Origin of the sequence: Limnobacter sp. SAORIC-690 (assembly GCF_002954425.1) — a bacterium.
Classification (GTDB): domain Bacteria; phylum Pseudomonadota; class Gammaproteobacteria; order Burkholderiales; family Burkholderiaceae_B; genus Limnobacter; species Limnobacter profundi.
In genome coordinates, this window is the sequence record NZ_MQVZ01000001.1 from 936917 (window position 1) to 1052259 (window position 115343).

A 115343-nucleotide genomic window follows, 5' to 3' on the forward strand; every position below is an offset into this window, starting at 1 on the left:
TATAAGCACGCTGCTTTGAATATGGCCCTCGCGCCTGGCCCACCTGGCCTGCCCTTGCAAGGTGCTCAGCAACGACTGCTGCAAAGTCATTCGAAAGCTGTACTCATGCCAGCTTTTCTCAATGTGTTCCTGGCTAACAAGCTTTTTTCTCAACAATAGCGCTTGCGCCCGCGAGGGATAATCGCGAATGTAATCCACCGCTTCGCTCAATGCCTTCAAAACGCGATGCACGGCATCGGCCTGCTCGTTTTTGAATTGATTGCGTACGCTGACATTGAAGGTTTGAGTGTACAGGCGCGGCTCATTCACTTGCACGATTTCGCTTCCCCCCATTTGCAGCGCCTGTTCGGCCAAGGCTCCCAAATGGAAAGGGCATCCACACGGCCCTCTATCAGGGCGTTGGGAAGCTCAGAAGCGGCCATAGGCACCTTGATTACTTGCTGGGTATCTACACCCTTGAACAGTAAAAAAGTATCCAGGTAATAGTGTGAGGACGACTTGGGCACATAGCCAATTTTTTTGCCAGCCAGGTTCAAGCGACCCTCACTGAACAAATTATGTGACACCAGAAATTTCAAATCATCTTTGTTGGTGACCAGGGTGGCCAACACCGAGACCGGTTTCTTCTCGTAGGCTGCAAACATTACCGGCAATTCAGATGAACTGGCAAGGTCAGCTTTCCCCAGCCCCAACGCTTCAATGCATTCTTGCCCACTGCTGCACCCAATCAGCTCAGGCTTCACTTGGTATTTTTCGAAGAATTTTCGTTCTGCCGCTACATAAAATGGCAGTGACATGGGCGAAGGAGGTACGGCAATACGTACCACATTGGCAGCATCTGCGCTTTGGGCAGCCAAAAGCAAGGCCAGCAGCAGGGAGTAAATCCATGTGCTGAACTGAAACTGTTTCATGCTTGCCCTCCGTTCGATTTAACAACTTGATGTTGCATCGATTAGAGCAGCTATCATGCGTGGATAAAGGTGGTTTCAACCCTTTACTTTGTCACTTTGCAAAGTTTCACAATTTAACATTCAATGCGTGTGTGTCTTCAGCTTCAGATGCGTGCCCCAGCGTTTTACTGCATCCAGCACCTTGTCAATTTGCAGGGGCTTTACCAGCACTTCATCCATGCCTGCGACCAAAGCCATTTGATGGTCAGCCTCCATCACACCGGCGGTTAAAGCCAGTATGGGTAAATGCCGCAAACCCAACTGGTCGCGAATGTACTGACAGGTTTGCATTCCGTCCATGTCGGGCATTTGCACATCCATCAAACACACATCCACATCGTTGTGGTTTGGCTCGCTTAGAACTTGAATCGCGGCCTGCCCCGATTCGGCAAGAATCACTCTGGCACCATGAGTTTCCAGAATTTTTTTAAGAATCATCAAATTCAGTTTGTGATCGTCCACAGCCAACACGGTCAGGCCAGCAAGAAAAACCAATTCGTTTTGATTCCACAAACGATTGACTGAATTGGCCTTGCCCGATGCGTTGCCGGTGACCTCCAGCAACACATTTTTCAAGGCCGAGAATGAAATCGGTTTCATCAACACCGCATCGAGTTGTCCCGTCGACAACGGATCTTGCAGTTGTTCCACTTCCTTGGGCCGCACCATCAGCGCAACCTTGGTAGCCGCCGAACCATGCGCAGCTTTCAGCTTGTTGGCCAGTTCCAGCCCGCTGGTATCACTTAACTGGTTATTTACCACGAACAATCGTGGCCGCTGACCACTGGGCAGGCTCAAGGCCTGTTCCGGGTTCACTAAACTTTGTGGAGCCACACCGGTCCATTCGATCATTTGGGCCACGCTGTCGAGTTGGGTTTTGAAACTGTCGACCACCACCACATCGTATGCAAACTCGCTGGCAACAGGCACCGTATTGGCCTGAGAATCCAGGTTCAACATCAGGGAAAATGCAAACAAGCTGCCTTGCCCTGGTGCACTCACCGCCGAGATGGTGCCCCCCATCAACTCCACCAGTTTCTGGCTTAAGGCCAAACCAATGCCTGTGCCACCAAAACGTCGCGAGATCGACGAATCCGCCTGTGAAAATGACTGGAACAAACGTTTCATGGCACCAGCGTCCATGCCCAAACCCGTGTCTTGAATGATAAAGCGCAACACGCAATGGTGAGTGTCCAGCTGATCCAGGGTAACTCCCACTTTGACATAACCGTTTTCGGTGAACTTAATGGCATTTCCCGCCAAATTCACCAGCACCTGGCGAAGCTTGGTCTCATCCCCCACCAGCTGGTCGGGCACATTGGGGGCTACAGACACCACAAATTCAATCGGTTTGTCGGCCACTGCGCCAGTCATTAAATCAGCCAGCGAATCCATCAAGTGGCGGGCTGAGAAGGGTCGCTTTTCTAGCTCCATGGCACCAGCTTCAATTTTGGACACGTCCAGCACACCGCTAACCAAATCGATCAGGCCGCGCCCCGCGTTCTCGAGTTTCTCGACAAACTCCAGTTGCGATGAATCCAGCTTGCTTTGCTTCAAAATGTAAGCCAGCCCAACCACCGCATTCAGCGGCGTGCGAATTTCATGGCTGATATTGGACAGAAATTCTCCCTTGGCCTTGCTGGCCGACTCGGCCACTTCTTTGGCTCGTCGAATTTCTTCCTCAACACAGCGACGCTCGGTGATGTTTTGAAAGGCCCCCCGAATCATCCAGGGTTTGCGCTTGGTGCCTTCACCTTGCCAAATCAATTCACCAAACACATGCACCCAAATCAAGTTGCCCTTGTAGGTGCGCAACTGCAATTCCATGTTCACATCACTGCCGGTGCGGGCGGCGTCATCCAACGCTTTGGAAAGCTTCGCGGCGGATTCCTCGGGATAAAGTGCAATGGCTTCTTCCAGGGTGGGTTGGCGCGTGAAATCGGCTTCGACAATTGCGTAGGTCTGTTTCGACCAGCTCAATGCATGTGTATTGATGTCGAGCGTCCAGGCACCTACACCGCACATTCGCCCAGCCACCTCCAACAAATGTGTGGTCGACGTGACGTCGGCCAGTTTGTTGTTCAACTCCAAAGCCAATGAATCAAGCGCAGCAGCCACGTCGCCAAGTTCATCGCCTTCCGGCAAATTGCAACGCGCATTCAAATTACCCGCACGCATGGCATTGGCCACACTTTCAATTTGGGCCAGCGGCCTGACCACGCGGTAGCGAATCAAGAGCAAAAGCAAAAATGAATTGGCAGTGAACAACACAGCAAAAATAGACAAAATATTTCTGCGCTTCTGGGTCAGGTTTTCCTGCTTTTCAAATGCAGCGTCGGAAATTTTATAGCTCAGTTCTGCAAGCTGTTCGGCCTCAGAAATCAAACGGTCGGTTAACACTCCATTGCGCCGCTCTTCCAGAGAAATTTCTGCCGAGCCAGGCATGTGCGCGAAACCACTGAACAAGGCTGCAAAATCATTCAGACGTTCTTGCAGCCGGGTGGAAGTTTCTCCGCTGTCATCCGAGAAATGAAGATGTTCGAGTTCCTCGGCAATGGATTGATGCACCACCCACCACTGGCGAATATTGGTCTCGGTCATGTATTCCGATGCGGTGTGCGTTAGCACCAGCATGCGAGTCGACAAGCGGGAAATTTTGCGCGCAGCAACGCTTTGCTCCAGCACGTCATTGCGTTGCTGGTTAATGGAAACGACTGTGGCTGTTGCCACCAGGACAAGGCCAATTAGCAAAACCAAGGCGATGAATACGCCTTGTTTAAGTCGCAACAAAGGTTTCATGGGTACACAAAATCAACGGCGTTGGGTTTTATTTTTCGCAATAGACTGGAATCAATGAAATTCAAAAACTCGGGTTCGGCCAAGGCTGAGCCAACATGCCCTTCACGTCGAGCCCATCGGGCCTGACCCTGCACTGTGGTCAACAAGGACTGCTGCAAGGTCAGCTCGAACTGGTAGGTGGACCAGGCTGCTTTCACCGTTTCAAGATCAATACCCACATCACGTGCCAGTATTCGTTTGGCCTCGTCGGGATTCTTCTTGATAAATTGAATTGCCTCATCCAGCGCGCCTAACACGGCAATCGATTTGCGGGTTTGTGCCAAGCGGTATTCGTTGCTAACCAGCAGGTTGAAGGTTTGGCTGTACAGTTTGGGCGTATCAATTACCGCAACATCTGCGCCGCCTAGCTCCAGTGCAATATGCCCCCAGGGTTCCCACACTGAAATTGCATCCACTTCACCCCGCTTGAGGGCACCGGGCAGTGCATCAGCCCCATGGCCACAGGCACCGTTGTTTTGGGATCAATGCCGTTGTAAAGCAAAAACAAATCCATGTAATAGTGCGACGACGCTTTTTCTACGTAACCAATTCGTTTGCCCACCAAACCCTTGGTACCGCTATTCACAGCGGTTTTTCGAGCTACAAATTTCATGTCGTCTTTGTTGGTATTGAACGTGGTCAACAGGCTGATTGGCTTGCCTTGAAATACCGCAAACATGAATGGCAGTTCCGAAGAAGTGGCCATGTCGACCCGCCCCTCCGTCAGTTCCTTCACACATCGATTGCCGCCCAGGCATTCAATCAGCACAGGTTCAACCTTGTGCTTTGCAAACAGGTTCTTTTCCTTGGCTACAAAAAATGGCAAGGACAAAGGCGACTTGGACACCGCAATGCGTGGCTCATTGGCCCACCCCAAGGAAGACAAGCCCATGAATGCACAAAACAGGACCGAGGAAAAACGTGCAAGACGCAGACGACTGAACATGAGGGCCTGAAACTGGAGTGTTAACTCGCCCACATTGCGCGTTTTGCAAACAGACAATCGAATAAAAAGGGGGCTTTCGCCCCCTTATATTGTTACTTTACAATTATTATCAATTTAACATTTATAACATACTCAGTTTGACGCCCTTTGCTGGCGTAACACCTTGGTTTGACCCACTTTCGCTGCCTGAATTTGAGCATCGGTGTAAGGCAAACGAGCCCAGTTTTTCTGGGAATACGCCTTGGTGTAATCGTCAAAGTGTGGGTTGGCCGGGTCAGTCGACAATGAATAAGTCAACATCGCGTCAGCCTGTGGTTTGCCATTCGCATCCCAGGTTACAGCCTGAATGTAGCTGTTGCCGTAGGTGACTTTGTACCCTTCCGAATTCAGCCGGCTGGGTTCTGTACTCACAATCGTGAATGCGCCTTCCGGGCTGGTGCCACCGAAAATTGGCGTGGCACTGGCCTGTACTCCAGATTTTTGAATATTGCCCAAAGGCTCGTCCAGCGCAAAACCAGCGGCCTGTACCGCCAAAATTGCATCGGCCAAAGCAGCTGCGGTAAACGGATTGGCAATGTTCAATGTGTTGGGTGTGTTCACCGGGTCAACCGCATTGAAGCCATTGGCCCACAAATTGGTTGGCAATGACAATGGCACTGGCACATCAAACGGCAAATGCAGTTGGGGCACGCCCACGGGCAAGCCACCAGGGTTGGCAATCGCCCGGCTCCAAAACTCACGCCACAAGTGTGCACCTTTGCTATCCAGGTTGGCTTTGCCATCCCACGCACCCAAAGCGGCACAAGCGTCCGCGGTTTGCACTGGCATCAGGCTGGTACTCAACAACACAGGTACTTGGCACAGCGCATCCACCACCGATTGCTTGGCCAAAGTAGCGGAATAAATTTCGCTGTTCAGCGCAATGTCTTTCAGGTTGTCTTGCGTAAAACGGTTGCCGGGCAGGCCATCAGCCCCGCCCAAACGGCGTTCCGCTTGCAGGGTGCACAAGCGGGTGCGCAAGGTACGCTCCGCATTTTCATCACCAATAATCCGGTTAAAACCAGTCAGCGGCTGACGTGGGTTGCTCAGCCAGTGGCTGTCGTTGCAGTTGGTTACATAATCGTCACGCTGAAGCGTGGGCAAGTTACCCGGGCCAAAAATGCCGGGCGCGGGTGCATCGGGGTCACTACCCCACTCGCAGGCTTCGCGTGAGCCATTGAGCACAGGTAAACCTGGTGACAACTGACCCACCACCGTGTTGAAAGGTTCTGCTGCACAATCGGCAATTTTTTCATCGGTCACATGCGGCACCACAGTCACGTCACCATAGTAAGCAGGCTTGCCCGGGCCACTGGCCACGGTGTTTACCCAAGGCACACCCAGTTCACTACCGTGCAAGCCGATAAACTCTTCCAGGGATTTGGCAAGGTTCCACTTGGCAAACTGGTTGATTAGTCGGTCATTCTCCAGGTTTGCATCGCGAAGCGTAAACGCCATCAACTGGTTCCAGCCCAGCACCGGCACTCCGCTGGCCTCCAGCACCAACATCGGCCCATAATGACTGCGATACATGGTGCGCTGCATTTTCGTAATGCTGCCATCGGCCTGCTTCACCTCAATTTCAGTGGGCAGGGCGATCATGTCGCGCATCTCACCCTCGTACATGTACTGAGTGGGGTTGGCCGGGTTGATTTGCAACTGGTAAAGCGTAAATCGGAAAGCCGTGGAAACCGTGTGGCTCCAGGCTACGTGCTCGTTAAAACCAATCAACACCGCGGGCACGCCATAAAGGCCCACACCCATGATGTCCATGGCCTTTTCGCCATTCAGTTCAAGAATATTGTGGCTTAGGTACAAACGCTCTGTACCCTTCCATGGAAAGTGGGGGTTGCCGTACACCAGCGACTGGCCATTGGCGGTTGCGTCTTTGCCAAACGCGTACATATTGCTACCGAAGTGATCCTTGTTCTGCATGGCAGTGAAAGGGTTCGGGTTCGCCTTCAGCAAAGCCACTTGCTCGGCAACGCCGGGGGTTTTGGCTTTTTTACCCGCACTGGCTACAGGCAACGCAGGGGCTCCACCGCCCGCAGGCAAACCGGGCAACACACCCGGTGGCTGTGCATTGCCAATTTCAGTCACAAACACCGAGCTGCTGGCCAACACAGCCAGGCGCACAAAGCGGCGGTACATGTCATCCGTGGTAATTGGAGCCAGCCATTCAGCATCAGCACAAGCGGCATGCGCGGGCACCTTGCTGCCATCGGGCTGTTCATACTCATGCTCGCCTGCTTTCAATTCTGTAATGTAGCGGTTCACGCCATCGGCATAACCGGCCACTACGTTCTGAAAATCGGGAATGGTCTTGTCGCGGGTGCGCTGCCAGGCATTGCGGGTAATTCCATCATCGCCTTCTTCTTCAAAGGCAAAAAGGCTTTTCCAGAAGAAGTCGCTGGCCACGTTGTTGGCCGTCGAGCCATTGGGCTCAATGGTGTAGGTGCCGTCGGGGCCAAAGAAGCGTGAACGCTCGCCTCGAATGGTCAACAGGTCCTCAAGAAATACGCAGAGGTTGTCTTGCGCAAAGGCGTAACCCTGCCCATAACCCAAGCTGCCGTAATCCTTGGCACGAATGTGCGGCACACCGTAAGTGGTGCGGGTAATGCTCACATCGTATTTCAGGTTAGGATTCTCGTTGGGATTGGTTCGCCCATCGGTGCCAGCAATGTCGTTGTTGCTGCTGCCCAGACAACCCACCAACATCAACAGGGCAGCACTGGCTGCGCCCACCTGTAGACCACGCCGCAACGCGGCCTTGTTCGTCAAGCCTGTAATCACTGCTGTCTCCTCTGCTTTCATTCTGGGCCCACCTTAGTGACAGGCCTTATGTCAGTAATACCTCCGACAATTACAATTGGATTAAAAATCAGGGCTTTACTGACAGGCTTCAGTAAATTGCCAGTGCATGGTGCGCTCATCGAAAATTTCCGGAAGCTTGGTGTTAGCACCGATTCAACCCACCCCGTGCTTGCGCGACAATGTGAGTCTTTCCGAAGCAAACAAGCAGGCCCAGATACATGCAACCCTACAAAAACGATCAAACTGTCGCCCACTTCATCAACGGCAATTCCGTGAGCGTGGCTGGCAGCAAAACAGCCAATGTATTCAACCCGTCGCTGGGCAGGGTCGCCCGCCAGGTTGAGCTGGCCGATATAGCCACCGTAAACAAAGCCGTGGAAGCCGCCAAAGCCGCATTGCCAGCGTGGGCCAACAAGCCGCCGCTTCAGCGCGTGCGTATCATGAACAAATTTTTGGCCTTGATGAACCAGCACCGCGACGAACTGGCCGCCATCATCACGGCCGAGCACGGCAAGGTGTTTACCGATGCGCAGGGCGAAGTCAGCCGGGGCATCGACATCATTGAGTTTGCCTGCGGCATTCCGCAATTGCTCAAGGGCGACTACACCGAACAGGTTTCAACCAACATCGACAACTGGACCCTGCGCCAGCCTGTGGGCGTGGTGGCCGGCATTACCCCGTTCAACTTCCCCTGCATGGTGCCGTGCTGGATGTTCCCCGTGGCGATTGCCTGCGGCAACACCTTCATTCTGAAACCCAGCGAACGCGACCCCAGCGCTGGCAACTTCATGGCCAGGCTACTGAAAGAAGCCGGCCTGCCCGATGGTGTATTCAACGTGGTACACGGCGACAAACTGGCTGTGGAAACCCTGCTGAATCACCCCGATGTGGCCGCACTCAGCTTTGTAGGCTCCACCCCCATTGCCAAATTCATCTACGAAACAGGTGCCCGCAACGGCAAACGCGTGCAAGCCCTGGGCGGCGCGAAAAACCATCTGTTGGTGATGCCCGATGCAGATCTGGACCAGGTCACTGACGCACTCATCGGTGCCGCCTACGGCAGCGCGGGTGAACGTTGCATGGCCATTTCCGTGGCTGTGATGGTGGGCGATGTGGGCGACAAGCTGATCCCCAAACTGGCCGCCCGCCTGAAAATATTGAAGGTAACAGACGGCATGGATTTGTCAGCTGAGATGGGGCCGATCGTGACCGCCGAGGCATTGAAGCGCATTGAGGACTACGTCCAAATTGGCGTGGACGAAGGCGCCACACTGGTGGTGGATGGTCGCGGCCAAAAACCAGCCGGTTTCGAAACTGGCTTTTACACCGGCGGCACTTTGTTCGACAACGTCAAGCCCAACATGCGAATTTACCTTGAAGAAATTTTCGGGCCAGTGCTCAGCTGCGTGCGCGTGGCCAACTTTGCAGAAGGCCTGGATTTGATCAACAGCCATCAATACGGCAACGGCGTAAGCTGCTACACCCGCGACGGCAATGTGGCCCGCGAATTTGGCCGCCTGGTGCAAGTGGGCATGGTAGGCATCAACGTGCCCATTCCTGTGCCAATGGCATGGCACGGCTTCGGCGGCTGGAAGGCAAGCCTGTTCGGCGACATGCATGCGTACGGCGAAGAAGGAGTTCGCTTCTACACCCGCCAGAAATCCATCATGCAGCGCTGGCCAGACAGCATCGAGAAAGGTGCTGAATTCGTCATGCCCACCTCGAAATAAAGCAATTCGCGTAGACTAAGTCCAACTCAACTTCGGCTGCGCGAACTCTTCCTTGAACACCGAATTCAAAGCGGGCGCACTGGTCGCATTCGGTGGATACGCTCAGGCAATTGTGTATGGTATGTTGGCCTTTGCCCCATTGGGTCAGGCCGGTCTGGCATATGGCATTTACGCAGGTTTGGCCAGCGCATTTCTGGGCGGCTTGCTGGGCGCTTTGTTTGGTAGAGCGCCTGTTCAATTCGGTGGACCACGTTCTTCAACCGCACTGATTGTCGCTGGTTCCTTGCTCGGTTTTCTGCAAATTACCAGCAACCACTCAGAGCTCATGCTGTTGTTGATGCTTGAAATTGCACTCGCGGGCCTGTTGATCGCACTGGCCCAACAACAGGGTGTAGGCACGTTGATGCAGTTTTTGCCAGCCCCGGTGCTCATTGGCATGAACACCACACTGGGTCTTTTCTCAGCCTACAAATTGCTGCCCGCCATGCTGGGCTTTGCTGTGTACACCACCGCCCTGCAAGCCGCCAGCACCCCTGCCTTGTTTTCACCCATGGCGCTCAGTGTGTCGGCAATTACAGTTGCCGTGCTGCTGTACTTCCGCGCCATACGCCCCAACCCTCTTGGCCTGGTGTACGGCCTGGCCTGCGGCTTTGCGCTGCACGGCGTGCTGCTTTGGGCATGGCCCGGCACATTGCCCGTGCAAACTGTAGCCGCCATGCCCAACCACCCATTGTGGCAAAACCTGGATACAACCAGCCTTGTGGGCAGCGTTCAACAGGTGTCTGCCTTGTTGCTGGGTACACCTGGCCTGCTGCTTCAGGTGTTGGTGGGTGCGGCGGTGCTGGCCTTGCTGGTGGTGCTGGAAAGCATGCAATCGTTGTTGCAAGTCGACCAAACGCTCGGCACCCGGCACAACACCCGCCGAGAATTGAACACCCTGGCACTGGCCAATGTTCTGTGCGGCCTGGCCTTGGCGCTGCCCAGCTCAAACTACTTTTCCAGAAGCAACGCTGCCTTGGGTGTGGGTGCCCAGCACCGCCAAAGCGAAGCCTGGTACGTGGGCCTGCTGGGCCTGCTTTTGCTGCTCACCTGGCCAATTCTGGCTCAGCTGCCCCTGCACATTCTTGCCACTGCGGTGGCAGTCAGCTCCCTGTTTCTGATTCAAGACAACACACTGGACTTGATCAGGCGTTTCGCAGCGCGCAGCACACGCCGCAAAATGGCACCCACAGAACGCTTCACCGTGTGGGTGGTGCTCAGCATGGTATTTGTCACCGGGATCAGCAATTTGCTCATCGGCACCTTGGTCGGCGTGCTGTTTGTGGCAGCTTACTTTCTGCAACAACAATCCGGCAGTGGTCTGCGCAGCATTGAATCCAAGCCCGCGGCGCGTTCACGCAGCATGCGCCCGCGCGCCCACCGCCAACAACTCGACGCCGCCTTTGAACACTTGGCCTGGGTACGCTTTGAGGGCAATCTGTTTTTTGGCAATGCCCCTGCCATTGCAATACGACTACAAGACGAATTGGCACCGGCGCAATCCGCTGTGCTCGATTTCACCCACCTGCGCTACATTGACGACACCGCCTGCGACTGCCTTGAGCGGCTTTTCAAACAAGGGTTGCCACGCACCCAAACCGTGGCCGTACTGCCCACACACGAACAAGCCATGGGCGGTGAACCCCTGTTGCGCAGTTGCCTTGCGCGTCTGGGGATTGCCACACAAGGCCACATTGACGACGCCTTTTGGCACATTGAAAACCTGTTGCTGGGTCAAATCGCTTTCGACAATATGGCATGCAGCGCCGATAGCACCCTTGAAAACAGCCACCTGTGCGATCACATGAGCCCTGCACAAAAAAAGGCCTTTTGTGCACACTGGTTAACCACGACCCTGCCCGCAGGCCAAGCCCTGTTCACCGAAGGCGCTGAGCCTTGCGGCTTGTATGTGTTGCGGCAAGGGCAATTGAGTGCGTGGCACCACACCGGCCACAGCAATGAAAGATTGATGCGGTTTTGCCCCGGCAGCATGGTTGGCGAAATGGCACTGATTGACCGCAAACCGCGTTCAGCCACAGTGCGCGCAGACACCGACTGCACACTGCTATTTCTGCCCATTGCACAATTTGACCAGTTGCAGGAATACCAGCCCGAATTAAGCCAGATTCTTCAGAACAACCTCGCCCGCGAACTGGCCCTGCGCATTCGCCTGGCCAACCAAAGCCTAGCGCTGCTGCAATAAACCGTGCACCACTAGAGGAATTCCTCTTTGTGTACAGCCCCGCCTTGCCGTATTTTCTCGGGTGTGCACAACCTTGTAACACCCCATGAACAAAGCAGAATTCCAGAAACGTTACGGCAATTCAATTGGCAAACCCAAACTCAGCCTGTTATTGGGCGAGGCCAAAACACCATTCGAAGCCGCCAAGCTGGCCGTGGGCTGGCGTTTTCTTGCCCGCAAGAATGTAGGCCAGGGCCAAACCGTGTTGTTGCTTCCGGGCTTTGGTGCCAGTTCCAGCAGCATGACCTTCATCAAACGCTACCTGGATTCACTGGGCTACAAGGCCGTGCACTGGTCTGCCGGTTTCAATCACGGTGAAGTGGGCAAACTGCTTCCACAGGTAATTGGCGACATCAAGGAACATTCCGAGCAAGCCCAAGCCCCGATCAAACTACTGGGCTGGAGTCTGGGTGGCTACCTGGCTCGCGAGGCGGCACGTGAGGTGCAACAAAACGTGAGCCGCATCGTCACCATCGGCAGTCCGGTCATTGGCGGGCCAAAATACACGGCAGTCAAAGCGCTTTATGACATTCGTGGGCTGGATGTGGAATCCATTGAAAACAGCACGCTGAAACGGTTCGAGCATCCAATTGTTTGCCCCATCGTCGCGCTGTACTGCAAGAAAGACTCCATCGTAAGTTGGCAAGCCTGTATCGACCGTTTCAGCCCCAATGTTGAGCACATCGAAATCGACACCCCCCACCTGGCCATGGGCGTCAGCAAAGAAGTCATGAACCTGCTGCCTTATGCCTTGGGTACACCGCTGAAATAGACGGGTATTCACCTGTGTCCTCCGGGCTTTTACTGACTTGAAACTTTTTGCCAGCAGCGTAGACTAAATTTCTAGTGGACGGTGCTCGCACTGCCACGACACAAGGCAACAAACCCTTGTGCCTGTCCCCCCTTTTGCATGCAGTCCGTCCTGCAAATTCGCCCGCCGGCCCCAAGTCGGCGGATGCATCAAGACTGTGTGTCAAAAAGGGTTTCAACATGATCAGACAACACTACCAAGCACTCGAACACATCAGCGCTGGCGCCACTGACACCATTACGGTCAGCGACCCCAGTCGCCCTTTGAAGCTGACAGCCGATTCGCCAGCCTTCGACGCCATGACAGACCTTCGGCGTGTACACCCCGTGAGCATTTCGGGCTCTGAAACACTTGAGCAAGCCCGCACCACCATGATTGTGTGCGGCGTCAAACTGCTGTTCGTTCGCAATGAACAAGGTCATCTTCAAGGCCTGCTCACCGCCAACGACCTGGCCGGCGAGCGCGCAATCAAGGAAGCTTCATCGAGCAACCGCAATGTGCCCGAGCTAACCGTGAATGATGTGATGGTGAAACTGCCCGACCTGGAGTTTCTGGAGTTTGGCGCAGTGTCGCGCGCCGAGGTAGGCCATATTATTGCCACACTGCGTGAACACAACCGGCAACACGCGCTGGTGGTGGACAACCGCTCCGGCAAAATGCGCGTGGTGGGCCTGTTCTCTTCGACACAAATTGCGCGGCAAATGGGTATCCCAGTGATGGACCCAGTGAAGGCCAGCACCTTCGCGGAAATTGAAGCAGCAGTGGCCGCAGCCTAGGCTTTCAACAATTCGACCACCAAAGGGTGGTCGATTCCCTTCACATTCCACACGCCATGAATTTCCTCGTGCAAATCAGGGCATTGCCCCAGCAGACGCAAACCGCTTAAGGTACCCGCGTCGTACACACCCAAACGGCTCACTGGAAACACACCCAGGCCACGGGCTGCAAACACCGACATCAAGGCACTGTCTTCAAATTCGCCCACCACATGGGGCACAATTCCCTGCTGCTCAAACCAGTAATTCAAGTCTATCCGCAAGCGGGAATGTCCAGTGGGCAGTAACACCGGCAATTCAGCCAGGCATTGTGGAAAATTGTTCACACTGCTTTTTTTCACCCACCTCGAAGCGCCGAACCAATCCACCGTGGTTGTATTCAGCACCCGGCTTTGCATGCGCAAGTTGGGGTTGGCTGGCGGGGGCTGCCCGGCAAACACAAAATCAAGGTGGTGCAAAGCCAACTCCGCCAGCAACTGCTCAGGTTCGCCTTCATGGCAAGTCAGGTGCAGGTCTTCCGTATCCAACACAGGCTTCAACAAGGCATGCACCGCCAGTTTCGAGATGCCATCGCACAAACCCACCCTGAAACGCTTCACCGGTTTGCTGGCCACCGCCCGTACTAACTCCGGCAGGCTTTGGCCCAGTTGAAAAATTTCCTCGGCTTTGGCAAAGGCCACCTGCCCGGCTTCAGTCAATGCCACGCCACGCCCATCCGGCTTTAGCAACTGATGCCCCAAGTCTTTTTCAAGTTCGCGCACCTGCGCGCTGATGGTTTGAATGGCCATGTCCATTCGCTCGGCAGCACGTGCAAAACCACCTTCTTTGGCGACCATCCAGAAGTAATGCAAGTGGCGGTAGTTCATCATCTGCGGCACCTCAACAATTTAACTGCGCAAAAACCGAAGTAATAGTTCATTAAATACTGGTTTTTTCGAAACCACAACTGGTACACCATGGCGCCGTGTTCAATTCAACCCTCATGGAGTATCAAAGTGGACGTTTTAATGGAATTCATGCACACCGATTTTCTCGGCACAGCCGCATGGATTTGGCTGTTGTTTGTCGGTATTGTGGTTGCGCTGCTCGCCTTCGACCTCGGCGTGCTGCACAAAGATGACCACGAAATCGGGGTCAAGGAAAGTTTGCTGCTCTCGGGCGGTTACATCACTGCAGCCTGTCTGTTCGGTGCCTGGGTGTGGTGGTACCTGGGTTCTGAGAGCGGTATGAACTACTTCACCGGTTTCGCGATTGAAAAATCACTGTCGATGGACAACGTGTTTGTCATCGCCATGATCTTCTCGTTCTTCGCCATTCCCCGCCAGTATCAGCACCGCGTGTTGTTCTGGGGTATTTTGGGTGTGATCGTGTTGCGCGCCATCATGATTGGCCTGGGTGCCGCACTGGTAAAAGAATTCAGCTGGGTGCTTTACCTGTTCGGTGCCTTCCTGGTGATCACCGGTATCAAAATGTGGTTCATGGCGGACAGCAAACCCGACATCGAGAACAACCCGATCCTGAAGTTTTTGCGCAAACGCATGCGTGTCACCGAAGGCCTGCGCGGCAATGCTTTTGTGGTGAACGAACCCGACCCAAAAACCGGCAAAGTGGTGCGTTTTGCAACCCCCCTGTTGTTGGCCTTGGTATTGATCGAGTTTGTGGACCTGATTTTCGCGGTTGATTCCGTGCCCGCAATTTTTGCGATCACCACCGACCCGTTCATTGTGTACACCAGCAATATTTTTGCGATCCTGGGTTTGCGTGCCCTGTACTTTGCACTGGCCGCAATGATCCATCGCTTCCACTACCTGAAGTACGCCTTGGCAATGGTACTGGTGTTCATTGGCAGCAAAATTTTCCTGGTGAACTTCATCGGCAAATTCCCCCCTGCCTTCTCGCTCAGCGTAACCTTGGGCCTGATCGCCGGTGGTGTGTTGTTCTCGCTGTGGAAAACACGCGGCGACAACAAGCCTGAAAAACTGGAACACGCCACAGAAAGCAAGTAAAGTTCGCGGCAAATAAAAAGGCCGGTGATTGTAAAGTCACCGGCCTTTTTTATTACCTCATCATTTACTTGGGTTGCTTCACAGCTTCAATGGTGATCAGCACTTTCACCTCCGGGAAAAATCCGCGGTCCACGGCGTAACCGAGATCAAAATCCGTGCGCTTGAATTCAGCCACCGCATCCGCACCGCACACCTCGGCTTTTTTCATGGGGTGCATAATGCACTTGAAAGTGTTGATCTTCAAAGGCACAGGCTTGGTAATCCCCTTCAAGGTCAAATCGCCCAGCACTTCAACAGGCTTGTCACCCTCAAAGCGCATTTTGCTGGCTTTGTAGGTAATCGTGGGGTGGGCTTCCACATCAAACATGTCCACGTCTTTGGCGTGCTCGTTCATCTTGCCATGGCCAAAATCAAGGCTGGCCGCATCAATTTCAATGTCCACGGTGCCGGTTTTCTTCGCACGGTCCAAAGTCACCATGCCCTTGGTTTTTTCAAACTGGCCACGCCACAACGAAAGCCCACCCATGTGGTCCGCCTCAAATGACGGGAAAGTGTGGCTTGGATCGATGATGTAAGTGTCCACCGCCGCATTGGCTGCGCCCAAAGCACCGAACATACCCAGTGCAAGCGCACCGCCCAACATTGTTTTTGATACTTGCTTAAACATCCCTAACTCCTTGTTGTTGCTGTATATATCATGGCGTGCCTGCTCACTTGGCAGGCATCACCAATTTAAAATCGATCACCACTTCATCGGCCACAAGGCTGGTGTCGCCCCACTCGCCATCGGCGCCCACTTTGTACTCCAGGCGCTTGATCTGGGCTTTGCCGGTGAACGTGTGCTTGCCACCCGCTGTCTGAACTTTTACCGGAAACTTCAATGGTTTTTTGATGCCTCGAATGGTCAAATCGCCGGTGGCCTGCAAATTGTTGCCACTGCCGGTTACACCAGTAATCACAAAGGTGGCCTTGGGGTGATTTTTTGAATCAAACCAGTCTTTCCCCGCAACCTCTTTGTTGTACTCGGGGTCGCCCAGATCATAACTGGCGGTGTCTACGCCAAGGGTGGCTTTGGTGTCAGCTGGCTTGGCTGGGTCATACTGCACGTCGCCTGTAAATTTCTTGAAATTGCCACTCACTGGCACATTGAACTGTTTGAATGTGGCCTTGACTTCACTTTGTGTTACATCAATTGGCGCGGCCAGGGCGGACATGCTACAAACTGAGAATGCCAGGCCTGTCAACGCCTTGGCGAATGAGTAATTCATATGAATCCTGCGGGGCTTTAAAACAATCTGCAATTGATCGAAAAAATTAGTCGGCTCGCATTCCGGGGATCATGCGGCCTAAAATACCGTCGCGGTCCAGAACGTGATGCTTCAAGGCCATCAACACATGGCCCACCACCAACAAGACCAAGCCTTTGCCTGAAAGTTCATGCAAGGTTTTAAACAACTCTTTCAATTCCGCATTTTTTTCAATCAGCACCGGCAGCTCGATTACACCAAACCACACCACCGGATAACCCGAGGCCAAACTGTACAGGTAGCCAAACACCGGCACACCCAACATGAACAGGTACAAGGCCAAATGCCCCAATTTGGCCAGCAGCACCGTGTTGTGCCCCCAATGTGCCGGGTATTTGGGGGTTTTCGACAACATTCGAACCACCATGCGCAACAACACCAAGGCAAACAAGGTAACGCCCAGCCACTTGTGCCAGTTGAACAATTTCAACTTGAACGGCGTAATGCCGGGAATGTCCACCATGTACAAACCCATGCCAAATGCCGTCAAAATGCCCACCGCCATCAACCAGTGAATAACCACCATGGGCAAACCATAACGATGGTTTTCGCTCAATGCACTCTTCAAAATCTCATCCCTCTGCAGTACAGGCTTGCATTTTCAGCAATAAATATTTGGGTTTAAAGCATTTTTCAAGATACAATTTACAGTTGTTTTGATGCTGCGTACATGCCGCAAGGCCTAAACATCAATCGGGCACGTCCACAGGCGCGTCCATCGGCGTTTGTCAGCCAGTATTGTGCAGCCCTAATAATTACGTTTCAACCAGCGCTTTCAATCAGGACGTCGTATGAGCGATTCAAACGAACACGAACTTCTAATCAAGACACCCAAGCAACTTATCTATGCAGTGGTTGCCGCGTTTGTCATTCCGATTTTCGTCATTATTTTGCTGGCTTATTACGTCAGCAGCAGCGAAAAGCCAGCCGCTGGCAGCAATGCGTTTTCAGAAGAATCCATCGCCGCGCGCCTGGCACCAGTGGGCACCGTTGACTTTGTGGATGCCAACGCACCGAAAGTATTGAAAACTGGCGAACAGGTGTATGCGGCAGCTTGTGCGGCCTGCCACACTGCGGGTGCAGCCGGTGCGCCAAAAACAGGTGATCAAGGTCAATGGTCAGCCCGCCTGAGCAAAGGCTTTGACACACTCTGGCAAAACGCAGTGAATGGCATTGGCGCCATGCCAGCCAAAGGCGGCAATTCTGACCTTGACGACATCGAAGTGGCTCGCGCGGTGGCCTACATGGGCAAACAAGTGGGCGCCGATTTCGTGGCACCCGAGCCAGCTGCACCTGCTGCCGAAGCACCGGCCGCTGAGCAAGCTGCCGAGGCCGCCAAGTAAATTGGGGGGAACCACCCTAGTCTCAAAAAACGCCACCAGGCGGGTTTTTTTATTCTGTCAGCAGCATGCCCACGCCACGAAATATCAGCATGGCGTTTTCCACCACATCTTCTACAGGTTTTTTGCAGCCGTCCAAGCTCCAACGGGCAGCCATGTAAAGCACGGACCCCACCAGGCCCGAGGCCAACAAAGTGGAATCCAGGCCTTTCACTGCGCCGTCCTTTCTCTGTTCAATCAGGGGTTTGGCCAGTGTTTCCAGCATTTCCACAAAGCTGTACAAAGTTTTCAAGCTCAATTCTTCCAAGTGCCGGTTTACCGTCAACACCTCGACCAACAAAATTCGGGCGGCCTGCGGACTTTCCTTGAACTGGCTGAAAAACACGGTCAAACCTGTGCGGGTGGCCTGCTCCAGGTTGTCGTCTTCCATACCCAACAACACCTTCTGCAACTTCTCGCGCAAGGTGTCGGTAATGTGCAGGTAGCAGGCGGTGAACAAAGCCTCTGCATTGCTGAAACTTTCGTAAAAGTATCGCTCAGTCAGCCCGGCCTCCTGGCACAAGCCTTTCACCGTGGCAGCGTGATAACCGGTCGAGCCGAACACCTTGATGCCGGCTTCAATCAACTTGAGCCGTCGCTCGGCCTTGCGGGTCTCATTGGACACCCCACGGTAACGACGCCCTGCGGCTTTGGCAATTTGCTCCGGTGCTTTCGCATTCATAATTGGAAGATATACTCAAAAAATAGGCATTGACAGTATGCAGGCCCAACATTAAATTGACAACCACGATTGTCAAATTACAGCTACAACACAGCACATTGGAGACCGACACATGAAATCATTCAACGGCAAGGTTGCCGCAATCACAGGCGCAGCCTCAGGCATGGGCCGCACTCTGGCACTTCAACTGGCCAAAGAAGGCTGCCACGTGTCCATCTCCGATGTTGACACCAAAGGCCTGGCCGAAACCGTGAAACTGGTCAAAGCCGCGGCACCCAATGTCAAGGTCACCAGCCAGCAACTGGACGTGTCCAACCGTGAGGCGATGTACGCCTGGGCCGACCAAACCGCAAAAGACCATGGCAAAGTGAACCTGATTTTCAACAATGCCGGCGTGGCCTATGCAACCCCGGTTGAACACATCGACTACGACAAGTTTGAATGGATCATGGGCATCAACTTCTGGGGCGTAGTGTACGGCACCAAGGCATTCTTGCCACACCTGAAAGCATCGGGCGAAGGACATATCATCAACACCAGCAGCCTGTTTGGCCTGTGTGCACAGCCTACCCAAAGCACCTACAACTCCACCAAATTTGCTGTGCGCGGTTTCACGGAAAGCCTGCGCCAGGAACTGGACATGATGAACTGCGGCGTGTCTGCCACCAGCGTACACCCTGGCGGCATTAAAACAGCAATTGCCCGCAAAAGCGTTGCCTCCCCTGAAATTGAAGAGTTCACAGGTGCTGACTCTGAACAGGGCAAGGAATTCTTCGAGAAGTTCTTCATTACCAGCGCAGAAAAGGCAGCCGACATTATTTTGAAGGCCGTGAAGGGCAATAAGCGCCGCGTGCTGGTTGGCCCAGACGCAGTCGCAATGGACGCAATGGTGCGTACCCTGCCGGAAACCTATCAGGCCATTATCGTGGGTCAAATGAAGAAAATGCGTGACAAGCAAATTGCCCGCAAAAAACGCAAAGCCGCAGAAAAGCAAACACAGAGCGCCTGACCAAGCCTTTGGACTTTGACAGCGAAACGCGGTTAGTCTTAGGACTGCCGCGTTTTTTATTGAGGACTTGATTTGAGTTCAACGAACGACCAAAAAACCTTGTTGCTGATCGGCGCCACCGGCGTTGTGGGTCATCATGTCTTGGCACAAGCCCTGGCGCATCCGCAAGTGGGCAAAGTGGTGGCGCTGACGCGCAAACCCCTGACACCTCACCCGAAGTTGCTCAACCAGTTAATCGACTTCAATGCGATTCCCGAAGAGGCGCCTTGGTGGCAAGCCGACGCGGTCATCTGCACCCTGGGCACCACCATCAAGGTGGCAAAAACAGCCGAACAGTTCCGCTTTGTCGATTACACACTGGTGGCTCAGTTTGCGGCACTCGCGGCACAGCATTCAGTGCCTTGCTTCGTGCTCAATTCGGCCATGATGGCGAACGCCAAAGCGAAAGGTCTGTACTTGCGCACCAAAGGCGAGGCTGAACAAGCTGTTAAAAATTCCGGCATTCCGAGCGTGATCATTGCACGCCCTGGTTTGCTCGATGGCCAGCGCGAAGAGTTTCGGCTTGGCGAAGAAATCGGCTTGGTGGCCAGCCGTTTGTTCAACCCGCTTTTACCCAAGCGTTTGCGCAGCGTAAAGGTTGAAAAACTGGCGCGCATCATGTTGCAAGAGGCATTGAAAGCCGAACCCGGTGTGAAAGTTCTGGAGTCAGAAAACTTTCAGTAAGCAGATTTCGTAGAACGGCCTAAAATTGCCATCAGGTTCCCACTTTGGTGAGCATGCCTTTCAACGCACTTAAGCGGTCTTTTGGGCTCATTTTGGGCGTGTCGTCGGGCAGGTCTTTGTCGGTTTCCAGCTGAAGTTCTTTGATGAACCGCGATGGAAAACAGCTCACCAACTCACGCGCTTTCTTGCGCTTCCTGCACCAGGTAATGTTCAGGCTACGTTGCGCACGGGTGACACCCACGTACATCAGGCGGCGTTCTTCTTCCAGCCTGTCATCGGTCAGCTCGCGCCCTTCCCCGTCGCCAAAACTTGGCAAAATACTTTCCTCACAACCAATCAAAAATACATGCGGAAACTCCAGCCCCTTGGCGGCGTGCAGCGTGCTTAGCTGCACAGCATCAGGCCGGGTGCCGTCGTCTTGCCGATCCAGCATGGTCATCAACGCCACCTTCTGGGTCAGGTCCAGCAGGGTTGAACCTTCCTCCTCGCCTTTGTCGCCCATCCACTTCACAAAGTCGAGTACGTTTTGCCACTTGGCTTGTGCACCGCGCTCGTCTTGCTGCTCGTAAAGCCACTCCTCGTACTTGATGGTGCTCAACAATTCATTGAGCAAATCACGCGCAGGTTCTCGTTGTGCCCGGTATTCCAGTTTGTTGATGAACGTACCGAAAGTGCGAAGCGCATCGACCATACCTGCATTCAAGTGGCTTTCAGCACCGGTTTCAAACAGTGCTTCAAACAATGAAACACCACGCGTTCCAGCGTAAGTGCCCAAAGCCTCGAGTGTTTTCTGGCCAATGCCACGCTTGGGCGTGGTCACAGCGCGAATGAATGCCGGGTCATCGTCCTGATTCACGAGCAGGCGCAGATAGGCAATCACATCCTTGATTTCAGCGCGTTCAAAAAAACTTTGCCCGCCGCTCAAAATGTACGGAATTTTCTGGCGGCGCAAAGCCTGCTCCAGAATACGCGCCTGAAAGTTGCTGCGGTACAAAATAGCGTAGTCACCGTACTTGGCTCGCCGCTCGAACCGGTGACCGCTCAGCATCATGGCCACTTGCTCAGCCTCATGTTCATCATCGGCCATGGGGCTGATCACAATCGGCTCACCCGGACCATGGTCGCTCCACAACGTTTTTGGAAACAGTTTGGGGTTGTTCTCGATCAAACGGTTGGCGGCTTGCAAAATTCGCAAGGTCGACCGGTAATTCTGCTCCAGCTTGATCACCTTCAACTGCGGGTAATCTTCAGTCAACTGGCGCAGGTTTTCAATGGTGGCGCCCCGCCAGGCATAAATGGCCTGGTCATCATCACCCACCGCAGTGAACATGGCGCGTGGCCCTGCAATCAAGCGCAACAAATCGTACTGGCAAGCATTGGTGTCTTGCACCTCATCCACCAGCAAATAACGCAAACGGTTTTGCCACCGGCTGCGCACTTCTTCGTTGCTGGCCAAGAGGCGGGTGGGCTTTAAAATCAAGTCATCAAAATCCACAGCCTGGTAAGCCGCCAAGGTGGCCTCGTAGCTTTTGTACAGGCGTGCAATATCACCTTCTTCTTCGGTAGTGGCCTGCGCCAAAGCAGCGTCTGGATCCACAAGGCCGTTTTTCCACAGTGAAATGACACTTTGCGCCTTGCGTATCAACTGCTTGTCGGTGGTGCTGTACAGCTGTTGTACCAAACCGTAAGTATCGGTCGCGTCCAGAATCGAGAAACGTGCCTTCAGCCCGGCATGCTTGTGTTCTTCCCGCAAAATTCGAATGCCCAGGCTGTGAAAGGTACACACCAACAGGCCTTTGCCTTCATTGCCATGCAACAGCTTGGCCGCGCGCTCCTCCATTTCCTTGGCGGCTTTGTTGGTGAAGGTAACCGCTGCAATATTCTTGGCGCTCACGCCTTTGTTTTGAATCAGGTGCGCAATTTTTTGGGTGATCACCCGTGTTTTACCCGAGCCCGCACCCGCCAGTACCAGGCAGGGGCCGTCGACATAATTCACAGCTTCGCTTTGGGCTTTGTTCAGGCCAACAGACATACAGGGGGGAAACTCCAGGGGAAGGCATTACTGTACCAGAGGGCACTTACAAATCGACCGGGTCCACTTCCAAAAACCAGCGCACACTGCCGGGCAGCTCGTGCAATTGCGCCAGCCACTGGGTTAAAAACCGGTGAAGCGCAGGTCTCGATTCGCTTTCAATCAGCATTTGCGCCCGCTCGATACCGCCTACCCGAACCACAGTCAACGGCACCGGGTCGCACATAAAAACAGGGCTGTCTGCATCCACCAAAGGTTCACCCAGCTCCCTCGCCGTGCTTAAAAACTGAAGGCAGTTGGCCAGCTTTTTGTGGTCGGCCCGAATGGTGGCCTGGTGGGAAAACGGCGGCATGCGTGCATCCTTGCGGGCCTGCATTTCGTGACTGGCAAAGCTTTCGTAATTGTGTGCTTTCAATGCATCGAACAAGGGGTGCTGGGGGTAACGGGTTTGCACCACCATGCGGGCATCGCCTGCGCGGCGCCCCGCCCGGCCGGCCACTTGCATCAACTGGGCGAACAGACGTTCAGGGGCACGGTAGGCATGCGAATACAGCGAGGCATCCACATTCAAGGCCAACACCAGGGCCACATTGGCAAAATCGTGGCCCTTGGCAATCATCTGTGTGCCCACCAATACATCGGCCTCTCCACTGTGCGCCTGTTGTAGCAACGCTTCCATTTGCCCTTTGTTGCGGGTGCTGTCGGCGTCAATTCTCAAAATATTTGCAGTGGGCAACAAGCCGGCCAGTGTTTCCTCAATGCGCTGGGTTCCGCGGCCAAACCCGGTCAAGTCCTGATTGCCACAGGTGGGGCAATGCGTGGGCACCCGCTGGCCAGCGCCGCAATGGTGGCAACGCAGCATGCGTTCATTCTTGTGCCACACCATATGAGCTGTGCAATGGTCGCAATTGGCCACCCAACCACAGGCATTGCACACCATTTGTGGCGCATACCCCCGGCGGTTCAAAAACACAATGCTTTGTTTGCCGGCCTCGAAGTTTTGCACCAGCGCCTGCATGGCTGGCTCGCTCAATCCTTCTTTGGCCGGAAAGTTGGCCGTGTTGATCAGTTCCACTTTTGGCAAACTGGCACCCAGCACCGCCCGGTTTTTCAAACACAAGCGCTTGTACGCCCCAAGGTCGGCCTTCAACCAGCTTTCCAGGGCAGGGGTGGCCGAGCCCAGTACAATCGGCACCTCGCGCTGTTTGGCCAGCATCAGCGCCAAATCGCGGGCATGGTAACGCATGCCGTCTTGCTGCTTGTATGAAGGGTCGTGTTCTTCGTCCACCACAATCATGCCAAGCCGGGGCAGTGGGGTCAGCACGCCCAGGCGTGTGGCAATAATCACATCGGCAGCGCCCGTAGCAGCCTCGAACCAGGCCTTGGTTCGGGTCAGTTCGGCCAGGTTGCTGTGCATTACCACAACCCTGTGCGGGGCCAGGCGTTCTTTGTACAAAGCCTGTGCTGCAGGGGTCAGGTTAATTTCTGGCAGCAGCACCAGCACCTGCTCACCTTGCTTTAAGCGCTCTTCCACCGTGTGCAGGTACACCTCGGTTTTGCCACTGCCAGTTACTCCATAGAGCAGAAAGGGGTTAAAACCTTTGGCGTTGGCCAGCTGCGCCACAGCGTCCAGTTGCTCGGCATTCAGCTCCGGCTTTTCAAGTTTGTCGATTTTGGTTTTGTTGGCTTTGACACTGGTGTCCGGATCGGTACGCTCTGCCAGCAACTTCATGGCATGTTCTCGGGATTTGGCCACCATCACCGGCTCCTCTCCACGGGCATTCAGAACCCGCAAGGCCTTGGGCAAGGCCTCAAGCGCGATCATGCCCAAAGGATGGTGGTAGTACTTGGCGGCAAATTCAATCAAGGCCTGCCACTGGGCGCTCAGGCATTCACCTTGGTCCAACACCGAGTGCACGGGTTTGATGTTCTCGGCCAATTGCTGATCAGGAGCAACACCCTGAACCAGACCAATTCGATGCTGACGCCCCCACGGCACAATGACACGCATTCCAAATCGGGGCATGTGTTCACTGTGCCATTGGTAAGTGAAAGCTTTGGGAAGCGGTGCAGCAACCAACACATTCACCAGCAAAGTATGTCCCTTGATCGGGTTAGATGACGTGTTTTTGTTTGGGTCTGTCTTCACAGCTTACTTTAAGTTCATGGACTAGCTGGCTTGAATTAAACGGAATACAAATTTTTTAACAGTCAATGTGGATAACTTTGTGGACATCCGTGGAAATAATCCACGGGTGTGCTACAGGATGTGAGCATTCATGTAAAGTACAAATTTTGTAAAATGCTTTTTTACTGTTTTAAAACAATAACTTAACTGATCTGCCTGCTTTTCCATTCGTCGTGCAATGCAAAAAAACGTTTCTTCTGCCTTGCGCCAAAAATGTGCATAAGTCCAAGTTTTTACTGCCTTTGTTTGCGGCTGTAGGCATGTACAGCGTTCACCATCACTTCAACGCTGTCCGGGTTGGTGAATTGGGAAATGCCATGCCCCAAGTTGAACACATGGCCTGCACCCGCTTGTGGCACCCCAAAACTTTCGAGTGCCTTGGCCACTTCAGCTTCAATTTGAGCTGGCTCTGCAAACAACACATTGGGGTCGAGGTTACCCTGAATGGCACAACGGTCGCCGATTCGTGCACGGGCCTGGCCCAGGTTCACGGTCCAGTCCACCCCCACGGCGCTGGCACCACTCGATGCAATGTCTTCCAGCCACAAACCACCACCCTTCGTGAAAACGATGGAGGGAATGTTTTCCGTGAAGCTGCCACGGTTCGCCTGCAAAGGCAAACTGGCTACGATTTTCTTGATGTAATTCAGGCTGAACTTCTGGAATGCGCCATCAGCCAAGGCACCACCCCAGCTGTCAAAAATCATCACTGCCTGGGCACCCGCGTCAATTTGCGCACGCAGGTATTGGCTCACAGCTTCCGTGGTCACTTCAAGAATACGGTGCATCAGGTCTGGCCGCTTGTACAGCATGGTTTTCACTTTGCGGAAATCGCTGCTGCCACCGCCTTCAACCATGTAACAAGCCAAAGTCCAAGGGCTGCCTGAAAAACCAATCAGCGGCACACGCCCACCCAAGGCACCCCGAATGGTGCTGACTGCATCTGTTACATAGCGCAGGCTGGTGCCAATGTCAGGCACCGCCAGTTTGGCCACATCGGCCTCAGTAACCAGCGGGCGCTCAAACTTGGGGCCTTCGCCTTCTGCAAAGTAAAGGCCCAAACCCATGGCGTCAGGCACGGTCAGAATGTCCGAGAACAAAATGGCAGCGTCCAGCTTGTAGCGCTCCAGCGGCTGCAAAGTCACCTCACAAGCTGCTTCAGGGTTGGTGCACAAACCCATGAAGTTGCCCGCTTTCGCGCGTGTTGCCCGGTACTCTGGCAAATAGCGGCCTGCTTGGCGCATCAGCCAGACAGGGGTGTACTCAGTGGCTTCGCGGCGCAATGCACGCAGAAAGGTGTCGTTCTTGACGGGCTGAAAACTGCTCATGTTCGTAAGTGCTTCTTGTATAAATTCAAACTAAAAACAGACGCTGGTGTTCGGTTTTCAAACAACGGTCCATCACAAAGGGCAAACCCGCCGCGCGGGCTTTGGCTTCCACCAGGTCGTTGCGAATACCCTGCTGCAACCACACTGCGCCGGCACCCACATTCATGGCCTGGGCCAATACATCGGGGGTGTGTTCAGCACGGCGAAACACATCCACCACATCAATCTTCAAACCCGTTTCCGCGATCGCTGTTTTCAAATCGGGGTAACAGGTTTCGCCCATCAAGCCACTGGGCCGCCCTTGCAAAGCCGGGTTAATTGGCAAAATTCGATAACCCTGCGATTGCAGGTACTTGGCCACGAAAAAACTGGGCTTGTGGGCCTGCGAGGAGAAACCTACCACAGCGATCGTTTTGGTGTTTTCGAGCAGTTGCTTCAGTTCAGCGTCTTGCATGCGCATTCTTCCAGCGGTTGCCCGCCCAAGCTCAAGTTTCGAAGGTCTCCATTGTGCCTGAAAAACCGGTACTTCGGATCCAGCCAAGGCCATCACGGGTGCCTGCCTTGGGCCGATACTCGCAACCCATGTGCCCGTTGTAGCCCAACATTTTCAAATGGGCATACACCGGCGCGTACTCACTGGCCCCTGGCTCGTCGCGATTGGGTACACCAGCAAGTTGCATGTGCTTCACCCGCCCAGAGGGTAAGTATTCGCTCAGTGCATTCAGCACCTCGCCTTCGGTGCGCAGGCAATGATACAAGTCCATTTGCACACCCAGGTTGGGCTGGTTCAAGCGACTCAACAGTTCATGGGCGTCGGCCTGGCGGCTCAACAGGTAACCAGGCACGTCAAACCGGTTAATCGGTTCAATCAACCAGTCAATTGCCTCAGCTTTCATGGTGCTGGCCAACCACAACAAGTTTTTCTCGTAACAGTTCCAAGCCGCCCGCATGCTTTGTTCATCGTTTGAATTTACAACGCCCGCCAACACATGCACTTTGCGCACGCCCAACGCCGTGGCGTAATTCACTGCCTGTTCTGTTGAACGCTTGAATTCGTCGCGCCGCGAAGGCGAACTGGCCAACCCGCGATCGCCTTTGCCCCAATCACCTGCCGGTGCGTTAATCAACACCCATTGCACGCCAGCCTCGAGCGCCTTGTCGCGCAACAGTTCAGCAGGATAATCGTAAGGAAACATGCACTCTGCATGCCTGAACCCGTCCTGTGCACAAGCATCCAATCGGTCCTGGAAATCGAACTCGGTGTAAAGCCAACTCAGGTTGGCCGTCAACTTCATACTTCAAACACCATGTGCGGGTTGAAGAAAGGATTCTCAAAAGCCTGCGGCGTCACCTGCACTTGCCCACGCTCCATTTTTCGCGCTTTGCCTTTTTTGCGAACATAACCACGCGGATTCACCAACACGCGGGTTTGACCACCGTTGTTGTGAACGGTGTAATCGAAGGAATCATGCATGTGCCCGTGCACCCACACATCGGCTTTGCCCATCAAACGACTCAGGTCAGATACAAACGCCGCGTTGATCGGGCTTAAGTTAAAGCGTGGGTGAATACTTTGCGGGTGGGGCGCATGGTGAGTAATGACCACGGTTTTTCCATCAAACGGTGAAGCCAGTGCAGACTCCAGCCAATCGATATTCTGGTAGTGCAAATCGATGCCCATGCTTGGGGAAAACTGTTTGCCGCGCATGCGGATTAACTTGTAATCCGGCAAAAACGCTTGGCCACAAGCTCGGCACCAAACCGCCAACCGGGCTGAATATTGAAATCAGTCCACAAGGTACAACCCAAAAAACGCACACCCTGAATCACCACGCTGGTGCGCTGCAGGTAATTCAATTGCTTCTTCGCGGCCAGTTCAAACAAATGGTCGTCAAGAATTTCAATGTCGTGGTTGTAATACTCGTGATTGCCTGCCACGTAGATGTGCTGTTTCTCTCCCAAGTCTGCCAGGGCATTCAAGCCCTGAGTGCCTTGGTGAATGTCACCGGCAAGGATCATCAGGTCCACGTCCTCAGCAGGTTGTGGAACAGCCGCCAAAGCGGGAAAGTGGCGCATCGTTTCAAGATGCAGGTCAGAATACAAGGCGATTTTCATGCCTTTATTCTAACCTGTAGAAAATTCAAAGCGGATTACACACCCTCAGTCGCCAACGCACTTCCCATTTGTTCAATGCACCGCAAAATATGGTCTTCCAGAATTTTGCAGGTGATATGCCGCCAGTCCAGGCGATTGATGAATACCAGGCAATCATTTTTGGGATCAACTGCAAACCAGGAGGGAATGGGTGTCGATGCGCCCATTTCGCGATTGGCTTGCAACACCTTCTTGGCAGCGGCCAGGCTGTCCACGCGAAAACGTTTCAATTCAATGTGAATATCAACCCAAGTAATGCCTTCCATCTCCCCGTGCTGCAGCAATACGGCTTGGTCGTTGAAGAAGAACACGCGACCCAGAGGGGTCATGTTGCTTGGGCGACTCTGTTGAAGGTCTTTCAACAAATCATCGAATTTCTGATACATAAATGGCTCCTTGATTGCCATTTATGTTGCGAATCCCCGCACGTAGGTTCCACAGGGTTTCACAATGGTTCCGCTCAAGAAAAAAGCCACGACTTTCACCGTGGCTTTTCACTGGCTTTTCAACCTTGTACTGCTTAGCGTACTTTTCTCAAGCGCTTGATGGCCTGCAACTGTGCAATCGCGGAAGCCAATTCAGCCTGTGCTTGAGCATAGTCAATGTCCGCACTGCGATTGGCCAATGCCTCTTCAGCCAAACGCTTGGCTTCCGTTGCTTTGGCTTCATCCAGGTCGCTGCCGCGAAGGGCTGTGTCTGCAAGAACAGTCACTGCGTTGGGTTGTACTTCCAACACGCCACCGTTTACAAACACCACTTCTTCCTCAGCTTGACCCGCAATCTTGATGCGAACTGTACCGGGCTTGATGCGTGTAATCAGCGGGGTGTGACGTGGGTAAATACCCAGTTCACCCTGCTCTCCGGGCAAAGCTACAAACTCTGCTTCACCTTCGAAGATTGATTCCTCTGCACTCACCACGTCCACGCGGATTGTCGACATACTCATTTCCTTTGTGATGGGCACCGGCTTGGGTTTTCACCTTGGCCGGTGCACGACACACCAATCGGATTACTGAATTTTCTTGGCTTTTTCGAAGGCTTCGTCAATGGTACCTACCATGTAGAAAGCCTGCTCTGGCAAGTGGTCACACTCACCGTTCACAATCATCTTGAAGCCGCGAATGGTTTCCTTCAGTGATACATACTTACCAGGTGAACCGGTAAATACTTCAGCCACTGTGAAAGGCTGTGACAGGAAACGCTGGATTTTACGCGCACGGGCTACGGCCAGCTTGTCTTCTGGAGACAATTCGTCCATACCCAAAATCGCGATAATGTCGCGCAGTTCCTTGTAGCGCTGCAGTGTTTGCTGCACGCCACGAGCCACGTTGTAGTGCTCTTCGCCGATGATGTTGGGGTCAACCTGGCGTGATGTGGAATCCAGTGGATCCACCGCAGGGTAAATACCCAAAGAAGCGATGTCACGAGACAACACAACTGTTGCATCCAAGTGAGCAAACGTTGTAGCAGGTGACGGGTCGGTCAAGTCATCCGCAGGAACGTATACAGCTTGCACTGAAGTAATGGAGCCCTTCTTGGTCGAAGTAATACGCTCTTGCAAGCGACCCATTTCTTCGGCCAGTGTTGGCTGGTAACCCACCGCAGAAGGCATACGACCCAACAACGCAGACACTTCAGTACCGGCCAATGTAAAGCGGTAAATGTTGTCCACGAAAAGCAGAACGTCGCGGCCTTCGTCACGGAAGTATTCAGCCATGGTCAAGCCAGTCAAGGCAACGCGCAAACGGTTGCCGGGAGGCTCGTTCATCTGGCCATAAACCAGTGCAACTTTGTCCAACACGTTGGAGTCTTTCATCTCGTGGTAGAAGTCGTTACCCTCACGAGTACGCTCACCCACACCAGCGAACACGGAATAACCACCGTGCTGCTTGGCGATGTTGTTGATCAATTCCATCATGTTCACGGTCTTGCCCACACCCGCACCACCGAACAAGCCTACCTTACCGCCTTTGGCGAATGGGCAGATCAAGTCGATCACCTTGATGCCTGTTTCGAGCAGTTCTGTCGAAGGTGACAGTTCGTCGAAAGCAGGGGCATTTTGGTGAATGGCACGTGTTGCGTCGGTATTCACGGGACCCGCTTCATCGATTGGGCGACCCAATACGTCCATGATGCGGCCCAGTGTGCCTTGGCCCACGGGAACTGAAATTGGCTTGCCTGTGTTTTTCACAGCCATGCCACGGCGCAAGCGTCTGATGCACCCAAACAGATGGTACGAACTACACCGTCACCCAGCTGCTGCTGAACTTCCAGTGTCAGTTCGGAACCTTCCATGGTTAGCGCGTCGTACACTTTCGGCATGTTGTTGCGTGAAAACTCAACGTCAATAACCGCGCCGATACACTGTACGATTTTTCCTTCGTTTGTCGCAGTACTCATCGTTATTTCCTTAATTCAAAATCGTTCCGAACATCCGCTTACACAGCCGCTGCGCCGCCGACGATCTCTGCCAATTCTTTCGTAATGGCAGCCTGACGGGCTTTGTTGTAGGTAAGTTGCAGTTCACTGATCACATTCTTGGCGTTGTCTGACGCTGCCTTCATCGCAACCATACGTGCTGATTGTTCTGAAGCCATGTTCTCTGCCACTGCTTGATACACCAATGCTTCGATGTAGCGCAGCAACAAATCGTCAATCACGGCCTTCGCATCCGGCTCATAGATGTAGTCCCACGACGTGGAACCCTCATCGGCTTGCAGCCTGTCGCCACCCAAGGGCAGCAATTGCTCGAACACGGCTTCTTGCTTCATGGTGTTTACAAAGCGGGTGTATGCCAAATAAACAGCATCCACTTCGCCTGCAACGTACGCATCAAGTTGAACCTTGATCGCGCCGATCAGTGCTTCAAGGTGGGGCTTGTCGCCAAGACCCGTTACCTTGGAAGTCACATCAACACCAATGCGGTTAAAGAAGCCAGCGCCCTTTGTACCGATTGCGGTTGCTCGTACCTTTGCGCCCTTGGCACCAAACTCCTGAAACTTGCTGGTCACCAAACGCAGAATGTTGGTGTTCAAGCCACCACACAGACCTTTGTCAGTTGTCACAACAATCGCAGCCACGTTTTTGATTTCGTCGCGCGCCACCATGTATTCATGGCGGTATTCAGGGTTTGCCTTGGCCAGGTTGGCGCAAATATTCCGAACTTTGTCCGCGTAGGGACGAGCCGAACGCATACGGTCCTGGGCTTTGCGCATTTTGGACGCAGCCACCATTTCCATCGCCTTCGTGATCTTTCGCGTGTTTTGCACGCTCTTGATCTTGGTCCGGATTTCCTTCATTCCTGACATCGTATTTCCTCCAATGACCGGGAAGGTACGAGACCTTCCGAGTTATGCGGTGGGTACAATCAGATCGCTCTGATTAATACGCGCCAGTTTTCTTGAATGATTTCACGGCCTCGTGCAGCTTTGGCTCATCGTCTTTCGACAACTCGTAAGTCTGCTCGATACGATCGATCAGGTCCTTGTGGCTTGTCTGCATGAATTGACGCAGAGAAACCTCAAAAGGAAGAACGTTCGATACCTCGACATCATCCAAATAACCATTGTTGATTGCGAACAGGGCCAGTGCCATTTCCCATGTTTTCAATGGGGCGTACTGGGGCTGCTTCAACAACTCAACCACACGGCGACCACGTTCCAGCTGGCGGCGGGTTGCTTCGTCAAGATCAGAAGCAAACTGCGCAAACGCAGCCAATTCACGGTACTGGGCCAAGTCGGTACGAATACCGCCTGACAGCTTCTTGACCACCTTCGTTTGCGCTGCACCACCCACGCGAGACACGGAAATACCCGCGTTAATCGCTGGACGGATACCGGCGTTGAACAAGTCGGTTTCCAGGAAGATTTGACCGTCAGTAATCGAAATCACGTTGGTTGGAACGAACGCTGTTACGTCACCAGCCTGGGTTTCGATGATTGGCAGTGCGGTCAATGAACCGGTTTTGCCTTTCACTTCACCCTTGGTGAACTTTTCAACATATTCGGCGTTCACGCGTGATGCGCGCTCGAGCAAACGGCTGTGTAGATAGAACACGTCACCTGGGTAAGCTTCGCGGCCGGGTGGGCGACGCAGCAACAGGGAAATTTGACGGTAGGCTACAGCTTGCTTGGACAGGTCGTCGTACACGATCAGGGCGTCTTCACCGCGGTCGCGGAAATATTCACCCATGGTGCAGCCAGAGTAAGGAGCCAGGTATTGCATGGCTGCTGATTCTGAAGCGGAAGCCACCACAACAATAGTGTATTCCAGTGCGCCGTGTTCTTCCAGCTTGCGCAACACGTTCACGATGGAGGAGGCTTTCTGGCCCACAGCCACGTACACGCAAGTTACGCCAGTGCCTTTCTGGTTGATGATCGCGTCGATCGCCACAGCTGTTTTACCAGTCTGGCGGTCACCAATGATCAATTCACGCTGGCCTCGGCCAACTGGAACCATGGCGTCAATCGCCTTTACACCGGTTTGCAGTGGCTGGTCTACCGATTTACGCTCGATAACACCAGGTGCCACTTTTTCGATCACGTCAGTCATCTTGGCATTCACTGGGCCCTTGCCATCAATAGGCACACCCAATGCATTCACCACTCGACCACGCAGCTCGGGACCAACAGGCACTTCCAGAATACGGCCGGTACACTTGACCATGTCGCCTTCAGAAATGTGCTCGTAAGAACCCAAAATAACGACACCCACGGAATCACGTTCCAGGTTGAGCGCCAAACCAAAGGTGTTGCCTGGGAATTCCAGCATTTCACCTTGCATAACATCTGACAAACCATGAACGCGGCAAATACCGTCGCTCACGGACACTACAGTACCTTGTGTCCGGATGTCGGCCGATGATCCGAGGCCTTCGATCCGGCTCTTGATCAGTTCACTGATCTCAGAGGGATTAATCTGCATATTGATTGCTCCAATTACGTTTGAGGGCCAAGTTAGGCTGTTAAAGCCGCCTTCATCGCGTTAAGTTTGCCGCGCACCGAACTATCCAAAATTTGATCGCCCACAGTGACGCAAACGCCACCAATCAGCGACTCGTCCACCTGAACTGTCACGTTCAGTTTGGAACCAAATTTCTTTTCCAATGCACCACGTACGTTTTGAACTTCAGCATCAGACATGGGGAATGCAGAGGCGATGATCGCGTCTGCAGAGCCTTCATGGCTGTTCTTCAATTCTTCGAACTGTCGAGCGATTTCTGGCAAGGCCAGCAAACGGCCATTTTCCACAAGCGCACCCAAAAAATTCATTGCTTGCGCTTCCGCCGGTGTCTTGGTCAGTTCAACAAACACTTTCAACACTTGCTCGTCAGTCAACTTTGGGTTGCTGACCAGCAATTTAATGTCTTCGTTGCTTGCGACTGCCGACCACGACTGTAGCCAATCACTCCACTGGTTCAGGTTTGAGGTTTTTGCAACATCAAACGCTGCCTCAGCGTAAGGACGGGCGATGGTGGATAGTTCGACCATGTTGTGTTTCCTTAAGCTTTAGGCTTACAGTTCCGCTTTCAGTTGATTCAGCAAATCTGCGTGGGCCTGGGCGTTCACTTCCTTCTTCAGGATTTGTTCAGCGCCTTTCACCACGAGAGTTGCCAACTGATCGCGCAACTGGTCACGGGCACGTTGTGCTTCGTTCGCAGCTTCCGCTTCAGCCTGCGCAAGAATTCGCTTGCGTTCAACTTCGGCTTGTTGTTTTGCCTCTTCAATAATCTGCTGGGCACGCTTTTCTGCTTCGGCCAGGCGCTGCTGATTCTCAGAACGGCTTACAGCCAGTTCCTGTTCAGCTTTACGACCGGCTTCTGCCAAAGCCTGCTTACCACGTTCTGCAGCGGCCAGGCCGTCTGCGATTTTCTTTGCACGCTCATCGATGCTCTTGATCAGCGGGGGCCATACGAATTTCATCGTAAAGACCGCCAAGATGAAGAAAACGACGAGCTGAGCAAACAGCGTTGCGTTTAAGTTCACGGCATGTTTCCTCTAAAACGCACGAATTGGACTTAAAACATTCGTGCGGTGTTGTTCGAAGGAAGTGGCTGTAAATTAACCAACAAATGGGTTAGCAAACGCGAACATCATCGCGATACCAACACCGATCAGGAACGCAGCGTCGATCAGACCGGCCAAAACGAACATCTTTGTTTGCAGTTCGTTCATCAGTTCTGGCTGGCGAGCAGAAGCTTCCAGGTACTTACCACCCATGATCGCGATACCGATACAGGCACCAATCGCACCCAAACCAATGATAATGCCGCAAGCAAGAGCTACGAAAGCAACGTTAGTCATGACAACTCCTTAAATTGAAAAATGAAAAATTAAAAAAACCAAAAAAACTAAAAATCGATCAGTGGCCCTGATGCGCCTGGCCAATGTAGATCAAGGTCAACATCATGAAAATGAAGCCCTGAAGCAACACGATCAGAATGTGGAAAATCGCCCAGATTGTTCCGGCCAACACGTGACCCAAGAAGGCAAATGCTCCACCCAAGGACAACGCAGCAGCGCCACCCAGCAAGGCGATCAGCATGAATACCAATTCGCCTGCGTACATGTTGCCGAACAGTCGCATGCCCAGGGACACGGTCTTCGCGGCAAATTCAATGAGGTTCAATACAAAGTTGGGAATCCACAGCAGTGGGTTGGCACCGAAAGGCGCGCAGAACAATTCATGAACGAAACCACCCGCGCCCTTGATTTTGACTGAGTAGTACAGCATGAGTACCAACACACCCAGAGACATGCCCAAGGCACCATTCAGGTCGGCTGTAGCCACCACACGCATGTAGGGATCACCTGGGCTGGCTGCGAAGCCGAGTGCGTACAACAATTCACCCCAAGCCATGGGGATCAGATCAACTGGAACCAAGTCGAAAGCGTTCATAACCACGATCCAGAGGAACACGGTCAGTGCCAGGGGCGCGATAAAACTGCGGTCGCCATGAACGATGGCTTTGGACTGGTTCTCGACCATTTCCACCATCATTTCGACGAAACCCTGAAAACGACCGGGTACGCCAGAAGTGGCTTTGGAAGCTGCTTTGCGCAGCATGAGAATAACAATTAGACCAGACAGGATGGAGAAAAACATCGTGTCCAGGTTGATCACTGAGAAATCGACGATAAATTTTTGCTTATCGGTAGCGAAATGCTGCAAGTGATGGACGATGTACTCTGAGGGGGTTAGCCCATTCGGTGAAGATGCCATACTTATCTCAAGAAAAATGCCAAAAAATAGCTTTTGAGGGTGACGACCGCTGTGAGGATCAAGGACCACCAAACAATGTTCGGATCAACTTGACTCGCTACAAACATGATTGCGATTGTTGCGCCAACCTTCAGGAATTCTCCGGTCAAAAACACAAAAGTTCCGCCCATGGGCGTTTTGCTACCCAAGGCCAAACGCGCGGCGAACAACGTGCTCGGCAACGCAACGGCGACGAAACCCCAAGCGGCAGACTGCGCGTGAATTGGGGACACCAACAACATGAGGAGGCAAACTGCCACCCCGACGACCCATTGGAGCCCGACTATTTTCCACATATTTGCTGCGCTGCCACATTTAACCTTGATCGGATACGTGTTTTCCGCAGGGTTCACGTGTTTTTGACAAACCGCCAGATTATAGGGGTTTGTACGCCCCCTAGTCAAACGAAAACGGCTTATTTTTCACACCGATTTGGTGCAAAAGTTAAAGCTCTTCTTTGGGAAAGCCAATGCGCTCGAGCACGCCGTCCAGCTCATCCAAATTATTGAATTTAATAGTAACACTGCCCTTGCCATTTGCATTGGCTTTTAACTGAACGGCGCTGGCCAACCAGTCGGCCAAACCTTCTTCAAGCCGGCGTACGTCCGCGGTTTGTTTGGGTTTGACCGCTTGGCGGTCGCCGTCGCTGGCCCAGTCATTGACCAGCTTTTCAGTTTCACGCACCGACAAACGCTTGTTGACTACTTCATTGGCACAGGCAATTTGCTCGGCCGCCGTCAAAGCAAGCAAGGCGCGAGCATGACCCATTTCAATGTCGCCAGCCAGCAACATGGTCTGAACAGGTTCAGCCAGGTTGAGCAGACGCAACATGTTGCTTGTTGCACTGCGGGATCGACCGATGGCACGGGCAGCATCTTCATGGGTCAAATTGAATTCGCGAATGAGGCGCTGAACGCCCAAGGCCTCTTCAAGCGGGTTCAGGTCTTCACGCTGAATGTTTTCAATCAACGCCATGGCCAAAGCAGATTCGTCGGGCACTGCACGCACCAACACGGGCACTTCTTCCAGGCCCGCCATTTTCGACGCACGGAAACGACGCTCGCCTGCAATAATTTCGTATTTACCAGAACCGATCGGGCGAACCAGAATGGGTTGCATGATGCCCTGGCTTTTGATGGACTCAGCCAGCTCCATCAGGGATGACTCATCCATGCGGGATCGCGGCTGGTACTTACCAGCCTGAAGCTTGCCCAAAGGCAGCGTCATCACCTGCTCACCCATGTCTTTGTTGGCATCGTCGCCAGAAGGGCCTAATAGCGCTTCCAGGCCCCGGCCCAGACCTTTGGTGCGTTTGATTGCGTTCATGGCTTCTTGTTGGTTATTAAGTTATGCGGCGATGGGAAGACCCAGTCGGTCGACCATTTCGTTGGCGAAGTCCAAATAGGCCTTTGCACCCTTGCTGGTTTTATCGAACAACACACCGGGCACCCCGTAGCTTGGTGCTTCAGCCAAGCGCACATTGCGGGGAATAATGGTTTTAAATACTTTGTTGCCAAAATGCTTTTCCAGCTGAGCGGAAACCTGCTGAGCAAGCGTCATTCGCGGATCGTACATCACGCGCAGCAGACCAATAATGGTCAGGTTCGGGTTCAAGTTCTTGCACACTTGCTTGATGGTATTGACCAAATCACTCAGACCCTCCAGTGCGTAATACTCGCACTGCATGGGAATGACCACGCCATTGGCGCAACACAAGGCGTTCAGGGTGAGCAGAGACAGTGCGGGTGGGCAATCGATCAAAATGAAATCGTATTGATCATCCACCTCAAGAATTGCTTCACGCAGCTTGATTTCACGGTCTTCAAACTCGACCATTTCAACTTCAGCGCCAGCAAGTTCGCGGTTGGCTGCCAAAACATCAAACTCGCCTTCTGCGCGAACGGTCGCCTCGGCCACGCCCACCATGCCCACCAACACCTGATAAACCGTGTGTTTTACGCTGCGTTTGTCGATGCCACAGCCCATGGTGGCGTTGCCTTGGGGGTCAAGATCAACCAGTAGCACGCGCTGTTTTGCCATGGCCAAACCGGCAGCCAGATTCACTGCTGTGGTGGTTTTTCCCACGCCACCTTTCTGGTTGGCTATGCAGAAAACTTTCGCCATCTTCTTGTCCTGTGAATGAATGATTTGATTTTAGCGTTTAATCATGAACAAGTGCCTTGCCTCGTCCAAGAATGGCACATCAATTGGATGAAGCGCATTAATTTGCCAACCAGCAGGAACTTCGCTGTCCACCTCAACCCTCCCTTTCAGGGCGGCAAACTGGCCATGCTCAGCCAACACATGCTGACTAAGTGCAATGAAATTACCAATACTGGAAAAAGCGCGGGAACAAATCAGATCAAACGGGGCGTCGACCTGGAATTCCTCCACCCGCCCGTGCACAGCCTGCGCATTCTTCAAACCCAGGCTGGCAATGGCCTGCTGCATGAAAGCGGCTTTTTTTTGAACCGTGTCAATCAGTGTGATCTGCCAGCTGGGCTGCGCAATCGCCAACACCAAACCGGGCAGACCCGCGCCTGCACCCACATCCAGAATTCTTGGATTGGTCGTAGCCTGCAAAGCAAATGAGATTTCAGGCAACACAGCCAAGGAGTCCAGCAAATGGTGTGTGATCAACTCCCGATTGTTACGAATGGCAGTGAGGTTATAAACCCGGTTCCACTTCTGAATCAGTTGGCCATACTTGAAAAGCTGCGCATGCTGGTCTGAATTCAACCCCAAACGTAGACTGGCGATCCCCTCTTCCAACAGTGCCTGATCTGAAACCCCCAGGATTTCAGACTTTGGTTTTCGGTGCAGTGAATTCAAGCCACTTGCTCCGTGGTTCCACCGGAAGACTTATCGGCATTGGCACTTCGATTCAGCAAATCACGTTTCTTTAGATGAACAAGCAACAAGGAAATGGCTGCGGGTGTAATACCTTGAATACGACCAGCCTGACCAATGGTTTCCGGCTTGTGGGTATTCAGCTTTTGCTGCACCTCTTTGCTCAAACCGTTTACACCCGAATAATCAAAGTCCGCTGGGAGTCGGATTGATTCATTGCCCGCACCACGCTCTACTTCAGCCTGTTGGCGCAGCACATAACCGGCGTACTTCACCTCGATTTCCAACTGAGAAACCAGATCACCATGTTGCAAAGGATTGCTCAAAGCCATTTCGCCATTCTCTTTACTCAGCGTGCTGAGATCGTGATAGCTGACATCCGGGCGTTTAAGCAAGTCGTACAAGTTGTACTCGCGATCAATTCCTTTGTGCAGCACTCGCTCTGCCTCGGCCTGGGTCACAATTTTCGGATTAATCCACGTGGAACGTAAACGCTGCTTTTCCTGCTCCACTGACTCCCGCTTTTCCGAAAAAGCCTTCCAGCGGGTGTCATCGACCAAACCGAGCTTGCGGCCAATTGGCGTGAGGCGCTGATCTGCATTGTCCTCGCGCAGGCTTAAACGGTACTCTGCGCGGCTGGTGAACATGCGGTAAGGCTCTGCCACACCCTTGCTGGTTAAATCATCTACAAGCACGCCCAGATACGCCTCATCACGGCGGGGAGTCCATTGCTCTCTGCCTTGCACCATCAGTGCCGCATTCACGCCCGCCAACAAACCTTGGGCGGCCGCCTCTTCATAACCCGTGGTGCCATTGATTTGGCCCGCGAAGAACAAACCTTCAATGGCTTTGGTTTCAAGCGTGGTTTTCAACGCACGCGGGTCGAAATAATCGTATTCGATCGCATACCCTGGCCGCATGATGTACGCATTCTCCAAACCTTTGATGGAGTGAAGCAGTTTCAACTGAACATCGAATGGCAAAGACGTAGAAACACCATTCGGGTAATACTCATTGGTGCTCAAGCCCTCGGGTTCCAGGAAAATTTGGTGCGACTCCTTGTCCGCGAAACGATGGATTTTATCCTCGATCGATGGGCAGTAACGGGGCCCCACACCTTCGATCACACCGGTGTACATTGGGCTTCTGTCCAGTCCACCGCGAATAATGTCGTGGGTTTCCTGGTTGGTGTGCGTGATCCAGCACGGCAGCTGCTTCGGGTGCATGGCTGCGTTGCCCAGATAGGAAAACACGGGCACGGGATCGAGATCACCTGGCTGCTCCTGCATCACTGAGAAATCAATACTGCGACCATCAATGCGTGGCGGCGTACCGGTTTTCAGGCGACCTTGCGGCAACTTCATTTCTTGCAGACGCATGCCCAAACCAATCGAGGGAGGATCCCCTGCCCGACCAGCGGAGTAATTTTGCAAACCCACATGGATTTTGCCATTCAAAAAAGTACCCGCCGTCAGCACCACAGCTCTGGCCTTAAACTTCAAGCCGATCTGCGTAACCGCACCGCACACTCGATCACCTTCCAACAACAGATCTTCAACAGACTGCTGGAAAATACTCAAATTGGTTTGGTTCTCGAGACGCGTTCGAATGGCCTGGCGGTACAGAACACGGTCTGCTTGCGCACGGGTAGCCCGCACAGCCGGGCCTTTGGAGCTGTTCAGAATACGGAACTGAATCCCAGCTTCGTCGGTAGCGATGGCCATTGCACCGCCCAAAGCATCCACCTCTTTGACCAAATGGCCCTTACCAATACCACCAATCGACGGGTTACACGACATTTGCCCAAGTGTTTCGATGTTGTGGGTCAGCAGCAGGGTTTTGCTTCCAGCGCGCGCGGCTGCAAGCGCAGCCTCGGTGCCGGCATGACCACCGCCCACAACAATGACATCAAACTCTTCGGGATAAAACATGATTCACTCCTGGCACTGGGTGCCGGAATCCGACATGGGATTCAACATTCAAATGCCGAAATCAAACACACTTGATTCGGCGACAATGGCGCAATTATATGCTTCGGCATGATTTTGCCCAAGTGAACATGTTTCACGTGGAACAGAAAACAGACAAGGTTGCCCAATCGCATACTTTCCTGATTGATCGGCTGCTTTGGTACACACCTGCTCGCGCGCCTATTTGCCTCGCTCGACTCCTTACCTCGCACCTCGCACCTCGCACCTCGCTTACGTCGCTTGCTCAGGCGCATACCCTCTTTCGCCAGAAAACCTGACAGCCCCCTTGTTGTTGATTAACCGCCTAAGCGCACCCGCTAAACAGCGGGCGGGCTGCGCTTTCGGCCTTGCCGAACGGACGGTGAATTCAACACCAAGGGCAGGTTTTCTTGATCGGCGCTGCGAGGGCATTGCAGCCTGAGTGCGCTGGCAAATAGACTTGTAACGCACTTGCGACACATACCCGTTGTGTGCGCAAAGTGAGGTTTGGGTGCTGCACGGGCTGGCCGGCTTTGCAAGGCTTCCCGGCGACTTCGCAGCGCGGGGCGACCTGAAAGGTCGATGCGAAGACGCGTTCGCGTTTCGCATGCCCCAAGCCAGAGGCATCAAGCCGGGATCAGAAGACTTGCTTAGGCCAGCTGGTGCAGCACACAAGCCTCAGATCATCCATATAGCATCCCGTATATTGCGCCAAACCCGACCTCCCCACATGTTTCACGTGGAACAATCACTCAAACCACGCTTTCAAGTATGGCCAATAACTGTCGTAACTGGTGCGCAGTATCAATAAAAACACAACCGCCAACAGCGCTTTACGCACAAACCCGGCACCCTTGCGAATGGCCAAACTGGCACCCACCTTGCACCAGCCAGGTTGAACACAGCCATCAACAAACCCAAAGCAACAATCACATGCCCTGCCGGCGCGAACCAGGCAAGCGAAGCCAGGTTACAGGCAATGTTCACCATTTTTGCGCCTGCGGTGGCGGCCAAAAAATCAAAGCCGAAGAACACCACGAAAGCGACCATCAAGAACGAACCGGTGCCCGGGCCGAAAAACCCGTCATAAAAACCAATTGCCAACCCCACGCAAGCACCGAAGAATCGTTCACGATTCTTGTCTAACTTGGGTGCATGTACACTGCCCAGGTCTTTGCGCAAAAAGGTGTAAATGGCCACAGCGATCAACAGCAAGGGCAACATCAAACGCAGCACCTCGGTCGAAATTTGCGTCACGATGTATGCGCCGCAGTAGGCGCCTATCAGCGCCATCGCCGTGGCTGGCACAACTGCATTCCATGGAACCTGAATGGCCTTGGCGTATTTGTAAGCCGCGAATGTGGTACCCACCACGCTGGATATTTTGTTGGTGCCCAAAAGGGTGGCATGACCATATCCAGGCAATAAACCAAACAATGCTGGGATTTGAATAAGACCGCCGCCACCGACCATCGCATCAATCAATCCAGCACTGAATGCGGCCAGGCACAAAGCCAACAATACCCACAACTCAATGTTCTCGAACATGAAGAAATTCCGCAGAAAAGAAAACGGGCGCCTTGTGGGCGCCCGCCATAGGACTCATTCCGGAGTATCAGAAAAAAGTCAAAACATTCAAGCCAAATCAGGCCGCCAAGCGGCTAGCGATTTGAGCCTTTGTCTCTTCCAGCTGTGCTGGCAGATTGTGTTTCAATTTCTCGAACAATTCAGCATGCAAGTTCAACTCTTCAAGCCAGGCAGCTTTATCGATCGCGGTGATGGAATCGAACTGCTCTTTGCTGAATTCCAGACCATCCCAAGAAATGTCATCATAGCTTGGTGAAGTACCGAACACATGGTCAACACCCTTGCCCTTGCCTTCTACACGCTCCAAGGCCCAGGCCAAAACACGCATGTTTTCGCCAAAACCTGGCCAAATGAACTTGCCTTCGGCGTCGGTACGGAACCAGTTCACGCAGAAAATGCTTGGCAACTTGGCACCGGACGATTCCAGCTTCTTGCCCAAGTCGAGCCAGTGCTGGAAGTAGTCAGACATGTTGTAACCACAGAATGGCAACATGGCAAACGGGTCACGGCGAACCACACCCTGCTGGCCAAATGCCGCAGCGGTGGTTTCAGAGCCCATGGTTGCTGCCATGTACACGCCTTCCACCCAGTTGCGGGCCTCGGTCACCAAAGGCACGGTCGTTGAACGGCGACCACCAAAAATAAACGCATCAATTTCAACGCCAGCCGGGTTGTCCCAGTTGTTGTCGATCACAGGGTTTTGTTCGGCAGCCACTGTGAAGCGGGCATTCGGGTGCGAAGCTTTGCGGCCACAATCAGGCGTCCAGTCCTGACCCGTCCAATCAACGAGGTGCGCGGGTGCTTCTTTGGACAATCCTTCCCACCACACATCGCCATCATCTGTCAGAGCGACGTTGGTGAAAATCACATTGGCGTTCAGTGAAGCCATGCAGTTGGAGTTGGTTTTGGTGTTGGTGCCGGGGGCCACGCCAAAATAACCCGCTTCCGGGTTAATGGCGCGAAGCTTACCGTTTGCATCGGGCTTGATCCAGGCAATGTCGTCACCAATGGTGGTAACAGTCCAGCCCTTCATGGATGCGGGTGGAATTAACATGGCGAAGTTGGTTTTGCCGCAAGCCGAGGGAAAGGCTGCAGCCACATGGTACTTCTTGCCCTCTGGGTTGGTAACACCCAGAATCAGCATGTGCTCGGCCAACCAGCCTTGGTCGCGACCCATGGTAGAGGCAATGCGCAAAGCCAGGCATTTCTTGCCCAGCAAGGCGTTACCGCCGTAACCGGAACCATAAGACCAGATTTCACGAGTTTCAGGGTAGTGAACAATGTACTTGGTAGTTGGGTTGCAAGGCCAGGCAACGTCTTTCTGGCCAGCTTCCAAAGGCGCGCCCACTGTGTGTACGCAAGGCACAAATTCGCCGTTTTCGCCCAGCACGTCATACACAGCTTTGCCCATGCGCGTCATCATGCGCATGTTCACAACCACGTAGGCGGAATCAGACAATTCAACACCAATGTGCGCGATTGGACTGCCCAATGGGCCCATGGAGAATGGAACCACATACAAAGTGCGACCACGCATGGAGCCCTTGAACAAACCGTTCAAGGTAGCTCGCATTTTTGCGGGATCTTCCCAGTTGTTGGTGGGGCCTGCATCTTCTTTCTTTTCAGAGCAGATGTAGGTACGGTCTTCCACGCGGGCCACGTCTGAAGGATCAGACCAGGCCAGGTAAGAATTGGGGCGCTTTTCAGGGTTGAGTTTGCGCAGTGTTCCTGCTTCAACCATTTCTGCGCAAAGGCGATCGTACTCTTCTTGTGAACCATCGCACCACACAATATTCTTGGGCTCGGTAAGGGCAGCAATTTCTTGCACCCAGGCCACAAGTTTCTTGTGCTTGACATACGATGGCACGGTCTGGCTGACCATAGACAGCACTGCACTCATGCTAAAACCTCCAGATAGACAAATGTAATTCTTTTGTGCGGGGGCTTTGGCGTTGCTCTACAGTGTGACCGGAACACGACACCAAGCACACGGGCGATCGATTTGTCGCTTATCCGCAAACTTAGCCCTCGAGTTTAACATGTTGTAAGCAAACGGAAATAAGTTTTTCCTATAGGCATTATCGCCTAATCGCATATGGTGTTTGCTTTCCGACACAGGCCATGTAAAGTGGCGAAACTGCACGACTACGGAAACCTCATGAAGCTGATTGCAATTTGCACGGGCCTGGTTGCCCCACTGGTCTATCGAACGGCATCGGGTGACATCAAAACCGAGGCAAGCGGGATCAAAAAACAGGCTGTAAGCACTGAACAAAACCCGATCCCCATCGAACTGAAAAAGCTGGGTCTGGAAGGCGATGAGCAATGCAATTTGTCGGTGCACGGTGGATTAGACAAGGCCGTGTACATGATGCCCGCTGAGCACTATGAGTTTTGGAAAGCGCGCCGCCAGGAGAAAAACCTGGACACCGATTTGCCCTGGGGATTTTTGGGCGAAAACCTGGTGGTGGAGGGTCTGGATGAAACCCAGGTGAGAATTGGAGATGAGTTTGAATTGGGAGAGGTTCGGCTGCGGGTCACCGACCCACGCGAGCCATGTCACAAGTTTGCCATTCGCATGGGTTTTGGCGCAGCCCCAAAACAAATGATTCAGCAGGGCAATTGCGGCTGGTATTTGCGCGTGGTGCAGGCAGGGCAGTTGCATGCGGGCATCGGATTAAAACACTTTGTCAACCCGCAGGGCAAGACTGTGCTTGAATCGTTCCGCTATAAAACCCGCAAGTCAAATGGATTTGTTGTAACACCGCCTAGGCAGCCAGCTGTTTTTTCCAAACTTTGGCTTGCGCTTTGGCTGCGGGCAACACCAGTCGCCCCAAACGCTCAATCCACACGGGGTTGGGGTCGTAACCGTGGTGGGTCACAGCCAATGCCAACGCCTCTTCATCCCAGCCGTCCTCGCAATACAAATCGAACAGCGCTTCAGCCAACACCGGGCTTCTGGGCAAAGCACGCAGCCACTGCTCGGCCTGCACAATCGCATCTCGCGAGCGACCGGCATCGCGCAACATGCGAACTGCCACCACGGCTTCAAAATCATCAACGGCCGACTTCCTGAGCAACTCGGCCAACAGGCGCTTTTCACCAAGATACTCAAGAAGTGCGCGAACGCGCAGCCTTCTCCACCGCTTGTCGAAAGAACGCCAACTTACATTGCTGGTGGGCTGCATTTCATTCATTTCATTGATTTCAAGTTCCAGCAAACCCAGCACGGTGTGGCGATCACACAAAGCGATTTGTTTCCACCACCAGGAGGGGTCTACCAAACCGGCCTGATCCAACATGGCCACCGGATACACCAGGTGCGCACGCTCAATGGGGTTTTCAATTCGCGCTGAGACAATGCTCAACCAGTCGCGCGTGAATTCGCGCACTGCCTTGAGCAACAAGCCATGCTTGTCATCGGCACCCTCGCAAATGGCCAGCAACTTTTGCAGCCCATGCGCGCCCAGTTCAACCAACAAATTGGGGTCGTGTTGGCGCTGCAATTCCGATTGCAGCCAGCCATCAAGAACCTGGGTGCGAATTGCTATTCGCTCGCAGGATTGCGCAGAGGGGCAACGCGCCTGACCAACAAAACGGTTAATCAGTTGTTTCAGCTTTCGTGGCCTGGACTTCAAGTCGGCTTCATCATTTGAGTCGAGAAGCTCACAACTGCTCTCCAAAAACTGGAATGCGCGGTGAAGATCGGGCAGATGTTGCGAAGCCCGCCCGAACCAGAGCATCCATTCCTGCCCACTGCGCGCTGCCAATGGGGAGTTGTGCTGTTCTTTTAGCAATTAAAACCTCCCTGTTCAAGCAGGTGCCTGGTTACTCAGTGAACGAACTCCATCAACGAATTTTGTAATGCCCCGGCGCATAGGCTTTGGTGCGAACAAAGCCACGCAACTTCAGGTGCTTGGTTTTGCGACCAGTGACACGCTCGCGCCACATTTTGAAGCTGCTGGCTTTCATGCTTGCGCGCATGAGTTCAATGGTTTGAGATTCATTCAAACCAAATTGAAGTTCTATCGCTTCAAATGGTGTTCGATCTTCCCAGGCCATTTCGACAATGCGGGAAACATCTTCCTCGGACAACTTAAACTGCAAAGGCTTGGACATCTGATCTCACTGACCGCTAAACTGGAGAAAATTCAACAATCAGTATATGACAGAAGGGGCTTTTACGTGAAAAGAGCATTGCTCAGCTTGATCGTGTTGATCACATTGGTAATCATCGTTTTCTTTGGCCTTGGCCTGTACTCAGAAACCGGTGCGCCCCCCGGACTGGCCAATGGGCAGTTGGCACCCTGCCCAAACAAACCCAACTGTGTCAGCAGCGAGAGTTCTCCGTCGGATGATCACTCCATCGCCGCCTTGCCGATCACGCCAGGCATGGGAGAAGAACCTTTGCTGAAGGTGAAAGAAGTCATCGAACTCTTGGGCGGCGATGTAAACTTTTCCAATGATCAATACATGGCCAGCACTTTCACAAGCGATCTTTTCGGCTTTGTGGACGATGTGGAATTTCGCATAGACCAAGGCAGTGGATTACTTCATGTTCGTTCGGCCTCGCGGGTTGGATACAGCGACCTGGACGCAAACCGCAAACGTGTAGAGCAAATACGGGTACTTTTAAGCACGAACTAGGGTAATTACCCACGAAACTTTCCTATTTTTTATTGGGTAGTTCAAAAGTGTGGTCCCTCGTACGGGTGACAAAGTGTAAAGTGGTTACCGAGAGGAAAAGGGACGGAGACACTTCCACAATGAGCAGTCCAAAAGAAATCAACGAGGCGGTCAGGCTCACCGAGCTTTACCAACTTGATATTCTGGACACGGAAAAAGAAGAGTACTTTGAAGCGCTAGTGGACCTGGGTTTGTCAGCGTTCAATTGCGCATTCTGCTTCATTGCATTTGTAGATTCTGATCGACTTTGGTTTAAAGCAAAACGCGGTTTCGAAGTCAAGGAAGTTCCACGCGACCTTTCCATTTGTTCTCACACCATTCAACATGATCAACCGCATGTCATCAACGACTGCCTTGAACACCCAGTGTTCAAGACCAACCCTCTGGTACTTGGCAGCCCCTGGATTCGCGCTTATTTGGGAATCCCCATTCGCTCGGTGAACAGCAACAACATTGGCACATTTTGCCTGCTCGACAACACTGCGAGAACCTGGACAAAATCTGAAGTGTCCGTTGCAATTGCCTTGGCCAAATTGGTTGAACACAGTCTTGTTGAGCGTGCACTGAAAGCCAAAGAATCAAACGAATTGAATTCCAAACAACAACACAACTACAACAATCAAGGTTTGGGTAGCTGGAAGAACACAGATCACGGTGGGCTGATCGAACTGTCGCCCTCCATGGAAAAATGGCTCAACCTTTCGCAAACCCGTGTGGTACAGGCCAGCTGGTTCCATAACTTACCAATCGACGAAGACCGGGAAATGGTCGAGAAAGCGCGACTTAAACGCGATGGAAATGCGTTTGTGTATCGCGTCCGTTTACCCAGCGGCGACATTGTGCGCTTTGAAGAACAGGTTTATGACAGCGGCAACGCAGGTGACACACGCTTGTTTGGTTTGGTGAAAAAAATCAGCGAACCTGCGCTAGAAGCCCTTCACCAAGAAGTGTCAAACGATTCCGACAGTTTGTCGCGCATGGAGCCCCATCTGGATCTGAAAAAGTTTCCCAAGTCTTTTTTGAGGGAAACCGTGAAAGGCCGGCTCGCACTCGATCACCTGGGATTAATCACCGGCCTGGCCAGCGCAGGTGATGAAGAATTCACAAAAATAAAACTCAAGGAAAGTTTTATTGATTTGCTTTACGGCGAAGACCAAGAAACGTTCTCGAAAATCCTGAATCAATGCCTGAAAAACAATTTGCCCTCGGAAGCTTGGGTGCGCCTGAACTTTCAGGATGAAAACAGCACTTGGCTGCGCATGGAGCTTTGCCCGAAAAAGGGATTCACTGCATTTAAAAAACCATCGGTGATCGCCAATTTTACGGCGATGATCAACAAATCGTCTTCGGTTCAAAAATCTATTTTTGATGAAAGTCTTTTGAATTTGACCGGTACTCTGGCCAAAGTGGGCGGCTGGTATTACCACCTCGAAAGTGGATCTCTTAAAACCACTGAAATGCTGCGCGAGGTATTGGGCTCCAACAAAGACTCGCTCAATTCGATTTTTCACCTCAGCTCCATTCTCTCCAGGTTGTCTGGCCGCAATATCGCGGTGCTTTTTATTGAATGCATCAACAACCGTAAACCGGCCAGCCTTGAGTTTGAAGCACTCGGGCAACACGAGAAAAAGAAATGGTTTCGCATGATGATTCGCCCCTCCATCAGCGACGAGGGCGTGCCGATGGGACTGTACGGCTCAATTGTCGACATCTCTGAGACGCGCCGAGTGGAGCAATCACTTGAAAAGAATCTGCTGACCTACAACCTGATTGTCGACAACCTCACCGATGGTCTTGTTGAAATCGACTCTAGCCTGAATGTCAGCTTTGTGAACCGAAATGCAAAAAGCCTGCTGCAAAAAGACAAAGAACTTTTTGTCCATGCAATGCCCTTGAATGAATTGATTCCGGACCTGGACAAAAACCAGTTTGCATCTTTGCTGGAGACAGTCAACCAAGTGGGCTTCTCCAAATCTGTTGAACAGTTTGTGGGATTCATCAAACGCTGGATTTCATTGCGTGTCTTCAAATCGGGCACTGGTTATACCATCCTGATCAAAGACATCACCAAGCGCAAAAATCAAAGCAGCGATTTGTACATGCTGAATTCAGCGATTGAACAGATTCGCGAAGTCATCATGGTGACCAACGACATTCGCAACACCAAAGACCCATTTGGATTGTTGTATGTGAATTCGGCATTCGAGACATTTGTGGGCCAGGGGCGAGACAAGTGGTTGGGGCGCAATCCATATCACCTCATCCACGGTCGCATCCCGACAAGGCACTATCGCCAGTTGCTCGTCGGGTTTCTAAGTCACCAAAAAATTCTTGTGAAAACAGAATACGAGATCAACCCGGACAACAAAGTACCTTGCGACATTCTGATTTCACCATTTCTGGACACTGCGCGAAACGCGCCTTGTTTCCTGATTGTCTTCCGGGTTTTTGAGAACTGAGTGAAAGCCGGGCTTAGGCCAGCGTAGCACCAAGGCTTGAATGCTGAGTGCGTGGCGCAAACACCATCGCATGAATGGTTTTCACCAGATTGGTCATTGTCTCTGCGGTGTCTTTGCGCAAAAACCGCGCTGGCTGTATAGCGTCTGAGCGGTGCTCCGCAAGGCTTTCAGCAAGCTCCAGGCTTTCCAGATTACAAGACATGTAAGACACTGGCACAGCATGCACATACCTGCTGTAGAACACCAGAATGTCTTGCAAATCGTCATGGGCATTGTCGGGAAAATGGAGATCTGACAACACGGCAGAAGGCAAAGGCCGCAAGCCCCGTTCAGCTTGATTGAACGCTGCACGGATATCACCGAAGCGCTCAAACACCGTCAGCGAAATGGACAGATAAGTCACCTTGGCAATTTCTTCAATGGCCTCTTCCACCACAAGCCGGTAGAACGGTGAATCTTCAGCGACCCAGACTTCCAGTGGTTTTGATTCCGACTCACTCACAACATTCACCTGGCCAAACGGCATTTAGACTCAATACCGTTAGGTTAGTGGATGGCAGGTTTGGCACCATCAACACAAAGAGACCCCCCCCTATTTGAGGGAGAAATCATTTCGTACCCGCACGCTTCAAATGAAGCCATCCTCCAAATGAAGGGGCATCGCTTCGAGGGTTCACACGTAAGATTATTCAAACATATCGGTAATACCGGTTTTTATTTTTGGCAAACAAATTGGGAGGTTGCCGAATGAACCCCAACGCTGTACTTTTGATTGAAGATCATCCACTGGTGTCCATGATGCTGGCTGACATGCTGACCGAGCATGCACCAGACCTGAGTGTGCTCAAAGTGCCCACCATTCAGGCCAGTGAACAGCACATTCATGAGAATCCGCGCCTCGTCATTTTTGATCTAAACTTGCCCGACTGCGAAGGCGTCGCCTCTGCCAGACGCGTACGCGACCTGTTCCCGTTCTCGCAACTGCTGGCATTTACGGGCACCACACACGACGACATCCTCCAGGAACTGGACGAAATGGAAATTCCTTGTGTGCGAAAATCTGCCGATTACCATGAACTGTTGGATGCAGTCATGAAAGGGTTGATGGCCACAGGCGTGAGTTGCCAGGAAGGAATGAGTGCGGACAAAATGAAGTCCAAAAACGAGTTCCAGTCCAACATCATTGCGCCAGGCTCCAAAAAACCGCTGACTTGGCGACAAGTTGAAATCATGCGTCGCATTGCTGTGGGAATGACCGCAAAAGAGGCTGCCCGCGACATGAACTTGAGTCCTGAGACTGTTCGCGCCCACATGCGTGAAGTCCTTGTTAGACTAGGCGCTCAGAATCGAGCCCATGCAGTGTCTATTTTCACCAAGGCAGAACGACAATCGCGGTTACTTGAAGAAGCGCAAAGTCACTGAACCTGGGCCGAACAATACCAATAACAAGGCTGGCCCATGAAACTGACCCTGCTGATTCGAATATTTGGCTTACTCATTCTGGTGTTCTCGGTATTCGGCATCGGTGTGAAGAGCATTTCGATTCACCAGCAAACCGTTCAGGAAGATTATTACCAGGCCTGGGCCTCCGATGAAGCCATTTTGACCCGCACGCTGGCCGAGTTTGAAGCCATGCGAAAGCTGGTCTTGCTGTACGCAGCCAGCCGCAACCCAGAGTACATTAATCACTACCTCGACATTGTGGGCCTGCACAACGGCAGCCGTATTTACACCACCGAGGTGGAAGCAGACTACTGGGTCGATGTCATCACAGGTCAAAACAAAGATTCTGCCGTGTCTTGGGGTATCGGGCAAAACCTCAGTGAAAGGCTTTACTCGCTGAGATTCATCGCTGAAAACGAGCCTGCCATTGAGCGAATCCTCGATCTGCGCCATCAACTTGAGAAAAACGAACTCAGCGCGTTTGCCAGCGGTATTACCCGCTTCGTTGACAAACGGGAAGGCGAATACTTGTCGCCGCCCGAAGTCAAAGAAACATTCGGTGTGTTGTTCGACCGTGAACACATTGAACTGACCAATGCATTGTCCGCAGAATTGTCCTCGTTCATTGCGCGTGAAAAAAGCCGCTACCTGGGTTTGATTGACGCCTCTCGCAAAGAACTCACCTACAGCGTTTATCTGGATGTGGTGTTCACCCTGCTCTTTTTGTTGGGCTTGTTCATCGGTTTGGTGTCCATCAAGAAAAAGGTGATCGACCCTATCAATTCGCTTTACAACGCCAGTGAAGAAATCATGAAGGGCGATTACACAGTACGTGTAAACAACCGCACGGGCTCGCATGAAATCAACCTGCTGATTCGCGCATTCAACCGAATGATTCGTTCATTCCAGCGCGACCTGGAAAAAAGCGAACGCGTGAAACAAGCGCTTGAAGAGGTCAGCCTGGCCAACGTGGAAAAAGAACGTGCGAAGAATGAATCAAGAATCAAGAGCTCGTTCCTCGCCAACATGAGCCACGAAATTCGAACGCCGATGAATGCGATTCTCGGCATGACAGCACTCACGCTGAAAACCGATTTGAACGAAAAGCAAAAAGACTACCTGACCAAAATTCAGCTGTCAGGCGACAATCTGCTTCACTTGCTCAACAGCATTCTGGACTTGTCAAAAATTGAATCCGACATGTTCAAGCTGGAGCAGCGTCCATTTCGCCTTGACGATGTGCTGGAAGAAGTATTTGGCACCTTGGGTAACTCAGCGCTGGATAAAAACATTCGCCTGCTGTACACCCTTCAAGGCAAAGGCCTGCAATCAACCCTGAACCGACTGGTTGGCGATTCTCTGCGCGTGGGTCAAATTCTGAAGAACCTGATCGGTAATGCCATCAAGTTCACCAGCGAAGGGCACATCAACCTCACCGTCAAAGTGCTCAAGCAACTCGACGACCAGGTTACCCTGCAATTCAGTGTCAGCGACACTGGCATTGGCATGAGTAAAGACCAGTTGCAACGCGTGTTCGACAAGTTCACGCAAGCGGATTCGAGCACCACACGCATGTTCGGCGGCAGCGGCCTGGGGCTGAGCATTGCCAAAGAATTGGTGCACCTGATGGAGGGCGACATTCATGCCCATTCCACACCGGGGCGCGGCTCGGTGTTTTATTTCACCTTGAACCTGAAAACCCAGGAAGCCGAGGCACCTGCCCGCAATCCGAATTTGCTGCATGGCCCAGACATCAAACGAGCCTACATCTGCTCGCTGGACCAAAAGCTGCACCGCTCCATCTCCAGCATTCTGGACCAGTTTTATGTGCCACTGGCCGCGCTTTCGGCGGAAGAACTGGTCACCGACCAACGGCCGTTTGAAACCAAAGACATTGTGTTCATCGACAGCGACATTGCCACCACCTCGCCCGAACTCTTGTCTCTGCTCAAAGCAAATCACCTGAACCAAAACAACAACCTGGTTTGGCTTTCCAACCGCAACGCAACCGAACTGCAACGCATTCACGGCGCAGACCCCAACAACCGGGTGTTGACCACACCCATTTTGCCGGTGCACCTGATGAAACTGGCCGAGCGCCAGGTGCAGCAATCTGCACCTGCACCAGCCACAAAAACCACCACTTCACGCAAAGCTGCCAAAACCAGCGAAACACCGGCCGTTGATAAAACGGAAGTGCGTTCAGCCAAACTGTTGATAGTAGAAGATCACCCTTTGAACATGGAATTGCTGCTGGATTTCCTGAGTCCGAAAAACTACCAGATCCGCTGTGCGAAGGATGGTCGCGAAGCAATACAGATACTTAAAAACACGCCCGAACCATTTGACTTGATGATTTCAGACCTTGAAATGCCTTTTGTTGACGGCTACCAGCTGGCAACCTGGGTTCGGGAAAATGCGGTGCATTGTGTAACTCCGATCATGGCGCTAACCGCACACGCCTTCGAGCAAACCCGTGTGCGTTGCGAAGAACACGGCATTAACGACGTGCTCACCAAACCATTTCACGAGAAAAACCTGTTCGACGCCATCAAGCGCTGCCTGCGCAACAAAGAAGGTGTGTTGACTGGATTTGAAACCAGGCATGACACACCCCGCATGCCCTTGTCCGAGCATGCGGCCACAGCCACCGAACCAGCCACCAGCCCACGCCATTCTGCAATTTTTAAAGTAGACAGTTTTGAGCCAGAGCGAATGGCAAAGTACCTGGGCAAATTTTTACAAACCAGTGAAAACCTGATTGAACGCCTGGAAGACTGCGCAAAAAACAACGACATTCAAACCTTCAAACGAGAAATTCACTCCCTGGCGGGCGTACTGGGCATGTTGGGTACAGAGAGTGTCAAACAACAGTTCTCTAGAATGGACAAATCACTGGAAGATCCGACCGCACAAACCATGGTGATGACAGAAATCAAAGATGTGTGGCCCACCATCGTGGACGAAGCCGAGAAAATTCTGGTGTTGATTAATCGTTTTGGAAAACATTGAGCAAAGCTGTGCGCAAGTAATTGTGTTCGCACACAGCATGTCTTACACTGAGTTCACAAGATTTAACAAAATAAAAAGTTCATAGTATTTGTGGTGTCAAGAACTTACCCAAAGTAGTCAAAGTATTTTCAAGGGTTTGACGTGAAACATTTTTTGCATTCAGTGATTACCAGCCTCGCATTGTTGACGATGGTAGGAGCCCCCGGCGTGGCTAACGCCGAAGTGGTGTTGGTGGGTTCCAGCAGCATCCATTTCAATGAAATTTCGAAAACAAAACTGCGCGATCTGTACACAGGCCAAAGCCAGGCTGTGGGTGATTCCACCGTGCTGGTCATTGATCGGGACGATGAGTTTGGTGAACGCAGCCGCTTTATTTCAGGCACCCTGGGTTTCACCACCGAGGAATTTCGAACGGTTCAGCGACTTCTGGAATGCATCGGCATCAGCAAAACACCCACCGTTGCGCGCAACAGCCAACACATGGTCGACCTGCTGACCAACAATCCCAATGCATTGGGCTACCTTACCCGAAAGGAGTTGCAAGGCAATCCGACCAAGTCTAAATTGAAACTCATCAAGGTACTGGCCGAGTAACTCGCCAAATAAGCAGAACATGGATAAGTACAACGTCAAGTTTGGATGCAGAAGGTCTTGGTTGAACCTGGGTCTGTTCTTCACGGCCTTCTTTCTTGCAAACGCCAACGCCTACGCCTTTTGCGCAGGCACCTTGATCAAGGAGATCAAAGCCTTGGCAAACAAGCCTGAGGTCATTGAGGCCGTCAAGGCGTCCAATGCCCGTCAACTTGGCAAAGAAAGGATCATGGAACTGGATGAGAGGTGGATCAAACTGAAAGGCCGTTTGCCCGAGGCCGATCAAATCATCAACTCAAAAGTTTCCGCCTTGCTGACCGCGGCGATGAACAAACAAAGTTATTTTAAAGAAGCGATTTTGACGGGCAACCAAGGGGAAACCGTCGCCATGAACATGGTGACCACCGATTATTGGCAAGGTGATGAAGAAAAATTCACCGCAATTTTTGACACCAATCTGCCGTCCAGAAAACCCGATTCGCATATTTCCCGCGCCCGCTGGGACGACAGCACCAAAGCCATGATTGCCCAAGTAAGCGTGCCAGTGTACGACGGGGATTACATGATAGGCACCCTGACGGTGGGCGTGGATCTAAAACGCGTGCCCCACCCCAACCACTGACGAAAATCAATCGTTCAGCTTCATTTTCACGCTGCGTTCAGCCTTCAGAAACACATTCACCGCCTGCGCCTTGTTCGATACTTCCAAGCGTTTGAAAATTTCCCGAATATGACCACGCACGGTTTCCGGACTGAGCCCAATTCGCTGCGCAACCATTTTTGCAGACAAACCTTCAGCAGTCATTCTCATGATTTCCACTTGTCGCCAAGTCAATGGTTTTGCGCCGGGATAGGCCACAATATTGGATTGGTGTTCGTTGGCTGGCGCGCTGTCGGATGAACTGCCATTCAAAATGCCCGATTTAAAAAGCACAGACTCAATTTCATGGGCCAAAGCCGACTGGCTACAGGTTTTCTCCACCACCGAGTAGCCCGAGTGCGCGGCGCGGGTTTGAATGTCCTCATTCACAAAACCGGTATAAATCAACCCACACACTTTCGGGAACATGGAGTCCAGCCAGTCTATCGTTTGCTGTCCCTTGGAATCGGTGAGGGTAAGATCAAAGATAATCAGGTCAGGTTTTTCAAACAAGTGTTCGCGGGCTTGAACCAGACTGGTCGCCACATGAATTTGGGCGTGAGGGGCCATGTCTTTGCAGACGTCCTCGATCACCATCGAAATCAGCGGATGATCTTCGAGCACCAATATTTTTTGATTTTTCATTGTTCGCAGGCTAAGTCGGGCACACAGGACCTTAGGGTCTCTTCTTCCACCCCAAGAGTACATGAATTCAGGGGAACAATTAAGCCTGCTTTTTGCCTTTTTTTACAAAGGGTTCCGCATTTCGGGGGGGCATCAGAAACAAGCATCCTCATTTCACGGAATGGGCAGGAAAATTCAACTCAGTAAGATGGACTCATACCGAATCCTTTGCGGAGCAAGCCATCATGACAATTGCACTGGTCCAACATCAGCAACACGACTGTGAACCACTTTACTTTCGCCAGTCCGAGGCGCGAGTCACCATGGAACTGGACAATGTGGCGCATGGCCTGAACCACTTTGCCCAACAACTGCGCAAAACCGCCTCAGCACAGGCACGCTTCGCCTTGGTGGTCCAGCTTAAAACCTGGGCACTGAACAAACCAACCCTGCAAACCCTGATGGCGCAGTACCTGGACGAAGTGGAACGCACGCAGCAGGTGGTACATCTGGATCCGGATAGCCACAATGAATCGATTGAATCGCTGTGCGAACAGCTGGTCTTTTTGAGTGCCGTGTTTGAGCAGGAATCAGAACTGATCGAACAAATGGCCTTTGCCGACCCACAACTGGTGTTTTGCGACTGAACCTTAGTTGCCAACCTTACTTGCCGATACAGAACCGGCTGAAAATCAATCCCAGCAAATCATCGGGCAGCATACGCCCGGTGATTTCTCCCAAAGCATCATGCGCCAGGCGCAACTCTTCAGCAAACAAATCCAGAATCCGATCGTCCTGTTGCGCAAACTCATGCGCAACCGCCAAATGCTGACCACACACCATCAAGGCATCGACGTGTCGTTGCCGTGCCATGAAACCATGGTCCGGCGTGTGGGCAATGCCCACCTTGGCCAGTATGGCGTCTTTTAACTGCTCCAGTCCCAAACCGTTCTTTGCAGATACCGGCAATACATCATTCAACAATTGTGGCACCTCAGGCAGCAAATCAACCTTGTTCAACACGGTGATGGTGGGCAAATGAAGAGGCAGTTCAAGGTGGGTATTCAATGCATCCTGAAGACCCTGTGTTGCGTCTTTCAAAATAAGCAACAAATCGGCTTCTTCCACCGACTTTCGGGTTCGCGCTATGCCGATTCTTTCCACCTCATCTGCAGTGTCACGCAAACCCGCCGTGTCAACCAGCACCAAAGGTACGCCGCGAATATTCAGCTCCTGTTTGATTCGATCACGTGTGGTGCCCGCAATGGCCGACACGATTGCGATTTCCTCGCCGGCCAAAGCGTTTAGCAAACTCGACTTGCCCACATTGGGTTCGCCCACCAGCACAATTTGCAAGCCATCGCGAAACTTCACTCCTTCCTGCGCTGCACCGAGCAACTGTCGATGTGCGTTCAAGATATCCGCAAGTTGACCTTTGGCATCTGCCTTCTCAAGAAATTCGATTTCCTCTTCAGGGAAATCAAGTGTGGCTTCGAGCAGCAAACGCAAATGCACAATGCGATCGGCCAGCTCATTCACCTGCTTCGAAAACACACCACTTAACGAAGCCGCAGCGGCTTTGGCAGTGGCTATAGAACCGGCATCGATCAAATCGGCCACCGCTTCGGCCTGGGCCAGATCAAGCTTGTCGTTTAAAAATGCGCGTTGCGTAAACTCACCTGGCATGGCGTGGCGCAACGGAATATTCAGCTGCCGGGCAAGGGAAAGGGCATGCGCCACCACACCTTGCAACACCGCTTGACCACCATGGCCTTGGAACTCAAGCACATTCTCACCAGTGAACGATGCAGGCGCATTGAACAACAGGGCAATGCCTTCATCGATGGCATGCTGATCAAAATCACGAAGCGTTAAAAGAGTTGCCAGGCGGGGTTTGGGCACCTTGCCACAAAACGCCGCACAAAAGGCCTGAAAACTAGAGGGAGAAGGAAAAGAAAACCGCACCACCCCCACCCCGCCCTTGCCCGGCGCGGTGGCGATGGCGACGATGGGATCACCGTGCTGTGGCTGGTGCAGACTCAATTTGACGCGTAATTACCCATTGTTGGGCAATGGACAAAATGTTGTTTACAACCCAGTACAACACCAAACCTGCCGGGAAGAAAATAAACATGACCGAAAACACCAAGGGCATGATCATCATGATTTTGGCCTGAACAGGATCGGGTGGTGTTGGGTTCAACTTGGTTTGAATGAACATGGTCACCGCCATGATCACAGGCAGAATATAGAAGGGGTCCGGCGCAGCCAAATCGGTTACCCAACCCAACCAAGGCGCATTGCGCATTTCTACACTGGCCAGCAACACCCAGTACAGGGCAATGAACACGGGAATCTGAATCAGAATGGGCATACAACCGCCCAAGGGGTTGATTTTCTCGCGTTTGTACATTTCCATCATGGCGCGCTGGAAGCCCATTTTGTCATCGCCATATTGTTCCTTCAGCTTTTGCATGCGCGGACCAACTTTGCGCATTTTAGCCATAGATTTGTAACTGGCGGCTGACAAGGGGAAAAACACCAACTTGATCAAAATGGTCAGTACCACAATGGCCCAGCCCCAATTGCCAATGTAACTGTGAATTTTTTCCAGTAACCAGTAAATGGGCTGGGCAATTACAGTGAGCCAGCCATAATCCACTACCAGGTCCAGCCCGGGTGACAGGGCTTCCAGCACACTTTGATCTTGCGGACCGGTATACAGTTTGGCCGTGTAGGTGCCAGTCTGCTCAGGCGCCAAAGTACCCAGGCTACTCACGAGGCCAATGGAGTACAAGTTGGAATCTACTTGACGGGTGTAATTCTCGCGAGGACCATCCTGACCAATAATGGCTGACACAAAGTAATGCTGAATCATGGCAAGCCAGCCGGAATCAGCGGTTTTTACATAGTCTGCACTGCGATCGGCGATGTCTTCAAAGTCGATCTTCTGGTATTTCTTCTCGGGTGTGTAAACAGCCGGGCCCGTGAAAGTTGCGTACAGGGAAGAATCGCTTTCAAGCGGGTTGCCATCGCGGGTAATTTGTACATAAGCACTGGGTGATACCGGCTCAACACCTGCGTTGCGTGCATTGATCACAAGGTCAATGTCGTAGCGATTCTTGAAAATGGTGTAAGTGGTTGTGTTTTCAACACCACCGCTTGTGGCTTTGAATACAAGCTTTAATTGATCCTGGCCGGGCGCAAACTCGGTAGAACCCGACACCAGTTCAAACAAGGTACGGTGGTTGGGCGCGTCAGGTACACCTACCAAGCCAGCTTGGCCAACATAGGTTCGATTGGCTGTTTGTTCAAACAGTTGAACCGGCAATTCCGGATTCTCGGCAGCAGGGTGATTCAGCAGCTTTGAAGTAATCAGTTGTGCGCCCTGGCTTGAAAACTGCAGTTCAAGCACATCGGTTTTAACAGTAATGGTTTGCGCAGCGGGTGCGGCTTCCGCAGTGCCTGAAGCGATTGCATTCGGATCAGCTGGAACATCACCAGCCGTTGGAGCCACTGCCTGAGGCAAGTCATTGGCCGCGCCGGAGCCAGCTGACGAACCGCCAGCCTTGGTAGCATCGCCTTTGTCGCTGGTTTGCGCGCCAGTGCTGAGGCCGAACAAGGTTGGCTTACCAATAGAAGCCTGATAATTGTCCCAAAGCATGATGAGAGACAAACTGAATATCATCAAGAGGACTAGCCTGCGCGTTTCCATTTAAATCCTTAATTACTGAGCTTAATGACTAAGAGTCGCGACTGGTGCGGCGTGTTTCAGGAACAGGGTCCAAACCGCCAGCATTCCAGGGATTGCATCGACAAATGCGGCCTAAAGACAAAGCCGCGCCTTTCCATGCGCCATGAATTTTAACTGCTTCAAGGGCATATTCCGAGCAACTGGGGTAAAAACGGCAAGAAGGCGGGAAAAGAGGACTTACAGCAAGCTGATAGCCACGGATCAGTGCTGTGATGGCACGCGCCGTGAGAGATCGTTGAAAAGTTGTTGGAGTTCTATCCACCACGCCGCTCGATCTGAATGACCTACTGCACACACTGGTTTGCTTAAGCGAACCAGGAATTTGCCTTGGTAGTTACCCAATGCTTCTTGGCAGGCATGGCGGATCAAACGTTTTAGCGTATTTCGATCCACGGCCCGTTTGGCCAAGCGCTTGGGGATCAGTATTCCGAACTGCGGTGGGGTGTCTTCGAACAGTGCGTGAAGCATCAATCGATCTGTTTTGGCCACTGGCCTGGTTTTTAACAGACCACCAAATGTTTCAGATCGAGTGATTTTTGTCGCATGCGACCCGGAACCCACCCTGTGCAATTCAGAATGTTCAAAGCGCCAGGCTTATACGGACAAACGTGCACGGCCCTTGGAGCGACGTGCGCGCAGCACGGCACGACCACCACGGGTGCGTGAACGTACCAAAAAGCCGTGTGTTCTTTGACGGCGAACTTTAGAAGGTTGATAAGTGCGTTTCATGGCAAGCCTCTGGCCCACATGGGCTTAAAATTTGGCGAAAAATAGGTTAAAACTGGTTTGGCTTGGCTTGGCATATTAGACGAAGCCAATAAGGATCGAAGCTCACGCCAAGGGAACCCAAAATTATAGAGGCAAATTCTGGAAAAACCTAGAAAAATCTGCAAGTTCGCGTGAAGGCGGTCAATCGCTCACTCAATCCGTGGGGGTTTGGATACAATGGAGCGCTGAGTTTTAATTCCTGCAAAGCAGTTCATCCGAATAATAAGGCTGTTCATAACGTGATTGATCAATTCTGGAACCACTGTGTTGAAGCGCTTCGGAAGGAAATTCCAGCCCAACAGATCAAACTGTGGATCGAACCACTGACTGTGGTTGAATTTGATGAAGACACCGCCAGCCTGAGCATGGCTGCCCCGAACCGCTTCAAGCTGGATTGGGTGCTGAACAACTATGGCGGCCGTTTTAATGAACTGGCCACCGAGTTTTTTGGCTGCGACATGGCCATTCAATGGCAGGTGGCAGCAAAACAGGCCAGTCCTTTGATCGCGCCTCCCCCGGCCACAGCCAAAAACAGCAATGAAGCCGTAGCACAAGGTGCACCCAAAGTGGCCGCCGTAAAACGCGATGAGATTGCTGCCACAGTCTATGAACGCAGCCGCTTGAATCGCGACCTTTGTTTTTCCAATTTTGTGTCAGGTCGTGCCAACCAGCTGGCCAGGGCCGCTGCAGAACAAGTGGCGTCTAACCCGGGCGTGAGCTACAACCCACTGTTTTTGTATGGTGGTGTGGGATTGGGCAAAACCCACCTGATTCATTCCATCGGCAACCGCCTGCTGGAACAAAACCCAAACACCCAAATTCGTTACATTCACGCCGAACAGTATGTAAGCGATGTGGTCAAGGCCTATCAAAAAAAGGCATTTGAAGAATTCAAGCGCTCTTATTACTCGCTCGACCTGCTTTTGATCGACGATATTCAGTTTTTCGGGGGCAAAAGCCGAACGCAAGAAGAATTTTTCTATGCATTCGAGCAGTTAATTGCTGCGAAGAAGCAAATTATCATCACCAGCGACACCTATCCCAAAGACATCCAGGGCATGGATGACCGGCTGATTTCGCGTTTCAACAGCGGTTTGACCGTGGCCATTGAACCTCCCGAACTTGAAATGCGGGTAGCCATTCTGCTGAAGAAAGCTGAACAGCAAAAAATACTGTTTTCGGAAGATGTGGCATTTTTCGTGGCCAAACACATGCGCAGCAATATTCGCGAGCTGGAAGGCGCCTTGAGACGAATCATGGCATTTGCCAGTTTTCACAACAAGCCGGTGACCATGGACCTGGTGCGTGAAGCTTTGCGCGACATGATTTCAGTCCACCATGGCCAGGTGTCGGTTGAGAGTATTCAAAAAACAGTGGCTGATTACTACAAAATCAAGGTAGCAGACATGTTTTCAAAGCGCAGGCAAGCGCAAATTGTGCTGCCGCGCCAAGTGGCCATGTATTTGGCCAAAGAATTAACCGAGAAAAGTTACGTGGAAATTGGTGAGTTGTTTGGTGGAAGAGACCACACCACGGTACTGCATGCGGTAAACAAGATATCGGAATTGCGAAATCAGTCATCAGAGTTGAACCATGCGCTGCACGTGCTGGACCAAACCCTGAAGGGTTGATTTAGAATTGTGGATAACTGTGTAATAAGCGTGCAGAACAACACGAGTTATCCACAGAAAAAAAAGAACCCGGAAAAATCGGAAAAAGTTATCCACAGTATGCAGATTGAATCCCGGAAGTTCTACACCCATTTTGAAAGAACCTAAGAAGCTCAATTCAAAGGAAAAAATAGAGTTGTCCACAGAATCGAATCAACTCTATTAACTAATCCTATAAGGAAATATTAAATGGAATTAATTCATAGCTCACGCGATGCATTGGTTCGAAAACTGCAAATCGTCAGCAACATCGTCGAACGTCGAAACACCTTGCCGGTGTTGGCCAACATTCTGTTGAAAAAACAGGGCGGCCTGCTGACACTGCTGTCTTCAGACATTGAAATGCAGATTCAAACCAGTGCAGAAGTGGGTGCGGGTGGTGAAGACACCGCGACCACAGTGGCTGCGAGGAAATTCCTGGATATTTTGAGATCACTCCCCGAAGATTCGGATGTCATGGTGAAGCTGGACGGCAAGAAAATGTCTGTACAGGCCAAGAAAAGCCGTTTTGCCTTGCAAACCCTGCCCGCCGAGGATTTCCCGCTGGTGCAGGAACCCAAAGAATGGGTGACACAAATCAGTTTGCCGCAAAAAATGCTCAAAAATCTGTTGGGCATGGTTCATTTTTCCATGGCTCAACAAGACCTGCGTTATTACCTGAACGGTGTTTTGTTGGTGATTGAAAGTGCCTGCGTTCGCGCTGTGGCTACCGATGGACACCGCCTGGCCTATGCCGATGCACCTGGTCAAGGCGGCACCGCCAAGCATGAGGTTATTATTCCGCGCAAAACCGTACTAGAGCTGTCGCGTTTGCTCAATGATACCGATGACACTGTAACCATTGATTTGGCGAGCAACCAGGCGAAATTCACCTTCTCGGATATCACCCTGATCACCAAGTTGGTGGAAGGCAAGTTTCCCGATTATCAACGGGTAATTCCCAAAACCCACCAGCACCACGTGGTTATTTCCCGCGACGCCTTGTTGCACTCGCTTCAGCGGGCCTCGATTTTGACCAGTGACAAATTCCGCGGTATTCGCTGGGTGTTAGGTGCCAATGGTTTGACCATTGTGGCCAACAACTCGGATCAGGAAGAAGCCCGGGATGAAATGGAAGTCGAGTACCAAGGTCCCGAGATTGACGTGGGTTTTAACGTAAACTACCTGTTGGATGTGTTGAACAACCTCAAGTCGGAAACCGTGCAGTTTACGTTACAAGACGGAAACAGCAGTGCACTGGTGACCACCCCAGGCAAAGACGATTTCAAGTATGTCGTCATGCCCATGCGTATTTAAAACGACAATAAAACGAAAACAACAACACTCTTATGACTTCAGAAACACAGAATGGCGGTGACTTGCCCGTACAAGGCAACAACGCAGATTATGGCGAAGGTTCAATCCAGATTCTCGAAGGCCTGGAAGCGGTCCGAAAGCGTCCTGGCATGTACATCGGTGACACGTCCGATGGTACCGGTTTGCATCACCTTGTGTTCGAAGTCGTTGACAACTCGATTGACGAGGCCTTGGCGGGTCACTGCGATGACATCGTGGTGACTATTCATGCAGACAATTCAATCAGCGTGACCGACAACGGGCGGGGCATTCCGACCGGCGTAAAGATGGATGACAAGAATGAGCCCAAGCGCTCTGCGTCTGAGATTGCGCTGACTGAATTGCATGCTGGCGGCAAATTCAACCAAAACAGTTACAAGGTTTCGGGTGGTTTGCACGGGGTGGGTGTTAGTTGTGTGAACGCCTTGTCGAGCTGGTTGCGTTTGATTGTTCGCCGTGAAGGCAAGGTGCATCAGCTGGAGTTTGCCCGTGGTTTTGTTCAAAACAGAATCATTGAGCAGGTAGACGGTGTGGATGTGTCGCCCATGAAAATTGTGGGTACCACTGACAAGCGTGGTACTGAAGTTCACTTTCTGCCCGACACTGAAATTTTTCAACACAACAACGATTTTCACTATGAAATTCTGGCCAAGCGCTTGCGTGAACTCAGCTTCCTGAACAATGGGGTGCGTATTCGTCTGAAAGACGAGCGTACTGGCAAGGAAGACGATTTCGCCGGCAGTGGCGGCGTGATGGGTTTTGTTGAATTCATCAATGCCAACAAGAAAATTTTGCATCCGAATACGTTTTATGCAGCGGGTGAACGCCCAGCCGAAACTTATGGTGGTATTCCCGGCACCAGCATTGGTGTTGAAGTGTCGATGCAATGGAACGACGGCTTTAATGAATCGGTGCTGTGTTTCACCAACAACATTCCGCAACGTGATGGTGGTACACACCTGACCGGCTTGCGCGCCGCCATGACCCGAGTGATTGGCAAGTACATTGAAGTCAATGAAATTGCCAAGAAGCAGAAAGTGGAAGTGACAGGCGATGACATGCGCGAAGGCCTCTGCTGCGTGCTGTCGGTGAAAGTGCCTGAACCCAAGTTTTCAAGCCAAACCAAAGACAAACTGGTGTCCAGCGAGGTGCGTGCACCTGTAGAAGACATTGTGGCCAAGGTGCTCAGTGAGTTTTTGGAAGAGCGGCCTAACGATGCCAAGCTGATTTGCAGCAAGATTGTTGAAGCAGCGCGTGCTCGCGAAGCTGCGCGCAAAGCGCGCGACATGACACGCCGCAAAGGTGTACTGGATGGCGTTGGTTTGCCGGGCAAACTCGCCGATTGTCAGGAACGTGACCCTGCCAAATGCGAAATTTACATTGTTGAGGGCGACTCTGCGGGTGGCTCAGCCAAACAGGGACGTGACCGTAAATTTCAGGCCATTTTGCCGCTGCGCGGCAAGGTACTCAACGTTGAAAAAGCCCGATTCGACAAGTTGCTGACTTCGGAGCAAATTACCACGCTGATTACTGCCTTGGGTACCAGCATTGGCAAGGACGACTTCAACCTGGCCAAGTTGCGCTATCACCGCATCATCATCATGACCGATGCGGACGTGGACGGCGCACACATTCGTACACTTTTGCTGACTCTGCTTTATCGCCAAATGCCGGAATTGGTTGAACACGGCCATGTGTACATTGCGCAACCGCCGCTGTACAAAGTAAAGCACGGTAAAGATGAGCGTTACCTGAAAGACGATCAGGAAGAGGCGCAGTACATGCTGACCATTGCCATGGAAAAAGCGGCGCTGATTCCTGGTGAAGGCAAAGACCCAATCAAGGGTGAAGCACTGGAAGAACTGGCTCGACAGTTTGTGACTGTGGAAGCAGTGGTGCGTCGTTTAAGCCGAATGATCGATCCCGATGTACTGAACGCGATTGTGGAAGGCGTTGAACTGGATCTTGATTCAGAACAAGCATCCAAGGCAAGCGCAGCCCGTTTGCAAGCCGTACTCGACCCCGCAATCATGACTGTGTTTTCGCAGTTCGATGAGCAAAGTGACAAGCACCGTGTGTTGATTCACCGTCGCCACCATGGCAACGTGCGTGTCACCACAATCGATCCTGACTTTGTTCATGGTGCGGATTATCCACTGTTGGCCCATGCCGCGAAAACCTTCAAAGGCTTGATTTCCGAAGGCGCCGAAATTCAGCGTGGCGAAGGTGAAAAGCAAAAGGTGCAAGCAGTGCAAAGCTTCCGCGAGGCCATGCACTGGTTGCGCGAACAGGCAGAAAAAGCGATTACCAAACAGCGCTACAAAGGTTTGGGTGAGATGAACCCGCAGCAGTTGTGGGAGACCACCATGGACCCCACAGTGCGCCGTTTGCTGCGTGTTCAAATTGAAGATGCGATTGCGGCAGATCAAATTTTCACGACCCTGATGGGCGATGAAGTTGAACCCCGTCGTGCGTTCATCGAGAGCAACGCTTTGAAAGCCGGCAATATTGACGTTTAAGCACAACGTCCTTGATCAGATAATCACAATCTTCGATTAAGCTCAAACCCCACACACTCCGTTGTGGGGTTTTTTATTGGGGATGCAACTTCATGGAATCCAGCAAAGCAAGGTGGATCGGCCTGTCTGTTATTGCGTTGGCTTGTGTACTTTACTCCATGGACCTGACGGTATTGAATCTCGCAATACCCGCCATTAGTGCTGATCTACAGCCCAGCAGCGCGCAGCTGCTTTGGATTGTTGATATTTATGGATTCATGGTGGCTGGTGCCTTGATCACGATGGGCACACTGGGTGACCGAATTGGTCGCAGGCGTTTGTTGATGATTGGTGCCGCTGCATTCGGTGTGGCTTCGGTTTTGGCGGCATTCTCAAACAGTGCTGAAATGTTGATCGTGACCCGTGCTTTGCACGGTTTGGCAGGCGCCACAATTGCACCCTCCACACTTTCACTGATTCGAAACATGTTCGATGATCCCGCCGAGCGCATGAAGGCAATTGGTATCTGGATCAGCAGTTTTTCAATTGGCGCAGTGATGGGGCCTTTGGTCGGCGGAGTATTGCTGGAATATTTCTGGTGGGGCTCGGTTTTCTTGATCAATGTTCCGGTGATGATTTTGCTGTTGATACTTGCGCCACGCCTGTTGCCTGAATACAAGGATGAATCTGCAGGTCGCATGGATCTGCCCAGTGCAGCGCTTTCACTTAGTGCGGTACTTCTTCTCATTTATGCACTGAAAGACACTGCGGAACAGGGCGTGAACACGATGGGCGCCTTGAGTTTCGTAGGGGGGTTGGCGCTTGGCGTGTGGTTCGTGCGCAGGCAAGCTGCTTTGAAGGACCCGCTGATTGATCTAAACCTGTTCAAGGCACCAGGTTTTAAAGCGGTGTTGGGCACTTACCTGTTGAGTTGCCTGACCATGTTTGGTGTCTACGTTTACATTGCCCAATACTTGCAATTGGTGCTGGGCTTGACACCTTTGGTGGCGGGGGCCTGGACAGTGCCCTGGGCCCTGGCTTTTGTGGTGGGCACCAACATCATGCCTTGGCTGGCCAAACAATTGGGGCAAGCCAAATTGGTTGTGTTTGGATTGTTGGGCACGGCGATTGGCTTTGCCGGCCTGGCTTTGTTGAGCATTAAAGCCGACATGGATTTGCTTGTGTTCGCCACGGTGATACTTGCTTTGGGTTTGTCCCCAATGTTTACTTTGGGCACAGAATTGATCATCAGCAGTGCCCCACCCGAGAAGGCTGGCGCGGCATCTGCATTGGCAGAAACGGGTGCTGAATTCGGCGGTGCAGTGGGTATTGCAGTATTCGGCAGCATTGGTGTGGCCATTTACCGGGACCGCATGGAGAGTTTGTTGAACCCAGCCTGGCCAAGCGAGATTCAGCGTGCCGCCCAGGATACACTGGGTGGGGCTTTGGCTTCTGCCGTTCAATTGCCTGCAATTGAACAAATCAGTTTGTTGCAAGCCGCCAGGCATGCCTTTATGGAAGGCATGCAACTGACTTCAATCGCTGGCGCGGTACTCATGTTGCTGGCCAGTGTACTGGCGTACAAAAGCCTGAAGCACCTGCGTACTTCGCACTAAGCGGACCCTTTAATTTTTCTTCAGGTTCCAGGTAACACGCATGCGGGCCACGGTGTGCCCGCTTGCATCACTGACTTCGACCTCAACCGGAAAGTTGATTTTTCCAGTGGTGCGAAGTGTTTTCTTCAGTGGTGAAATGGCTTGCGCCACCTTGGCCTGGGCATTGATCAGGCCCAATGCAGGTTGTAGCACCTCAAACTCAACCTGAGCGGCTACTGGCCTAACTCCCAAAATAACCGAGGCAAAGCCACCCGCCATGGCTGCACCGGAGCAGGTCTCGGCCAGAGTAAACAAAGCACCGTCAGCAAGCTTGCCAGTGTCGTCCAGCAGTTCGGGCTTCTGTGCCATTTCACAACGCGCCACGCCATCGCCCATGCTGCTTAACCGCACGCCACAGGCTTTGGCAAAAGGCACTTTGCCATCCATTTGCATCTTGACCAGGGGTCGCATGATCAGGGTAAGCAGTGTGTCCAGCATTATTGCTCTCCTTGAAGCAATGTGAACTGAATGTGAAGTTCAGCCAGGGGTTCGTTGGCCTCGTTGTTCAAGGTGCTCACCGTGTGCGCCACTCTGTTGTCGAAATCAATTGTGGGCGCTGCGGTGTGTATCCAAACAGGCCCTTTCGCGGGTCGTTTGTAAGAAATTCTGCTGGTATAAGCAGCGATTTTCCAACCATGGCTGTGCAGTGCCAATGCCTGTAGCAGCCGCACTTTTGCATCCGCTTGAGCGGCGGTAAACAAGGCGCCAGCATGCAAAGTACCAATGTGATTTTTCAGAAAAGAATCAAAACCCAGTTGAACATGTTCTTCTGAGTTTTTGTTCACAGTGCCCAGTTTGGCAAACTGGAAAAAAGGATTGCTGGCCAGTGTTTGGACCAGGCGCATGGCATTCATTCAGTGTCTCCTTTGGGTTGCGAGAAACGCGTGTGTACGGTGTTCAAAAATTTCAGCACGGTGTCAATTTCCTCCGTGGTGAAACCTTCGACCAGTTGTTTGTTTAATTTGACCAACAAGGGTTTGGCGGCCTGCATTTTGTCCCTGCCTTTGTTGGTCATTCTCAGGTGAGCCACGCGGCCGTCCTCTTGTGAAACTACCCGTTCAATCAGTTTGGCGGTTTTCATGCGTTGCACCAGACCCGTCATGGCGGAGCTGTTCAAACCAAGCACTTCGCCAAGTTCTTGCATGGAAGCCTGTGGAAACTTGTCCAGCGCAAACAGCAAACTGACTTGTGCGGCCGGTACACCAATGGCTTGTTCAACGCCACTGTCGGCGTGGCGATAAAGTACAGCGCGCGCACGGTTCAGCATGAAAAAAAGACGACGATCCATGTACATTCCAATTATTACGTATGCGTAATATATTGAAATTAAGTGGGGTCGTCAATTAATACGTGTGTGTAATAAATCAAACGGAGTTAGAACCTGGGTCGTTTACTGCGATAGACCTGTGAGTTCTCGCGGTGACTGAAAACCAATTGCCACAGCATGCCTTTGCGGGCACGGAAGTAAGCTGCGCAGGTCATCAGGTAATACGTCCACATGCGGTGAAAACGTTCATCGTAATTGGCTTGAAGTGTGGGCCAAGCCTTTTCAACATTGGCATGCCAGGCCATCAGTGTTTTGTCGTAATCCGTGCCAAAGTTGTGCCAGTCTTCCAGCACCAGTCTGCCGTCAACATGTTCGGCAATTTCGCTGGGCGATGGAATTTTTCCGTTCGGAAAAATGTATTTGTCGATCCAGGGATCAGTGGCCTCGGTTTTATTAAAGCCGCCAATGGTGTGCAACAAAAAAAGACCATCGGGTTTTAAAAGACGGTGCACCGCTTCAAAATAGGCTGGGTAGTTTTTTAAGCCCACATGTTCAAACATCCCCACGGACACCACTTTGTCGTATTGGCCTTGCAAGTCGCGGTAATCAATCAATTCAATTTCTACAGGCAAACCGGCACAACGCGTCCGGGCATATTGTTGTTGCTGCGCCGATACGGTGATACCCAGCACTTGCACATCAAAATGAGTTGCTGCGTACCAAGCCAACCCACCCCAGCCACAACCGATGTCCAGCAATTTTTCACCAGGCTGTAACTGCAATTTTTGGCAAATCATGTCGAGTTTGTGCAACTGTGCCTGTTCAAGATTCCGGGCTTGTTCCCAGTAAGCACATGAATAGATCATGAGCGGATCGAGCATGGCTTCAAACAGGTCATTGCCAGTGTCGTAATGGTGTTCACCCACTTGAAATGCGCGTGTGGGCGCTTGCAGATTAATGACTTTCTCGCGCAAAGCAAGCATTAACCATTGCATTTTGGTCCAGGCTTTGGTGTGTTCGTCGGCATTGTTTCGCATCAATCGAAACATCATTTCGTCGAGTCGCGCCACGGTCCACCAACCATTCATGTAGGCCTCGCCCAGGCCGATAGAACCATGGCTGAGTACAGCGTTGAACAAGCGTTCGTCGAGTATCTGAATGTCGTAGGGTTCAGTGCCGTTAATGTGTATGCCAGCGCTGTGCAACAGGCCTGCAATAGGCTTGGGTACCTTTTGGGCATCAACCAAATCGTGCGGGTGTGTTTTCATAGAACCTGTGAAGTGGCTATGACGACAAACCGATTATTGCAGACTTGACTAATGCTTGCCAAACAAGCTGTCGGGGCAAGAGTTCAGCGTGCAAACCGGAATGCGGGAACACCTGGCGGGGGTGTTTTGTTGATATTGCCTTCCCAGCCTTCTATACGTGCGGCCACGTGTGCGAGCCCCTGAACCAGCAAGGTAGGGGCGGACAGCAGGAACATCAGGATGCCAATGTTGGTCATGGAAAAATTCACCGGGAAGTTTCCGTCGGTGCTGACAGTCGTGGGGCCGCCTGTGGCGTCGGCGGCAATCGGAATGAAAGTACCGAAGATAAGTGCCAACACGGCGCCCCCGAAAAAGCGCCCCAGGCTGTTGCACATGGAACGTGACGCAGGGCTTGTACCCACAGCGTTGTTCACAAAAAGTGCCATGTTGTTGAATATTCGCGACAGGTTGGCATTCGATGCCAAGACCACGTTCATGTTGAACAAACGCATGCCTTCGGCAATTTTTATACAGGCACGTGTAACGGGGCCGTATTGGTGAATATTTTTGGCCATGTACTCGCCTTTAAAGCAGTTTTTTGCTGCTCTGCTGGGGTCGCTCATTTTCTTGGCTTGTGCTTTTTGGTAGCTCTCGCTGGCCCATTTTCGCAAGGTGGGCGCTATTTGGGTGTTGGCCACGCGATCAAGCAATGCCGCGGGGTAGGCAAGTGTTTTAAGGGCAAAATTGTGGATGGCCGGCGCAAGAATTTCTTCGGTTTGTCGACGGGCATCTTGAATGGCTTTTGCATGCGGGTTGTTAACATCCATGTGGTCTACAGTGCTTGCCAGCGCAACATAGTGACTTTCTTTGGTGGTGACTGCTTTGGCATAGCGGTAGCGTGCCCAAAGGGTGGCTGATTCGCCTGCCGGTTTTTCAACCTGCATGTATTGCCCCAAAGCGGTTTTAAGAGCCTGCATGTTTTCAAGGTCGCTTTTGCCGGGGTCAATTGCGGCCAGTGCAGCATTCAAAACAATGGGAACGCCTTGAGCATCCAGACTGTTCGATTTGATTTTTTTCAGAATGTGATGTTTGCCCTGCATTGCTTTGGCCATGATCTGGATCAGCTCGGGTTTGCCTTTGATGGATTTGAGTTGTGACAGTATTTTTTGAAGATTTTCGCTGACGTCTTTTGAAAGGTTTTCTTTCTGTTTCGTGTTGACCTTGTGTTTTTGAACCGCGATTTGGCTGGCCAGGCCAGCGCAAAAGCCCAAGAAACCCAGGGCAGAAGAAGCCACCGGAAATGCGATGAGCAAAGTCAAAATACCCTGACCCAAGAAAGTGGCACTGTTGCTGGAGAGGCCCCGTATTGCGCTCAATAATTCGGTAGTGGCCACACCGATGAACCCAAGCATTCCAAACATGAAAAGTTTGTTCTTGGTGCTTTTTTCATCCACACCATGGGCAGCAGTGTTGCGCATCACGTTGTAAGTCATGCCAGTGGGTGCGGCATTCATTTCGCAAAGGCCATGCAAGGCATGGCTTAACTTGGAGAATCGACGGGCCCACAGATTGCGAGAGGTGGTTCCGTTTTCCTTGTTGTAGTAATTGGGGCTGTAGCGAATATAGTCTTCCCGCATCAAGCGGTTTTGAACACCGCTGGAATTCCACACTGCGTCGTCATACTCGTCTTCTGTCAGTGCGCGGCCCAGCGCGTTTGATTTTTGGGTTGCTTGGTAGTCTTTCCGCAGAATGGCTGCTTCGGAGTATTGTTTGGATTCAAAATGCGCTTTTGCAACTACTTGAATGGCACGCGTGGAGCTCACAAAGTCACAGATTTTTTTCCAGGCAGTGCGCTGTTTGTAGACGTCACCATGCACATGTTTATTGCCTGATTTGCGGGCAATATTGTTCTTGATCCCACGGTCAAGCGCGGGCGTGATCATGTTCGGTGAGACAGTAATTTGCAGGGCCACGACAGGTCTCCAGAACGCACGATTCAGGTGCATTTCATTTTTTCTTTGACCCTAAACATGTCACAAACTGTGAATTTGTCCAAAAGCGGGCAAATAGGTGTCACTCGTTGTGTGTCACTTTATTCGTTAAAGTTTGACAAAATCAGGGTTTCCCCTATTTTTTGTGCACCGCAATAGCGCAGTACTTGAACTCGGGAATTTTTCCATCGGGGTCGAGTGCTGCGTGGGTTAGTTTGTTGATTGCTGCCTCGGCATAACAAAAAGGCACAAATACATGGCCCGGTGGTGTGCCCGTGTCGGCGCGTGCAAACAGTTGAATCTCACCGCGGCGGGATTGAAGCCGAATGGTGCTGCCAGCCTCAATGTTCAAGGCTTTTAAATCTTCGGGATGAAGCAGTGCGGTGGGTTCGGGTTCAATGGCATCCAGAACGCTGGCGCGACGGGTCATGCTGCCAGTGTGCCAGTGTTCCAGTTGTCGTCCGGTGATCAATACAAAGGGAAACTCGGAATCAGGTTTTTCAGCAGCCCCACGGTATCGGGCTGGCACCAGGCGAGCTTTTCCATTGGGTGTCGGGAAGTGCTCTGTAAACACCACGGCTTGGCCAATGTCTCCTTCATGGGCGCAGGGGTAAACCAAAGCGTGCTCGCTTTGCAGGCGTTGCCAGGTAATGCCCTCAATGCTGTGCATGGCGCGGCGCATTTCATCAAACACTTCTTCCACACTGTTGTACTGCCAGTCCAGCCCCAGTCCTTGTGCAATACTTTGAATGATCCACAGGTCTTGCCGTGCTTGTCCCGGCGGGTCGATGGCTTGTTGCCCAAGTTGCACCAGGCGATCGGTGTTGGTGAAGGTGCCGGTTTTTTCAGGAAAAGCGCTGGCGGGTAAAACAACATTGGCAAGGCTTGCCGTTTCGGTCAGGAAGATGTCTTGCACCACCAGAAAATCGAGTGCGGCCAGTGCCTTTCGGGCATGGTTTAAATCGGGGTCGGACATGGCCGGATTTTCACCGAGTATGTACATGCCTTTGACCTCACCAGCGAGAATGGCTTGCATGGTCTCGACACGGTGAGCCCGGGGGTGTTGGAAAGTGGCGTGTTCCAAAGCGCCTCGAACCGTTGTTGTGCTTCGGGATTGCACACCTGTTGGTAGTCCGGGTACATCATGGGGATCAGCCCGGCGTCTGATGCGCCCTGCACATTGTTTTGACCGCGCAAGGGATGAAGGCCCGTGCCAGGTCGACCAATTTGACCGGTGATCAGTGCCAGTGATATCAGGCAGCGCGCGTTGTCGGTGCCGTGGGTGTGCTGTGAAATACCCATGCCCCACAAAATGATGGATGCACTGGATGTGGCATACAGGCGGGCCACTGCACGCAATTCAACCGGTGAAATGCCACAGATGGATGACATGGCCTCGGGTGTGCAGGCGCTGACATTCGCTTTCAGGTCATCAAAGCCTTCGGTACGTTGATCAATGAATTCCCGATCAATCAGGTTTTCTTCGATGATGATGTGCAACAAGGCATTGAGCAGTGCCACGTCACTGTCGGCCTTGAACTGTAAAAAATGGGTGGCGTGCCGTGCCAGGTCTGAACGCCTGGGGTCAGCCACAATCAGTTTGGCGCCGTTTTTAACCGCGTTTTTAATCCAGGTGGCGCCCACAGGATGATTCACTGTGGGGTTGGCACCAATTACGAAGATCACTTCGGCCTGGTTTACATCCATCACAGGGTTGGACACGGCTCCCGACCCAATACCCTCCAGCAATGCGGCCACTGACGAGGCGTGACACAGGCGGGTGCAGTGGTCAACATTGTTGGTACCAAAACCGGTGCGAACCAGTTTTTGAAACAGATAGGCTTCCTCGTTGCTGCATTTGGCAGAGCCAAAACCAGCCAGTGCATGGTCGCCATGCGTGGATTTAATTTGCTTGAACCGGCTGGCGATCAAGGCCAGTGCTTCGTCCCAAGTGGCTGGGCGAAATGCGCTATTCACTTGTTCTGGATCCAGCAGATCGACCGGGTTTTTGGTAACTCCTTCGCGGCGAACCAGCGGTTGGGTGAGCCGTTGTTCGTGGTGAACATAGTCAAAGCCATAGCGGCCTTTCACGCACAGGCGGCCTTCATTGGCGGGTCCCTTGCGACCTTCGACACGCAAAATGGTATTGCCCTTCACGTGGTAAGTAAGCTGACAGCCCACACCGCAATAAGGGCATACGGAATCCACTGTTTTATCTGCGGGCTGGTGTGCCGCAGCTTTGGCCTGGCTCAGCGCACCGGTGGGGCAGGCTTGCACGCATTCGCCGCAGGCCACGCAGGTGGATTGGGCCAGCGCATCACCTTGATCAAACACAATTGCGGCGTGCTCACCGCGAAAAGCAAGGCCAATGACATCGTTCACCTGCACGTCCCGGCAGGCGCGCACGCAGCGGGTGCACTGAATACAATGGTCCATGTTCACTGCAATTGCAGGGTGCGACAGGTCGGCGGGCACGGCTGCCCGCGCGTCAAACCGGCTGCCTTCAATGTCCATTTGCTGGCACCAGTGGGTCAATTCATTGTCGGTTTTCAGCGCTTTTGGGTTTGCGTGGTTGGGCATGTCGGCCAGCAACAGTTCCAGCACCATTTTTTGCGCGGCAATGGCCTTGGTGGAGTCGGTGTGCACCACCATGCCTGCCACGGCCTGTCTGCAACACGAGGCGGCCAGGGTGCGTTCGTCCTCCACTTCGACCACGCAGGCGCGGCAGTTGCCCGCAGCTTCAAGGCCGGCTTTGTAGCAAAGGTGAGGTACATCGATGCCTTCGCGCTGGGTAATCTGCAGCAGGGTTTCACCGGGCAGGGCTTCAACAGTTTGGCCGTTGAGCTGTAAGCGGATCATTTGCGAGGCGTTCATGATTTGCTGCCTCTTGGCTCGAATTCCAATTCCTGAGGAAAGTAGCGGATGACACAATCAATTGGATTGGGGGCCGCCTGGCCCAGACCGCAAATGGAGGCATCGCGCATGACGGCAGAAAGCTCCTGCAACAACGGTACATTCCATCGGGGTTGATTGATCAAGGCCAGGGCTTTGGCGGTACCAGTGCGGCAGGGAGTGCATTGCCCGCAGCTTTCATGCACGAAAAACCGCATCAGATTGCGGGCCATGTTCACAGCGCTGTCCGCTTGAGAGAACACTACAACAGCCGCGGAGCCGATGAAGCAGCCGTGGGGTTGCAGGGTGTCGAAATCAAGTGGCACATCGGCCAGTACCGCAGGCAATATTCCGCCAGACGCTCCGCCTGGCAAATAGCCATAAAGGGTGTGGCCGGGCTGCATGCCATCGCAGTACTCGGAAATCAGCTCGTTCAGGGTGATACCTGCCGGGGCTAGGTGAACGCCGGGTTTATTCACGCGCCCTGATACAGAATACGACCGTAGACCACTTCGCCCGTGGCGTCCCTGTTCGGAAAACCAGCTGGCCCCTTTTTCCAGGATGGCAGGCACCCAGTACAGGGTTTCAAAGTTGTGAACCAGCGTGGGTTTGTTGAACAACCCCACCTGCGCAACGTAAGGTGGGCGTAGCCTTGGTAATCCACGTTTGCCTTCAATTGACTCCAGCATGGCCGATTCTTCACCGCAAATGTAGGCGCCTGCGCCACGACGAAGTTCAATGGTGGGCATGTTGGCCATGGGTGGGTTGGCTTTGAGAAGGGCCAGTTCGTTTTGCAGCATGGCCCGGCAGGCGTGGTATTCGTCGCGCAGGTAAATGTAAATGGCGCTGGCTTGAACGGCCCAAGCGGCAATCAGCATGCCCTCCAAAAACTGATGTGGGTTGTGTTCAAGGTAGCTGCGGTCTTTGAAGGTACCGGGTTCGCCTTCATCGATGTTCACAGCCATCAAACGGGGTGCGTTTTGCTCGCGCACAATGCCCCACTTTTTACCGGCTGGAAAACCCGCGCCACCCAAACCGCGCAAGCCTGAATTCGAGAGGGTGTTGATAAGCGATTCAACCGTGCGTTTCCCCGTTACACATTCGTGCAAAAGTTGATAACCCCCTGCGGCTTTGTATTGGGCTACACCAGTGTGGCGCGGTGGCAAGGCCTTGGTGTGCTGACCAAATGCTGCTTCCATAATTTCATGGTGATTGGCCCAGCCCATTTCATGCTGGCCCACAGCCACTGCCGGAGCTTGCTCGCAACGCCCAATGCAGGGTACCGCTTGAACCCGCACGGTGCTGCCAAGCAGTGCAGGCAATTTCTCAATCAGTTCTTCTGCTCCCGCCATGCAACAAGACGGGCCATTGCACACACGCACAGTGAGATCGTGGTTTGCGGAGTGTTCGGAGTCCACCACATCGAAGTGATGGTAGAAGGTAGCCACTTCGAACACTTCGGTTTGTGACAACTTCAGGCATTCAGCCAGCGCGGCCAGGTGAGGTTTGGGCAGACAGCCGAGGTGGTCCTGCAGCAGGTGGAGGTATTCAATCAGCAGGTCGCGGCGCAATGTTTCCCCACCCAGAACGGCAAGAACTTCGGACACGCAGTGGGGGTTTGCTTGACGACCTTTGGGTTTGCCGCGGTGTTGTTGCGTAAAGTCAACAGCAGTTGCAATCGGTATGATTGCTGGGTTCATCTCATCTCCGCCTTCTGTTGTTCGCCCTATTAGGCCGCTATTGAACTTACACGGTCCTTTCTAGGACCAAGGGGTTGTGGTGAAGTTCATCGTAAACCTGCAGCTCAATTTGCCGTTAGTGGATTCTGTCAACCCAAGTTTGCTGCACTGCGGTAGCATCCTCCTCTTGAATCAGTTTTCGAAAAATGTGTATGAAAAACAAGCCTTTTGGCATTTTCCTGGCGTCCGTGTTGGCCTTGGTGTTGTCTGCCTGTGCCACGGTTGCACCGCCAGTTGCGCCTTTGCCTGAACCTGTACCGGCTGCCCAGGCTCAAGACCCGGTTGTACCGAAAACCCGCGAGCCTGTGATTGCCTTGGTGCTGGGCGGCGGTGGTGTGAAGGGTTTTGCCCATGTGGGCGTGATCAAGGTGCTGGAAAGCCACGGTATCAAACCCAGCATTGTGGTGGGTACCAGTGCAGGCAGCTTTGTGGGTGCTTTGTATGCCAGTGGCATGAACGCTTACACCTTGCAAAGCGTGGCTTTGGGTATGCAGGAAGCCGACATTCGCGACCTGACCTTGAGCAGCCAGGGGTTCTTGATAGGCGACAAACTGCAGCAGTATGTGAATACGCAAGTGAAAAACAAGGCCATTCATCAGTTCCCGATTCGTTTTGCAGCTGTGGCCACCGACCTAGAAAGCGGTGAGAAGGTTGCCTTTAACTACGGAAACGCTGGGCAGGCAGTGCGTGCGTCGTGCAGCATTCCAAACGTATTTTTACCTACCCGTATCGGAAAACGCCAGTTTGTGGATGGTGGTTTGGTAAGCCCTGTACCTGTGCTGACTGCCCGTGAAATGGGCGCCGATGTGGTGATTGCGGTGGATATTTCTGCAAAACCACGCACTGGAGCAGGTGCCATGGGATGGTGGGGGTTGCTCGACCAAAGCATCAATATTCTGAGCCAACAAGCCATTCGTGCCGAGTTGGCCCGGGCCGATGTGGTGATACAACCCAGTGTGCAACATGCTGATGCATTGAATCTGGACCAGCGCCATGAGTTTTTGCTGGAAGGCGAAAAAGTGGCGCAGAAACTGGTGCCAAAAATTCAGGCTGCCATACAGGGAAGTCGCGAACGGCTGATGGCACAGGCAAACCCGCAGGCACGGCTCTAAATTTTCGCAGTACAATGCCTTGATGACAAAAGAAAAAACAGGGCATGCAGACATGGGTTCGCTGACGGACAAACCCACAATTTTGATCGCTGAAGACCACCCCATGATTTCGATCATGTTGGCTGACATGATCGACCAGCTGGTCACCCACAGTGAAATTATTGTGGTGGAAAGCATGGAGAAGGCCAGAGCCATTCGGGCTGAGCCAGACTTGGTTATTGCCGATTTGGACCTCCCCGACTCCAAGGGCGTGGGTACCATCAACACCTTTGCAGTGCTGTTTCCACAATGCCCAAAACTGATTTGTTCGGGCGTGCTCGACAAAAACCTGGCGCGTGAGGCTGAGCGGGCTGGCTATTTTTACGTGAACAAGGCCAGCACCTACCCTGAACTGCTTCGTGCCCTTCAAAATTTGCTGATACAGGCGGGTGTGCTTGACGATGTGCCCAAAGGCGCGGAGAAGGCTGCCAACGAATATCATTCCAACATTTATGCCCCGGGGTCGGACAAACCCTTGACCTGGAAGCAGGTGGAAATCATGCGCAAAACCGCCGAAGGCTTGTCGGCCAAGGAAGTGGCGCGTGAAATGGACATCAGCCGGATACGGTGCGTGGGCACATCAAGGAAATATTCTTGCGCTTGGGTGCAAAAAACAAAGGTCAGGCTGTTGATATTTTCATTCGGGCTGAACGCAAAGCGCGCTTGCTCGATTCTTGAACACCGCTGGCTGGGAGGCCAAGATGATCCGTTCGATGCGTTCCTTACTTGCCTTTTTCGTGGCCCTGTTTGCCTTGGTATTCACCGGTACAGTGGCGGCCGCAGATTTAAGCGGCATCACCAGCAAAGAGGCAGTAACTGCCTTGCGTACCACGCTCAGCAAAGGTGCCGATGCTGCAGTGGGCAGCTTGGGCAAGGCCGATGGTTTTTTGGGCAACCCGGCTGTGCGAATTAAACTGCCGGAGTACCTGGAGAACAGCAAGGGTTTGCTGAAAATGGTGGGCATGGGTTCACAGCTGGATCAAATGGAAATCAGCATGAACCGCGCGGCGGAAGCGGCGGTGCCACAGGCCAAAGCCGTACTGAAAAAGACCATTCAAAACATGACAGTTGAAGACGCCAAACAAGTACTGAGTGGCGGTGACACCGCAGTGACCGACTTTTTCAGAAGCAAATCCCAGGCCGATTTGTACACCCAGCTGCTGCCGATTGTGAAAGGCAAAACCGCGCAGGTGGGTTTGGCCCAGCAATACAATGCCTTGGCCGAGAAGGGCAGCCGCTTTGGCTTGGTGAAGGCCGAAGACGCCAACCTGGAAGGCTATGTCACCAACAAGGCGCTTGATGCGTTGTTTTTAATGGTGGCTGAGGAAGAGAAAGCGATTCGGGCCAACCCGGTTGCGGCGGGCAGTGCCGTGCTTAAAAAAGTGTTTGGGAGTTTGAAGTGAAGAAAATGATTCATTTGGCGGTTTTGTCTGCCGCCGTGGCTTTGGCAGCCTGTTCTGAACATCATGACCATGGTGCAGAGTCGGGCCATTCTCACGATGCGCCTGCTGTAGCAGAGCAGGCGGCAGCACCCGCGCAGGTGCAAGACGGAATTTCGGTTCAGAACGCCTGGGTGCGCCCCACTGTGGGCGAGCAGGACGCCACTGGTGCCTATTTGACCATTACCAGTCAGGAACCCATGTCCTTGGTTGGCGTGGCCACCCCGGCCGCTGAAATTGCCGAAGTGCATGAAATGAAAATGGACGGCGACATCATGCGCATGCGCATGGCCGAGCGCATTGAAATGAAGGCGGGCGAGCCGCTGGAATTAAAGCCGGGTGGCTACCATGTGATGCTGATGGCTTTAACCGCACCGGTTGAGGTTGGCCAGGAAATTGAACTGAGCCTGCAATTTGAGAAAGCCGATGGCAGCAAAATTGAAATGCCGGTGAAAGCGGTGGCAGGCCAGAATGCAGCAGGTGACCACCACAGCCAGGGTGGCGGCGGTGATCACAAACACTAAATGCCCAGCTTTGCCTTAGAAGGCCAGTTTCACACCAACCAGCGCAGAGCGCCCGCCCAGCGGCGTATAACCGCGCACGGTGTTCAGCGTTGTGGCTGAAAATGCCAGCTCATCAGTCAGGTTTTGAAGGTTGGCGAATACTTCGCCACCGGTGCGGCCCCAGGTGAATGCCTTGCCGATTCGCAAGTTCACCAACTCGTAACCTTCCACTTCAACATCGCCTGCACCGGCTTTGCTGTCGCTGACCCAAATCAGTTCAGGCGTAACGGTCCAGCCACCTTGTGTATAAGCGGCGCTGGCCACCACACGTTGCGGGCTGATGCGGGGAAGGTTGCCGCCCCCATCGGTGCGTTTGCCACGTACAAGGTCGTATTGAATGGACGGCTGCAGCTTGCCAGCACCCATGGCGTAGGCGGTTTGATATCCCAGTTCAATGCCTTGAAATTCTGCGGGAACCGCCGTGAAGTCGAACACTTGAATGGGCGGTTCTCCGGGCGCTTCAATAAACTCGGCATCGGCACCTGTGCGTCCAATCAAGGCAATGTAATTGCTGTATCGGCTTGCGAAGGCAGTGGCATTGAATTTGGATTCACCTTGTGCCCAAGTGCTGGTTAATTCCAGGTGGCGGCCGCGTTCTTCCTGCAAATTCGGATTGCCTTTCTCGTAGGCATCTGTGGCCACATGCACACCATCGGCATATAACTCGAAGCTGGAGGGCGCACGCTCCACCCGAGACACCGAACCACCCAGCGACCAGCCGTTGCCAATAGGCGCTGTATAGCCCAAAGAAACGGAGCTTGGGCTGAAACTGCGGTTAATGCCAGGACCCGCATCTACACCGGCACCCGCCACCGGGCCATTCAGGGGCGACAAACCACTGGTGGCTGCATTCACATCCACTTGGTCTCCACGCAGACCAAATTCGAATACCCCACTGTTTTCCTGTCCGCGGCTGGCACGGAAGATGGTGAAGAGCCCGGTTTGATCGGTGCTGGTGCTGGGCACAAACGCTTCATCCCCAATCGCCGAAAAATCGGTCCGCTCAAACTGCACGCCAGTGCTGGTGTTGATGTTCATGCCGGCAATTGAAAACGGCTGCAAGGCCACTTCCACGCGGCCGTCCACGCCATCGTTCACAAACAGGGTGGCCGGCGCGCCGTCTTCAAATTCCTGGTGCTGGTAATCGGTTTTGGCCAAGCGGTATTTCACTTGTTTAAAGGCAGCATTGTTGAAATTTTGCTCACCTTCCAGTGCATAGCGTTCGCTTTCCATGCCAATGCGCACATCGAGGGATTTCGGTACACCGTATTCGTTGTTGTAACGTTCAGCCGACACGCCAATATAGCCATTGCCGGTTTGGAACGAGGCTCCGATGGCTGCACCATCGGATTTCGAGGAGGAGTTTTGAACCCGGTTGCCCGTGACACCGTCGGGGTCGGTGAACGTGGGGGTTTCAAGGTCCCGCGTGGTTCGTTTGAATCCATCCAGATGAATGCTGACCCCCTGCCCCAAGCCGGCATCCAGCTTAAAGCCGCCGGCAGTTTGATCGGCTGCGCCGCCGCCCAGCAAATTGACTTCACCCTGAAGACCTTGCACAGGCTTGCGAGCAATACGTTGGTCGACCAGGTTCACTACACCGCCGACTGCATTGCCGCCGTAGGCCAGCGCGGCAGGGCCACGAAGGATTTCAACTTGGTGCAATGCGAAGGGATCGACAGGCAGGGCATGGTCGAAGCTGAGTGCAGACACATCGACGGTGGCAGCAGAATTGCGCAGAATCTTGATTCGGTCAGAGTCCTGGCCACGCACAATGGGGCGGCTTGAATTGGGGCCGAAACCTGTGGCGGACACTCCCGGTTGATAACGCAATGCCTCGCCCACGGTGCTGGCGCCATTGGCATTCAGCTCATCTGCGGTAATGATTGAAAAAGGTTTGGTGATGGATTCTGCTTGTTCGGTTGTGCCGGTGACCACCACGGATTCAAGCAAGGCTTCTTGGGCCAGCGCCTGGGTTTGCGCAATAAAAAGCAAGCTGGCCAGCGCCACGGCACGGCGCTGAAATTGGGATTTGTTCATGTTCTTTCCTGAAATACATCACGCCGCTGTCCGGCCTGGTTTTGATAACAAAAAGGCTAGCAAAGCGACAAAAAATAAGGGGATTGTTTACTTCAGGAAAAACTGGGCGGGTCGCGGACCCGCACCCGTTGCGCGAACAGAGTATTTCTGGGCGCTGCGACCGCACTGCTTTGAATGCCCAGTTGGGCCAGCAGGGGCAATGCACAGCCGGTGGGTGGATTGGAAACTGCGGCCTGTGCGGTGGCAAGCCCATCGAACAGCAGGCAGGAATGCAGTAAATCGCTGGCGGCAGCGTGTTTGCTGTTGTGGCTGTGGGCGTGGCCGTGCGATTCGGCTTGCAGCGTGTCCCGGTGCTCAATGCTGTGGGCAAGACCTGCCCATTGCGTGGCCAAAACGGCCAGCGCGATCAGCATGTGTTGGAACCAGCGGGTGCGCATTGGGGAAATCACTTCGTTTGACTGCAATTTGAGTAGTTTAACAAACCTGTCAAGAGGGCGCTGGTGTGGTTCACGGTGAAGGGTGTCCGGCTTTGCGGCGCATCTCCGCCAAGCGTTTGTCTTTCAGGGTCCAGATGTTGCCAATCCAGGTTTTAAACCGGTTCTTGAATTCCAGGTCGTTGCGAAAGTCGCCTGCGATCATGTCGGCAGGAATGGGCAGAATTTCAACATGCACTTGCATATTGGGTTGCTTCCCGCACAGCCAACTCCAAGTGATGTTGCCCTGGCTGGGGCCATAGGCAATGGTGACATTCACCATGCCTTCAAACTGCTCACCCATGGCATTCAGCGACGCGGACAAGCCACCGTATTTGGGGCCCAGCAGGCGAGTGTAAGGTGATTTGGTTTTGGCTTTTTTGGCGGGTGTAAAGCGGGTACCTTCCAGAAAGTTGATCACGGTAACCGGGCTTTCTTTGTAAACTTCGCAGGCTTTGCGGGTGGTTTCCAGGTCCTGGCTGGCCAGCACCGGGTTGCGTGCAATGGCGGCACGGCTGTGGCGCTTCATGAAGGGGAAATCCATGGCCCAGCACACCACGCCCACAATGGGAACCCAAATCAGTTCTTTCTTCAGAAAAAACCGGCCAAAAGGCGCATGGCCATGCAGCACATCGAACAAGACCACAATGTCGGCCCAGGCAGTGTGGTTGCTGATCACCAGATAACTGCTGTGCGGTTTGAAGTCGCCATGAATCTCAACCTGCCCCTGTTGACCGTGCAGCAGTTTGTAAAGTTGCTTGTCCGAGCCTACCCACCAGGTTGCAATTTGCACACAGCAGTTCGATGCCAAGCGTTGCACCCTGTACACCGGCACAAGGCGCAACACGATAAACGGGAACATCACGATGAACCAGAAGGTGATGCACAGGCTCATCAGGGTGACGGTGAGGACACCGATGATAGGGGCAGGAAGAATTCTGGACAGAGGCACTTTGGGGATCCGGGGTGTAGTAGCTTTGCGGGCTGTTCAATCAAACAGCCCGGATCTTACCCCAGAAACCCTTAAACACCCAACAGGCCGGTGACCACGTCCACGGGGTAAATTCCCTGTGGCGTAATGCGGTTGGCACCGTCGGCTACCTCGAAGGTGGCAGACAGGGTTTCAGAGCCGCCGCGCTCGAGAATGGTGCTGACTGCCCAGTATTCGCAAGTGGTTTTGTCCTCAGCCACGCGCAGCACGCTGTAACCGCGTTCGGTGACGTTTACATGCTTGATGTGTGGGCTGGTCAAGCGAATGGCCTGAATGATCTGGTTGGGCAGATCCAGGCCAGGTGATGTGACAGAGGTCACTACAAACTCGGTGGCCACGCTCCCTTGCCCGGTAATGGGGTTGTAGCCGCCTACCGCATCAATCGGTTGGTTGGGGTTGTCCGTGATGTCGGCCACCCAGGCAGTGTGCACGTCGCCGGTCAAAATCACCACGTTGTTGATGGCCTCGCCACCATCGTCGCCGCGCAGGGCATTGATGATGCGCTGGCGCTCGGCGCTGTAGCCGTCCCAGGCGTCGCCATTCAGGCCCGACGGCGCAAGCAACTCGCCCAATTGCGCAGGTGCGGGGTTGTTCAAGCCGGGTTTGATGATCCACTGGTGAAACACCACCTGGTTGCCGATTAGTTTCCACTGGGCTTGCGAGGCACGCATGCCGTTGATCAAGAAGTTGTACTGCTCTTCACCAATCATCGTGCGGTCGGGCTGGCTGGAAACTCCATCGGTGGGGTTGATGGGTGTGGCGGCTTCAAGGTCGCGGTCGAACAGGCGGGTGTCCAGCATGAACATGTCGACCATGTCGCCAAACTGCACGCGGCGGAAAATCTTGGCGCGGTTACCGGGTTCGGGCAAGCGAATTGGCATCCATTCGTCGTACGCGCGCTGGGCAAAACCCTTGCGTTCTTCCCACACACCTTCTGCACCTTCGGTGTGGTTTTCTGCACCATCGCGGTAGGAGTTGTTGGTGGATTCGTGGTCGTCCCAAATGGTGATGAAGGGAAAGCGCTGGTGCAGCTTTTGCAGGTCTTCATCGCGCTTGTACTGGGCGTGGCGGGTGCGGTAGTCGGATAGCGTGATAATTTCCGTCGCCGGTTCATACTCGCGGACATTGCCGTACTGGCCGTTGCCATACTCGTAAATGTAGTCGCCCAAGTGGATGATGGCGTCGATGTCATCCCGTTCAGCCAGTTTGGCATAGGCATTGAAAAAGCCATGGGCCAGGCTGGAGCAGCTCACCACGCCAAAATTCAGCGGGCGCTTGTTGCCGGCGGCGGGTGTTGTGCGGGTGCGGCCCACCGGGCTGGTTTTGCCGTTGCTGCGGAATTGGTAGAAGTACACGGTGTCTTGTTCAAGACCGTTGCAAATAAGCTTCACGGTGAAGTCTTGCGCTGCGGTGGTTTGAAAGTCCATGGATTTGACAAACATGGTCAGCGCTTCGTCCTTGAACACATCCACCCGGCCAGCCACGGTGCGGTTGGTGTTTTCAGGCGTAATGCGAGTCCACAACACCACGCTGTCAAAGGCAGGGTCGCCACTGGCTATGCTATGCAGAAACTGCACATTCTGAGTGGGGGTGTTGTCACTGGGTGTGGTGCGGTTATCGGTTGCTGTGGTCGAATCGTTGTCACTGCCACAACCCTGCAGCAGGCTTAGCCCGCCAACGCTGGCGGTACCAATACCAAGACCTTTGAGGAAGGAGCGGCGGGTAATGCCCGGGCGTTTTTGAATTCGACTGCGTTTGCGGCGTGGACCTGACATGGCGTGTATTCCTTGGTAGTTTGAAGCTGTTTGTTATGCGTTGGGTAGAGTGTCGGGAATCATCAGTTCGTAGAGCATGCCCAGCCCAAGCCCATAGCCGCCTTGCCCGTTGGGGCCTCCGCGGTCACTGGTGAAATACATGCGTTTGCCGTCTGGGCTGAAGGCGATTCCGGCGATTTCAGACTGGTCTTGCCCAACAATTTGCAGCAGCGGCACCAGCTTGCCGTCAGGATACACAACCACCACTTGCATGCTGCCACCATCTTCTGCTACCAACACTTCACCAAATGGCGTCATGGTGATGTTGTCAACGCCAGAAAGAATGTTGTTGGGTGCGGTGGCGGTGGCCATGTCGTAAACCACCTCAATGGTTTGTGCAGTGGTGTTCAGCATCCACAAGCGGTCATCACCTTTGGTCGCAAAAAACACGCGGTCATTCTGGTACCACACACCCTCGCCACCGTCGAACACAGCAGTGTCGGGCAGGCGGTTCTCGGTTTGCGGTGCATTTGGGTTGGCTGCGTTCACCCAGCTGTAGCGCACAGGGCCATTCAATGCATTGGCCACATCGCCCTCCACTTTCAATACCTGCAGTAGTCCCTGATTCATGTTGGCGCGCTCGGCACCAGCGGGCCAGTCACCCGCGGTGGGTACCCAGCGGTAGAAGCGGCCGTCGGGCATGTCTTCAGTCATATAGAACACGCGGCGCTCGCTGTCGATGGCTACGGCTTCATGGCTGAACAGCCCCAGAGCTGGCAGTGGGCGTGCGGCTTGAATACCGAACGGATCGCATTCCCACACCAAGCCGGTCGGAATTTCTTCACAGCTGAGCCAGGTTTTCCAGGGTGTTATTACGCCCGCACAATTAAAAGTAGTGTTTTGTAATATTCGATAGCTGTCTTCAATCGTGCCATCGGGGCCAAACACAAGAGCGCTTGCTCCGCCCAGTCCGGGGCTGAATGTTTCGAGCAAATTTCCAACAGGTGCCAGTTCAGGTACGGTGAAACCAAGTGTGCCGAAGCCTGGAATCTCGCTGTTTGAGCAATAAATCCAGCCCCCATCTTCACGGGGCACCACGCCGCCACCGTCATTGAAAATATGCCAAGGTGTCGCGCCTGAAACAGGCGGAAGGTTGCTGATGGCCACTACCCGGGTGGAAAAACCAGCGGCAGTACGCACGCCGTTGGCATCAGGATCGCCCAACGGGCCAATGTTTCGGAATCGAAACTGGTTGTTGTTCAGCGCTGTGCCGCCAAACCTGTTGGTCTCTGAGACACCAACCCGGCCACTGGCGGAACCTGAGGGATTGTCACTGCCGCAACCGGTAAGCCAGGGAAGGGTGCTGGCACTGGCTCCGTACAAGAAAGTTTTAAGTAGATTGCGTCGGCGGGTATTGGGAAGCAAAGCAGGTGAAAACGGCATGGCATACATCCAGATTGAACAACATCAACCTGTAATACCCGCCATACTGAGTTTCGGTTTCCGAAGCAATCTTCAGTGTGACGATTCACTGATTTGTCACACTGAAGTGCAGCCCTTTAAGTTTTGAAGTAAGACACAGCGCGCTGCAAATCTTCCGACATGCTTTCCACCTGGCGGGATTGCCCCTCCAGTTGCATGCTGGCCATTTTCAGTTGTTCCGACAATGCTGAAATATCGCTCACCCGCTCGGAAATATCCATGCTGGCGGCTTCCTGCTCTTTGGTGGAGTTGGCCACAGCCAGCGCATATTCAACGGATTGCTCGAAGTGTTGAACAATTTCCTGAAGACCACCCATAAGCTTGTCGGCGTACTGCATGTTTTCGCTCATGTGCTCGCCCACTTGTTCCACCGATTTGTTGGAACGTTCTGAGTAGGTGCAAATTTCACCGATCAAGGTACGAATTTCATCGGTGGCCGTGGCGGTGTTCTGTGCCAGGTTACGTACTTCATCGGCTACCACTGCAAAGCCACGCCCTTGCTCACCAGCGCGAGCGGCTTCAATGGCAGCATTCAAAGCCAGCAGGTTGGTTTGCTGGGCAATTCCCTGAATCACCGACACGATACCGTTGATTCGGTCAGAGCGTTCTACAAGCCCAGCAATTTCCTGAGTGGTGGTTTGCATTTGACCTGCCATGTCATTCATTTTGCCCTGCAGTGCCTGCATAAGTTTCATGCCGTTTTTGGCCGTGTCTGCCGACAGTTTTGCCTGCACTTCGGTTTTGTGGGCGTAATCGGAAATGGACTTGGCGCTGGCGCTCATTTGTTCCACGCTGACTGCCGTAGCGTTGGAACTGTCGGCCTGTTTTTCAGCAGAACCTGACAAACCCGACGCCACGTTCACGAGTTCGCTTGAAGCGGTTTTGAAAGTGCCGCAGGCCTGTGACACCTGCTTGATGATTTCCCGCAAACGCACTTGCAACTGTTGCATGCCGTCCATTAGCGAGCCACTTTCGCATTTCGGAACAGACTGAGTCAGGTTACCTTGCGCCATGGTAGCCACAACATTGAGCGCCTTGGCGGGTTCGCCACCAATTTGCTTGCGAAGCGACGAAGCCACAATGCCAACCGTAATACCGCACAACAGCACAATGGCGATACACACAATTCCTATGGTAATCAGGGCATTCTGGAACACGGAATCGCCTCGGACCGCTGCGGCTTCCATGGTGCTTTTCACGTTTGAGTTCAAGGCATTCATGGTGTTGTCAATCTGCTGTTCTAGGGGGTCTCCTTCGCCCAGCAGTATCAAGGTGGCAGCCTGTACTTCACCCAACTCGGATTGTTCAATCACTTTTTGGTACACCGTGTGCAAGGCTGAATTGTCGGTGTTGATGGTTTCGATCAGCTTGCGGGTTTCGCCAGCAGGCGCGCTGGCTTGCATGCTTTGGCCCAGCGAATCAATTTCAGCATCCAGCGCCAGCATGCGTGATTTGGCCAAATCAAACCGCTCCTGTTCATCAGCGAGTATCACATTGCGGGCTTCGCGCGCCAACAATGCTGATTTACTGCCCAAGTTGGACACCTGCGTTAGCAGGGAAACCTGCTTTTCGGTGTTTTCCTGGTTGAACTGGTTTAGGGCATGAATTTGATAAACAGCAAACACACTCAAGGCGAGTAAGGCCGCAATGGGTATGCCCATGACAATACCCAGCCGAACATTCAGGCTGGTATTGATGATTTTGTTCATAAAAGAGGAAGTCATGGCTACTTGCTCATGGAAGGGCTTGAAGATTCACGCCGATGGTTAAAGTGCCAATGGCTTTGCCGCCCTCCATCACGGGTACCGAGACCTGAGAAACCACCGCACCGGAACTTTCATCCTTTTTTGCACGGGCAATGTAGTCATCGCCTTTGCCATCTGCCCATGCTTTTACAAACTTGGGCTCATCGCCCTGCCAGTAATCGGAAGTCATGGAACTGATGGCTACGTTCGCTCCCTGGTTGTCGGTCAGAATGGTTTCGGTGAAATAAGGTTTGGCTTTTTCAGCAGCCAGTAGGGCTTTGGACACTGGGCTTTCCATCATGGCTTTTCCCTCTGGCAAACCGCCTGATGCAGCGATCCACTTGCTGTCCATCGCCTTGATGGCGTCCAGTGTCAGTCCTTTTCCGTTTTGGGCTTTAACTGCGGCAATCACCTCGGGTTTGGCGGCGATTGCCTTGATTTCGGGCAGCACGTCGTTGGCGGTGCCCGCAAATACGGCGCTGCCAGTGGCTAGAATGAGAGTGGCCAAGCTGGCCTTTGCAAAAAACTGGAATCGGTTCATGTGTTGTGCTCCATGGGATTGAGCGTGGGTCTCAATCAGTTGTTTGTTAAATTTTTTCCGCCACAAGGGGGATGTAACAAGATTAAGGATCTGATTCTGAAAACAATTCATGGATAAGCAACGGGAATAGGCCTTACTAAAATTCGTTGGCTCAAATGGAGGGGGTATAGGGTAAACCCTTGCATCTGAGTTTGACTTGACGTAACAGTTGCGCAGAACAAGGGTTGGCGCTATGTTTGAGCGGGTAACAACTGTTGCGCAAACAAAAAGGGGAAAAAATGAAAAAATTGATGCTTGCTGCCTCGGCAGCTGTTGTATTGGCAGGTTGTGCGGCTGGCGGTATGTTTGGCCCAGCCCCGAAAGACGGTGAATTGGCCCAGCCCACCGATTACAAATCCTGGCCTGTGTTCCTGGCCGGAATCGAAAAGCCCACTGGCCACATTCGTGACATTTACATCAACCCCACTGGCGCTGCCGCCAAGAAAGGCGAAGCCTTTGCCAATGGCACCGTGAGCGTGATGGAAATTTACAAAGCCACCAAAACCGGCGACAAAATGACCAAGGCTGGTCTTGAAAAAGTGTTCGTCATGTACAAGGGCAACAACTGGGGCAGCACTGCGCCAGAAGGCATGAAGACAGGCGACTGGGTGTATGCAGCATTTGAACCCAATGGCCAGCCCGCCAAAGCGGATTACGCCACCTGCCGTGGTTGCCACCTGCCATTGGCCGACAAAGACTACATTTTCCATTACGACAAATATTTTGACACACGCAAGAGCGCCCAGATTCTGGACGGTCATGCTGGCAAAGTAGCCATGTCTGTTGAAGAAGCCCACCTGGCTGCTTTGGTTACCAAGTAAACCACTGGCTATTTCCGTACAATAAAAGCCACCCAAGGCCGGGTGGCTTTTTTGTTGGGGTGTTCCATGCGCATTCTGCGTTTCGCTTTGTATGCATTGTCTGCAATCGTTTTACTGGGGCTGGGCGCTCTGGTTTTCCTGCTGAAGTCTTATCCCGCTGTCCAGTTGCCTGAATCGTTGAAACCAGGCCCCGCTGGTAGTGTGCGAACCTTGTTTTTGGGAACCTCGTCTATGGCCTGGACCGATGGGCAGAGCACCTGGCTGGTGGATGGTTTTTTCTCGCGACAACCGTTGTCCGAAGTTGCTTTTACCCGACTGAACGTTGATGAAAACCAGGTTGGTGCAGTGGCCGCAGAAATGTTCAAGCGTCTGGATATGCCCAGTGCCTTGAGTGGTATTGTGGTGGCGCACTCGCATTACGATCATTCCCTGGATGCTCCTTTTCTGGCGAAACAATATGGCGCGCGGGTGGTGGGTTCGGAATCGACTCTGCAAATTGCCAAAGGGCAAGATGTGCCGACAACACAAATAGATGCTTTTACGGGCAGTGGCCGCGTGAAGTTGGGCGAGTTTGATATTCAGTTGATTCAATCTGCCCATGCGCCCACCGGATTCACGGGTGGGTTTAACACCAAACCTGTGTTTCTTCCGGCCCATGCCTTGCAGTTCAAAGAAGGAATCAGCTTTTCATTTGTAGTGTCTCACCCCGGCCTGGGGCCTGGGCCATTCGCGCTTATTCAGCCTAGCGCGGGTTATGTTGAAGGCCAAAACAAAGGCATTGCGGTGAAGCATGTGTTTTTGGGAATGGGTGGTTTGGGTAAATTAAGCGACGTCTACATTGAGAATTACTGGCGGGAAATGGTGGTCGCTACTGGAGCTAAGCATGTGTACCTGATTCACTGGGATGATTTCACCCAACCCTTGATGAAACAGGGCGAGCAGCTTGCATTAAAACCCATGCCCAAGTTGCTGGATGACTTCCCGAGATCCCTTGAATTGTTAAAGATGTTTTCAGAACGCGATGGCGTGACTCTTCATGTGCTGGATGCATGGCAAATAGTCCATTTTTGATCCACAGTTTCCGGTGTTTGAGTGCATACTAAAACCGCATGCTGCGTGGCATGCGTGACCAGCGCGATTCGCTGAAATGTAAGTAACTATGCCGAACCCCAGCAGTCTGCACACCGACGCCAATAAAAAGAACTTTGCGGATCTATTTCACAACGAGGTCACCGCGTGGTTGGTGTTGGTGCTTTCCATTGTCATCACTGCGCTGGGCTGGGTGTTGTCCAGCCAAGCCATCGAGAAACGCGCCAACGACAGGTTTTCATTTGAGGTTCGAGATGCCCAAGAGCGCATTCAGAGCCGGATCAATCAGTACCAACAAATTTTGCGCGGTGGAGTGGCTTTTTTTGATGCGCACACCAGCGTGAATCGAGAACACTGGCAGGTGTACGTGGCCTCGCTCAACTTGCAACGCGAGTTGCCAGGCGTGCAAGGTTTCGCGTTCGCCGAACGTGTGTCACCAGAGACTTTAGAACAATACGAAAACCGCATACGTGCCGAGGGATTTCCAAATTATTCGGTCACCCCTCCTGGTGAACGCGAGGTTTACTTTCCAATCACACTGATCGAGCCGTTTGATGAACGCAACCAGCGTGCTTTTGGTTATGACATGTTTTCCGAGCCTGTACGCCGCGAGGCCATGCGCCGGGCCATGGACACGGGTCAGCCAACCGTGTCGGGTTTGGTTCAGTTAAAGCAGGGCGACGAGAGAAACCCCGCCCCGGGCTTTCTGATTTATCTGCCTGTGTATACCCAAGGTGTAGATTTAAGTTCGGTCGATTCTCGCAGGCGGGCTATTCGCGGCTTTGTGTATAGCCCCTTTGTTGCCTCGGATCTGATGCAGAATGTGTTGGGCAATGAAAAAATTCCTCTTCACTTTCAATTGTATGACGCTGAAAGCATGGTGCCGGAATCGCTGATTTATGATTCCGCCAGTGGTGTTGACACCCCACAGCAACTTCAACTGTTTGATCACACCCATGCAGTGACAGTCCCCGTTGAGTTGTCTGGGCGGACGTGGACCGCGCGTTTTGAAAGTACACCCGATTTTGACCGGGATGTTCACAACTCCCTGCCCAACCTGATTTTGCTCGCCGGCGGTGCAATTGATTTGATGCTGTTTCTCACCATCTATTCTTTGGTGCAACAGCGCAGGCGACAAAGCGCCAGCAATGCGAAAAGCCAGTTTCTGGCCAATATGAGCCACGAAATCCGTACCCCGCTCAACGCCATTCTGGGTTTCAATACTTTGTTGGGAGAACAGCTGACAGATCCGCAGGCCAAAGAGTATGTGAAGCAGGTTCAAGAGGCTTCAGAGCAATTGCTGGGCATGGTTGAAGATGTGCTGAGTTTCTCGCAGATTGAGGCAGGTTCAATACGGATCGAGAATATTGAATTTGATTTGCATGACAGGGTGCGCAGAACCTTGCGCCTGTTTACTGCAAAAGCACAGCTCAAAGGTTTAAACCTTGAACTTGAAATGGATGCAATGACACCACTGATGGTGAAAGGTGACCCTGCGCGTTACGGGCAGGTGTTATCGAACTTGTTGAACAATGCGATCAAGTTTTCTGACAGTGGCGTGGTGCGCGTCAAAGTGCAGGCCGACAGGCTGGACATGCATGAGGCAGTAATTCGCACTGAGGTACACGATCAGGGTATCGGCTTCGATGTCAATGAATTCGAGCGCCTTACCCGCCCCTTTGAGCAGGCGGACAACACCGCCACACGCCGGTTTGGCGGTAGTGGTTTGGGTTTGGCGATCTGCAAGCGATTGACCGAGTTAATGGGTGGCGAACTGTTTGTGGCCTCTGTGCCGCAGGCTGGCAGCGTATTTGGTTTCACCTTGCGGGTTCAAACCGTGTTTGTACAAACGGGCGATTCAACCGCCCTGTTGCCCACAGCGGCTGAGTCACTTCAGGGTAAAAAAATACTGGTGGTTGAAGACAACAAGCTGAATCAGCATGTGATCAAAGCCTTGCTCTCAAAAATGAAAGCAGATGTATTGTTGGTCGACAACGGGCAAATGGCCGTTGACGCCGTGCGTGCAGATTCGTCGATCGACCTTGTGTTGATGGATATTCACATGCCGGTGATGAACGGCATTGACGCCGCCATTGCAATTCGCCAGTTGCCCGGCCCAGCCAGTCTGTTGCCAATTGTGGCGTTGACCGCAGGTGCCCTTCAGGAAGATGAACAGGCCTGCATGAATGCTGGCATGAACGAGTTTTTAAGCAAACCAGTGGACGTGCCCAAACTGCGGCAGGTGTTGAGCCGGCAATTACTGGGCGCGCACTGAAAATACGAACATGCCCACCAGCATGGCAGCCATAAAAATCAGGCCATCGGTGGCCAGGCTGGCCGCAGCCACTACTGCAGGGCCGGGGCAAAAACCGCCAATGCCCCACCCCGCGCCAAATAACGCCGCACCCAGCAAAAGTTTTTTGTCGACATGGGTGTTGGTGGGCAAATTCATGGGCAAGCCCATGAGGCTGTTTTTCAGGCGCTTGGCCAACAAAAACCCGGGCAACCCAAGGGCGATTGCACCGCCCATCACAAACATTAGTGAAGGATCCCAGGGCATTGAAAGATCAAGAAAGCCTATCACCTTGGCCGGGTTGGCCATGCCCGAGATGATCAAGCCCCAACCAAAAACCAAGCCTGCCAGGCCGCTTGCCACGGCAAAACGCATGTTGTTGTTTTTCACAATTTAGTTTCCCTCAAATAACATGCATAAGCACTGAGGCCACCACGAAACCGGTGACCATGAAAACACCCGTGGCAATCAGCGAACGCAGCGACAGGCGTGAAAGCCCACACACGCCATGCCCACTGGTGCAGCCCGATCCCAGCCGTGTACCGTAACCCACCAACAGCCCAGCAACAACCAATGCAACCGTGCCGCGTGGGCTTTCAAATTCAAAACTTCCCACCACTGCTTGGTACAGCCAGGGTGCTGCGGCCATGCCCAGTACAAAGGAAAGTCGCCACTGCATTTCTCCGAGTTGCGGCTTGAGCAAACCGCCCACTATGCCGCTGATCCCGGCCACGCGGCCAGTCAACAGAATCAGCATGACGGCCGACAAGCCGATCAACAACCCCCCGAACAAAGCCGGGTAGGGCGTAAAAGCCTCCCAATTGACAGTCAACATCGTGATCCCGATTAAGTATGATTACTCGCTCATATTATCATGCGCAAAAAATAATCACCAGAATAGGTGTGAGTTACAATGCGGCGTCTGTCTTGTTGCCCACATAACCTCATGCCCTCTTCGGAAACACCTTCCCAAGCCCTGTTCCCTGTGCTTTATCCGCCTTCAACGGTCGCGGTAATTGGTGCGGGCATTGCGGGCAGTAGTGTGGCGCTGGCGCTTTGCAAACTGGGTGTGCAGGTGCACTTGCATGATTCAGCCAGCGGCCCCGCAGCGGGTGCTTCCGGTAACTGGGTGGGCGCTTTTCACCCCCACATTACCCGTGGCGATTCGCCCTTGTCGCAATTGACACGTTTGGGGTTTGAACACACCTTGCTGGCGCTTGAGGATTTGACCGCACAAGGTTTGCTGAAAAAAGGCGTCGATTGGGACACCCCAGGGCACTTGCAAACCGTGCCACCTGAAGAGGCCGACCGCGCGCGTGAAACACTGGAGTTGTTGAATTTTCCGCAAACACTGGTGCGCTGGGCGCAGCCCAATGCCCTGTTGCCCACACCCTTGAGTGGTCTGTTTTTCCCGCAAGGTGGTTGGGTGAAACCAGCCCGTTGGGTAGCGGCCAATCTACAGGCCTGTGGTGAGTTGCTTCATACCCATTACAACAGCACCATTGGCGATATAGGCCCCTTGCGGGAACAACACGCGGCGGTGGTGGTGTGTGTGGCTGAAAATTCACTTGAATTGGCACCGATCCCCGGTGCTTGCGCAAATGCTGTCAAAGGCCAAATCAGCAAACTTCGGTGTGCAGTAAAACCGGGTGTCGTGTTGTCGGGTGAAAGTTATGCGATTGCTCCAGCAGCTGAAGACTGGTTGGTTTTGGGGGCCACTTACGAGCGGCCTGTGCTGCACTTGAACCCCACCGCCGAGGCCGATGAGTTGAACATCGCCCGGTTCAAGGCGGCATTTCCTGAGTTACCACTTGGAGAGTTGCTTGATCATCGCTGCGCAGTGCGATCGGTTTGGCACGATCGCCTGCCCGCCATCGGCCCCGTGCCGAACATGCCGGGGGTGTACATGAGCACCGGCTTTGGATCCCGTGGGTTGCTATGGGCGGCTTTGGGTGGGTGTGTGGTGGCTGACTACTTCAAGGGCAGCCCAATCGAGTCGAAACTCTTGAAAAAAATTACGCCCCGCGCGGCGAGGGCGTAAGTTTTAAAAAGCGTTCAAAACGCAAAATTCATGACGCTTCTTTGGCAGCCTTGGCTTTGGCTGCGGTTTTTGTCGCTGGCTTGGCCGCAGTTTTGCCTTTGGCTGCACCAGGCTTCTTCTCGGCTTTTGCCTCGAACTCAAAACCAATCGCACCGTCGGGTTTCTTGACCAAAAACGCTTTGAACGCACGGCGGGTTTTCGATGAAACAAACCGTGTCAGCAAATCAGTTTTACCGTCGAGCAACAGTTTTTCCATCTGTTCGCGGTCAATGGGTTGTTGCAAAATCACCTTGCCTGAACGGAAGTCACAGCTTTTGCTTGGTCCTACTGATTTTTCGCACACATAACTGGTGGCCTGTTCATACACATTGGATGCACACTTGGGACATGGCCCCAGTCGGGTTTCACCAGAGAAGTCGACGGGTTCGCCATTGTCATCGTCTTTGGCCTGGCCAAAGTCAAACTCCAGCTTGTGTTCATCAGTCAGCTTCAGCACAGCGGCAAACGGGCGGCCCATTTTGCTGCGGAAACCATCGAGCATTGGCAACTCGCGGTCTTGCAACAGCTTTTCAACTTCAGCCACTTCAAACTGACGCCCGCCTGGCACTTTCGAGATCGAGAATTCGCATTTTGTGCAGGCAAAGCGGCGGTAGTTTTCCTTCACCACGCTGCCGCAGTTCGGGCAAGGTGTCACCAGTGTGGCGTAGTCGCCAGGAATGGTTTCCTCTGTGTAGTTTTTCGCACGGTCAACAATGTTCTGCGTAATCTTGGCAATTTCCTGCATGAATTGTTCGCGTGAGAGCTCACCCTTTTCCATCAGGGAAAGTTTGTACTCCCACTCGCCAGTCAACTCAGGCATCGTCAGTTCTTCAACGTCCAAGCCACGCAGCAGGGTCAGTAGCTGGAACGCCTTGGCTGTGGGTACCAAAGCGCGTTCTTCACGCACCAGGTACTTTTCGTTAATCAAACCCTCAATGGTGGCAGCGCGCGTGGCTGGCGTGCCTAAGCCCTTCGTGCCCATGGCATCGCGCAGTTCTTCTTCTTCCACCAATTTGCCGGCGCCTTCCATGGCGGAAAGCAACGTGGCTTCGCTGTAGCGTGCAGGTGGCTTGGTGCTCAGGGTGTGTACATCAATTTCGTCGGTACTTACTTTTTCACCGGCATCCACAGCCACCAGGCTGTCATCGCCGGCAGCAGCGGCTGCGCGACCGTAAATGGCCAGCCAGCCCGGCTTCACCAGCACCTTGCCTTCGGTTTTGAAGGGGTGGCCTTCAACCGTGGTAATGCGTGTGGTGACGTTGAATTCCGCTGGCGGGAAAAATACTGCCAGGAAGCGTTTCACCACCATGTCGTATAGCTTGGCTTCGGGTTCGCTCAGGTTTTTTGGCACTTGCAGGGTTGGAATAATCGCAAAGTGGTCTGAAATTTTGCTGTTGTCGAACACCCGCTTGTTGGGCTTGACCCAGTTGTTTTTCAGGATTTGTTCACAAAACTGCCCATACGCACCGGCAATGTGGCCTGAATCCAGACCCACAAAGCTTTTCAGGGTTTGGTTCACAGTGCCCATATAATCCTCGGGCAAGGCCTTTGAATCAGTACGCGGGTAGGTCAACACTTTGTGTTTTTCATACAGCGCCTGCGCCAAGCCCAAGGTGTTCTTTGCTGAAAAACCAAAACGGCTGTTCGCCTCGCGTTGCAGGCTAGTCAAATCGAACAACTGAGGCGCAATTTGCGTGGTGGGTTTGCTTTCTTCTTCTACTGTGCCGGGCTTGCCGTCACAGGCAGCCACAATGGCTTTGGCTTTTGCTTCGTCCCACAGCCGGTCTGCACGTTGCTCAGGGTCTTCTGCTTTTTTAAAGTCGCGGTCAAACCATTTGCCTTCGTAGGCACCAGCCTGCGCGCCAAAACTGGCGCGAATCTCGAAATAAGTGCGCGGCACAAACTTGCGGATTTTCTCTTCGCGTTCCACAACAATGGCCAGTGTGGGGGTTTGTACCCTGCCCACCGTGGTCAGGTAAAACCCGCCTTCCTTGCTGTTGAATGCAGTCATGGCACGTGTGCCATTGATACCCACCAGCCAGTCTGCTTCCGAGCGGCAGCGCGCAGCATCGGCCAGTGGCATCATCTCGGCATCGCTGCGCAGGCTCGAGAAGGCCTGGCGAATGGCTGCGGGTGTCATCGATTGCAACCACAAGCGTTCAACCGGCTTGCTGCTTTTCGCGTATTGCGCGATCAGGCGGAAAATCAGCTCACCTTCCCGGCCCGCGTCACAGGCGTTAATCAGGCCGACCACGTCTTTGCGTTTAATCAGTTTGTTCAGCACCTTCAGGCGCGATTCTGTTTTGGCAATCGGGTTCAGGTCAAAGTGTGTTGGCAACACGGGCAGGTTGGCAAAACTCCACTTGCCCCGCTTCACCTCAAATTCGTCGGGCGCCTTGATTTCCACCAAATGGCCCACGGCCGATGACAGCACGTACTCATCACTTTCAAAGTAATCGTCGTGTTTGGTGAAACCACCGAGGGAGCGCGCAATGTCAGCGGCCACGGAGGGTTTTTCCGCGATGATCAGTTTTTTGGGGTTTTCGCTACTCAATTAGTCCAACTCGTCGGTGTGTGTAATTTCAAGGCCTTGTGCGCCGAAGTGTAAGTGTCAGTCCTTCAACAAATCAAGGCTTTCTCTAGAATCTTCAATTCTGTTGTTGCAACGGCCTTTTTTAAAATACACCATTTGAACGCACCCAGCGGTTACCGCTTTCACCCAGCACCAGCCCCAGCAACTCCAGTTCGGTCAGTGCAGCCAGGGTGTCTTCAGTGTCCAAACCCAATTGCCGGGCCAATGTGTCCGTGTGCACCGGGTCGTGCCCCAGGTGTTGCAATACCCGGCCCAGTTCTTCATCGGGTTCAGCATCAGTGTCCACGGTGCAGGTCATTTCGGTGTGGCAATCGCTGTCATCTTCTTGCAACACGCTGAGCAACTTGTACTGTGGCAGGCTGGCCTTGGCTTCTTCCATCAACTCCAGGGCTGTTTCTACCAGCAAGGCGCCTTTTTTGATCATGTCGTGGCAGCCTTTGCTTTGGCTGCTGTGAATGGAGCCAGGAATGGCCCCTACCGGGCGCCCCAGTTCACTGGCAACCCGGGCTGTAATCAAGGAACCTGAACGCATGGCTGCCTCGACCACCAGCAGTGCATCGGCCAGGCCAGCAATAATGCGGTTTCGACGGGGGAAAAAGCCAGCTTGCGGCGCGGTACCGGGTGGGTATTCGGACAACACCAAACCACCTTGTTCGACAATCTGCTTTTTAAGACCGGCGTGGTGCGGGGGGTAAACCTCGTCAGGCCCACAACCCAGCACGGCAATGGTGGCACCCAGGGCCTGAAGTGCACCCGCGTGTGCTGCACCGTCAATGCCTTCGGCCAAGCCGCTGACAACTACCCATTGGGCTTGCGCAAAAGCCTTGCCAAAACCCTGCGCGTTGCTCAAGCCGGTGCGTGTGGCATTTCTGCTGCCTACAATCGCGATGCCCCGGGTTTTCAACAAATCCAGGCGGCCTTCACCGAACAGAATCAGCGGCGGGTCTTTCAGTGCAAGCAGGCTTTGCGGGTAAGCCGGGCTGTGAATGCCCACCCAGAATCTTTTGTTGCTTTGCAACAACCAAGTGCTGGCCAGTGCATGCCAAAGCCGGACTGCTTCGCATGGGGCGGGTAAACTGCAACCTGGGCCTTGTTGGGCCAGCTCGTAGCGTGCACGCGCTTTGATGGTTGTGTTGTAAGCCAGGTTCATGGCCTTGAGTAGCTCACCCATGCAAAGCGCCGAGCAACAAGTGATGGAATTTGCGAACTATTTTTGCCACAGAAGGTATATCCTTTTGGTGTTGACTGTGAAGGTTTTTTGAAAGCATGGCTTTACTCCCAATTTTGCGTTATCCGGATCCGCGCTTGAAAACGGTTGCCACCCCTGTCACCCAGTTTGATGACGCGCTTGTCAAGCTGACTCAAGACATGGCAGAAACCATGTACGATGCGCCTGGCGTTGGCCTGGCCGCTACGCAGGTGAATGTGCACAAACGAATCATCGTGATTGATGTCACCGATGACAAATCGGGCCTGACCGTATTCATCAACCCCGAGATCATCGACGCCAGCAAAGAATGCAAGGTGTACGAAGAGGGTTGTTTGTCCGTGCCCGGCATTTACGAGAAGGTTGAACGCCCCGACACGGTGAAGGTACGCGCACAGAATGTGAAGGGTGAGTGGTTTGAAATTGATTGCGACGAGCTGCTTGCCGTGTGTATTCAGCATGAAATTGACCACCTCAATGGCAAGGTGTTTGTTGAATACCTTTCGCAGTTGAAGCAAACCCGCATCAAAACCAAGATGAAGAAGCAAGAAAAGCTTCAAACCGCTTGATCGCCCAACCCCCCATGAATCGAACCCTGAATGTGGGTTTCGCTGGCACACCCGAGTTTGCTCGGGTTGCGCTGGCGAAGCTTATTGCTGCCGGTTACCCTGTGCACCTGGTACTGACCCAACCCGACCGCCCTGCTGGCAGGGGCATGAAGTTACAGGCTTCCCCTGTTAAACAGCTGGCACAGCAACATGGCATCCCCGTGTTGCAACCGGTCAGTCTGAAAAAAGGCGAGGAAGCCGAACACGCCTTGCACGCCTTGAAAACCGCCGTACATGGTCAAGCCCTGGATGTGTTGATTGTGGCGGCTTACGGGCTTATTTTGCCGCAAACTGTTTTGGATGCTCCGCGCTTGGGTTGCTTGAACATTCATGGCAGCTTGCTGCCGCGCTGGCGTGGCGCTGCCCCCATTCAGCGGTGTATTGAGGCGGGCGATGCTGAAACCGGCGTGTGCATCATGCAAATGGAAGCCGGGCTGGATACCGGCCCCGTTCGCCTGTGGCGGGCCTTGCCGATTGAACACACCGACACCACCACCACCCTGCACGACAAATTGGCCGAGCTGGGCGGTGATTTGTTGGTAGAGGCGCTGGACTCCCTTCAGGTGGCAACACTGCCCCTGGTTCCACAACCTGAAGTGGGAGTGACCTACGCAGAGAAAATCACAAAAGCGGAGGGCGTGATCAACTGGCATCGCAGTGCAGTTGAACTTCAGCGTACACTGCGTGCCTTCGACCCTTTTCCTGGTGCAAACACAACGTGGGGTGGTGAACTCTTGAAGTGTTTTGATCCTGAAACTGTCGCGTTGGCTGGCTTGATGGGTAAACCGGGCGAGGTTTTGTCTGTTGATTCCGCAGGCATAGAGGTGCAATGTGGGCAGGGTGTGTTGCGTATTCGAACCCTTCAGAAGGCCGGCAGCAAACGCCAACCTGCGCAGCAGGTAGCACAGGCTTTGGGTTTTAGTGTTGGTAATTTTTTAAGTTCTTAACCCTGATAATTTTTATCACAGGGTGCTGCGCATACTGTTCAATTATAAACTCGTTATTGTAAATTCTTTAATTGATTACGAAGGTTATCGCTTGATATCCAAAAAACTAGCCAGCAGTACAACTAAAAGCGTAGAAATGGCCAATACACCATACAGCAAACTTCTCTCGAATTCTCGCTTACGAAAGTCGTCCTTCTCAGGGCGAAACATAGTGTTGGAATCAGAAAGTGATCGTGGTCGACTCTTATTTTGTCCGGCTTTTCGTCGTCTTCAACAAAAGGCTCAAGTTTTCTCGATGGAGCCAAATGCTGCTGTTCGTAGTCGACTAACACACTCACTTGAAGTTTCTCAAATGGGGCGCTACATTGCAGATTCAGTAACTGAAAAATTACTGGAACATAAACTGGCTACTGAAGATGAATGCAAAGCAATAGTTACTTTTGTTGAAACAGCATGTTTGATGCATGACATTGGCAATCCACCTTTTGGACATTTTGGCGAAGCGGCCATATCAACTTGGTTTCGAGAATGTGGTGCGGAAGCAATTAAAAAGTCGCTTGGTCAAATTTTTGACGAAAAAACTTTAAATACAAGAACAAAAGCCGCACTCGCAGATTTTTATGAGTTTGATGGAAATCCGCAGGGATTGCGAATTGTTACTAAACTGCAGCGAAATACGGATCCATTTGGTTTAAATCTTACAAAAACATCAATTGCTTCTTTTCTCAAATATATACGTCAATCTGAGATCTCATCTTTGGGAGATGTAAGCCATAAAATTAATAAAGCTGGTTGTATCGGTGATTTTCAGCAACGAAAGAATCAATCAAGCAAAAATCAGTTTACCAAAAAGGCTGGTTTTTTTAGTACAGAAGCTGAGATAGTTAAAAACGTTTGGAATCAATTTGGATATGACAATCCTCAGCGGTTTCCCTTGGCTTACATCATGGAGGCTGCTGATGACTTAGCTTATTGTATCAGCGATCTAGAAGACTCTATAGAGAAGGGGTTGCTCGATAAACAAAAAGCTTTAAATGAAATATTTCAGCAATGGAAGCATCTCGATCATGCCTTGAAAGATAAATATTACCAGAGTATTGATCGGGTTCTAGGTTTTGCTGCTGACGGTAAAAGTGATAAAAAGGAAATTTACACTTTCATTGATTTTCGAACGGAATTAAATCGAATAATCGTTGAATATTGCGCTGAGCAGTATCTGGGAAATCATCAAAAAATTCTTGATGGTATAGCTGGATCACTACTTGAAGATAATTCTTCTGCGAGCATAATTCTTGGATTGTTAAAACAACACTGTCGAGAACATGTCTACGGTCATGAATCAGTTCAGCGTGTCGAGCTTGCTGGTTACACGGCGATTTCTGGTCTTTTAGAAAAATATTCATGCTTGCTAGAGTCAAGTCTTGACAGATTTAATTGTGCACTTGCTTCCGACAAGAAAGATTCAAGTGGTAAGCCAATTATTTTAGAAGGTAAATTCATCGCTCTTTTGCCTAAGAACTATATCGACGTTTATAAAGACGACTTAAAAGAGTTGAATATCAAATTTCCGAACACTCAGTCCTCTGACTTTTTGTTTTCTGAGTGGAATTTAAGAGCACATTTGGTTGTCGATTTTATTTCTGGGATGACAGATGATTTCGCTATGACAACTTACCGTACTTTGTCTGGTATGCGCTTATGAATGCCCCCTTCTCATCTGAGCACCCTTATTGGTTTGTGCGAGAACTAGTCGCTGCGTGGCCTGATCCGATTGAAAGCTTGGGGTTCAGTTATTACCGATATCTTCCGCAATCATTGGAAGATCCACGCAAAGAATTTAATGTCTCTACCGCAAGATTTCTGGATCCCATCGAGATGTCTCGAGTTCTTGATGACACACCACATGGTTGTGAGCTTGCGTTTCATTCCCAAGTCAAGTTGGCTAGAGGACGTGTAATGCATGTACCACTAATCGACATGTCTACTGGCTCTCCTGCTCAGTTGGAAAAGCTTCGTCCTTTTTTGGGTGAATTGTATTCACGATTCCAGTGGTATAGCAGCGGACGATCATTTCACGGATACGCTAAAACACTGGTTGATGTGGACACTTGGGCTGCGACACTAGGCGCCTTGTTGCTCGCAAATCAAAAGGGATTACCTCCGACAGTTGATCCACGTTGGATCGGACATCGATTAATTGCTGGCTACTCTGCCCTTCGCTGGACAAAAAATACGGATTACTACCTTGAGTTACCGCGTATCATGCGGCAACAATTTTTGAGTCACCGTCATCCCGAGTGATTAGCTTTTATTTTTTCTACCTAGAAATAATCACCTTGATAAGATATCATTTAGTGATATCATTTGGTCTTGAATAAAACACATCAAAAAACCTTAGCACTTGTCTTTGGCTCCCCAGCTCCATCTTCCCTAGAATGGAGGCGTATCGAAAAGTTGTTTCTTGCACTTGGTGCCAAAGTTGTAGAGGGAAACGGTTCAAGGGTCCGCTTTGAATTGAATGGAGTGGTTGCATCTTTCCATCGACCACATCCTCAGAAAGAAGCGAAACCATACCAAGTTAAAGATGTTAAAGAGTTTTTGTCACAAGCAGGGATACGCTTATGAACCTAATGACTTATAAAAACTATTCGGCACGTATTGAATACAGCGATGAAGACGCTTGTTTTATCGGGCGCGTTGCTGGAATTCGGGATGTTGTTGGTTTTCATGGTGAGTCTGTGGTTGAATTGCGAGCTGCGTTTGAGGAGGCTGTGGACGATTATTTGGCGACTTGTGAAAAACTTAGCCGCTCTCCACAGCGCCCATATTCGGGCAAAGTAATGCTTCGTATTGACCCCGGCATCCATGCAAAAGTAGCTATGCTCGCGGAAGCTCAGGGAAAAAGCATTAATACTTGGGCGCAGGAAGCCTTACAGCGAGCTGTATCTGCATATTGAATGGCAGTGTCTTTAACCCTTCGAGTCCAATTGCGCCGCAATTTTAACCTTATAGGCTACAGGCTTAAAATTACTAAAAAAACCCTTTTTCCAAGTCATAGAGTTAACAGGCCATGGACTGGCCAGGATAAATAAGATCATGTTTAACTGGATGAAAACCTTCATGTTGATGGCGGCCATCACCGCCCTTTTCGTGGTGCTGGGTGGCATGATGGGCGGCCGTGGCGGCATGTTGTTGGCCTTGGGCTTTGCACTGGTGATGAACTTTGGTGCGTACTGGTTTTCCGACAAAATGGTTTTGCGCATGTACAAAGCCAAGGAAGTCGATGCCAGCAATGCCCCGGAGTTTTACAACATGGTGGCTGAACTTGCACAGCGCGCAGACATGCCAATGCCGCGTGTTTACCTGATCAATGACAGCGCCCCCAATGCCTTTGCAACCGGGCGCAACCCGGAAAACGCGGCTGTGGCTGCAACCACGGGTATTTTGCAGGTGCTTTCCGCGCGTGAACTGCGTGGCGTGATGGCCCATGAACTGGCCCATGTGAAGCACCGCGACATTCTGATTTCCACCATTTCGGCCACCATGGCGGGTGCCATTTCGGCGCTGGCCAACTTTGCGCTGTTTTTTGGTGGGCGAGATGAGAACGGCCAACCGATGAACCCGATTGCCAGCATTGCCTTGGCCATTCTGGCGCCATTGGCCGCATCACTGATTCAAATGTCAATCTCGCGCGCCCGTGAATACGAGGCTGACCGTGGAGGCGCAGAAATTTGCGGCGACCCGGCGGCTTTGGCCAGCGCGCTGGACAAAATTCAACGGTATGCCAAGGGCATTCCGTTCCGTACTACTGAAGCGCACCCGGAAACCGCTCAAATGATGATCATGAATCCACTGTCAGGACAAGGCATAGCCGGCCTTTTTTCGACCCACCCACCCACTGAAGAACGAATCGCCCGCTTGATGGAAATGGCCCGCACTGGCGGTCCGCGTTGAAGCCGGTTCATAGTACGCCACCCAAACTGACAGAAGCCAGTTTGGCGTTTGCCCTGCTCAAGGCCGCGGCAGTCATGACCCGGGTTCTGCGGGAAGGTCGCTCGCTTGACCAAGCCTTGGCCGCTGAAACCAAGGGTGTGAAAACCCCGCAGGCTTTGGGTGCCATTCAAGACCTGGCTTACTTCGGCATGCGCAACCTGGGCCGTGGGCAAGTATTAACCCGCTTGATCAGCGGCAAAGCGCTGCTAAACCCCGAGCCCTTGAATGAATTGATGGCCTTGGGTTTTGGCTTGCTGTGGGATGACAAAAACCCGAAGTACCCGGCGCACACTGTGGTGGACCAAATGGTGTATGCCTGCACGGGCAGCGAGCAGTTTGCACGCGCCAAGGGCCTGGCCAATGCCTGTTTGCGCAATTTTTTGCGCGACTCGAACACCTGGCGAACCAAGGCTTTTGAAGACCCGCTGGCGCAGCACAACTTGCCAGTTTGGTGGATTGAAAAACTGAAAGCCAGCCACCCGCAACACTGGGAAACGATGGTGGCACAGGCGCAAAGCCACCCGCCTTTGGTGGTCCGTGTAAACACCCGTAGTATTTCAGCGCCCGCCTATGCCGAGCAGTTAAACGCCGCAGGCATGGAAGCCCGTGTGATCGGTCAGCAGGCCGTGTTGCTGGCCAAGCCTGTGCCTGTATCTGCCCTGCCCGGCTTTGATTTGGGCCAGGTGTCGGTACAAGACAGTGCTGCGCAATTGGCTTCCCAGTTGCTGAACCCGCAGAATGGACAACGCATTCTGGATGCCTGTGCTGCACCGGGCGGAAAAACCGGGCACTTGCTTGAGTTGGCCGATATTGAACTGGTTGCCCTTGATTCCAGCCCGCAGCGCCTGGGCCGCGTCGAAGACAACATTCGCCGCATTGCCCCCACCCTGAATGGTCAATGGGATTTGCGTTTGAAGGTGGCTCAGGCTGAATTGCTCGACACCTGGTGGGACGGCGTGCCTTTTGACGGTATTTTGGCCGATGTGCCTTGCACGGGTTCAGGCGTGGTTCGTCGCCACCCCGACATTCCATGGTTGCGCAGACCGGACGATATTGCCAAGTTGTCGCAGATTCAACACAAAATACTGAATGCCTTGTGGTCTACCCTAAAGCCGGGCGGTACACTTTTGCTGGTGACCTGTTCCATCTTTCCTGAAGAGGGGCCCCTGTTGGCAAACGCATTTCTCGACAATCATCCCGACGCCCTGGCGCAAACTGCGCCCGGATGGGTGTTGCCAGCGGTACAGGGCAATCCCGAGCAAGGCTTTGATGCGTCTCCTGACGGATTCTTCTACGCCAAGTTCGAAAAATCTCCAAGTTCCTGAGGGTGTGCCTTGAAATTTAGCTTGGCCCTACCCTCGTCTTGGACCCGCATTGCGCATGGGCTGCTGGGCCTGGTGCTGATGTGCGTCCTGACCGTGGGTTTGGCCCAGCTTGATTCCTCCACCAAAGTGACTGCGGTCAAGCTGGAGCCCAGCAAAGCGCCGGCCCCGGCGGCCTGGAATCTCGCTGCTGAATTTGATATCGAACTGGGTCACAAATTGCGGGAAGCTGTGGACCGGGGTTTGCCCTTGCAGTTCACAGTCGATTTTCAGTTGATGCGTTCGCGCTGGTACTGGGTCGACGAAGAAGTGGTCAGCACCACTTACCCGCTTAACCTGTCCTACAATGCCTTGACCCGCACTTACCGCGTAGTAACCCCCACCAACACCTACAACACCCCGACGCTTGAAGACGCCATGCAGCACATGGTGAAGGTTCGTGACTGGGCGGTCATTCCGCGTGACCGGATCGAAATCGGTCAACCCTACACCGCGCAGGTGCGCTTTCGCCTGTTGCTGACAGAGCTGCCCAAGCCCTTCCAGATCAGTGCCCTGGTGAACAGCGAATGGGATTTGTCGTCAGAGTGGTTGTCGTTTGAATTCACCCCCAAGCGCGAGGCCTGGAAATGAATCCCTGGCTGGAAAATACCCGATGGCTGCGTTACACGCTGCTGATTCTGGGTAGCCTGGGTGGGGTCTTGCTGTTTCTGCTGGCCTCGGCCTCATCGAACACCGATTTTTTTGAAAGCAATTACCCGCTGCTGATTACCTTGAACGGCATCATCGCGGCGGGCCTGTTCAGCATTCTGATCTTGCTGATCGTGCGCATGGTGCGAAGGTATCGCGCAGGTGTGTTTGGTTCGCGGCTGATGCTGCGCATGTCGCTGTCATTCGCGCTCATGGGGCTGATTCCCGGCTTTGTGTTGTACCTGGTGTCGGTGCAGTTTCTGGCAAAAAGTATTGATAGCTGGTTCGATGTGCGTGTGGACGGCGCATTGGAATCTGGTTTGAATCTTGGCCAGACTGCGCTGGACAGTTTGATCAATGAACTGGCCTTGAAGGGTCAATCCATTTCAATTGAATTGTCCCGTGCCACGCCAAGCGAGCAGTTGCTTGAACTGCCCCGGCTTCGCGACGCTGCCAATGTGCAAGAACTGACCCTGTTGACGGAAACCGGACAAATTCTGGGCAGCTCGGGTGGTCAACTCGACAGCCTGTTGCCCAGCCTGCCCACGCAGGTGATGTTGCGCCAGGCCTTGATGACGCGACCCTTTCAACAAATTGAACCTGACCCCGAAGACCCTGATGGGCGCCTGTACATGCGTGTGGTGGTACCGATTGCCCCGCCCCTGACCAGTTTTGATTTGGGTCAGCGCTATGTACAAATCATGCACCCGGTGCCTACTACGCTTTCACAGCGGGCCAATGCTGTGCAAAGCGTGTACCGCGATTATCAGGAATTGCAGCTGTCGCGTTCGGGTTTGCGAAAAATTTATGGCATTACACTGACCCTGGCACTGTTGCTCACGGTGTTTGTATCGGTGGCTGCGGCGTTCTGGCTTTCATCGCGCTTGTCATCGCCTTTGTTGTGGCTTGCCGAGGGTACCAAGGCCCTGGCCAGTGGCAACTTTAAAACCATGCAGCCTGTGAATGCGGACGATGAATTGCGTGAGTTGGTTGATTCATTCAACACCATGACCCGGCAACTGTCGGAGGCGCAGCGCCGCTTGCAGGCCAATCAAAACCAGCTGGCGGCCAACAACGACTTCTTGCAAAGTTTGCTGACCAGCCTGTCGGCCGGTGTGCTGGTACTCGATCACAAACTGCGCCTGAAAATGTACAACGACGGCGCGCTTCGGATTTTTGATCGTTCACTGGCCGAGAACCAGGGCCATCCGCTGGATGACATGCCCGGGCTGGAGGGGTTTGCCATGGCGGTGCGCGCCAGCGTGGCCGACAACCAGGGCAATGAAGGTGAAGAAAGTGGCATTTGGCAAAAACAGCTGGAGATTCCGCGAGCCTTTGATTCGCAAAGTTCAAAGTCGATTCTTGTTCGAGGTTCACGCTTGCCGGGTGAAAAAGCCGGTTACGTGCTGGTGTGCGACGACATCACTGCATTGATTTCTGCCCAGCGCACAGCGGCCTGGGGTGAAGTGGCGCGTCGCCTTGCGCATGAAATCAAAAATCCGTTGACCCCAATTCAGCTTTCTGCCGAGCGCCTGCAAATGAAGTTGGCCGACAAACTGCAAGAGCCAGAGTCTGGAATTTTGCAGCGTGCCACGCGCACGATTGTGAACCAGGTGGAATCACTGAAACGTTTGGTCAATGATTTCCGCGACTACGCACGTTTGCCACCAGCAGATTTGAAGCCACTGGATTTGAATGATCTGGTGGTCGATGTCTTGGCGCTGTACGATGTGCATGTGGGCATTGAAGAACAGGCTGAAACCCGCTTCATTCCAAAATTGACTGAAAATTTGCCGCTGGTGGCTGGAGATTCGTCGCAGTTGCGCCAAGTGATTCATAATTTGTTGCAAAATGCTTTAGACGCATGTGTCGATTGTGATCAGCCCAAAGTAGAAGTGCGAACAGAAGGTTTGAAAGCGCCGGAAGGCGAACTGGAACAGTTGGTGGGTGTGAAGTTGGTGGTGGCTGACAACGGGCCGGGGTTTAATCCTGACTTGCTGGCAAAAGCCTTTGAGCCTTACATCACTACCAAAACCAAAGGCACCGGTTTGGGTTTGGCAATCGTTAGAAAAATTGCAGATGAACACAAGGCGCGAATAGCCATTAGAAACAGGGTAGATGCACAAGGGCGGGTTGTCGGTGCAGCGGTGGAATTGACCTTCCCCGTGCTGCAGGACGCCTTGAACAATGCCGAACATAGTCAGGCCGCATAAAGAAGGAACTTTCTAACCATGGCGACCATTCTCGTTGTTGATGACGAAATTGGAATTCGAGAACTGTTGTCCGAGATTCTCGGCGACGAAGGGCATGCGGTGCTGCTTGCTGAAAACGCAGGCCAGGCACGTGCATTGCGTGACCAAGAGCAGCCTGATCTTGTGTTGCTCGACATCTGGATGCCGGACACTGACGGCGTGACTTTGCTAAAGGAATGGTCGGTGAAGGGGCTGTTGACCATGCCCGTGATCATGATGAGTGGTCACGCAACTATTGATACCGCTGTTGAAGCCACGCGAATTGGTGCGCTCGACTTTCTGGAAAAACCCATTTCATTGCAAAAACTGTTGGGCGCTGTTGAAAAAGGTTTGGCCCGCGGGAAGATGGTTCAATCTGCACGCGCGCTGATGCAGTCGCAGCCCAAGTCCAATGGCGTGGGTAGCGCTGCCAGTTTGTCCAGTGGGGCACCCGCCACGACACACAGTGGCTCGGCTACTGCACCCGATTCAAGCCCCTTGGGTCAGGCCCTGGCCGAGTTGTCCACACTCGATCTGGATGCCCAACTGCGCGATGCCCGTGATTCATTTGAACGTATTTATTTTGAATACCACCTGCGTCTGGAAAACGGCAGCATGACCCGGCTGGCCGAGCGCACAGGCATTGAACGCACGCATTTGTATCGCAAACTGAAGCAGCTGGGCGTGGAAGTGGGCCGCACCGCGCGCAAAAATATCGCATGAAAATCATCATCGTCGGCGCCGGGCGTGTGGGGGCCAGCCTCGCTGAAAGCCTGGTGTCCGAACACAATGACATTACCCTGATCGATCCAGACCCCAAAGTACTGGCGGATCTTCAAGACCGCTACGACTTGCGTACCATTGCAGGCAATGGCGCTTTGCCGCGCGTGTTGAAACAGGCCGGTGCCGAGGATGCCGACATGCTGGTGGCGGTTACCCGCAGCGATGAAACCAATTTGGTGGCTTGCCGAATGGCTGCGCTGATGTTCAATGTGCCTCGCCGAATTGCGCGTGTGCGCTCGCCCGAAATGATGGAGCAGGCCCACCTGCATGGTGATGAAGGCTTCAATGTGGACCACGTGATTTGCCCGGAGCAAAGCGTGACCAATCACATTGAGCGCCTGATCGAATTTCCCGATGCTTTGCAGGTACTTGATTTTGCCGATGGCAAGGTGACGCTGGTGTCAGTTCGCGCGTATGCGGGCGGGCCTTTGGTGTCGCACCCCATTGAAGACATTCGCAAGCACTTGCCCAAAGTCGATGTTCGAATTGTGGCCCTGTTTCGCGAAAACCAGCCTGTGGCGGTTGAGGGTTATACGATGATTCAACCCGGCGACGAAGTGTTTTGTCTGTCTGCCACTGAGCACGTGCGCACGGTGATGGCTGAACTTCGCCGCATGTCCAAACCCGTCACCAAAGTGATGATCGCCGGAGGCGGCAACATTGGTCTGCGCCTGGCTCGTAGCCTTGAAGACAATTACCAGGTGAAGGTGATTGATGCCGACCGCAAGCGCTGTGAAGACCTGGCGAATCAGTTGGGCTCGCGTACCCTGGTGTTGTACGGCGATGCCACCGATGAAGATTTACTGGCCGAAGAAAATGTGCAGGACGTGGACACTTTCATTGCGCTGACCAACGACGATGAAAACAACATCATGTCGTCCTTGTTGGCCAAGCGGATGGGCGCACGCCGGGTTATTGCACTGATTCAGCGCAAGGTATATGCCGAGCTGGTGCAGGGCGGGCAAATTGACATTGCATTGGCGCCTTCGAATGCAACACTCAGTGAATTGCTCAAGCACATCCGCAGGGGTGATGTGGTGGCAGTGCATCGCCTGCGCCGTGGTGTAGCCGAGGCAATTGAAACCATTGCGCACGGCGATTCCAAGTCGTCGAAAGTGGTGGGCCGTGCCATTGAAAAAATTGACATGCCCAAGGGTGCCGTGATCGGCGCAATTGTGCGTGGTGACCAAGTCATCATGGCGCACCACGACACAGTCATTGAGGCAGAAGACCACATCATTACTTTTGTAGAAAACCGCAAACTGATACCGCAGGTGGAAAAACTGTTCCAGGTCGGTGTGGGATTTATCTAACGTGGCGCGTGCAGCATGAGGAACTCGCTCTTTCCAGTGCTGGGTGTATTGGGCTTTGCCGTGGCGCTGTTCTCGGTGGCGTTTTTGGTGCCGCTGACTTATGCATTCGTAACCGATGAACCCACTGTGCAGGCATTTGCCACAGGTTTTTTAGTCACCTTTGGTATTGGGGTCACAGCACACGTATTAACCCGCCGCTTTCGCCGGGAACTTCAACCCAGAGACGGTTTTTTGTTGGTGTCTACGGTGTGGTCGGGTTTGCCTGCCTTTGCCACCATTCCGATGGTGCTGTTCTTTGATGATCTCAGTGTCACGGATGCCTATTTTGAAATGGTGTCTGCGCTGACCACCACTGGCGCTACGGTGCTCAGTGGCCTGGACGACATGCCTGCCAGTATCAATATCTGGCGACATTTGTTGTCATGGATGGGCGGCATGGGCATTCTGGTGTTGGCCGTGGCCATTTTGCCTCTGCTGGGTGTGGGTGGCTCACAGGTGTTCAAGGCCGAAACCCCTGGGCCCATGAAAGACAGCAAACTGACCCCGCGAATTACAGAAACAGCCAAGTCGCTTTACATGGTCTACCTGATGCTCTCAGTGGCCTGTGCCATCAGTTACAAACTGGCAGGCATGACTTGGCTGGACGCGTTCTTGCACACCGGCACTACGGTGTCGCTTTCCGGCTTTTCGTCACACGATGCAAGCTATGCTTACTTCGACTCTGCAGCCATTGAAATGGTGGCAGTGGTGTTCATGATGATCGCAGCCGTGAATTTCTCGATTCACTTTTTGGCTTGGCGCGGCAAATCCTTTCGCCCCTATGCCAATTGCCCGGAAGCCAAATGGTTTTTTTTGCTCATGTTGGGTTCGGTGTCATTGATCACCATGTATTTGCTCGCGCATCAGGAATACACCACATTCAGTGAGGCCTTCCGGTACGCCCTCTTCAACACAGTGTCAGTGGCCACCACCACGGGTTATGCCAACACGGACTACAGTCAATGGCCTCTGTTTGCCCCCTTGCTCATGATTTTTTTGAGCATGTTTGCGACCGCAGCAGGCTCAACAGGTGGTGGCATCAAAATGTTGCGTGCTGTAATTTTGTTCAAGCACGCGATTGGGGAGCTGTCCCGAATTCTCCATCCGCGCGCAATCAACCCGGTGCGCATTCGAGGTTCGGCAGTGAGCTCGCAGGTGATTTTCGGTGTGCTCGCATTCATGCTGATGTATGGCATGAGCGTGATTACCATCACCATGTTATTAATTTTCACAGGCCTTGATCCAATTTCCGCGTTGACCACGGGGATTTCAATGATCAACAATCTGGGCCCGGCCTTGGGCGAGTTTGGCCCGGTAGATCATTACGGTGCCTTGGGCGACTTTCAAACCTGGCTTTGTTCATTTGCCATGTTGCTCGGTCGCCTGGAAATGTTCACCATCTTGGTGCTGTTCACGCCAGCGTTCTGGCGCAAATGAAAACGCGGCTTTTTCTGGTGCCTGGCCGCGACCCGGAAGCACGAGCCCGGCGAATTGAAGCACTGCTTTCCGAGCAGGCTGGCGTTGGCAAGATTACCTTGATGGCCAGTACCGAGATTTTTTCCTACGCCTCAGTGGAGGCTCAGGCAGAGTTGTTCCGTCTGGACTCTGAGCGCAAAGCGCGCGGTATTCACGTGCTGCGCTTAAGTCCCGGTTGCTTGTGTTGTTCCTCCAAATTGGTGCTGACAACTCACCTAGCTCGCACCTTAAGATTGAATCAACCCAATGTATTGTTAATGGAACTGGAAAGCCAAAGCCACCCGGAACAGGTGTTACAGTTATTAAAAGAGCCTCAATGGAATGACTGGTTTGCCGATATAACACTTGTGGAGGATGTTGCGTAAGGGGTTAGACGCCCAAGGCGTGGCCTTGAAATTGCTAGATAGATCACCATATTCAACCTGAAAGTATTATTTGGAGGTTTGCGATGTTAATGATGATTGATAGCCCCTTTTACTGCGTGGTGGATTTGGTCATGAGCGAGGGGCAACCCAGCCTTGGCATTGAAATCGTGGACAAGAACAATCAGCGCGAACTGTTTTTGCAGGGCGACGCGGCTGAAAAATTCCGCGAAGAGGTGAAATACCTTGCCGCCCAAGAACCCGATATCGACGACATCGAAGCTTTTATTGAAAGCTACAAACCCTGGATGCAACACCCGGTTACGTTGCACTGAACGTGTCTTGAAAATGCCTCTGCTGTTCTGGCAGAGGCCACCTTCTCAATCCCAATTCAAGCGAATCTTGGTTTGGCGTGAGTTTCGCGGCTCAACATCAAACTGACAATTGACGAGCCCACCCACACAGCAAGTACCAGCATGCACACAGTCATGCCAGCTTTTGAATAAGCACCGGTGATGTTTTCCACGGCTGCATAGTGGTCAAGAATCGCACCCAGTACAGGCTGCTGCACCAGTGGGCCGACCATGACACCCAGGTTCACAATGCCCACTGCGGTAGCACCCAAATGGTGGGGCACCGACTCCTTCACGTAACCGAAGCTCAGCACCATGGAGCCACCCCCAAAGGCGGTGATCCACAACAAAACCGACACCAGTGAAATCGGAAGTTCAGGTTGAATACCCAAAATGATGAAGCCACTGATCGACAAAACCGCGCCTATAAAATAGGGCAGTTTGCGCTGCTTGAGCTTGTCGGAAAGCGCACCAAAAAACAGGCTGCCAGCGGCAAAGGCGATCAGCATGCCGGTGATAATCAGTGAGGCCTCTTTCACGCTGAGCCCATGCCAGGTGGTGAGATAGGGCACACCCCACAGGCCGGTGAACGTTAGAATTGCACCGCAAACACCACTGGGAATCCAGAAAATCAACCACACCGCAGGAAAGCGAAGTGTGTGGCCCAAAGCGGTAAGCAATGGCAAGGTGACTTCATTGGCGGGGCGTTTGGCCACGTGGTTTTTGTAGCCGCGCTGCGAGGGCATGTCGCGAACATAAATCCAGATCAGCAGGCCCAGTGCCACGGCAATCATTCCACTGGCGCCCATGACCATGCGCCAGCCAAACAAATCGGAAAGTGCACGCAAGGGCACGCCTGCCAGTACGGCACCCATGGTGCCCACGGCCAGGCTGACACCGGACATGCTGGCGAAACGCGCCGGCGAAAACCACTGGGCCACCAACATCAGCATGGACACCCAGGCCACTGCAACCGAGCCACCCACCAAGCCGCGACCCACTGCCGCCCAACCCAGGGTGGGTGCAAAGCCGAACATGAGAGCACCCATACCGCCGAGCATACAGCCCGCAGTCAGAATTTTGCGCGGACCAATTCGATCGACCAACAGCCCCACAGGTATTTGCATGGCTGCGTAAAAGTAGAAGTAAAACGCAGAGAGGTTGCCCAGTGCTGCGCGGCTGAGGTCGAACGTGGTGCTGAGTTCCTCGGTGAGTACGCCAGGTGTAACGCGCTGAAAGAAACCGAACAGGTAAAACGCGGCTGCCAGGCCCCAGATGATGAACGACATCCGCAGGGGGGGCGGGGAAAGGTGATTGGGCGACATGGTGTTGTTCTTGTGGTGACTGCAGGCAGTGTCGCATGTGGGCGCGCTTGTGCCACTTGGGTGTAACCCGAGTGGTCTCTTGCTCAACTCGGCGTGGGTTCCTTGTGCCGCACTGGACTAGTGGGCTTGGGAGCTAAACTTGAATGGTCACCGCTGCCCGAAAACTTGGCATTTCGGCTTGTTAGCTTGAGCCTGCACTAAGCCAAGCCCTCCAAAAGTAACGGTCGGGTCTTGGCTTTCGCGCCAGGCGCGATCGTTAGCCTCGACTCGCCAAGCCGGCAAGTTTTCTGACTGGTCATCGTGCGACCCATTGCAAGTTCAGCTCCCCAATCACCGGGCCAATGCCTCTGCGCCACCGAGCGACGCACGACTGCGTTCAGCGGCCAATCTGCACTGGTGAATCTCCTTCACCACGCAACTCACGGCTGATTTCACAGCCCAATCGGCGGCGGTGTTTCGATCGCCTCGCCTTCAAGAAAACTACGAGGGAGCGGAACCCAAGCCGATTAAACCAGCACCGTGCTATTCCATGCCGCCATGGCCAGCGCAGCGCGTTGCTCAACCACCTTGGCTACATTGGCTACACCGTCCAGCCCCGCAGTCAGCCATGTGCCACCCACCGCTTGCACTGCTTTGATTTCACGCCACTGCGGCAGGTTTTCCAGTGTAACGCCCCCGGTGGGTATCACACGTGCCGTGGCCAACGGTGCGGTAATTCCTGCCAAGGCTTTGGGGCCACCTGCTGCCATGGCCGGAAAAAACTTCAGCAATTCAAACCCCAGTTCAAGCCCGCGCATCATTTCCGATGCTGTGGCGGCACCGGGAACCCAGGCATATCCTTTTTTCAGGGCGTGTTCAGCCAGGGTTTCAGTGAGGCCCGGTGAAATAAACAGCGTGGCTCCAAGGTCCGCGCTTTGATCAAATTGTGCTGGCGTTAAAACCGTGCCTGCAGACAGCTGCATTTGAGGAAAACGCCTGGCGATCTCGCCCAAGGCTTCAAGCGCAACCGGGGTGCGCAATGTGATTTCAATTTGAGTGATGCCACCTGCGCAAAGTCCTTCCGCAATTTCCAGTCCTTGTGTGAGGTCGCTGATCACTACCACGGGCAAAACGCCTTGCTGCAACCAGTGTTGTGTGCGTTCAAGGCGTGTGTCGGGTTTGTATTGGGTGTTCATGGTTTGTCCTTGTTGAGCAGGGGAAACAGGTTACTGGCCCCCTCTTCTGCGCTGCTTACCGTGTTTCTCCACACCTGAAAATATCCGCGCCCATGGCTGACTGCCTGCGTGGGTGTGGGCATGGGCTCTCGGTTACTCAAATCGGCCGTGGTCTGTAAAACGCCCTCATGGGCATCTACCCGCACCATATCGCCATCGCGAAGCCGCGAAATGGGCCCATCGGCTTGGGCCTCAGGGCATACATGAATGGCCGACAACACTTTGCCCGATGCGCCACTCATGCGACCATCGGTTACCAAGGCCACTGGTAAGCCTTGGTCTTGCAGAATACCCAGAATGGGTGTGAGTTTGTGCAGCTCGGGCATGCCGTTGGCACGTGGGCCTTGGTGGGCCAGTACCACCACTACGGGTTGCGTCAATTCGCCCTTGTTGAACGCATCAATCACCTGGTGTTGATCGGTGAATACGCGGCAAGGCGCTTCGACAAACCGGTGTTCCTGTTTCACCGCCGACACTTTGCA

The 115343-nt window shown here is 52.9% G+C and carries 104 protein-coding genes and 4 pseudogenes (1 of these 108 cut by a window edge); 43 read left to right on the forward strand and 65 right to left on the reverse strand.

Going from position 1 to position 115343, the window contains the following annotated elements:
* From BSZ31_RS16840 to BSZ31_RS04465, 6 genes are all read right to left on the reverse strand, one after another.
* On the reverse strand, positions 1-333 hold a 333-nt coding region (locus tag BSZ31_RS16840), incomplete at its 3' end, for a hypothetical protein (RefSeq protein WP_206018547.1).
* Positions 306-911 carry an ABC transporter substrate-binding protein gene (locus BSZ31_RS04445; protein WP_105027719.1) on the reverse strand — a complete coding sequence of 202 codons (606 nt, stop codon included), beginning with the start codon at positions 909-911 and terminating at the stop codon, positions 306-308. The genes BSZ31_RS04445 and BSZ31_RS16840, both read right to left, overlap by 28 nt.
* A gap of 120 nt (positions 912-1031) precedes the next feature.
* Entirely contained in the window at positions 1032-3749 is a 2718-nt protein-coding gene (locus BSZ31_RS04450) for a response regulator (protein WP_105027720.1), read from the reverse strand.
* On the reverse strand, positions 3746-4204 hold the full coding sequence (locus tag BSZ31_RS04455) for an ABC transporter substrate-binding protein (RefSeq protein WP_146106594.1): 459 nt from the start codon (positions 4202-4204) through the stop codon (positions 3746-3748). The genes BSZ31_RS04450 and BSZ31_RS04455 overlap by 4 nt, the downstream gene beginning before the upstream one ends.
* Positions 4153-4734 (reverse strand): ABC transporter substrate-binding protein, encoded by a 582-nt coding sequence (locus BSZ31_RS04460; RefSeq protein WP_146106595.1) that lies wholly within the window; start codon positions 4732-4734, stop codon positions 4153-4155. The genes BSZ31_RS04455 and BSZ31_RS04460 overlap by 52 nt, the downstream gene beginning before the upstream one ends.
* 132 nt (positions 4735-4866) lie before the next feature.
* Positions 4867-7587, reverse strand: a complete 2721-nt coding sequence (locus BSZ31_RS04465) for a penicillin acylase family protein (protein WP_105027723.1) — start codon at positions 7585-7587, stop codon at positions 4867-4869.
* 218 nt (positions 7588-7805) lie between these two features.
* Here BSZ31_RS04465 and BSZ31_RS04470 point away from each other — a divergent pair, with 218 nt between their 5' ends.
* The 4 genes from BSZ31_RS04470 (at position 7806) to BSZ31_RS04485 (ending at position 13185) form a co-directional block, all read left to right on the forward strand.
* Positions 7806-9317 (forward strand): CoA-acylating methylmalonate-semialdehyde dehydrogenase, encoded by a 1512-nt coding sequence (locus BSZ31_RS04470; RefSeq protein ID WP_105027724.1) that lies wholly within the window; start codon positions 7806-7808, stop codon positions 9315-9317.
* Between the two features lie 52 nt (positions 9318-9369).
* The gene (locus BSZ31_RS04475) at positions 9370-11559 is read left to right on the forward strand and encodes a cyclic nucleotide-binding domain-containing protein (protein ID WP_105027725.1); all 2190 of its coding nucleotides are present in this window, start codon (positions 9370-9372) and stop codon (positions 11557-11559) included.
* Positions 11560-11644: 85 nt separating this feature from the next.
* A complete protein-coding gene (locus BSZ31_RS04480; protein ID WP_105027726.1) occupies positions 11645-12370 on the forward strand; it encodes a triacylglycerol lipase in 726 nt (241 codons plus the stop codon).
* A 218-nt stretch (positions 12371-12588) separates the two neighbouring features.
* Positions 12589-13185, forward strand: coding sequence for a CBS domain-containing protein (locus BSZ31_RS04485; protein ID WP_146106596.1), 597 nt, complete (start codon positions 12589-12591; stop codon positions 13183-13185).
* On the opposite strand, the gene BSZ31_RS04490 is transcribed toward BSZ31_RS04485, so the two are convergent.
* Complete coding sequence (locus BSZ31_RS04490) at positions 13182-14054, reverse strand: LysR family transcriptional regulator (protein WP_105027728.1); 873 nt, start codon at positions 14052-14054, stop codon at positions 13182-13184. The two genes, BSZ31_RS04485 and BSZ31_RS04490, sit on opposite strands and share 4 nt — an antisense overlap.
* A 138-nt stretch (positions 14055-14192) precedes the next feature.
* On the opposite strand from BSZ31_RS04490, the gene BSZ31_RS04495 reads away from it, so the two are divergent.
* Complete coding sequence (locus BSZ31_RS04495; protein WP_369907283.1) at positions 14193-15191, forward strand: TerC family protein; 999 nt, start codon at positions 14193-14195, stop codon at positions 15189-15191.
* A 64-nt stretch (positions 15192-15255) separates the two neighbouring features.
* Here the strand turns inward: BSZ31_RS04495 and BSZ31_RS04500 are convergent, their stop codons facing one another.
* From BSZ31_RS04500 to BSZ31_RS04510, 3 genes are all read right to left on the reverse strand, one after another.
* Positions 15256-15834: a YceI family protein gene (locus tag BSZ31_RS04500; protein ID WP_105027730.1), complete on the reverse strand. Its 579-nt coding sequence runs from the start codon at positions 15832-15834 to the stop codon at positions 15256-15258.
* Between the two features lie 67 nt (positions 15835-15901).
* Complete coding sequence (locus tag BSZ31_RS04505) at positions 15902-16459, reverse strand: YceI family protein (RefSeq protein ID WP_105027731.1); 558 nt, start codon at positions 16457-16459, stop codon at positions 15902-15904.
* 46 nt (positions 16460-16505) lie between these two features.
* Positions 16506-17054 (reverse strand): cytochrome b, encoded by a 549-nt coding sequence (locus tag BSZ31_RS04510; protein ID WP_240605644.1) that lies wholly within the window; start codon positions 17052-17054, stop codon positions 16506-16508.
* Between the two features lie 235 nt (positions 17055-17289).
* On the opposite strand from BSZ31_RS04510, the gene BSZ31_RS04515 reads away from it, so the two are divergent.
* Positions 17290-17841 (forward strand): cytochrome c5 family protein, encoded by a 552-nt coding sequence (locus BSZ31_RS04515; RefSeq protein WP_105027733.1) that lies wholly within the window; start codon positions 17290-17292, stop codon positions 17839-17841.
* Between the two features lie 49 nt (positions 17842-17890).
* On the opposite strand, the gene BSZ31_RS04520 is transcribed toward BSZ31_RS04515, so the two are convergent.
* Positions 17891-18559 carry a TetR/AcrR family transcriptional regulator gene (locus BSZ31_RS04520; RefSeq protein WP_105027734.1) on the reverse strand — a complete coding sequence of 223 codons (669 nt, stop codon included), beginning with the start codon at positions 18557-18559 and terminating at the stop codon, positions 17891-17893.
* A 112-nt stretch (positions 18560-18671) separates the two neighbouring features.
* Between BSZ31_RS04520 and BSZ31_RS04525 the strand changes: the two genes are divergently transcribed.
* Positions 18672-19568 carry an SDR family oxidoreductase gene (locus tag BSZ31_RS04525; RefSeq protein WP_105027735.1) on the forward strand — a complete coding sequence of 299 codons (897 nt, stop codon included), beginning with the start codon at positions 18672-18674 and terminating at the stop codon, positions 19566-19568.
* Between the two features lie 72 nt (positions 19569-19640).
* Positions 19641-20291, forward strand: a complete 651-nt coding sequence (locus tag BSZ31_RS04530; RefSeq protein WP_105027736.1) for an NAD(P)H-binding protein — start codon at positions 19641-19643, stop codon at positions 20289-20291.
* A gap of 31 nt (positions 20292-20322) precedes the next feature.
* Here BSZ31_RS04530 and BSZ31_RS04535 read toward each other — a convergent pair whose 3' ends face one another.
* The 23 genes and pseudogenes from BSZ31_RS04535 to BSZ31_RS04645 form a co-directional block, all read right to left on the reverse strand.
* The gene (locus BSZ31_RS04535) at positions 20323-22323 is read right to left on the reverse strand and encodes a UvrD-helicase domain-containing protein (RefSeq protein WP_105027737.1); all 2001 of its coding nucleotides are present in this window, start codon (positions 22321-22323) and stop codon (positions 20323-20325) included.
* 46 nt (positions 22324-22369) lie between these two features.
* Positions 22370-24472, reverse strand: a complete 2103-nt coding sequence (locus BSZ31_RS04540; protein WP_240605645.1) for a primosomal protein N' — start codon at positions 24470-24472, stop codon at positions 22370-22372.
* A gap of 272 nt (positions 24473-24744) precedes the next feature.
* Positions 24745-25839, reverse strand: coding sequence for a uroporphyrinogen decarboxylase (gene hemE, locus BSZ31_RS04545; protein WP_105027738.1), 1095 nt, complete (start codon positions 25837-25839; stop codon positions 24745-24747).
* A 25-nt stretch (positions 25840-25864) separates the two neighbouring features.
* Complete coding sequence (locus BSZ31_RS04550) at positions 25865-26293, reverse strand: CoA-binding protein (RefSeq protein WP_240605646.1); 429 nt, start codon at positions 26291-26293, stop codon at positions 25865-25867.
* 31 nt (positions 26294-26324) lie between these two features.
* Positions 26325-27134: a hydroxypyruvate isomerase family protein gene (locus BSZ31_RS04555; protein ID WP_105027740.1), complete on the reverse strand. Its 810-nt coding sequence runs from the start codon at positions 27132-27134 to the stop codon at positions 26325-26327.
* Positions 27131-27547, reverse strand: coding sequence for a hypothetical protein (locus BSZ31_RS04560; protein WP_105027741.1), 417 nt, complete (start codon positions 27545-27547; stop codon positions 27131-27133). Before BSZ31_RS04560 ends, BSZ31_RS04555 begins: the two co-directional genes overlap by 4 nt.
* 5 nt (positions 27548-27552) lie before the next feature.
* A complete protein-coding gene (locus BSZ31_RS04565) occupies positions 27553-27954 on the reverse strand; it encodes a metallophosphoesterase (protein WP_105027742.1) in 402 nt (133 codons plus the stop codon).
* A gap of 35 nt (positions 27955-27989) precedes the next feature.
* Complete coding sequence (locus tag BSZ31_RS04570; RefSeq protein WP_105027743.1) at positions 27990-28379, reverse strand: hypothetical protein; 390 nt, start codon at positions 28377-28379, stop codon at positions 27990-27992.
* 134 nt (positions 28380-28513) lie between these two features.
* A complete protein-coding gene (locus BSZ31_RS04575; protein ID WP_105027744.1) occupies positions 28514-28933 on the reverse strand; it encodes a F0F1 ATP synthase subunit epsilon in 420 nt (139 codons plus the stop codon).
* A 69-nt stretch (positions 28934-29002) separates the two neighbouring features.
* A pseudogene (gene atpD / locus BSZ31_RS04580) lies at positions 29003-30393 on the reverse strand (F0F1 ATP synthase subunit beta).
* A 38-nt stretch (positions 30394-30431) separates the two neighbouring features.
* Positions 30432-31301 carry a F0F1 ATP synthase subunit gamma gene (gene atpG / locus BSZ31_RS04585; RefSeq protein WP_105027745.1) on the reverse strand — a complete coding sequence of 290 codons (870 nt, stop codon included), beginning with the start codon at positions 31299-31301 and terminating at the stop codon, positions 30432-30434.
* A gap of 73 nt (positions 31302-31374) precedes the next feature.
* Positions 31375-32916, reverse strand: a complete 1542-nt coding sequence (atpA, locus tag BSZ31_RS04590; RefSeq protein ID WP_008247088.1) for a F0F1 ATP synthase subunit alpha — start codon at positions 32914-32916, stop codon at positions 31375-31377.
* 32 nt (positions 32917-32948) lie between these two features.
* Entirely contained in the window at positions 32949-33482 is a 534-nt protein-coding gene (locus BSZ31_RS04595) for a F0F1 ATP synthase subunit delta (RefSeq protein WP_105027746.1), read from the reverse strand.
* A 24-nt stretch (positions 33483-33506) separates the two neighbouring features.
* On the reverse strand, positions 33507-33977 hold the full coding sequence (locus BSZ31_RS04600; protein ID WP_105027747.1) for a F0F1 ATP synthase subunit B: 471 nt from the start codon (positions 33975-33977) through the stop codon (positions 33507-33509).
* 75 nt (positions 33978-34052) lie between these two features.
* Positions 34053-34295 (reverse strand): F0F1 ATP synthase subunit C, encoded by a 243-nt coding sequence (atpE, locus tag BSZ31_RS04605; RefSeq protein ID WP_008247085.1) that lies wholly within the window; start codon positions 34293-34295, stop codon positions 34053-34055.
* A 58-nt stretch (positions 34296-34353) separates the two neighbouring features.
* Positions 34354-35214 carry a F0F1 ATP synthase subunit A gene (gene atpB / locus BSZ31_RS04610; RefSeq protein WP_105027748.1) on the reverse strand — a complete coding sequence of 287 codons (861 nt, stop codon included), beginning with the start codon at positions 35212-35214 and terminating at the stop codon, positions 34354-34356.
* Between the two features lie 2 nt (positions 35215-35216).
* A complete protein-coding gene (locus BSZ31_RS04615) occupies positions 35217-35606 on the reverse strand; it encodes an ATP synthase subunit I (protein WP_146106597.1) in 390 nt (129 codons plus the stop codon).
* A 91-nt stretch (positions 35607-35697) separates the two neighbouring features.
* Positions 35698-36579 (reverse strand): ParB/RepB/Spo0J family partition protein, encoded by an 882-nt coding sequence (locus tag BSZ31_RS04620; RefSeq protein WP_105027750.1) that lies wholly within the window; start codon positions 36577-36579, stop codon positions 35698-35700.
* Between the two features lie 21 nt (positions 36580-36600).
* Entirely contained in the window at positions 36601-37377 is a 777-nt protein-coding gene (locus BSZ31_RS04625) for a ParA family protein (protein ID WP_105027751.1), read from the reverse strand.
* 30 nt (positions 37378-37407) lie between these two features.
* Positions 37408-38085, reverse strand: a complete 678-nt coding sequence (gene rsmG / locus BSZ31_RS04630; RefSeq protein WP_240605647.1) for a 16S rRNA (guanine(527)-N(7))-methyltransferase RsmG — start codon at positions 38083-38085, stop codon at positions 37408-37410.
* Positions 38082-40034, reverse strand: a complete 1953-nt coding sequence (gene mnmG, locus BSZ31_RS04635; RefSeq protein ID WP_105027752.1) for a tRNA uridine-5-carboxymethylaminomethyl(34) synthesis enzyme MnmG — start codon at positions 40032-40034, stop codon at positions 38082-38084. The genes rsmG and mnmG overlap by 4 nt, the downstream gene beginning before the upstream one ends.
* Positions 40035-40856: 822 nt before the next feature.
* A complete protein-coding gene (locus BSZ31_RS04640) occupies positions 40857-41600 on the reverse strand; it encodes a sulfite exporter TauE/SafE family protein (protein WP_369907259.1) in 744 nt (247 codons plus the stop codon).
* Between the two features lie 97 nt (positions 41601-41697).
* Positions 41698-43539 carry a phosphoenolpyruvate carboxykinase (GTP) gene (locus tag BSZ31_RS04645; RefSeq protein ID WP_105027753.1) on the reverse strand — a complete coding sequence of 614 codons (1842 nt, stop codon included), beginning with the start codon at positions 43537-43539 and terminating at the stop codon, positions 41698-41700.
* A gap of 471 nt (positions 43540-44010) precedes the next feature.
* Between BSZ31_RS04645 and BSZ31_RS17760 the strand changes: the two are divergent.
* A pseudogene (locus BSZ31_RS17760) lies at positions 44011-44250 on the forward strand (MOSC domain-containing protein); the annotation flags it as partial.
* A 157-nt stretch (positions 44251-44407) separates the two neighbouring features.
* Here BSZ31_RS17760 and BSZ31_RS17270 read toward each other — a convergent pair.
* Both BSZ31_RS17270 and BSZ31_RS04660 read right to left on the reverse strand, forming a co-directional pair.
* Positions 44408-45436 (reverse strand): hypothetical protein, encoded by a 1029-nt coding sequence (locus BSZ31_RS17270; RefSeq protein WP_171101289.1) that lies wholly within the window; start codon positions 45434-45436, stop codon positions 44408-44410.
* A 52-nt stretch (positions 45437-45488) separates the two neighbouring features.
* A complete protein-coding gene (locus BSZ31_RS04660; RefSeq protein ID WP_105027756.1) occupies positions 45489-45758 on the reverse strand; it encodes a TIGR03643 family protein in 270 nt (89 codons plus the stop codon).
* A 66-nt stretch (positions 45759-45824) separates the two neighbouring features.
* Here BSZ31_RS04660 and BSZ31_RS04665 point away from each other — a divergent pair, with 66 nt between their 5' ends.
* Both BSZ31_RS04665 and BSZ31_RS04670 read left to right on the forward strand, forming a co-directional pair.
* A complete protein-coding gene (locus tag BSZ31_RS04665; RefSeq protein ID WP_205882459.1) occupies positions 45825-46286 on the forward strand; it encodes a DUF1499 domain-containing protein in 462 nt (153 codons plus the stop codon).
* A 119-nt stretch (positions 46287-46405) separates the two neighbouring features.
* Positions 46406-48784, forward strand: a complete 2379-nt coding sequence (locus BSZ31_RS04670) for a GAF domain-containing protein (protein ID WP_105027757.1) — start codon at positions 46406-46408, stop codon at positions 48782-48784.
* A 13-nt stretch (positions 48785-48797) separates the two neighbouring features.
* Here BSZ31_RS04670 and BSZ31_RS04675 read toward each other — a convergent pair whose 3' ends face one another.
* The gene (locus tag BSZ31_RS04675; protein ID WP_146106598.1) at positions 48798-49286 is read right to left on the reverse strand and encodes a hypothetical protein; all 489 of its coding nucleotides are present in this window, start codon (positions 49284-49286) and stop codon (positions 48798-48800) included.
* Positions 49287-49531: 245 nt separating this feature from the next.
* Between BSZ31_RS04675 and BSZ31_RS04685 the strand changes: the two genes are divergently transcribed.
* The 4 genes from BSZ31_RS04685 to BSZ31_RS04700 all read left to right on the forward strand — a co-directional run bounded on the left by BSZ31_RS04685 (position 49532) and on the right by BSZ31_RS04700 (position 54452).
* Entirely contained in the window at positions 49532-50206 is a 675-nt protein-coding gene (locus BSZ31_RS04685; RefSeq protein ID WP_105027760.1) for a response regulator transcription factor, read from the forward strand.
* 36 nt (positions 50207-50242) lie between these two features.
* The gene (locus tag BSZ31_RS04690) at positions 50243-53239 is read left to right on the forward strand and encodes an ATP-binding protein (protein ID WP_105027761.1); all 2997 of its coding nucleotides are present in this window, start codon (positions 50243-50245) and stop codon (positions 53237-53239) included.
* 207 nt (positions 53240-53446) lie between these two features.
* The gene (locus BSZ31_RS04695) at positions 53447-53833 is read left to right on the forward strand and encodes a hypothetical protein (protein ID WP_146106599.1); all 387 of its coding nucleotides are present in this window, start codon (positions 53447-53449) and stop codon (positions 53831-53833) included.
* A 19-nt stretch (positions 53834-53852) separates the two neighbouring features.
* Positions 53853-54452, forward strand: a complete 600-nt coding sequence (locus tag BSZ31_RS04700) for a hypothetical protein (RefSeq protein WP_146106600.1) — start codon at positions 53853-53855, stop codon at positions 54450-54452.
* Between the two features lie 6 nt (positions 54453-54458).
* On the opposite strand, the gene BSZ31_RS04705 is transcribed toward BSZ31_RS04700, so the two are convergent.
* Positions 54459-55115 carry a response regulator transcription factor gene (locus tag BSZ31_RS04705; protein ID WP_168426847.1) on the reverse strand — a complete coding sequence of 219 codons (657 nt, stop codon included), beginning with the start codon at positions 55113-55115 and terminating at the stop codon, positions 54459-54461.
* A gap of 224 nt (positions 55116-55339) precedes the next feature.
* Between BSZ31_RS04705 and BSZ31_RS04710 the strand changes: the two genes are divergently transcribed.
* The gene (locus BSZ31_RS04710) at positions 55340-55741 is read left to right on the forward strand and encodes a hypothetical protein (RefSeq protein ID WP_105027765.1); all 402 of its coding nucleotides are present in this window, start codon (positions 55340-55342) and stop codon (positions 55739-55741) included.
* A gap of 16 nt (positions 55742-55757) precedes the next feature.
* Here the strand turns inward: BSZ31_RS04710 and mnmE are convergent, their stop codons facing one another.
* Genes mnmE through rpmH form a run of 5 tightly spaced genes read right to left on the reverse strand, consistent with a single transcriptional unit; the run spans position 55758 to position 59577 of the window.
* The gene (gene mnmE / locus BSZ31_RS04715; protein ID WP_105027766.1) at positions 55758-57137 is read right to left on the reverse strand and encodes a tRNA uridine-5-carboxymethylaminomethyl(34) synthesis GTPase MnmE; all 1380 of its coding nucleotides are present in this window, start codon (positions 57135-57137) and stop codon (positions 55758-55760) included.
* Positions 57109-58809 (reverse strand): membrane protein insertase YidC, encoded by a 1701-nt coding sequence (gene yidC / locus BSZ31_RS04720; RefSeq protein WP_105027767.1) that lies wholly within the window; start codon positions 58807-58809, stop codon positions 57109-57111. Before yidC ends, mnmE begins: the two co-directional genes overlap by 29 nt.
* Before the next feature lie 28 nt (positions 58810-58837).
* Positions 58838-59143 (reverse strand): membrane protein insertion efficiency factor YidD, encoded by a 306-nt coding sequence (gene yidD, locus BSZ31_RS04725; RefSeq protein ID WP_341714850.1) that lies wholly within the window; start codon positions 59141-59143, stop codon positions 58838-58840.
* Positions 59050-59409, reverse strand: coding sequence for a ribonuclease P protein component (locus BSZ31_RS04730; RefSeq protein ID WP_168426848.1), 360 nt, complete (start codon positions 59407-59409; stop codon positions 59050-59052). Before BSZ31_RS04730 ends, yidD begins: the two co-directional genes overlap by 94 nt.
* Before the next feature lie 33 nt (positions 59410-59442).
* A complete protein-coding gene (gene rpmH, locus BSZ31_RS04735) occupies positions 59443-59577 on the reverse strand; it encodes a 50S ribosomal protein L34 (protein ID WP_008247028.1) in 135 nt (44 codons plus the stop codon).
* A 281-nt stretch (positions 59578-59858) separates the two neighbouring features.
* Here rpmH and dnaA point away from each other — a divergent pair, with 281 nt between their 5' ends.
* The 4 genes from dnaA (at position 59859) to BSZ31_RS04755 (ending at position 66735) form a co-directional block, all read left to right on the forward strand.
* Entirely contained in the window at positions 59859-61247 is a 1389-nt protein-coding gene (gene dnaA / locus BSZ31_RS04740) for a chromosomal replication initiator protein DnaA (RefSeq protein ID WP_105029746.1), read from the forward strand.
* Positions 61248-61475: 228 nt separating this feature from the next.
* Positions 61476-62582 (forward strand): DNA polymerase III subunit beta, encoded by a 1107-nt coding sequence (gene dnaN / locus BSZ31_RS04745; RefSeq protein ID WP_105027770.1) that lies wholly within the window; start codon positions 61476-61478, stop codon positions 62580-62582.
* A 32-nt stretch (positions 62583-62614) separates the two neighbouring features.
* Entirely contained in the window at positions 62615-65140 is a 2526-nt protein-coding gene (gene gyrB / locus BSZ31_RS04750) for a DNA topoisomerase (ATP-hydrolyzing) subunit B (RefSeq protein WP_105027771.1), read from the forward strand.
* Positions 65141-65232: 92 nt separating this feature from the next.
* Positions 65233-66735, forward strand: coding sequence for an MFS transporter (locus BSZ31_RS04755; RefSeq protein ID WP_105027772.1), 1503 nt, complete (start codon positions 65233-65235; stop codon positions 66733-66735).
* A gap of 9 nt (positions 66736-66744) precedes the next feature.
* On the opposite strand, the gene BSZ31_RS04760 is transcribed toward BSZ31_RS04755, so the two are convergent.
* From BSZ31_RS04760 to BSZ31_RS04790, 7 genes and pseudogenes are all read right to left on the reverse strand, one after another.
* Positions 66745-67212, reverse strand: a complete 468-nt coding sequence (locus BSZ31_RS04760; protein WP_105027773.1) for a PaaI family thioesterase — start codon at positions 67210-67212, stop codon at positions 66745-66747.
* Positions 67212-67628 carry a DUF4442 domain-containing protein gene (locus tag BSZ31_RS04765; protein WP_105027774.1) on the reverse strand — a complete coding sequence of 139 codons (417 nt, stop codon included), beginning with the start codon at positions 67626-67628 and terminating at the stop codon, positions 67212-67214. Before BSZ31_RS04765 ends, BSZ31_RS04760 begins: the two co-directional genes overlap by 1 nt.
* The gene (locus BSZ31_RS04770; protein WP_168426849.1) at positions 67625-68062 is read right to left on the reverse strand and encodes a MarR family winged helix-turn-helix transcriptional regulator; all 438 of its coding nucleotides are present in this window, start codon (positions 68060-68062) and stop codon (positions 67625-67627) included. Before BSZ31_RS04770 ends, BSZ31_RS04765 begins: the two co-directional genes overlap by 4 nt.
* Positions 68063-68148: 86 nt before the next feature.
* A complete protein-coding gene (cfa, locus tag BSZ31_RS04775; RefSeq protein WP_105027776.1) occupies positions 68149-69309 on the reverse strand; it encodes a cyclopropane fatty acyl phospholipid synthase in 1161 nt (386 codons plus the stop codon).
* Between the two features lie 83 nt (positions 69310-69392).
* On the reverse strand, positions 69393-71294 hold the full coding sequence (locus BSZ31_RS04780) for a hypothetical protein (protein ID WP_146106601.1): 1902 nt from the start codon (positions 71292-71294) through the stop codon (positions 69393-69395).
* A gap of 121 nt (positions 71295-71415) precedes the next feature.
* Positions 71416-74153, reverse strand: a pseudogene (gene fdhF / locus BSZ31_RS04785) (formate dehydrogenase subunit alpha).
* Positions 74150-75871 carry an NADH-ubiquinone oxidoreductase-F iron-sulfur binding region domain-containing protein gene (locus tag BSZ31_RS04790; RefSeq protein WP_105027778.1) on the reverse strand — a complete coding sequence of 574 codons (1722 nt, stop codon included), beginning with the start codon at positions 75869-75871 and terminating at the stop codon, positions 74150-74152. The pseudogene fdhF and the gene BSZ31_RS04790 overlap by 4 nt, the downstream one beginning before the upstream one ends.
* A 191-nt stretch (positions 75872-76062) precedes the next feature.
* Here BSZ31_RS04790 and BSZ31_RS04795 point away from each other — a divergent pair, with 191 nt between their 5' ends.
* Genes BSZ31_RS04795 through BSZ31_RS04810 form a run of 4 tightly spaced genes read left to right on the forward strand, consistent with a single transcriptional unit; the run spans position 76063 to position 79024 of the window.
* Positions 76063-77022, forward strand: coding sequence for a patatin-like phospholipase family protein (locus BSZ31_RS04795; RefSeq protein ID WP_105027779.1), 960 nt, complete (start codon positions 76063-76065; stop codon positions 77020-77022).
* Between the two features lie 22 nt (positions 77023-77044).
* Complete coding sequence (locus tag BSZ31_RS04800) at positions 77045-77974, forward strand: response regulator transcription factor (RefSeq protein ID WP_105027780.1); 930 nt, start codon at positions 77045-77047, stop codon at positions 77972-77974.
* Positions 77883-78464, forward strand: coding sequence for a DUF4197 domain-containing protein (locus BSZ31_RS04805; protein ID WP_168426782.1), 582 nt, complete (start codon positions 77883-77885; stop codon positions 78462-78464). The genes BSZ31_RS04800 and BSZ31_RS04805 overlap by 92 nt, the downstream gene beginning before the upstream one ends.
* Positions 78465-78469: 5 nt before the next feature.
* Positions 78470-79024 carry a copper chaperone PCu(A)C gene (locus BSZ31_RS04810; protein WP_105029747.1) on the forward strand — a complete coding sequence of 185 codons (555 nt, stop codon included), beginning with the start codon at positions 78470-78472 and terminating at the stop codon, positions 79022-79024.
* A 15-nt stretch (positions 79025-79039) separates the two neighbouring features.
* Here BSZ31_RS04810 and BSZ31_RS04815 read toward each other — a convergent pair whose 3' ends face one another.
* From BSZ31_RS04815 to BSZ31_RS04845, 7 genes are all read right to left on the reverse strand, one after another.
* Entirely contained in the window at positions 79040-81100 is a 2061-nt protein-coding gene (locus BSZ31_RS04815; protein WP_105027782.1) for a TonB-dependent receptor, read from the reverse strand.
* 92 nt (positions 81101-81192) lie between these two features.
* A complete protein-coding gene (locus BSZ31_RS04820; RefSeq protein WP_168426850.1) occupies positions 81193-81549 on the reverse strand; it encodes a hypothetical protein in 357 nt (118 codons plus the stop codon).
* Between the two features lie 58 nt (positions 81550-81607).
* Complete coding sequence (locus BSZ31_RS04825; RefSeq protein ID WP_105027784.1) at positions 81608-82525, reverse strand: acetyltransferase; 918 nt, start codon at positions 82523-82525, stop codon at positions 81608-81610.
* Between the two features lie 71 nt (positions 82526-82596).
* Positions 82597-84339, reverse strand: a complete 1743-nt coding sequence (locus tag BSZ31_RS04830; protein ID WP_105027785.1) for an alkaline phosphatase — start codon at positions 84337-84339, stop codon at positions 82597-82599.
* A gap of 33 nt (positions 84340-84372) precedes the next feature.
* Positions 84373-85761, reverse strand: a complete 1389-nt coding sequence (locus BSZ31_RS04835; RefSeq protein ID WP_240605650.1) for an alkaline phosphatase PhoX — start codon at positions 85759-85761, stop codon at positions 84373-84375.
* Positions 85762-85877: 116 nt separating this feature from the next.
* Positions 85878-87524, reverse strand: a complete 1647-nt coding sequence (locus tag BSZ31_RS04840) for a methyl-accepting chemotaxis protein (RefSeq protein ID WP_105027787.1) — start codon at positions 87522-87524, stop codon at positions 85878-85880.
* A gap of 10 nt (positions 87525-87534) precedes the next feature.
* Entirely contained in the window at positions 87535-88086 is a 552-nt protein-coding gene (locus BSZ31_RS04845; protein ID WP_105027788.1) for a cache domain-containing protein, read from the reverse strand.
* Between the two features lie 278 nt (positions 88087-88364).
* Between BSZ31_RS04845 and BSZ31_RS04850 the strand changes: the two genes are divergently transcribed.
* The 3 genes from BSZ31_RS04850 (at position 88365) to BSZ31_RS04860 (ending at position 92310) form a co-directional block, all read left to right on the forward strand.
* Positions 88365-88946 (forward strand): cytochrome P460 family protein, encoded by a 582-nt coding sequence (locus tag BSZ31_RS04850; RefSeq protein ID WP_105029748.1) that lies wholly within the window; start codon positions 88365-88367, stop codon positions 88944-88946.
* 66 nt (positions 88947-89012) lie between these two features.
* Positions 89013-90017 (forward strand): MBL fold metallo-hydrolase, encoded by a 1005-nt coding sequence (locus BSZ31_RS04855; protein ID WP_105027789.1) that lies wholly within the window; start codon positions 89013-89015, stop codon positions 90015-90017.
* An 88-nt stretch (positions 90018-90105) separates the two neighbouring features.
* A complete protein-coding gene (locus tag BSZ31_RS04860; protein ID WP_105027790.1) occupies positions 90106-92310 on the forward strand; it encodes a CHASE domain-containing protein in 2205 nt (734 codons plus the stop codon).
* Here the strand turns inward: BSZ31_RS04860 and BSZ31_RS04865 are convergent.
* Both BSZ31_RS04865 and BSZ31_RS04870 read right to left on the reverse strand, forming a co-directional pair.
* Entirely contained in the window at positions 92293-92703 is a 411-nt protein-coding gene (locus tag BSZ31_RS04865) for a DUF6691 family protein (protein WP_105029749.1), read from the reverse strand. The genes BSZ31_RS04860 and BSZ31_RS04865 overlap by 18 nt on opposite strands.
* Before the next feature lie 28 nt (positions 92704-92731).
* Positions 92732-93160, reverse strand: a complete 429-nt coding sequence (locus BSZ31_RS04870; RefSeq protein WP_105029750.1) for a YeeE/YedE family protein — start codon at positions 93158-93160, stop codon at positions 92732-92734.
* A gap of 114 nt (positions 93161-93274) precedes the next feature.
* Here BSZ31_RS04870 and mnmC point away from each other — a divergent pair, with 114 nt between their 5' ends.
* A complete protein-coding gene (gene mnmC, locus BSZ31_RS04875; RefSeq protein WP_168426851.1) occupies positions 93275-94369 on the forward strand; it encodes an FAD-dependent 5-carboxymethylaminomethyl-2-thiouridine(34) oxidoreductase MnmC in 1095 nt (364 codons plus the stop codon).
* A gap of 28 nt (positions 94370-94397) precedes the next feature.
* On the opposite strand, the gene BSZ31_RS04880 is transcribed toward mnmC, so the two are convergent.
* Both BSZ31_RS04880 and dprA read right to left on the reverse strand, forming a co-directional pair.
* Complete coding sequence (locus BSZ31_RS04880; RefSeq protein ID WP_105027792.1) at positions 94398-96962, reverse strand: DNA topoisomerase III; 2565 nt, start codon at positions 96960-96962, stop codon at positions 94398-94400.
* 121 nt (positions 96963-97083) lie between these two features.
* A complete protein-coding gene (gene dprA, locus BSZ31_RS04885) occupies positions 97084-98172 on the reverse strand; it encodes a DNA-processing protein DprA (protein WP_105027793.1) in 1089 nt (362 codons plus the stop codon).
* Positions 98173-98267: 95 nt separating this feature from the next.
* Here dprA and def point away from each other — a divergent pair, with 95 nt between their 5' ends.
* The 15 genes from def to BSZ31_RS04955 all read left to right on the forward strand — a co-directional run bounded on the left by def (position 98268) and on the right by BSZ31_RS04955 (position 112304).
* The gene (def, locus tag BSZ31_RS04890) at positions 98268-98777 is read left to right on the forward strand and encodes a peptide deformylase (RefSeq protein ID WP_105027794.1); all 510 of its coding nucleotides are present in this window, start codon (positions 98268-98270) and stop codon (positions 98775-98777) included.
* A gap of 26 nt (positions 98778-98803) precedes the next feature.
* Complete coding sequence (gene fmt / locus BSZ31_RS04895; protein WP_105029751.1) at positions 98804-99763, forward strand: methionyl-tRNA formyltransferase; 960 nt, start codon at positions 98804-98806, stop codon at positions 99761-99763.
* A gap of 136 nt (positions 99764-99899) precedes the next feature.
* Positions 99900-101465 (forward strand): dGTPase, encoded by a 1566-nt coding sequence (gene dgt / locus BSZ31_RS04900; RefSeq protein WP_105029752.1) that lies wholly within the window; start codon positions 99900-99902, stop codon positions 101463-101465.
* Entirely contained in the window at positions 101462-102064 is a 603-nt protein-coding gene (locus BSZ31_RS16685; RefSeq protein WP_146106603.1) for a hypothetical protein, read from the forward strand. Before dgt ends, BSZ31_RS16685 begins: the two co-directional genes overlap by 4 nt.
* Positions 102065-102133: 69 nt before the next feature.
* Positions 102134-102388, forward strand: a complete 255-nt coding sequence (locus tag BSZ31_RS04905) for a type II toxin-antitoxin system HicA family toxin (RefSeq protein ID WP_105029753.1) — start codon at positions 102134-102136, stop codon at positions 102386-102388.
* Positions 102385-102720, forward strand: a complete 336-nt coding sequence (locus tag BSZ31_RS04910) for a type II toxin-antitoxin system HicB family antitoxin (protein WP_105027795.1) — start codon at positions 102385-102387, stop codon at positions 102718-102720. The genes BSZ31_RS04905 and BSZ31_RS04910 overlap by 4 nt, the downstream gene beginning before the upstream one ends.
* A 139-nt stretch (positions 102721-102859) precedes the next feature.
* Positions 102860-103717 (forward strand): zinc metalloprotease HtpX, encoded by an 858-nt coding sequence (gene htpX, locus BSZ31_RS04915; RefSeq protein WP_105027796.1) that lies wholly within the window; start codon positions 102860-102862, stop codon positions 103715-103717.
* Positions 103714-105081, forward strand: coding sequence for a 16S rRNA (cytosine(967)-C(5))-methyltransferase RsmB (rsmB, locus tag BSZ31_RS04920; protein WP_105027797.1), 1368 nt, complete (start codon positions 103714-103716; stop codon positions 105079-105081). Before htpX ends, rsmB begins: the two co-directional genes overlap by 4 nt.
* 9 nt (positions 105082-105090) lie before the next feature.
* Positions 105091-105708: a DUF4390 domain-containing protein gene (locus BSZ31_RS04925; protein ID WP_146106604.1), complete on the forward strand. Its 618-nt coding sequence runs from the start codon at positions 105091-105093 to the stop codon at positions 105706-105708.
* Positions 105705-107978: an ATP-binding protein gene (locus tag BSZ31_RS04930; protein ID WP_105027799.1), complete on the forward strand. Its 2274-nt coding sequence runs from the start codon at positions 105705-105707 to the stop codon at positions 107976-107978. The genes BSZ31_RS04925 and BSZ31_RS04930 overlap by 4 nt, the downstream gene beginning before the upstream one ends.
* A gap of 18 nt (positions 107979-107996) precedes the next feature.
* A complete protein-coding gene (locus BSZ31_RS04935; protein ID WP_105027800.1) occupies positions 107997-108719 on the forward strand; it encodes a response regulator in 723 nt (240 codons plus the stop codon).
* On the forward strand, positions 108716-110092 hold the full coding sequence (gene trkA, locus BSZ31_RS04940; RefSeq protein WP_105027801.1) for a Trk system potassium transporter TrkA: 1377 nt from the start codon (positions 108716-108718) through the stop codon (positions 110090-110092). The genes BSZ31_RS04935 and trkA overlap by 4 nt, the downstream gene beginning before the upstream one ends.
* 15 nt (positions 110093-110107) lie before the next feature.
* Positions 110108-111568 carry a TrkH family potassium uptake protein gene (locus BSZ31_RS04945; protein WP_105027802.1) on the forward strand — a complete coding sequence of 487 codons (1461 nt, stop codon included), beginning with the start codon at positions 110108-110110 and terminating at the stop codon, positions 111566-111568.
* Positions 111565-111972, forward strand: a complete 408-nt coding sequence (locus BSZ31_RS04950) for a GTP-binding protein (protein WP_105027803.1) — start codon at positions 111565-111567, stop codon at positions 111970-111972. The genes BSZ31_RS04945 and BSZ31_RS04950 overlap by 4 nt, the downstream gene beginning before the upstream one ends.
* An 83-nt stretch (positions 111973-112055) precedes the next feature.
* A complete protein-coding gene (locus BSZ31_RS04955; protein WP_040511986.1) occupies positions 112056-112304 on the forward strand; it encodes a DUF3567 family protein in 249 nt (82 codons plus the stop codon).
* Positions 112305-112360: 56 nt separating this feature from the next.
* Here the strand turns inward: BSZ31_RS04955 and BSZ31_RS17765 are convergent, their stop codons facing one another.
* The 4 genes and pseudogenes from BSZ31_RS17765 to edd all read right to left on the reverse strand — a co-directional run.
* Complete coding sequence (locus BSZ31_RS17765; RefSeq protein WP_369907284.1) at positions 112361-112894, reverse strand: MFS transporter; 534 nt, start codon at positions 112892-112894, stop codon at positions 112361-112363.
* A gap of 12 nt (positions 112895-112906) precedes the next feature.
* A pseudogene (locus BSZ31_RS17770) lies at positions 112907-113647 on the reverse strand (MFS transporter); the annotation flags it as partial.
* 506 nt (positions 113648-114153) lie between these two features.
* Complete coding sequence (locus tag BSZ31_RS04965) at positions 114154-114822, reverse strand: bifunctional 4-hydroxy-2-oxoglutarate aldolase/2-dehydro-3-deoxy-phosphogluconate aldolase (protein WP_105027805.1); 669 nt, start codon at positions 114820-114822, stop codon at positions 114154-114156.
* Positions 114819-115343: the final stretch of a phosphogluconate dehydratase gene (edd, locus tag BSZ31_RS04970; RefSeq protein ID WP_105027806.1), read on the reverse strand. The gene runs 1287 nt beyond the window's last position; the window shows 525 of its 1812 coding nt (coding positions 1288-1812); its start codon lies beyond the right edge, outside the window; the stop codon is at positions 114819-114821. The genes BSZ31_RS04965 and edd overlap by 4 nt, the downstream gene beginning before the upstream one ends.

Excerpts from the sequence above, each read along its gene's own strand:
- BSZ31_RS04945 (WP_105027802.1), top strand. The coding sequence starts at position 110,108 with ATGAGGAACTCGCTCTTTCCAGTGCTGGGTGTATTGGGCTTTGCCGTG.
- BSZ31_RS04535 (WP_105027737.1), bottom strand. The coding sequence starts at position 22,323 with ATGTCTGTTGGCCTGAACAAAGCCCAAAGCGAAGCTGTGAATTATGTC.
- BSZ31_RS04835 (WP_240605650.1), bottom strand. The coding sequence starts at position 85,761 with ATGCCGTTTTCACCTGCTTTGCTTCCCAATACCCGCCGACGCAATCTA.
- BSZ31_RS04700 (WP_146106600.1), top strand. The coding sequence starts at position 53,853 with ATGGATAAGTACAACGTCAAGTTTGGATGCAGAAGGTCTTGGTTGAAC.
- def (WP_105027794.1), top strand. The coding sequence starts at position 98,268 with ATGGCTTTACTCCCAATTTTGCGTTATCCGGATCCGCGCTTGAAAACG.
- BSZ31_RS04845 (WP_105027788.1), bottom strand. The coding sequence starts at position 88,086 with ATGAACCGATTCCAGTTTTTTGCAAAGGCCAGCTTGGCCACTCTCATT.
- BSZ31_RS04570 (WP_105027743.1), bottom strand. The coding sequence starts at position 28,379 with ATGTATCAGAAATTCGATGATTTGTTGAAAGACCTTCAACAGAGTCGC.
- BSZ31_RS04485 (WP_146106596.1), top strand. The coding sequence starts at position 12,589 with ATGATCAGACAACACTACCAAGCACTCGAACACATCAGCGCTGGCGCC.
- BSZ31_RS04505 (WP_105027731.1), bottom strand. The coding sequence starts at position 16,459 with ATGAATTACTCATTCGCCAAGGCGTTGACAGGCCTGGCATTCTCAGTT.
- mnmC (WP_168426851.1), top strand. The coding sequence starts at position 93,275 with ATGCCCTCTTCGGAAACACCTTCCCAAGCCCTGTTCCCTGTGCTTTAT.
- BSZ31_RS04450 (WP_105027720.1), bottom strand. The coding sequence starts at position 3,749 with ATGAAACCTTTGTTGCGACTTAAACAAGGCGTATTCATCGCCTTGGTT.
- BSZ31_RS04710 (WP_105027765.1), top strand. The coding sequence starts at position 55,340 with ATGACAATTGCACTGGTCCAACATCAGCAACACGACTGTGAACCACTT.
- BSZ31_RS04800 (WP_105027780.1), top strand. The coding sequence starts at position 77,045 with ATGACAAAAGAAAAAACAGGGCATGCAGACATGGGTTCGCTGACGGAC.
- BSZ31_RS04830 (WP_105027785.1), bottom strand. The coding sequence starts at position 84,339 with ATGTCAGGTCCACGCCGCAAACGCAGTCGAATTCAAAAACGCCCGGGC.
- BSZ31_RS04790 (WP_105027778.1), bottom strand. The coding sequence starts at position 75,871 with ATGAACCCAGCAATCATACCGATTGCAACTGCTGTTGACTTTACGCAA.
- BSZ31_RS04955 (WP_040511986.1), top strand. The coding sequence starts at position 112,056 with ATGTTAATGATGATTGATAGCCCCTTTTACTGCGTGGTGGATTTGGTC.
- BSZ31_RS04850 (WP_105029748.1), top strand. The coding sequence starts at position 88,365 with ATGAAAAAATTGATGCTTGCTGCCTCGGCAGCTGTTGTATTGGCAGGT.
- BSZ31_RS04515 (WP_105027733.1), top strand. The coding sequence starts at position 17,290 with ATGAGCGATTCAAACGAACACGAACTTCTAATCAAGACACCCAAGCAA.
- BSZ31_RS04670 (WP_105027757.1), top strand. The coding sequence starts at position 46,406 with ATGAGCAGTCCAAAAGAAATCAACGAGGCGGTCAGGCTCACCGAGCTT.
- BSZ31_RS04840 (WP_105027787.1), bottom strand. The coding sequence starts at position 87,524 with ATGACTTCCTCTTTTATGAACAAAATCATCAATACCAGCCTGAATGTT.
- BSZ31_RS04575 (WP_105027744.1), bottom strand. The coding sequence starts at position 28,933 with ATGTCGACAATCCGCGTGGACGTGGTGAGTGCAGAGGAATCAATCTTC.
- BSZ31_RS04795 (WP_105027779.1), top strand. The coding sequence starts at position 76,063 with ATGAAAAACAAGCCTTTTGGCATTTTCCTGGCGTCCGTGTTGGCCTTG.
- BSZ31_RS04660 (WP_105027756.1), bottom strand. The coding sequence starts at position 45,758 with ATGTCCAAGCCTTTGCAGTTTAAGTTGTCCGAGGAAGATGTTTCCCGC.
- cfa (WP_105027776.1), bottom strand. The coding sequence starts at position 69,309 with ATGAAAACACACCCGCACGATTTGGTTGATGCCCAAAAGGTACCCAAG.
- BSZ31_RS04595 (WP_105027746.1), bottom strand. The coding sequence starts at position 33,482 with ATGGTCGAACTATCCACCATCGCCCGTCCTTACGCTGAGGCAGCGTTT.
- dgt (WP_105029752.1), top strand. The coding sequence starts at position 99,900 with ATGGCCAATACACCATACAGCAAACTTCTCTCGAATTCTCGCTTACGA.
- atpE (WP_008247085.1), bottom strand. The coding sequence starts at position 34,295 with ATGACTAACGTTGCTTTCGTAGCTCTTGCTTGCGGCATTATCATTGGT.
- BSZ31_RS04460 (WP_146106595.1), bottom strand. The coding sequence starts at position 4,734 with ATGTTCAGTCGTCTGCGTCTTGCACGTTTTTCCTCGGTCCTGTTTTGT.
- BSZ31_RS04760 (WP_105027773.1), bottom strand. The coding sequence starts at position 67,212 with ATGCTGGACACACTGCTTACCCTGATCATGCGACCCCTGGTCAAGATG.
- trkA (WP_105027801.1), top strand. The coding sequence starts at position 108,716 with ATGAAAATCATCATCGTCGGCGCCGGGCGTGTGGGGGCCAGCCTCGCT.
- BSZ31_RS04780 (WP_146106601.1), bottom strand. The coding sequence starts at position 71,294 with ATGCACCTGAATCGTGCGTTCTGGAGACCTGTCGTGGCCCTGCAAATT.
- BSZ31_RS04555 (WP_105027740.1), bottom strand. The coding sequence starts at position 27,134 with ATGAAGTTGACGGCCAACCTGAGTTGGCTTTACACCGAGTTCGATTTC.
- BSZ31_RS04950 (WP_105027803.1), top strand. The coding sequence starts at position 111,565 with ATGAAAACGCGGCTTTTTCTGGTGCCTGGCCGCGACCCGGAAGCACGA.
- BSZ31_RS04445 (WP_105027719.1), bottom strand. The coding sequence starts at position 911 with ATGAAACAGTTTCAGTTCAGCACATGGATTTACTCCCTGCTGCTGGCC.
- BSZ31_RS04690 (WP_105027761.1), top strand. The coding sequence starts at position 50,243 with ATGAAACTGACCCTGCTGATTCGAATATTTGGCTTACTCATTCTGGTG.
- atpA (WP_008247088.1), bottom strand. The coding sequence starts at position 32,916 with ATGCAGATTAATCCCTCTGAGATCAGTGAACTGATCAAGAGCCGGATC.
- BSZ31_RS04765 (WP_105027774.1), bottom strand. The coding sequence starts at position 67,628 with ATGAATGCCATGCGCCTGGTCCAAACACTGGCCAGCAATCCTTTTTTC.
- dprA (WP_105027793.1), bottom strand. The coding sequence starts at position 98,172 with ATGGGTGAGCTACTCAAGGCCATGAACCTGGCTTACAACACAACCATC.
- atpG (WP_105027745.1), bottom strand. The coding sequence starts at position 31,301 with ATGTCAGGAATGAAGGAAATCCGGACCAAGATCAAGAGCGTGCAAAAC.
- BSZ31_RS04815 (WP_105027782.1), bottom strand. The coding sequence starts at position 81,100 with ATGAACAAATCCCAATTTCAGCGCCGTGCCGTGGCGCTGGCCAGCTTG.
- dnaN (WP_105027770.1), top strand. The coding sequence starts at position 61,476 with ATGGAATTAATTCATAGCTCACGCGATGCATTGGTTCGAAAACTGCAA.
- BSZ31_RS04770 (WP_168426849.1), bottom strand. The coding sequence starts at position 68,062 with ATGGATCGTCGTCTTTTTTTCATGCTGAACCGTGCGCGCGCTGTACTT.
- BSZ31_RS04930 (WP_105027799.1), top strand. The coding sequence starts at position 105,705 with ATGAATCCCTGGCTGGAAAATACCCGATGGCTGCGTTACACGCTGCTG.
- BSZ31_RS04525 (WP_105027735.1), top strand. The coding sequence starts at position 18,672 with ATGAAATCATTCAACGGCAAGGTTGCCGCAATCACAGGCGCAGCCTCA.
- yidC (WP_105027767.1), bottom strand. The coding sequence starts at position 58,809 with ATGGAAACGCGCAGGCTAGTCCTCTTGATGATATTCAGTTTGTCTCTC.
- BSZ31_RS04465 (WP_105027723.1), bottom strand. The coding sequence starts at position 7,587 with ATGAAAGCAGAGGAGACAGCAGTGATTACAGGCTTGACGAACAAGGCC.
- BSZ31_RS04500 (WP_105027730.1), bottom strand. The coding sequence starts at position 15,834 with ATGTTGGGCGGTGCGCTTGCACTGGGTATGTTCGGTGCTTTGGGCGCA.
- BSZ31_RS04860 (WP_105027790.1), top strand. The coding sequence starts at position 90,106 with ATGCCGAACCCCAGCAGTCTGCACACCGACGCCAATAAAAAGAACTTT.
- BSZ31_RS04520 (WP_105027734.1), bottom strand. The coding sequence starts at position 18,559 with ATGAATGCGAAAGCACCGGAGCAAATTGCCAAAGCCGCAGGGCGTCGT.
- BSZ31_RS04935 (WP_105027800.1), top strand. The coding sequence starts at position 107,997 with ATGGCGACCATTCTCGTTGTTGATGACGAAATTGGAATTCGAGAACTG.
- BSZ31_RS16685 (WP_146106603.1), top strand. The coding sequence starts at position 101,462 with ATGAATGCCCCCTTCTCATCTGAGCACCCTTATTGGTTTGTGCGAGAA.
- BSZ31_RS04685 (WP_105027760.1), top strand. The coding sequence starts at position 49,532 with ATGAACCCCAACGCTGTACTTTTGATTGAAGATCATCCACTGGTGTCC.
- BSZ31_RS04495 (WP_369907283.1), top strand. The coding sequence starts at position 14,193 with ATGGAATTCATGCACACCGATTTTCTCGGCACAGCCGCATGGATTTGG.
- BSZ31_RS04965 (WP_105027805.1), bottom strand. The coding sequence starts at position 114,822 with ATGAACACCCAATACAAACCCGACACACGCCTTGAACGCACACAACAC.
- htpX (WP_105027796.1), top strand. The coding sequence starts at position 102,860 with ATGTTTAACTGGATGAAAACCTTCATGTTGATGGCGGCCATCACCGCC.
- BSZ31_RS04480 (WP_105027726.1), top strand. The coding sequence starts at position 11,645 with ATGAACAAAGCAGAATTCCAGAAACGTTACGGCAATTCAATTGGCAAA.
- BSZ31_RS04645 (WP_105027753.1), bottom strand. The coding sequence starts at position 43,539 with ATGAGTGCAGTGCTGTCTATGGTCAGCCAGACCGTGCCATCGTATGTC.
- BSZ31_RS04910 (WP_105027795.1), top strand. The coding sequence starts at position 102,385 with ATGAACCTAATGACTTATAAAAACTATTCGGCACGTATTGAATACAGC.
- BSZ31_RS04560 (WP_105027741.1), bottom strand. The coding sequence starts at position 27,547 with ATGCGCGGCAAACAGTTTTCCCCAAGCATGGGCATCGATTTGCACTAC.
- rpmH (WP_008247028.1), bottom strand. The coding sequence starts at position 59,577 with ATGAAACGCACTTATCAACCTTCTAAAGTTCGCCGTCAAAGAACACAC.
- BSZ31_RS04470 (WP_105027724.1), top strand. The coding sequence starts at position 7,806 with ATGCAACCCTACAAAAACGATCAAACTGTCGCCCACTTCATCAACGGC.
- mnmG (WP_105027752.1), bottom strand. The coding sequence starts at position 40,034 with ATGTTTTATCCCGAAGAGTTTGATGTCATTGTTGTGGGCGGTGGTCAT.
- BSZ31_RS04855 (WP_105027789.1), top strand. The coding sequence starts at position 89,013 with ATGCGCATTCTGCGTTTCGCTTTGTATGCATTGTCTGCAATCGTTTTA.
- BSZ31_RS04625 (WP_105027751.1), bottom strand. The coding sequence starts at position 37,377 with ATGGCGAAAGTTTTCTGCATAGCCAACCAGAAAGGTGGCGTGGGAAAA.
- BSZ31_RS04755 (WP_105027772.1), top strand. The coding sequence starts at position 65,233 with ATGGAATCCAGCAAAGCAAGGTGGATCGGCCTGTCTGTTATTGCGTTG.
- BSZ31_RS04490 (WP_105027728.1), bottom strand. The coding sequence starts at position 14,054 with ATGATGAACTACCGCCACTTGCATTACTTCTGGATGGTCGCCAAAGAA.
- hemE (WP_105027738.1), bottom strand. The coding sequence starts at position 25,839 with ATGAGCAGTTTTCAGCCCGTCAAGAACGACACCTTTCTGCGTGCATTG.
- atpB (WP_105027748.1), bottom strand. The coding sequence starts at position 35,214 with ATGGCATCTTCACCGAATGGGCTAACCCCCTCAGAGTACATCGTCCAT.
- BSZ31_RS04705 (WP_168426847.1), bottom strand. The coding sequence starts at position 55,115 with ATGAAAAATCAAAAAATATTGGTGCTCGAAGATCATCCGCTGATTTCG.
- BSZ31_RS04550 (WP_240605646.1), bottom strand. The coding sequence starts at position 26,293 with ATGCAAGACGCTGAACTGAAGCAACTGCTCGAAAACACCAAAACGATC.
- gyrB (WP_105027771.1), top strand. The coding sequence starts at position 62,615 with ATGACTTCAGAAACACAGAATGGCGGTGACTTGCCCGTACAAGGCAAC.
- BSZ31_RS04640 (WP_369907259.1), bottom strand. The coding sequence starts at position 41,600 with ATGTTCGAGAACATTGAGTTGTGGGTATTGTTGGCTTTGTGCCTGGCC.
- BSZ31_RS04810 (WP_105029747.1), top strand. The coding sequence starts at position 78,470 with ATGATTCATTTGGCGGTTTTGTCTGCCGCCGTGGCTTTGGCAGCCTGT.
- BSZ31_RS04620 (WP_105027750.1), bottom strand. The coding sequence starts at position 36,579 with ATGAACGCAATCAAACGCACCAAAGGTCTGGGCCGGGGCCTGGAAGCG.
- BSZ31_RS04565 (WP_105027742.1), bottom strand. The coding sequence starts at position 27,954 with ATGAAAATCGCCTTGTATTCTGACCTGCATCTTGAAACGATGCGCCAC.
- BSZ31_RS04865 (WP_105029749.1), bottom strand. The coding sequence starts at position 92,703 with ATGCGTTTTGCCGTGGCAAGCGGCCTGGCAGGCTTGGTTTTTGGTTGG.